Below are 115343 nucleotides of genomic sequence, written 5' to 3'. Positions count from 1 at the left end.
CTCCGAAGTAGGCACTTGGGATTACCAGCCCGATGATGTAGTTGAGAAAGGCCGGCTTGGCCCAGGCGAAATGCTCGCAGTAGATACATACAATGGCCGAATTTGGCGGTCTGATGAAATTGACGCGGATCTTAAATCACGCCATCCCTATCGCGCTTGGCTTGACGAGCACATTAAACGCCTTACACCATTTGAAGAACTTACTGCAGACCACCTTGGAAAGCCGTTGTTTGATGAAGGCAAAATGGCCGCTTTCCACAAGCAGTTTTTCTACAGCACCGAGGAGATTGAGCAGGTCTTGCGGGTCTTGGCTCAAGATGGGCAAGAGGCTACCGGCTCCATGGGCGACGACACCCCCATTGCAGTGCTTTCAACGCAGCCTCGGCAAATCTATGACTATTTTCGTCAGCAATTCGCGCAGGTGACCAACCCCCCGATTGATCCGATCCGCGAACGGCATGTGATGTCACTTGCGACCTGCATTGGTCGTGAGCAAAACATGTTTAACGAAACCTCTGGATACGCCAACCGGGTCCTATTTCAATCTCCGGTATTGATGTACACCGACCTCAAGCAGCTAAAAGACTTGGATGACACTCACTACGCCTGGCGTAGCTTTGATTTGAATTACGATCCAAAAGAAAAGAATTTGCGGCAGGCCATCGAGACGCTCTGCGACGAGGTCATTCAGGCGGTTCGTGATGACCACATTGTTATCGTGATCTTGAGTGACCGAACGATCAGCAAACAACAGCTCCCAATACCCGCGGCAATGGCCACCGGTGCCGTCCAATCGCGTCTGGTGAGAGAACAATTACGCTGTGACGCCAACATCATTGTTGAAACCGCTTCTGCCCGCGATCCCCACCACTTTGCCGTATTGCTGGGGCTCGGTGCGACCGCCATTTATCCATTCTTGGCCTACGAAACCATTGAACAACTAGTCGCGCGGGAGCGCGTTGAATTGCCCATTCGCGATGCTGTCCTGAATTATCGTAAAGGCATCAACAAAGGCTTATTGAAAATTCTTTCGAAAATGGGCATCTCGCAAATATCGAGTTACCGCGGGGCGGGCTTATTCGAATTGGTGGGTATTTCCGATGCCATGCACGCCTTGTGCTTCCCCGTATGCCATCGTCGGATCCGAGGCGCATGTTTTGAGGATATCGAACGGGATATGCAGCAGTTGCACAAAGTGGCCTGGCTGCCGCGCAAACCCTTGCAACATGGGGGGCTGCTCAAATATGTCCATGGCGGTGAGTACCACGCGTACAACCCGGACGTGGTGAAAAGTCTGCAAACCGCCGTCCTGCATGGCGATGCACAAGCCTATACCCACTACACCAAAGCGGTAAATGATCGCTCACCCGCCATGTTGCGCGATTTGTTGGTATTGAAGCCACCTACCTCGCCGGCAACTGTCGAGCCGGAACCTGCCACTGACCTTTATCCACGCTTTGACAGCGCGGCTATGTCTATTGGCGCGCTCAGCCCCGAAGCGCACGAGGCACTCGCTATCGCAATGAATCGACTCGGCGGACACAGTAACTCCGGTGAAGGGGGTGAAGATCCCAAGCGCTTCGGTACCGTAAAAAATTCTCGCATTAAACAAATCGCATCGGGCCGCTTTGGTGTTACACCGCACTACTTAGTGAATGCTGACGTGCTGCAAATTAAGATCGCACAGGGCGCAAAACCCGGTGAAGGGGGGCAATTACCCGGCGAAAAAGTTACAGCGGAGATTGCTCAGCTTCGTCACTCCGTTCCGGGTGTCACCCTCATTTCCCCGCCACCCCATCATGATATTTATTCGATTGAAGACCTCGCTCAGCTCATCTTCGATTTAAAACAAGTCAATCCTGATGCCTTGGTGTCCGTCAAGCTGGTGTCCGAACCAGGCATCGGCACCATCGCAACCGGTGTCGTGAAAGCCTACGCCGATCTGATTACCGTATCGGGATATGACGGAGGAACCGGTGCGAGCCCTCTCACATCAGTTAAATATGCTGGTGCTCCATGGGAGCTCGGTTTGGCTGAGGTGCACGAGGCGCTGGTGCAGAACAACCTGCGTCATAAGGTCCGTGTTCAGGTCGATGGCGGTTTAAAAACTGGGCTCGACGTCGTCAAAGCGGCTATTTTAGGTGCGGAAAGTTTCGGCTTTGGGACCGCGCCTATGGTCGCCCTCGGCTGCAAGTATTTGCGGATCTGTCACCTCAACAACTGCGCAACCGGCGTTGCGACTCAAGACAAAACACTGCGCAGCCAATATTTCTCAGGTCTGCCCGAGCGGGTTGAAAACTACTTCAAACTGCTCGCCGAAGAAGTCCGCGCGTATCTGCGCCAATTAGGTGTTGAAAAGCTTACTGATTTAATTGGCCGAACAGACCTGCTCGCAGTGCTCGAGGACAATCGGACGCAAAAACAAGCCAAGATCGACCTGACCCCACTGCTTGCTTCGGCTGGAGTGGCATCTGAGTTTACCAAGTATTGCTCTGAGAAAAACCACCCCGTCGACCCCGGCGCATTGAATCAACGTATTCTGAATGCCTGTCGCGCATCGGTCCTGACGCGGAAGTCGGCGGAGTTTAAGTTTGCCATTCGCAATGATGATCGCTCCGTGGGTGCAACATTAAGTGGCTTTATTGCCAAAACTCACGGGCGCCAGGGCCTCAGTGGTACACCTCTCAAACTTCACTTTGCTGGAACCGCCGGGCAGAGTTTTGGCGTGTGGAACGCCCCTGGAGTGCATCTCGATTTGCGTGGTGATGCCAACGATTATGTCGGTAAAGGCATGGCCGGCGGTCGCCTCATTCTTGCGCCCGATCCGAGCAGTGAACTGCTATCCCACGAGGCCGTCATTATGGGCAATACCTGTTTGTATGGAGCCACCGGCGGGCGGCTGTATGCCGCCGGCCTGGCTGGCGAACGCTTTGCCGTGCGGAATAGTGGCGCCATCGCGGTCGTTGAAGGCGTTGGCGACAACGGCTGTGAATACATGACAGGAGGCGTCGTGGTGGTGCTTGGGCGGACCGGCATCAACTTTGGCGCGGGAATGACCGGCGGCATGGCGTATGTATTGGACACCGAACAGGACGTTGCCGATCGCATCAACCCCGAATTGGTCGAAGCCTTGCCGGTTGAATCAGAGATTCTGCGCGAACATTTACGCAGTCATATTCACGACCACTTCGAGGCCACCGGCAGTGAGCGCGCTCAAGCCATCTTGCAAGACTTTGAGCAGTGGCTGCCGCAGTTTTATTTGGTGAAACCCAGAGCCCGGGCTATTGAAGATTTGTTGGGCCACCGCCCGCGCTCCAGCGGGTCCATTCGTGTGGAGGTGATGTAATGAGTCGCAATGTCTATCAGTTTGTTGACGTCCGACGCGTCGATCCACCCAAACGCGCGCTGCGGGAACGGACCATTGAGTTTGTCGAGATTCATACGGAAATGAGCACCCCACAAGTGGCTGCACAAGCGGACCGTTGTATTGATTGTGGGAATCCTTATTGCGAGTGGCAATGCCCGGTGCATAACTATATTCCTCAGTGGCTTGAACTCGCCGCTGCCGGAAAATACATTGAAGCAGCCGAACTTTCCCACCAAACGAACAGCTTACCCGAGGTATGCGGCCGTGTTTGTCCTCAAGATCGTTTGTGCGAAGGGGCATGTACCCTCAACGATGACTTCGGTGCCGTCACCATAGGCGCGATTGAAAAAGAAATTAATGAAAAAGCGTTCGCAGCTGGATGGCGACCCGATGTGAGCCATGTGGAATCCATCGGCAAACGCGTTGCCGTGGTTGGTGCTGGCCCCGCTGGACTGGCATGTGCGGATGTCCTCGCTCGAAATGGTGCTCAGGTCGTCGTATTTGATCGCTATCCCGAAATCGGCGGTTTGCTGACGTTCGGAATTCCAGCATTCAAACTGGAAAAAAGTGTCATGCAACGTCGCCGCGAGATTTTCGAGGCGATGGGTATCGAATTCCGTCTCTCGTGCGAGATTGGTCGTGACGTGGAATTTACCAAGCTCGTGCAAGACTTCGACGCCGTCTTTGTCGGTCTTGGAACCTACAAGGCCTTGGACGGCCAATTACCAGGGCGTGACGCTCAGGGTGTCTACCCTGCTCTGAAATATCTCATCGGCAATACAGGCCACATCGAAACGCTTCACGTTCCGGATCATGCTTATATCAATCTTGAAGGACAGCGCGTGGTCGTGCTCGGTGGCGGCGACACAGCGATGGATTGCGTCCGCACCGCCGTGCGACAGCAAGCATCCACGGTGGTCTGTGCGTATCGACGCGATGCCGAGAACATGCCGGGATCACGCAAAGAAGTGCAACATGCTAAAGAGGAAGGAGTGACGTTTGAGTTCAATGTGCAGCCACTGGAAATTGTCTCCAAAGGTGGCACGGTTACAGGTGTACGACTTGTGCGCACGGCGCTCGGTGAGCCTGATGCAAACGGTCGACGCCAGCCGGAACCCGTCGCCGATTCTGAGTTTGTGCTTGAAGCCGATGCCGTGATCCTGGCTTTTGGCTATCAACCGAACCCACCACAGTGGCTCATCGATGAAAACGTTGCTGTCACCGAAAAAGGATTAGTACAAGTTGATGCAGGGAGCTTGCCGCTCCAAACACAAAACCCAAAAGTGTTTGCCGGCGGCGACATGGTGCTCGGTGCAGATCTTGTGGTCACCGCCATCGCCCAAGGCCGCACCGCCGCCGAAAGCATCCTTACCCTATTCGAAGCGTAGCCAACGCACGTAACGGCGCGTTTTGGGCGTAGCCAACGCATGTTCCGTAACGGGGCGTTGGGTGGGAGGTCTGACGCATTTATCAATCTGAGACCCAACGCTGTGCGTTGGCTACCGGCATATTTAATGTAGCCAACGCATGTTCCGTAACGGAGCGTTGGGTGTGAGGTCTGACGCATTTATCAATCTGGGACCCAACGCTGTGCGTTGGCTACAACAAATCGGCGTACTTCGTGCGGGTTTCTGGGCACCAGACGCCGTGTTGGACGTAGCCGATGTGGGGTTTTTGCATCATCCACATGCACAAGCGTGATTGCCCAATCCCACCGCCAATTGTTTGAGGCAGCTGACCGGAAATGAGTTTTTGATGCCACGGAAGCCCTTCCGCCGACGCCCGCCCACTACTGTGCAATTGCTTCAATAATGCTGCCCGATCGACGCGAATGCCCATCGAGCTCAACTCCAGCGACTGGCCCAAGACCGGGTTCCATACAATGATATCGCCGTTTAAAGTCCAATCGTCGTAATCTGGAGCGCGCACATCATGGATGGTTCCATCAGAGAGCGCACCACCAATCCCTTGCAGGAAAATGGCACCATGCTCTTCTGCCGCAGCATGCTCCCGTTCCTTCGGCGAAAGTTCTGGGTAGGCTTGCAATAGGTCTTCCGATCGAACGAACGTAATCGACTCAGGAAGAGAAAGGCTTGAGCCAAAACCCTCTTTATATTGCTCAAGCGTTTGTTTCAGCGCTGTGTAAATGCTTCGCACCGTCGTGTACAGCTGCGCTTCCGTCCGGTGGCGATCCGCAATAATCTGCTCCCAATCCCATTGGTCCACATACACCGAATGCACAGGACTCAAAGTTTCCTCATCGGCGCGCAGCGCTTTCATATGCGTGACAATCCCCTATGATCGACAATTTGGATAAAAACATACTGAACGCACTGACCGAGAATGCCCGCCTTTCGTATGCCGAAATTGCCAAAGCAAACCGAGTATCACCCGCAACGGTGCATGTCCGCGTCGAGAAAATGCGCAAGGCCGGCATTATCACTGGGGCAAAACTCAGCATTGATCCGCGTAAGCTCGGTTTCGACATCTGCTGCTTTATTGGCATCATCTTGCGACAAGCAGGTGACTACCCTTCCGCGCTTGAGAAGCTCAAAGCCCTGCCTGAAGTCACTGAGGCTTACTACACCACCGGGCAATACAGTGTCTTGATTAAAGTCTTAGTGCGGAACATCGATGATTTGCAAAAGCTATTGATTGAGCGTTTACAGGTCATTGATGAAATCCAATCCACCGAAACCCTCATTTCATTACAAACCCCCATTCAACGAACCATTCAAGCAACGTAACCAACGCATGTGCCGTAACGGGGCGTTGGGTGGGAGGGTTGGAAGCGATGCCGTCGCCGAGTCTTTAATGTAGCCAACGCAATGCGTTGGGTGGGAGGTCTGACGCATTTATCAATCTGGGACCCAACGCGGTGCGTTGGCTACGGGTACATTTGATGTAACCAACGCATGTGCCGTAACGGGGCGTTGGGAAGCATTTATCGGTCACGCAAATATTATTGATAACCATTCTCATTTGTGTTTATAATGAACGCAGTCAAGCGAGGTGGTTTTATGTACGTATGCCTATGTGAAGGTGTAACCGACAAAGAAATTGAGAAAGCCGTTGATCAGGGCGCACGCACCATGCGTGATTTACGCCGAAATCTTTGTGTGGGTTCTCAATGCGGTAAGTGTACATGCCATGCGCGCGACGTCCTCCACGAAGCGCTCCAAGCGCGCCCCGACGTGATTGAAGTCCCTATTCGCGACGCCTCCATTCCGATGGATGCGGAGGTCATCTACTCGTAATACCCCCCTAACCTCTTGAAATCACGAGCCGTCGGGCCTAGTATTAAAGGATACCCAATGCACCGTCACGGAAAATGCGTTGGCTACGGTTTAGGCGTCAATGCCTAGCGCGATGCGTTGATTACGGTCTTGAGCCCAACGCATTTGCGTTGGCTACGAACTGGGGGTTTTATGCGTGGAAATACAGTGGTCATTGCCGCACTCAATAAAGTGCTGACCCGCAAGCTGACGGCGATTAACCAGTACTTTTTGCATGCGCGCATGTTTAAGAACTGGGGTTTTGCGACGCTCAACAGCAAAATCTACAAAGCCTCCATTGAGGAGATGAAACACGCAGACGATGTGATTGAACGCATTCTGCTGCTTGATGGCCTTCCTAACCTGCAAGAACTCGGCAAACTCTACATTGGGGAAGAGCCTGCCGAAATGCTCAAGCTCGATGACAAGCTACAAACCGAGGATATCCGGCATATTCGTGATGCGATTTCAGTGTGCGAAACCGAGCATGATTTTGTCAGCCGACAAATGCTCGCAAAAATTCTTGAGCAACAAGAAGAGCACCAAGACTGGCTGGATACCCAGCGCAGTCTGATTGAAACTATTGGTGTCGAAAATTACCTGCAACAGCAGTTATAAGGAGCAGTGAGATGTCGAAGATTACCGATGCACTGAACGGACTACTGGCGTGGGAGCTTACCTCCATTGATCAGTACACCGACCACTCGGAAAAGTATGCGGATTGGGGTTTCAATAAACTCTATGAACGGATTTCCCATGAAGCGGACGACGAACGTACTCACGCCAAAATGCTGATTGAGCGCATTCTGTACTTGGGTGGCGAGCCAGACATGGAAACGCGCCATGATTTGCCAGATGCGGATACCGTGCCGGAAATGATTGCGGCCGATTTAGAGCTCGAACGACAAAATGCCACCGCCCTTAAAGCCGCCATTCAGCTGTGTGAAAGTGAGCGTGATTTTGTGACTCGAGATACCCTTGTTCAGATTCTTCGCGACACCGAGGAAGATCACGCTTATTGGTTACGACAACAATTAGGCTTGATCCATCGCCTTGGTTTGGAACGTTATTTACAAGCAATGCTCTAACAACCCATGAGCTAGGACTTGAACACAGAGCCGGGGGTGCTCTGTTACGCGAGGAACGCTTGTCATGAATTCTGCTGCTCGAAGGTTGTTTGTTGCCGCGTGCTTGATGGCCATCCTCTGGTGGCTACTGACTTATGACACTGCCGCAGCCAATCAAGATTTACTCGGCCCTTGGGTGGTCGGTGTGCCTGTGGTGCTTCTGTGCGCTTGGTTGAGCGTCAAGATTTCCCCTGCACAGCCCAAAAATGCGATTCGCTATTCGGCGATTCCGCGTTTCGTCGGTCATTTTATCTTTCGTTCGCTGGTCGCTGGGCTCGACGTTGGCTACCGGACCTTGCACCCTCGCCTGCAACTGAACCCAGGTATTGTTGACTTTCCTTTGGCTCTCCCACAGGGTAAGCCCCGAATTTTCTTTGCCACCGTGGTGAGTTTGATGCCTGGAACGCTCGCCACTGAGCTCACTGATGACGGCGTTCGTTTGCATGTCCTCGATACCGACGCGGACATCGTCAGCGACTGTGAGCGCACCGTGCGTGTGTTGCAGAAATTATTTGTGGAGGCCCATCCATGAGTACCTTTCTCTACATCACTGCGGCACTTTTGCTCGCCTCACTGATTATCGGACTAGTCCGGGTTTGGCTTGGACCGCAGGAAGCCGATCGCATGCTCAGTGCGCAACTATTTGGCACGACCGGTGTGGCGATCCTGCTGATTCTCGCAATCGCGACCGGTCAACGTGCCCTCATTGATATTGCCTTCGTACTTGCGCTCCTCGCTGCTGTAGCGACAATCGCTTTTGTGCGCCGTGTGGGCCGAGCCAAGCCGGAGGTCGATTCATGATGATCCTCCAGTATATTTTCATTGGCCTTGGGACACTCTTTTTTGCTATTGGAACCATTGGCCTATTGCGCTTCCCTGACGTTTTCACCCGTATCCATGCGCTCACCAAAGCGGACAATCTAGGTTTGGGGCTCATTGTGGTTGGCCTACTCCCCTCAGTCGAGTCCGTGGCCCAAGGCATGAAACTTATTCTTTGCTGGCTGCTTGTGTTAGGCGCCAGCTCAGTGGCCGCCTACTTAGTTGCGCGTTCGCAGGTACAGCATGATCATGAGGAGGCCTCAAAATGATGATTTTTGACGTCATTCTCGGGGTGGGGCTCGTGCTCGCCTGCGCTTCCGTATATTTATCCAATAACCTATTTCGCTCGGTCGTGCTTTTTATTGTGTTTGGCTTGCTCCTCGCCCTGACTTGGACGCGGCTACAAGCCCCTGATCTCGCTCTGGCAGAAGCTGCTATTGGTGCTGGACTGACTGGGGTGTTGTTACTCGATACGCTCGGGACTCTGCGGAAAATCCGCCACCAACGCGCTGCTGACGACACAAAAAAACATGAGGAGGCATCCTCATGATTCGAGTACTTGGCGCAGCGCTAGCAGCCATCATAACTCTCCTTGGACTGACGCTCGCTTTGTGGTTTGCTCCGGCAACCCAAGTGAACCTTCCGCAACAAGTTGAATTAAACATTGACGCCAGCGGGATTGCGCACCCGATCACTGCCGTGCTTTTGAATTTTCGGAGCTACGATACCTTGCTTGAAGTCGCAGTGGTCTTAGTCGCCGTGGTTGCAGGTTTGGCATTGCGTGAGCGAGGTCCGCGCGTTACACCCCATGAACGTTCTGCCGATCCCATGCTCCAAGCCCTGACCCGCCGCTTACTGCCACTGTTAGTTCTCACCGGTGTGTATGTCCTATGGGCCGGTAGTTATGCCCCAGGCGGCGCATTTCAAGCCGGTGCTCTCGTGGCTGCCGCTGGTGTGCTTGCTCGGCTCGCCGGATACGACATTGCCAGTCGCGTGGACCGCCTCCTTCGCCTCGGTTTGGCCCTTGGATTTATTTTATTTTTAACCGTCGCAGTCAGCGCGATGTTTGGTGGGCGTCCTTTCTTGAACTATCCCGATGAGTGGGCAGGTTCGCTTATTTTCTTGATTGAAGCCGTACTGACATTCTCGATCGGCCTCACGCTTCTCAGCTTATTTGTGCATGCGCCGGGTGACGCAAGCCCGCAGGGAGGTGGCGATTATGGGCGTTGATTTATGGTATGCACTGGTCGGCGCCGTCATTATTGCGCTCTCAGTTTTCGCATTTATCAGTGCACGACATCTGATGAAAAAGCTCCTTGCCTTCAACATGATGGGCTCTGGGGTGTTCTTAATCATGGTTGGTTTGCCACAGCACCAACATGGGGTAGATGCAGTTCCGCAAGCATTGGTACTCACGGGAATTGTGGTGGCCGTCAGTGCAACCGCACTCGCCTTGGTGATTCTCCGCCGGTATGTTCGAAGCGGAGGTGACCCCGCGCCATGATCCCTATTCTTCTTATTATTCCACTGGCTTTTGCTATTTTAAGCCTGCTTTTGCCGCGCAAATGGACACGCACCATTGTCATTCCTGGGCTGATTCTACAGCTCGGAGCGGCGCTTATTTTGTGCCTGACTATTTACACCGAAGGTCCTCAAGACTATGCCTTAGGGGACTGGCAGGCCCCTCTCGGTATCAGCCTTCTCGCCGACGGATTTACCGTGACGCTCTTGGCATTGACCGCATTAATTGCAGCCCTCTGTGCAATCTACGCGCTGTTTTTCTTGGAGCGCTACAACCGTGAGCAATTCTATTTTTGGCCGCTTTTCTGGTTTTTACTAGCCTCGTTGAATGGCATTTGGCTCGCGGCGGACCTGTTCAACCTGTATGTTGGGCTTGAATTGCTTGGCTTAAGTGCCGTCGGAATGGTCGCCCTTACCTCTGAACGCCCTGCACTCAAAGCCGCACTTGATTATCTATATGCCGCCCTTTTTGGCTCCCTCGCTTACCTGGCAGGTGTCGCACTGATCTATGGCGCCTACGGAACCTTGGCGATTCCACAACTCAGTGAAATGGTCGCTGGAAATATCACCACGCAGGTAGCCGTCGCGTTGATGAGTGTCGGACTCTTGCTGAAAACTGCTATCTTCCCATTGCACTTCTGGTTGCCCCCAGCGCACGGGGGTGCACTCGCGCCAGTCAGCGCCCTCCTTTCCGCTCTGGTGGTCAAAGCATCTTTCTACATTTTGGCATTGATATGGCTCGACGTCGGCGCACTGGCTGTCACCGTTAGTGCCGCCCAGTTAATGGGCGCGCTGGGTGCCGGAGCGATCCTTTGGGGCAGCTGGAATGCGTTTAAGACACCTCAAGTCAAAATGCTCGTGGCCTATTCAACCGTGGCCCAACTTGGTTACTTGATGATGCTGTTTCCATTGGCCATCGGTGTGTCCGAGGCCGCCGCAACCATGGCATGGCAGGGCACGATTTTACACCTCCTTGCCCATGCGTTCGCCAAAGCTGCCATGTTCCTTTCTGTGGGAACTCTCGTGCTAGCGATTGGCCATGGCCGGATTGCCGATCTCGGCGGTGTTTCACAGCACATGCCGATGGCGCTGTTTGCTTTCGGTCTCTCGGCTGTCAGTCTCATGGGCTTGCCTCCAAGTGGCGGATTCAATGCCAAATGGTTGCTTTTGCAGTCCGCGATTCAAAGTGGTCAATGGCATTGGTTCGTTGTGATTGCGGGGGGCGGCCTTTTGACTGCCGCCTACGTGTTCCGTATTTTCCGGGTGTCTTTTACTGAGACGGTTCGCCATGAGATCCAAGCGACCCATCCCATGTTGCAGTTGTCGGCGCTTCTTTTAGCGTTTATTGCGATTGGTCTCGGCTTTGCGAGTGAATGGCCATTGCGCCTCATGGACTTAACCGGAGGGGGGACGCCATGACGAACGCATTGATGCCTATTTATGTACTCGCTACGTCATTGATTGCGGCCTTGGTGATTTTCACATTACCGGAGCGTTTCCATAAAGTCCGGACCACCTTTAACTTGTCTGCCGCCGTCCTAAAAATTGTGCTTGTGGGCGTGATGGCCGTTGGTATTGCAAACCAACTCGATTATGAGTTCCGCTACGAGCTGCTTCCCGGGATCGATTTTATTTTGCGGGCAGATGCCCTATCGATGCTTTTTGCCGCTCTCTCGAGTGTGCTTTGGTTATGCACCACCTTGTACGCTATTGGGTATCTTGAAGATGCGCCGAACCGGAGTCGGTTCTTTGGGTTCTTCAGTCTTTGTGTCGCGAGCACAATGGGCATTTCCCTCGCTGGAAACCTCTTTACCTTCCTTATTTTCTTCGAATTGCTGACGCTCTCGACCTATCCCCTCGTCGTGCATCGGGGCACAGAGAAGTCACTTACAGCGGGCCGAACCTACCTGCGTTACACACTGGGCGGCGGTGCCATTCTGCTCATTGGCGTGGCGCTCATGTATGGACTTGTCGACCAAACAGGCACCATTACTGACTTTGCCCAAACTGGCAGCATGGCAGAACTACCCGCAGAACAGCACGTACTGCTATTTGTACTCTTCTTTGTGCTGATTATTGGGCTCGGTGTGAAGGCGGCTCTGGTGCCCTTGCACGGTTGGTTGCCGATTGCCATGGTGGCACCTGCCCCCGTGAGCGCACTGCTGCATGCGGTCGCGGTAGTCAAAGCCGGCGCTTTTGGCATTGTCCGCGTGATTTATGACATTTATGAAATTGAGTTTGCATGGCAACTTGGGGTGCTCTTACCGCTCGCAATTTGGGCTTCCATTACGATTATCTGGGGCTCATTGATGGCCTTGCGCCAGCATGAAGTCAAAAAGCGTCTCGCCTACTCAACGGTGAGCCAAGTCTCTTACATCGCGCTTGGCGCTTGCCTATTCGGCCCGATCGGGACGATTGGTGGTATTGTGCATCTGTTACATCAGGGCATCATGAAGGTCACCTTGTTCTTCTGTGCGGGGAATTACGCCGAGACACTCGGAATTCACAAAATCAGTGAACTCGATGGCGCAGGCCGACGCATGCCATTGACCAGTATTGCCTTTACTCTTGGGGCCTTCGGCATGATCGGTGTGCCTCCCCTCGCAGGCTTTATTAGTAAATGGTATCTCGGAATCGGCGCATTGGATGCAGGCATGGGCTGGGTGATTGGCGTGTTGATTGCCTCAAGCATGCTCAACGCCGCTTACTTCCTACCGATTTTATATCGACTCTGGTTTAAACCCGTACAAGGCCCTTGGCCCGATGAGCATATCCTAGCAGGCCGCTTTGAGACGATTGGCTTGTTGCTCTGGCCGACGGTCGCCACTGCCGTATTTTCCGTCGCCGCCGGACTCTTTGCCGCCCATATGTTTAGTCCACTCAGCTGGGCAAGTCTGATTACGTATCGGGAGTATTTGCCATGAGCCTTTTGATGTATTTGGTGCATACGACTCCGATTCCACTGCTGGTATTATTTCCGCTCCTACTCGCTTTGTGTGTGCGAGCAGACACAGCACGACGCCGAGGTTGGATGCTCATCATCGCGCCACTTCCGATGCTGCTTGGTGTTCTGTTCTGGTACTGCTATGGCCAACCTGAAACGTTCACCGAAGTTCCCTGGCTAATGTTGGGCCTGCATTGGCGGTTTGATACGGTGCTCACTCCCATCCTACTGATGAGCACTGTTTTATGGTTCGCTGCCGGTTTGTATGTCTGGTATTCATTACGTAGCGGTACAGGGGCTGATGAACCCCATATTGGGCGCTACTTGCGCTGCTGGTTACTGACCTTGACCGGGAACTTGGGGCTGCTCGTCGCGGCGGATATTGCCTCGTTCTACACCTTGTTCGCATTGATGACGTTCGCAGCGTATGGGTTAGTGATACATGACCAAACCAAGCGCGCCCTCTTTGCCGGAAAGATCTACATTATCATGGCTGTATTGGGCGAAGGATTACTCTTCAGTGGCTTGATATGGGGCGCTGCGCAGGCTGCTGGTGGCGCCTTAACACCAGTTGCTCCGCTCATTCACGAATTACCCTTAGCCATTGCCAACAGTGATTATGGCATGTACATCGCACTCCTTTTATTCTTGGGGTTTGGTGTCAAAGCTGGTTTAGCCGGGTTGCATTGGTGGCTCCCTTTAGCTCACCCCGTTGCACCAACACCGGCGAGCGCAGTGCTCAGTGGAGCTATGATTAAGGCGGGGCTGGTCGGCTGGCTTTTGACCTTACCACTTGGTGGCGATCTCGAGTCGGCCGCTAATATGGAACTCGTACCTACAATAGCGGTATTGCTTGGTCTGATTGGGGCTTACGGTGCTGCTGTACTGGGTGTATTTAGTAAAAAAGCCAAGACCGTGCTTGCCTACTCAAGCGTCAGTCAAATGGGCATGATTACCATGATGGTTGGGACCGGGTGGCTCTACCCCCACGCTTGGCCGGCGATTCTCGCTGCGGTTATCGCTTTTGCTGTTCATCATGGCCTAAACAAAGGACTTTTGTTCTTTGGGGTTGGCTGGCTCAAAGCGCTACACGGTCGCGCACGATGGGTGGTTCTTGTCTTACTTCTGATCCCCGCACTCAATTTGATTGGGGTTCCATTTACCAGTGGCGAATATGCCAAAGATCTATTTAAGGATGTGATTTCTGGCTTACCCGTTGGATTGTTCTATGCCCTCTTCACCTACGGTGCTTTGGCAACAACGGCCCTCATGATCCGCTATTTCTATCTGCAGCGCCGTCCGTAGTTTGGGCTACGGCCTTCTCGATGTAACCAACGCGATGCGTTGGGAAATCAGATGGATGCGACCGCCGGTATAGGTTTCATCAGTAATTGAGATTGTAGCGTTGTCCGGCGTGCTTGCGATCGAAATCAGTTGATCCGGGCTGCCGACAATCGATGCGCACCCTGTAAGCCATAAGACAGATACAACAGCAATTGCTTTTGCTAATTTCATTTTTTTGATTCCTGTTATGATTATTGTATTGAAGGAATCAAGGAGGGGAATCTTCTCCAACCTTTTATTGCGGGGAGCGCGTCTCGTCCTTGATGCTTCGAATCCGTCATTCCTGACAGATTACGCGTGACTTTAGCAGCGAGAAACCATACAAGCAATAGCGATACTCGGTCTTTTTAACCTATTTTTTACAAGTGCAACCATAGCTCAGAAATGAAAAACCCGCCGAAGTCTGAGACTCAAGCGGGTTTTCTAATATTGGCGGAGAGAGAGGGATTCTCAGGATAAAGTGCGGCCAGGTTATGGTGTTATCGCTCCATACTCGGCGCGGATCTCAAGATGGTCGTATTGCGTGAAAAATTGAAGCTCGTTATGTGCCAGCGACGGCTCTGTTTTTGCCAATAACATGCGTGGGTTAAACCACAAGCATGTGCAATCATCGATGGGGCGTTGAGATGGCAAACTTATTAGGCTCTGGGCATTGCCCCAGTGCGAATCGCACCAAAATCCATCAGTAGCACATACAAGCTGGCCATCATCACGCAGATCGAATTGAAAATACACAGGATCAAAAGTACGGTGTAGCTTTAAACACCGTGTCAAGATATGTCGGCTTGGTGAAGATTTTAGCTCGTCAGTAAAAGGTCCAAAAACATTCGCCGCGGTATGAACGGGCGAAAGCCAATTCAAAGTGCCTGCGCGCACGTAGCCCATTCTCACATCACCGGCACAATACCCCCACACCCGGTGCGTATCGATAAATGCCACCGTGATACTGACACATCCTCCACTTAGCTGCTCATTGAGCATTCCAGCAAAGTCTTGCAATGTGTTCAATAACGAACCTGGCGTTGTAGTCAGTTCAGATCTGGCTACCGCATCATCGATAGAAGTTTTAAAGGTCATTAGTAACAGATCTTTTGGTAAGGGACGTGACGTTGAGATATCAAACATCGCCAACAACAAGATATCTTTGAAGCGAAACATCACCGTCGCATCGCCATAATGCGGTTGAGTAGCTCCCGGCAACGCGATAAAGCCCTCAGGTTGAGCGATATTTGCTGCGCTCATAAACAGGCCTCGAGACGTTCAAAAATTAGTGATTCCCGCGCTCTATTGTTCCCCGTCGCACTTTGAACGGCATACTCAAAATTAGCATCGTCAAGTAGTTCTTGAAGCTGTTCTCGAATAAAATCTCTAAGCTCCCCGTCAACCGCGTTAACCTCAGCAACGATTTCTTCGCGCCCATCGAAGATATTAATCAAATCCTCAATATCGTGACTGGATAACGCATCACCGTTTCCACGCCCTAAATACGCCTCAAGCTTTGTGGCCACAAAATACACCGGCTCAACGAGCTTAATGGAGAGTGTGTCAGTCAGCATAAAATTCCGCGCCGTTGCCATCGCATCACGGTACCAACGGTTACTGAACCCCAGAATGCTGGCATCATCAGGCATAAAATCGACTTTAAGCTGCCCGAGTATCATGGTGCAAATAACGTCCTGCTCCATTGACTCTCGAAAGCCTAATTGGCGCAAACGCTCAGCAAGTTGAGCCCACGCACCAAAACTTCCAACATGGATAATTAAGTCAACATCGTCGGTATACCTAACCTGTTCTTTAGTGAACTCATCGGTTAAAAATAGGCCAGTTGTACACCCACCGATAAACACGACCTGAGGCAGCAATTCATTTAGAGCCGTAGCCACCTGGATTAACATATCTTTTTGGAAATTGATCTTGCTCATGAGCTGACCCGCAAAAGTTTACGCATCATTTCGATAGCTATCCCCCGCTCCCGGGAGTGGCCTATCCGCACAGCGTCTGTCAGCGCCAATAGAGCGTACGTTAAGTCATCTGTTCGAATCGCGGCGAAGATATTCTCATGTAAAGGCTGGACAGCCACACCTTTGGTTTTCCCTTTGTAATAAGGCCAGATGGGTGCAAGTTCACCAGATGTCATTAACTTACCTTGCAGAACTGGCGCAGCAATTGATGTGGCAATCCCGCGCGTCACCTCGCCCTCTTTTGCAGGAAAAACGTATTGGATACCGTATGCGATAAATTCAAGTAGCGCGCGAGTGTTTGCTTTAGGTAAGCCTGTTTTACGATCGGGTTTTGCTAACCCCACGTCATACATCCGTTTCAGACTGAGGCTAACCTGAGATTTGCTGATCCCCGTATCCTGCTCTAAAGCTCTTACCGAAAAAAGACTCTCAGTGAAAGTAGCAGGTGGCACATCGTTGTGCCGAAGATCTTCCCCTAGCCAATCGATAGACGAGGCACGTGGTACAAGCAACTCTTTGTCATATTGACTAGGATTAACCCAGTGCTGTGTGAGCGACTCTATTTTGAAGAGTACGACGATATCTTGACTTTTCATTTTCACCACCAATCCATAGTCCCGTGTCCTAGGACATGGGACAACCATCAGGTATATGCAGTAAAAAGTCAAGCGTTAATTCTTAGGGCTACTCTGTAGCGTCAAAACAGCCAGCTCAATAGAGTAGTTTTCGAAAGACTTCAGGGGTGACGCAATGAAAAACCCGCCGAAGTCTGAGACTCAAGCGGGTTTTCTAATATTGGCGGAGAGAGAGGGATTCGAACCCTCGATACGGGGTTACCGTATACACACTTTCCAGGCGTGCTCCTTCAGCCACTCGGACACCTCTCCGTGCGCCGCGTATGTTAGGGAATTTACCGGCCGCAATCAAGTAAAACCGACGCTTTCTTTTGTGATGGGTATTTTTTGCATTCAACGGCCGATTTGATGGCGAAAAGTCACCCCTAAACCGAGGGCGCGCGGACCGCTGTCATATTGAAGACTAATCCCCGCACGGTCGCCGAAATACCCAAAACCTGCGTTGGCATTAAAGCCACTGCGAGTGACGCGTTCTCCTGAGAAGGTGCGGACGCTCTGATGAGAATACCCTGGGCCACCAAACAACATAAATCGGTCCGTTACTTGATGCGTCAGTCCCGCATTAATCGCGAAAACCCTTTGACGATTGGTTCCTGAACCACTGATATAGATATCAGGAACGCCAAGGCTCATGTACGCGCCTGTCGTGGGCGATAAAGCATTGCGACGGGCCGCCCAAAAAGACGCGTATTCGCCTCGGCCTGCGTTTGTACCACTGAGCTGCGCTGCTGATGCATACCCAACGTTAAAGACCCACTGATCTTCAGCCGCGTGGGCTTGCGTGTTGAGGCACGCACATACGAACAACGCGCCCATCCAAACTTTCCAATTCTGCATGGTGATATGACTACCTCTGTGACTCCACACATCATTCATTGTAGACAACCTGCTCGATTGACTACATCTTCTTTGCAATACGTTCGCTTAACGATCGAATCTGGGGTCCACCGACAAAAAACGAACTTGGGCAACCAACGCGGTGCGTTGGCTACGGTTAAACAAACACCATCACCACCAAGGTGGTCACGCCGGCGAGCAAGAAGTTCAATACAACGCCTTCTCGCGCCATTTCTTTGATGGTGATTTTCTCTGAAGCAAAAACAATCGAGTTCGGTGGCGTCGCTACCGGCATACAGAATGCGCAGCTACATGCGATTACCGCTGGAATCATTAAAATCTCAATCGGTAATCCTGCCGCTCCAGCAGTTGCCGCGAGAATGGGCATGAGCAAGGTGGCGGTCGCAGTGTTTGATGTGACTTCCGTTAGGAAGGAAACACTCAGCGCAATCAGGAAAATTAGCAGCCAGATGGGAATACCAATCATGCCACTTAGGCCTGCACCGATAATATCGCTCAGGCCGGAGGCCATTACGCCACCCGCCAAACAAATGCCACCTGCAAACAAGAGTAGAATCCCCCACGGGATGCTGACCGCCTGCTCCCAAGTAAGTAAGCGCCCACCTTGTCCATTACTTGCCGCGAACATCGCCACAACTCCGGCGAGAGCGACGGTGCTATCGCCTACTCCAGTCACTCCAAGTAGACCGGTCCAGCCGCCGAATGGTTCGGTGCGAAAAACCCAAAGAAAAATCACCGCACCAAACACCATCAAAACCCGCTTTTCATAAACCGACATGTGGCCTTGTTCTGGAAGCTCCAACGGCATTGAAAGCTTCAATCCGCGCGTGAGCCAAAGCCCAATCACGGGCAAACCGATGACAACCAAAGGAATCCCAATTTGCATCCAGCGGCCGAAGCCGAATGTGTCACCCGAATAGGTTTCATAGATGGAGGCAAAAATCAGATTCGGAGGCGTTCCAATCAGCGTGGCCACCCCACCAAGTGAGGCTGAATAGGCGAGGCCCAATAATAGCGCGCGTTGAAAACGGTGATCATTGCTCGCATCTGCCATCGCCAAAGCCACCGGTAAGAGTGCAAGGACCGCCGCAGTATTTGAAATCCACATCGAAAGGATTGCGACCGCGAGCATAAATGACAAGACAATACGGCGCCCTTCTGCAACACCAATCCACCGCACCAACGTCAGTGCAATCCGCTTGTGAACGCCACTGGCTTCGACAGCTTTGGCGAGCATGAATGCTCCCATAAAGAGCACGATGACATGATCACCAAGTGCACCGCTCGCTTCGCGGAAATCCAGAATGCCGCCGAGCGGTAGGAGAATAAATGGGAGTAACGAGGTGACTGGCAAGGGAAGCGCTTCGGTAATCCACCACCAGGCGACCCAAACCACGACAGATAGTGTCCACGCAGCAGGTGCCGGCATTCCGGATAGATTGGCAACGACCCAAACAATCAGCGCGACAAGAGGCCCAAGCGTGAGATGATTTGCTTTGGCTGGAATCCGCAGTGAGCTCAGCATAGCGCGTCCTTATTATTGCTTTGCATGCAGTGTTGTTGTTCTTGTCACCATCATACTGCGTGCCGGGCCAGCAATAAACTTGAAATCATCGAATGTTGATCCAAGTCATAACACGAAATACAGGAATGATTAGACTGATTGCATACACTCACAAGGGAGGATCGACCGTGAATCTATGGCGTGAATTTTTTACGGATCCAGTGATTTTCTTTTCATTTACTGGTTTGGCTGTGGTTCTGGCTATTTGTATCTTTTACGCGATTTACTTCGTGGTGAAAGTCAAAGAGGCGTAACCAACGCCGTGTGTTGATTGGCGTGAGGCCCAACGCAGTGCGTTGGCTACCAATCGAGAGCGGTGGTTAGAGGCTGGGGCCCAACGCAGTGCGTTGGCTACCAATCGAGAGCGGTGGTTAGCGGCTGAGGCCCAACGCAGTGCGTTGGCTACCAATCGAGAGCGGTGGTTACCGCGCGGAGGGATGCAAGAACTCGAAGCCGGTGTCGAGCAAGCGTTGGTTCGAAAGGCGTTTGCTGCCGCGTGGTCCAATCCGATCACTGCGTGGTAACTGGCTCGCATCGACGCCGAGCTTTGCTGCAACCCGCTGAACATACTCTTCTGCCTGGAGCGGCTCGCTGTCGGTTGCGAGATAGACTGAATCCATCTCAATATCCGCTAATCGCATGAGTACCAAGTGTTCGATAGCGCGCGCGAGATCATCTGCGTGAATACGGTTTGTCCACGCGGGTGTCACTGTGTAGGTTCCATCCAGAATACTCTGCTGCATCCGCTCGCGGCCTGGTCCGTATATCCCTGATGCACGGATCACAATTCCGGGAAAGCCCGAATGCAAGACGAGATTCTCTGCCTCAAGTAAAATGCGTCCGGAGAATCCGGAAGGCTGTGCGGGCGTCTCTTCGTTCACCCATTCACCATTTCGTTCGCCATACACTGCAGTGCTCGAGACATAGCAAATCACTGGTAACGCTTCGGCATCGAAATCTCCGGCCGCAGCAAGCATTGCACGCAAAGGAGCAATATAACCTTGCTGATAGCCGAACTCGTCATAGGACGTGGGGGTCAGGGTGAAGATAATGACGTCGTAAGGACCTTCAGCCCAGATGCGGTGCCAATCTTCGACTCGCGCTGCATCGCCCTGAACCAATGTGAATTGTGGCGAGTGTTCATGAAGCTCCGGGAGTTGGGCACGTTCGGGGTGACGCCGCATACCGGTGACAGCGAAGCCGCGATCGAGCAATAAGGGAGTCAAGCGACACGCAATATCACCATATCCAACCAATAACACGCGCGGGGTATCCGACATTCTGCATTCATCCATTTATCGCGCAACGCCCCATTACGGAACCTGCGTTAGGTCTGTAGCCAACGCACCGCGTTGGGCCTCACATATCAACATCTTAAATAGTAGCCAACGCACCGCGTTGGGTCTCGCATATCGACATTTTACCTAACTGATACACCTTGATTACGCAGGGCGCAGCGTTTTGGCAAAATCCAACATGCGATTGAGCGGTTGCATGGCGCGTTCTCCGAGTGCCGGATCAACGTGAATCTCATGCATCGAGCCACCCGTTGTCAGGGCTTGTTCAATCGCTGCTAATCCGTTCATCGCCATCCAAGGACAATGGGCACAGCTCCGACAGGTTGCACCATTCCCTCCGGTGGGCGCTTCGATAAAATGCTTCTCTGGGGAGAGCTGCTGCATTTTGTAGAAGATACCTTTATCTGTAGCGACAATGTATCGCTCATTTGGCATCGTCTGGCTGGCTTTGATCAGCTGTGACGTCGAGCCTACGGCGTCCGCAATTTCAACAACGGCCGCCGGTGATTCGGGGTGAACGAGCACCGCTGCATCTGGATATTGTGCTTTGAGTTGGCGTAAGGCATTCGCTTTAAATTCGTCATGAACGATACAGGCGCCCTGCCACAATAGCATGTCTGCACCGGTTTTCTTCGCGAGGTATCCACCTAAATGACGATCTGGAGCCCAAAGGATTTTCTCGCCTTGGGCGTCAAGGTGCTCGATGAGTTCGACGGCAATAGACGAAGTCACCACCCAATCCGCTCGGGCCTTCACTGCTGCCGAGGTATTCGCATACACCACAACCGTGTGATCTGGGTGGGCATCACAGAACGCCGAAAACTCCTCGATGGGGCAGCCAAGATCCAACGAACAGGTTGCTTCGAGTGTCGGCATTAAAACCGTCTTTTCGGGCGTCAGAATCTTTGCGGTTTCACCCATAAAACGAACGCCTGCAACGATCAGTGTTTTTGCCGGATGCGTCGCACCGAAGCGCGCCATCTCAAGCGAATCCGCAACACAACCACCAGTTTCTTCAGCCAATGCCTGAATTTCGGGATCGGTATAGTAGTGCGCTACAAGCACTGCATCTTTCTCTTTCAGCAATGCTTTGATGCGCGTACGGTGGGCTTGCTTTTCCGCATCCGTAAGCGGCTTAGGCTTCGCTGGGAAATCGAACTCCAGCGGTGGCAACACGTGGGCCTGAGTCATCGTGTGAGTACGCTCTTCAGTCAATCATTCAAAATATCACGCCAATGCGCGGCGAACTGTTAAACGCAACGCTGCTGCGTCTTACGCTTAAAAGGGGCCGTATTATAGCCGTTCTACAAATGTTCTGCATCTACCATGGATATAAGACTGATTACGGGAAATTGCAACATAAGCGATCAGTAGACTGCACGCGACTGCGGATTAGGTTGTGGAATTAAAATGGAGGAGGAAATGCTTTTTTATTTCAAATTCCCAACGCGGTGCGTTGGCTACGGAGGAAGTGATGGTGGGTCGTGCAGGATTCGAACCTGCGACCAATTGATTAAAAGTCAACTGCTCTACCAACTGAGCTAACGACCCATCGAGATGCTTAAACCATTGATTTTCGGAGAAGTGGTGGGTCGTGCAGGATTCGAACCTGCGACCAATTGATTAAAAGTCAACTGCTCTACCAACTGAGCTAACGACCCACTTTCCGATGTTTAACCCCTAAGAATTGGGGCGAAACGCGTTATCAGAATGCCCTGACAACGGCGGCATAGTTTACTGAAATATCGCGTTGATGCAAGGACCAATCGTACCTAATTTTCCAATTTTTTGGAATTTAGCGGCTTTTCGCGCAAATTCTGTACGAAGCCGCTATTTATTCAACTTTTCTTTAACTTAATCATGCAGATGACGCATGAACACTCGCTGGCTTACAGTGATTCGAGTTGGCGCGCCGCCATGTTTGCTTCCGTCGAGCCCGAATATTCGCTGCGGACTTGTTCAAAACGTTGGCGTGCTTGGGACCGATCACCACGAGCCACAGCAATCATGCCAAGCTTTAAGATCGCGTCCGCACGTTTGCTTGATTCACGGAAGTTATCAACCACCGTTCGGAAATGGGTCCGGGCGTTGTCGTAATCTTGGCGCACATAGTAGAGCTGGCCGAGCCAGTAGTGCGCGTTGCTCACATAGGTTGAGTTTGGATAGTTCTGCAAGAATGCCTGAAACTCTGGGATCGCTTGGTCGTAACGGCGATCTTCAAGAACAAGGCGGACCGCGCGGTCATAGGCCTCGTTCTCGCTCAAATCATCTGAGTAGGCGATATCAATCGTCGGGACGCTGGTGGTCGCGTTCGAGGAACCCGTTGACGAGGTGCCACCACTGCGCATTTGCTGCGATAGACGATCGATCTCCTGGTAGATGTCTCGTTGACGCTGCAACATCTGATCCAATTGAAAGGCATGCTCATCGGTGATTCCGCGCAATTCGCTCACTTCCCGTTGAAGCTGATTTAACTGTTCGAGGACTGAAAGCTGACCTTGGGTTCGCGACTCAATCAGCCGTTCGAGCCGATCAAGGCGTTGGCTTGTACTCTCGTTGCCCTGTGCCTGTGCGACACTGACAACAGGGGCCTGTCCAGCGAACGCAACACCTGCAAAGGCAAGTGCAACGACGATTCCAGAAATTCTCATGAGCATAGGATCCTGCATATTTTGTCTGGCCTCAGAAAAAGCGCTGCACAGTCGCCAGAAATGCCAACTGTGCAGGGCTTTTCCTAGGAAGGGAGCGAACTCCCTTCCGTGGAAAACACGTTCTTAGTAGACGAGAACAGCGCGACGGTTCTGTGACCACGCACGCTCGTTACTTCCGCGTGCTACAGGCTTCTCTTCACCATAAGAAACGGTGGTGATTTGTGAAGACTGAACACCCAGATTGCGCATGTAGCTGGCAACTGCGTTTGCACGACGCTCGCCCAACGCGATGTTGTACTCTGGCGTACCGCGCTCATCTGTGTGACCTTCGATTACAACAGAAACCGATGGGTTACGCACGAGATAGTCCGCGTGAGCAGACAGCAATTCAGCGAACTCACTGCGGATGCCTGAGTCGTCGAAGTCGAAGTAGATGGTCATTTCCTGACGCAACTCAGCGAAGCGCTGTTGACGCTGCTCTTCAGGGCTCAATACACGGTCAGCGCCGCCAACTTCAACACCACGACGGTCTTGAGAAGTTTGGCTGCCAGACGTGCCTGTCGTGTCGCTGTCAGCGTCAGGGGTGCTTGAACAAGCGGCCAACGCTAACACTGGAATTGCCAAAGCCAATGCTTTCACAACTTTATTTAACTGCATGATTGCTGTCCTTTCACGTTCGAGTTTAAGAGATACAACTTGTTTAAATTAACATGCTTTCATCTTTAGAGGAACGGTGACCAAGCCGGCGCTTTTACTTCGCCTTCGCGCGATGGTAAGCGCGCTCGGAACCGCCCATCCATGGATACGAGTGCCAAAACCTGCCGGTCACGATACGTCGTACTATAGATGATCATACTGCCATTCGGTGCGATGCTCGGAGACTCATCCAAGCTCGTCTGCGTCAACACCTGTACATTCCCGCGGGGGAAGTCCTGCCGAGCAATATGGAACTGACCATTTGCCCGGTGAACAACCACAATTCCTTTCCCATCTGGGGTTACGGCTCCCCCGAGGTTTGATTCACCCTCAAAGGTAACCCGTGAAACTCGTTTGCTATCCAAATCTACTTTATAGACCTGCGCTCTGCCACCTCTTTCCGAGGTAAACACTAAAGATTTTCCGTCCGGTGTCCAGCTCGGTTCCGTATCGATGCGCCAATGGTCTGTCACCTTGGTCAAGCGACGGCTTTGAATATCCATCACATAGATATCCGGTGCGCCATCTTTCGACAGAACCATTGCCATTCGGCGCCCATCGGGAGACCATGACGGCGAACTGTTGATTCCAGGGAACGACGTGAGCTTCTCACGCTGAGTCGTGTAGATATCCTGCATAAATATCTCCGGACGACCATTCTCGAAGCTCACATACGCGAGGCGATTTCCATCCGGTGACCAGGTTGGCGACATCAGAGGCTCTGGAGAGCGCAACAACACCCGCTCGTTATAGCCATCGTAATCAGAAACCATTAAGTGATACGGCGTCTCTGAGTCCCAGTCGATATAAATATATGCAATTCGGGTCAAGAACGCGCCACGCTCTCCCGTTAACGACTCATAGACGACATCGGAAATTCGGTGCGCATATTGACGAAACTGGTTTGGGCTGACCACTGAGCTACGACCTTCAATAATGTGATCGTTGCTGTTGACCAATGCTCCGTCAACCAACGCTTGCGCGGTTCCACCGGTGATTTGCCCACGCAGTGGATCAATCAGTTCATAGGTGACCTGAAAGCGATTCCCTGACAACGGACTCACCTCGCCAACTAACAGGGCCTCAACCCCGAGGCGCGCCCATTTGGCATAGTCATCGACTTCACTATCTTTACCCGGTGTCGCCGGTAGTTGATTGCGAGCAAGCGGGCTGAAACGACCGCTGCGTGTCAGGTCAGCTGCAACAACCTCGGCAAAGTCGTACGGCTTTTCACCTTCCCCCAACCATTGGAACGGCACAATCGCCAACGGACGGGCACGGTCTTGCCCCTCGGTAATGACGATCTCCAACGTCGGACTTTGTCCAAACGCTGCAAATGCGGCCATCCACAACAATACACCTGAGAGTACTCGTTTCATCATGACTCCGTATTAATCAAAACGCGGTTCGAACCGCATCGTAAAGTTTCTAAACTGTGATGCGACATCAGGGTCATCCGACATCGGTAAATTTCCTGCACGAAGCACCGCTGCGCGGGCTGATTCACAGACTGCGCGCGCTCCATCACCGACTTGCACATTGGTTACAAACCCATCGCGTGCGAGCGAAATAGTTAGCACACAGGATTGGCCACGCATGCTCGAATCCGTAATCCAATGGCGCTGTACAGTCGAGCGAATCAATGCTTGATAACGCTCGACTTCGGTCATCACACGCTGTTGACGCGCACGGGCACGCTCTGCCTGCTCACGCTCTAGACGCTCTTGCACCTGCCGCTCACGTTCAGCACGCTCCCGCGCTTCAGCTTCCTGGCGCTGACGCTCTTCTTCACGACGCTGACGCTCCTCTTCCGCTCGCCGCTCGGCTTCTTGCTGCTCACGTAAACGCTGAGCCGCTTGCTCACGCTCACGCTCCGCCCGCTGGGCTTCTTCGCGTGCCTGACGCGCTTGTTGCTCTGCTTGCTGACGGTCCCGTTCTTGCTGCTCTCGTTGCGCTTGAACCTCTCGCGCACGTTGCTGCTCACGAGCTCGCTGTTGTTCAGCTTCCCGCGCACGACGCTCGAGTTCGGCGATACGCTGCTCTTCAGCGCGACGCTCTGCATCTCGTTGCTGTTGTATTCGTTGCACTTGCTCTTGCAGGCGACTTTCGTCGACCGCGACCGCTTCAACAATATCAACTTCCGGTGCGGCAAATTGCGGCTGCGCTAACGTATCGGTTGCCGGGGTAAATTCCATGCTCACCAAAAGCAAAGCGCCAATAGCAACATGCAGCCCGACGGAATACCCGACTGGCTGCCACGCAATGTTGCTCGCTTTGAACAAATTTTTCATGTCTTACACTACTCCGGCGGCTGGGTCATCAGCCCCACTTTGGGGGCGCCAGCGCGCTGCAATAACACCATCAGCTGAACCACTTGTGCATAGGCCACTTGACCATCGCCTCGCACCACCACGGGCGTTTCGGGATCAAGTTGTAAATGCGCCGCAACCAAGGTTGCGAGGTCCACCGCCGACATGGGCGAATCTTGATTATCACCCATATTCAAAAAATAATTTCCTTCCCGATCCACGGTTGCGACTAATGGCTGCCGTTGATCGTCTGGTAACGGTTCCGCATCCGCCCGCGGAAGATCGACATCAACACCTTGGGAGATTAACGGTGCCGCCACCATAAAAATGATCAGCAGCACGAGCATCACGTCGATATACGGAACCACGTTCATTTCCGACATCGCTTTGCGCTTTCTGCGCTGAATAAACGCTTCCATGATTAGGCCTCCTGACCTTGTGCCATGGATGCTGAACTCCCAAGTGTCTGACGTTGCAGAATCGAAGTGAATTCCTCTGCAAAGTTGATGTAGCCACTATCAATAGAGCCCACTTGCGACGAGAACTTGTTGTAGGCGATAACCGCTGGGATCGCAGCAAACAAGCCCATGGCCGTTGCAACTAACGCTTCTGCAATACCCGGGGCAACCATTTGGAGCGTGGCTTGCTGAACCGAGCCCAAAGCGATAAATGCATTCATAATCCCCCACACCGTACCAAATAAACCAACATAGGGGCTGATTGAGCCAATCGTTGCCAACACCGTCAAATGGGTTTCAAGCCGGTCCATCTCCCGCGAATGCGCAACCCGCATTGCTCGCTGTGTCCCTGCCATCACGGCCATTCCGTCTGCATTTTTGACCTGTCTTAGCCGGGCAAATTCCCGAAAGCCGGAATGAAACAAATGCTCAGTGCCCTGAATTTTCTTTCCCTTCGCACTGACCTCTTTGTAGAGTTTTGCAAGGTCAACGCCGGACCAGAATCGATCTTCAAATTTTTGCGCTTCCACTTCTGCTTGTTGCAAAATCTTGCGGCGTTGGAAGATTAGCGCCCATGACACCACAGACATCAAAACTAAGAGCAACATCACCAGCTGAACAACGAGACTGGCTTCTAAAAATAAATCAAAAAAGGACAACTCAGCTTCCACGTCCGATAACCTCTATAATTGGACCGGGGATTGCCACCGGCTTCATTGTATTTAAATGCACACACGCGGCTTTCACATCCGCTACGCAGAGCAATGTCCCTGCCGCGTTATATATTTCTTGTCGGCACTCTATCGAGGCCTTTCGAATTCGGCTCGGCACCACGGTCACTCGCAGTGTATCGTTAAATAGTGCGGGCGCACGTAGATCAAGTGCGACATGCCGAACCACAAACCCAATCCCTTCACGCAGCCAAATATCCTGTTCCACGCCTAAAGCACGCAACCACTCGGTGCGTGCGCGCTCACAAAATTTGAGATAGTTCGCGTAATAGACGATGCCCCCCGCATCAGTATCTTCATAATAGACACGAACGGGCCATGAGAATTCCGCCAATCTCTCTCCCCCTATGAGCCAATTGGACGCGATGAAACGCTACTATAACGCAGATTTTTACGCAAATGTAGCAGGACGCTTACTGCGACCAAATCTTTCCTTTGGCAGCATGAAAAATAAAAAGTTTCACAAGACTTTTATTAATATTTAATGATTATGCAAGAATAAGGAATTCTTCGGATATATAACGGATCTTTGCGACTTGTTAACAAATAGTTGCTTACAAATTAAACAATACAATTCTTTAACACATTAGATTTTCTAATGCGAAGCCGCAGTTTTTCTCGCTTGAGACTGGTCGGAGAAGCTATATAATGCGCCTCGTGTTCAGGGATATCCCACGCGGACGACCTGACAAACGAATTTAAGGATCGATTGTCGCTTCCTTAATGAGGTGAAATAGGTTTCATAGTTTCCCTGTTTCATCGGTAGTTCCTGGATTTAACTTCCTCCTTGTTGTTGTTACAACTTCGCCCACTCATCCCCTGAGTGGGCTTTTTTTTGCCTATCTGAAACCCATGTGAGTCGTTCATCGCCTCGAGCCCCAGCGCCCCGTTCGAATTGGGCGCCCAACGCATTGCGTTGGCTACGGTTCGGGGTGGGTCGTATGCCTCCGCAGGGTGTGTGCCGCATGGATGCGGCAGACAAGCCTACAGGGACGTATTTACGGCGTCTCTGGGGAGGGATTGACCCGCCCCGAGCCCCAGCGCCCGGTTCGAGTTGGGCGCCCAACGCATTGCGTTGGCTACGATCTCTGTGCCCAACGCGTTGCGTTGGTTACGTACAGTTCGGGGTGGGTCGCATGCCTCCGCAGGCTAGTTAGAGTTGGGTTCCCAACGCATTGCGTTGGTTACGATGGGCGCGTGAGGCCGAAGTGTTGATAGGCGTGCTGTGTGGCAATGCGCCCGCGGGGGGTGCGTTGGATAAAACCTTGTTGAATCAGGTAAGGTTCCAACACATCCTCGATCGTATCTTTTTCCTCACCAATCGCTGCCGCTAAGTTTTCTAAGCCAACCGGACCACCCATAAATTTCTCGATAATTGCTTTGAGCAACTTACGATCCATGTAATCGAACCCGGCCTTGTCCACATCCACCATATCCAAAGCGGCTGCAGCCACCTCCGCCGTGATAGGTCCTTGAGATTTGACTTGGGCATAGTCACGCACCCGGCGCAACAACCGGTTCGCAATCCGAGGTGTCCCCCGCGAACGTGCCGCCACCTCGCGTGCCCCATCATCGGCAAGCTCCATCGTCAGGTACGAAGCCGAGCGACGCACAATGGTCGTCAGCTCTTCGACCGAATAAAACTCCAGCCGCTGCACAATCCCAAACCGATCCCGCAATGGTGAGGTCAACGCCCCCGCGCGAGTTGTCGCGCCCACCAACGTAAAAGGAGGTAAATCAAGTTTGATGGAGCGCGCAGCCGGGCCCTCACCAATCATAATATCGAGCTGATAATCTTCCATCGCAGGATAGAGCACTTCTTCCACCACTGGACTCAGACGATGGATTTCATCAATAAAAAGGACGTCATGAGGCTCAAGATTCGTCAACAAGGCCGCTAGGTCTCCTGCTTTCTCCAGTACCGGCCCTGAAGTCGTCTTAATTCCAACGCCCATTTCATTCGCAATGATGTTTGCGAGCGTCGTCTTACCCAACCCCGGCGGACCAAAAATCAGAACATGATCCAATGCATCTGAGCGACCACGCGCCGCCTCAATGTAGATATCCAACTGCTCAACAACATGCTTCTGACCGGTATAGTCCGCCAAGCGTTTGGGACGGATCGCGCGATCAATCACCTCGTCCTCGCCGGTCGCGCTGGCTTGGACTGGCCGTTCTGGCATCATACGATCCGCTTCAATCATGCTGTTATCCTAGTTCTTATTGTTCAAGTTCGGCGCCCAACGCAATGCGTTGGCTACGGTTCGGGGCGCCCAACGCAATGCGTTGGCTACGGTTCGGGGCGCCCAACGCACCGTTACGGAACGTGCGTTGGTTACATCATCGCCTTTAGGGCCGCTCGAATTATATCTTCGGCACTCATGTCGTCTAATGCAACCTGCTTGATGACTTTTGTTGCCTGATTGTCTTTATAACCCAGAGCCAACAACGCACTCAGCGCTTCCTCCCGGGCACTATCCGCCGGAGACAAAGCCATACCCATATTCGATGGCGCAGCTCCTGGCAGACCCGTATCAAAATCAGCGCCCGTGAAGTCTTTCAGGCGATCTTTCATTTCAACCAACAAGCGCTCCGCCGTCTTCTTCCCGACACCCGGAATCTTCACCAAGGTACTCACATCGCCTTGACGAACAGAGTGAATAAATTGATTTGCACTCATGCCCGACATAATGCCCAATGCCATTTTCGGCCCCACACCTTGTGCTTTGATTAATAGACGAAATAACGCGCGCTCATCGGCATTATTAAAACCAAACAAAAGTTGCGCATCTTCGCGCACCACAAAATGGGTCCATAAAGTGACTGGCTTGCCAATTTCAGGGAGATCATAAAAACAGGTCATCGGCAGATGGACTTCATAACCCACGCCATTTACATCGAGGAGAACTTCCGGTGCATGTTTTGCGGCAATGATGCCTTGCAGTCTTCCAATCACACTGAGGTCCTTTTAATTCTTATTGTCGGTATTCAAGCCATATCACCAGCGACGCTGGTTATGCGCATGACAGATGGCCACCGCGAGCGCGTCTGCAGCATCCGCTTGCGGCATGCGCGGCAACTTCAAGATTTGTTTGACCATATGCTGCACTTGCTCTTTATCCGCCCCACCTGTGCCAACAACCGCCTGCTTCACCGCACGCGCAGCGTATTCCTCCACCGGCAGACCGTGCACTGCCGCGGCAACAATTGCCGCGCCACGCGCTTGTCCCAACTTAAGAGCCGAGTCTGGATTACGCGCCATAAAAACTTGCTCAATAGCAAAGTCCGTTGGCTGGAACTGCTGGATAAGTTCGCTGACTCCATCATGGATCATTTTAAGACGGGTTGCGAGGGGAATTGTCGTCGTACCGCCCGTTCGAGCAAGCTTAATACAACCGCTCCCTAGGTAGGTTAGACGCGCACCATGCTGCTCAATCACCCCATAACCGGTGACTCGACTTCCTGGGTCAATTCCCAGAATAATCCGCTGCATGCTGTCTCCTTATGATCCAGATTTGGCACCCAACGCACCGTTACGGAACATGCGTTGGCTACGGTTCGGGGTTGACCCGCGCCGAGCCCCAGCGTCCGGTTCGAGTTGGCCGCCCAACGCGGTGCGTTGGCTACGATCTGACCCGCCTCGAGCCCCAGCGCCCGGTTCGAGTTGGGCACCCAACGCAGTGCGTTGGCTACGGTTCGGGGTGGGTCGTATGCCTCCGCAGGGTGTGTGCCGCATGGATGCGGCAGACAAGCCTACAGGGACGTATTTACGGCGTCCCTGGGGAGGTATTGACCCGCCTCGAGCCCCAGCGCCCGGTTCGAGTTGGGCGCCCAACGCAGTGCGTTGGCTACGGTTCGGGGTTGACCCGCGCCGAGCCCCAGCGCCCGGTTCGAGTTGGGCGCCCAACGCAATGCGTTGGCTACGGTTCGGGGTTGACCCGCGCCGAGCCTCAGAGCCCAGTTCGAGTTGGGCGCCCAACGCGCCGTTACGGAACGTGCGTTGGCTACAGAACGCGCGTTGGCTAGGGTTTGATTTGAATGCCGAGTTCGTCGAGGGCTGCGGGGTTGGCAACGCCTGGGGCATCCGTTAATGGGCATTGTGCCGTGGTCGTTTTCGGGAATGCAATGACATCCCGAATTGAGCTCGCACCCACCATCAACATCACCAAACGATCCAAGCCAAACGCCAAACCAGCGTGCGGTGGCGCACCATATTTCAACGCCTCAAGCAAGAAACCAAATTTTTCTTGCGCTTCCGCTTCATCAATTCCCAAAATTCCGAACACCACCTGCTGCATTGCGTTGTCGTGAATACGTACCGAGCCGCCACCGACCTCGACACCGTTTAGCACCATATCATAAGCATTGGAGAGCGCCGCTCCTGGATTCGCGCGAAGTTCATCCGCTGACACCCCAATCGGCGCCGTGAAGGGATGATGCAGCGCGAAGAAACCTTCGTCCGTTTCTTCGAACATCGGGAAATCGACCACCCACAAAGGCTTCCACTCGCTTGAAACTAAATCAAAGTCTTGACCCAGCTTCAACCGCAACGCACCTAAAGCCTCGGATACGACCGTCGCTTTATCTGCACCGAACAGAAGAATATCGCCATCGTGCGCATCAACCCGTTCAAGGAGTTCAGTCACCACAGCGTCCGGGAAGAACTTCAACACCGGTGATTGCAAGCCATCGACGCCCGCTGCACGGTCGTTGACCTTCATCCATGCCAAGCCTTTCGCACCATAAATCCCAACAAATGCCGTGTACTCATCAATTTGCTTCCGGCTCAGACTCGCACCGCCCGGTACCTTAATGACCGCAACGCGACCCTTGGGATCATTGGCTGGGCCTGAGAATACTTTGAAATCGATGTCTTTTACCAAATCTGCAACATCTACCAACTCTAATGGATTGCGCAGATCGGGTTTGTCACTACCGAAACGACGCATCGCTTCGCTGTAGGCCATCACCGGAAAATCACCCAGATCGACTTCGAGCATTTCTAAGAATAATGAACGCACCATGGACTCGGTCAATTCACGCACTTGCGCTGCCGACATAAACGTCGTTTCGATATCAATCTGGGTAAACTCTGGCTGACGATCCGCGCGCAAATCTTCGTCGCGAAAACACTTCACAATCTGGTAGTAGCGGTCAAAGCCAGACATCATTAACAGCTGCTTAAATAGCTGCGGGCTTTGTGGTAGCGCAAAAAACTTGCCTTTGTGCGTCCGGCTTGGGACCAAGTAATCCCGTGCACCCTCTGGCGTGGCCCGCGTCAGCATTGGCGTTTCAATATCAAGGAAGCCTTGACTGTCCATAAAACGGCGGACCGCACTCGCAACACGCGCGCGAAACTGAATTTTTTCGTTCATATCCGGACGGCGCAAATCAAGGTATCGATAGCGCAGGCGTTGCTCTTCACTCACCTGCTGGTTGTAGTCGATCGGAAGGGGCGCTGCACGATTCAAAATCGTAATTTCTTTGGCCAATAACTCAACTTTACCGGTTGTCATCCGTGCATTGACTTGCCCGTCTGGACGAGCGCGCACTTCGCCCGTAATTTGAACGCAAAACTCTTGGCGCAGTTTATTCGCTTCGGCAAACATATCCGCGAAGTCGGGATCAAATACCACCTGCAACAACCCTGTACGATCGCGCATATCGACGAAAATCAAACCGCCGAGATCGCGTCGTTTATGGACCCAGCCTGCAACCGTAACTGAGTTTCCGAGTTCTTGTTCTGTGACTTGTCCGCAATAGTGACTACGCATGTTGACCCTGTTTCCGTATTCCTGAATGAAAGGCGCACAGTATATAGGAGAGCGGGCCCGAAAGTCACCCGCTGTGATGCCCTACTCTGCGGTTCTTGGTTGCTCTGGGCGGGCCAGAAAAACGCCGTGTTTGCCCGCTTCTTTGACCTCATACATGGCATCGTCGGCTGCTCGCAAGAGATCGTCTTGGGTCACTCCATGATCAGGGAATAGCGCCACCCCGATACTGGCCCCTATTTTTGCTGTGAAGGATCCCTCAGAGGTCGAAATCGTGTATGGCTGAGCCACGCGCGTTAAGAATTTCTCACCAATGCGTTGTGCTTGCTCGGGTGACTCCACGTCGCGAACCAAAATGACAAACTCATCACCGCCAAAACGTGCAACGAGATCGGTTTTTCGTGTCGCTCGTTTCAACCGTTGTGCAACCGCGAATAACAATTCATCCCCCGCGTCATGACCCTCTTTGTCATTCACCGCTTTGAAGCCATCCAGATCCACAAACATGAGAGCAAATTTAGTTCCTGCCGTGCTGTGTGAGAGTAAAGCCAATTCAATTTGCTCTTGAATGTTGGCGCGATTAGGCAACTCGGTCAGCTCATCGTGCAGTGCGCGAAACCGCGCCTCTTTTTCTCGCAAGCGACGACGCGCTATTTCGCGGCGTAAATGCTGCAACCAAAGCACCACGATCGCCGTTAGAATGAGGACCGCAAATACCGTCATCGCAGCCCATTTGCGTACCGTTTCGCGGGCAAGACCTTGCTCGTAACGAGGGTCAAACCAACGCTGAGAAATAGTGCGCCGGTCTTCGGCTGTGATCGATAAAATCGCTCGATCCAGCAAGGGAATCAGTGCGTCTAAATCGCGACGGAGTCCAACCGATACCTGATCACCCCGCTCGTCATACAGCACAGAAAGGCGCAGATGTGATAAATGTTGCTCACGGACTCGCCCGAGCAACAGCGGGAGTGAGTCCATATAGACATCAGCATCCCCCTCGAGAATGGCGCGGAAGGCATGTTCAGGGCGTTCCACCAAAATAAGTTCTATGCGTGGGTTCTCTTGCAGCTCCTCAACCACACTGTAGCTTTCGACAACCGCAACACGCAGGCCCTCTAAATCGGCAAATTGGCGGACGCGCGGGAGCTGTTCCCCACCGGCCAGCGCCCAGGGCACGTCCCAGTATGGAATCGTAAACACACTAAACTCCATCCGCTGAGGTGTCGGTGTGAAAAATGTGAGTCCGTCGATGTCGCCGGCCTGCAGCGCATCGACACAAGCCGACCAACTGCCACAATCCTCCCAAACAAACTCTGCGCCAAGACGCTTCGCCAGAATACTGACAATATCTGCATCTAGCCCGTACGGCTGCCCATCTTGCTCACGAAATATGACAGGCTCAGAATCCATGGGTAATCCGATGCGGAGCGCTCCGAGCCCTGAAATGAGTTCAAGCTCCTCGGGACGCAAGGTCAAGGTCCCATTTCCGGAAACGTACCCAACAGCAACTTCGGGTATGAGGGAAGAATCGAGGGTCAGCGAATAGATACGTCCAGGATACTCTTGTGCTTCTGCTGCAGAACACGTCCACACCAAGACGTGGTGTTCCTCAATCGCGCCTTGCAGCGCAACCGTACTGCCGTAAAGACGCGTGGTAAGTCCTTCTGAGGTACGCAAAAGCGATGCGATGTGCTCATCTGTGGTACCAATCACAAATGCGTTCAGGCGTGCGCTCTCAGTGAGGCTTTCGTCTGCACATAAGAACACATCGACAGCTTCCTCAGGCGTGGCGCGTAGGCCACTTACGAGAAATAGTGCCACGAGCAGACACAGCACGATCGCCCAAAACTGTTTCAACACGGATGTCCTCAGCGTTTTAATGGTCGTTGTGATTGGCATACGGTACAATCTGTTGGTGATTAATGACCTATTCAACTGAATACTTGGATTGCTTGCTCCGCTATGAACAAACAACGTGATTCAATTTATGCCGCGCCCCTTTCGCAAGTGAGCGACTTTGCGTTTGATGCCCAGGTTGCCAATGTGTTTCCGGACATGATCAATCGATCCGTGCCGGGCTATGGGACCATTGTCGATGTGATTGGTCGATTAGCAGATCGTTTTGCTCAACCGAACACGCGCATTTACGATTTAGGCTGTTCATTGGGTGCTGCCAGTTTATCAATTCGACAACACTGTTCTGTACCCGGGGTCCAGATTGTTGCGGTAGATAACTCGCCTGCGATGGTCGAACGCTGTGAAAGCCACATCAGTGCGTATCGCGGAACCATCCCGGTGCACGTTCAATGTGCCGATATATTAACCTATCCGCTCGAGAAGTGCTCGATCATTGTACTGAATTTCACACTGCAGTTTATTGCGCCAGAGCAAAGAGACGCGTTGATGCAGCGGTTTTACGATGCACTGCTCCCGAACGGCCTGTTGATTCTTTCCGAGAAAGTAACGCACACGGATCCGCTCGTTGAATCGACCTTGGTGGACCTTCACCATGAGTTCAAACGCAGCAATGGATACAGTGATCTGGAGATCAGCCAAAAGCGCGCTGCACTTGAGAATGTCATGCGTCTCGACTCCGCCGAGCGGCACATCGAACGTTTCCGCGCGGTCGGCTTCAGCACCATTCAAGAATGGTACCGCTGCTTCAATTTTACGTCGTGGATTGCAGTTAAAGGAGCTCAGGATGGCGAATAAGCAACCCGAGGGCATGGCGGCCTACTATCCGTTTTTTGCACGGCTTACCGAGACCTCGCTAGCTCACTGGCTGGAGCATCTGCCAGCAGATTTGCGCGCCTGGGAACAACAACGCCAACATGGGGATGCACGTAAATGGCATCGCCTGTTAGCGCAATTACCAGATCATAAAGCGGCTCACATCAACCTGAAGGATCACGTGCAGATTGGTGACGCGCGTGAACTTGAAGCGGGACAAATTGCACGGATCGAAGGCTTGTTACAGCAATTGATGCCATGGCGGAAAGGTCCATTTGACCTCTTTGGCGTTCATATTGATACCGAATGGCGTTCCGATTGGAAATGGGATCGACTCGCTTCACATATTACGCCTTTGCAAGGGCGAACCGTGCTCGACATTGGCTGCGGCAGCGGATATCACCTCTGGCGTATGCTCGGAGCCGGAGCAGACCTAGCGGTCGGGATTGACCCAAGCCATCTGTTCGTGGCTCAATTCCGCGCTATTCGCTCCTTCGTACCTGAAGCACTCGCGCGAAACATTGAGCTTCTTCCACTCGGAATCGAGCACATGCCAAAGCTCACTGCCTTTGATACGGTATTTAGTATGGGGGTGTTATATCACCGCCGCTCACCCATCGATTTCTTACAACAATGCATCGATCAGCTACGACCTGGTGGTGAACTGGTCCTCGAGACCTTGGTCATTGACGGTGATGTAAATCAGGTATTGGTTCCGGGCAGCCGCTACGCACAAATGCCGAACGTATGGTTTATCCCCTCGTCTTCCGCACTTGTGCATTGGCTCGAGCGCCTTGGCATGCACCATGTGCGCGTCGTCGATGAGACCGTCACCTCATGCGATGAGCAACGCCGCACAGCGTGGATGGAAAGCCAGTCGCTGGCTGATTTTTTGGATCCAAACGATCACTCGCGAACAATTGAGGGGTATCCAGCACCGAAACGGGCTGTTCTTCTCGCGACGAAACCCCTATAAGTCGGGAGCCAGCGCGATAAGGTCTAACGCGGTCGCAGACGAATATGCGAGTTCAAGCATGCGAGGTAGAACCCTTCCTCGCGCAACTCACTTTGGTGAACTCGATACGTCGCATTGTTCCAAATCCCTAAAGCGAGGTCCGCTTTTCCCTCATGACTCAGCAAAATCTTCTCCCCCGCGAGGCTCCAAAATGCAGTATTGGCCGCCGCATCAATCCACACGACAACCATATCAAATGCGGTCCGAATTCGGGAATGACACAACTCCGCATTGAGGCGCGACAATAAATGATGCGGATGCATCAAAACATTATGCTCACCCGCCATTGCGGAGCGTAGAAACGGATTGAACAGGGTCTTTAGCACGAGCAGTGACACCACATTTTGACCGGCCAGCGCCTGTGCGTGAGCCATCACCATGACGGCTTTTTCATTCGGTAAGCGGTAGTAATCTATCCAGAGTTTTTCTCCATCGTCGCGATGTAACTGGTGATTAATATGAAACCGGCCCACATCAATAAAGTCATGCGGTACCAAATCTTCGGTTAATCGCTCAACAACTGCATGATCTTGGAACAAGACATCGAGGTGGTCATCAAGCTCCCAGCGCTCATGTTCAAAGCTTTCTTCCAGCGAAGAGCGCGTCAGGCAATTCTCGATGGCATACTCAAGGACATCCAGTTGCCGCACGGGCTTAACGAGATAATCAACCGCACCGAGACGAACTGCCTCGCGAATGTCCTTCATATCATCCGAGGCAGAAATAACAATCACGGGAGCTGGATCCGATGACGCAAGCAGTCGTTCCAAGACAAGTAAGCCCGAAATGTCCGGGAGATTAAGATCGCAAAGGACAATATCCGGCCGCACCTTGGGCAATGACTCCATTGCCTGATGACCGGTTTGTGCCAGACTGGTTTCAAATCCTCGGTCAAGAAGATAGCGGTTGAGCATATCGCCATAAACGGGATCGTCTTCAATGATGAGAACTTTGCGACTCATAGGCGTGACTCCATAAACACACGTATGAATAGCATTGTTCAAGAACTACAAAGCGTCAAACCGACCATGCGTAATCAAAAGGTAAAACCTACCGGTTTGCGAGCCAGGTTTTGAAGTCGTTGCCGAGCTCAGGATGGCGTTCTGCGTAGGCGACGATCGTTTGCAAATAGCCAAGTTTGTTGCCGCAGTCGTGGCTGCGACCTTCCATGTAATAGGCATGGACCGGCTCTTGTTTGAGCAATTCAGCCATTGCATCCGTTAACTGAATTTCGTTTCCTGCACCCGGTTTGGTTTTTTCCAGCAATGGCCATAAGTTAGCTGAAAAGACGTAACGACCGACCACCGCAAGGTTAGAAGGCGCTTCACTCACTTTCGGTTTCTCAACCAGCGCTTTGATGGGCGCCTGCTGACGCGGCGCAAGCTCCACGCCACCCAAGTCCGCCACACCGTACTGGTCCACCCGATCCCGTGGAACTTGTTCCAACATGACTTGGCTGGCACCGGTCTCTTCGAAATTCCGAATCATCTCTGCCAAGTTTTCTGTTGTGGCGTCATGGGTATACTCATCAATCAACACATCCGGCAATACCACTGCGAACGGGGCGTCTCCCACAACCGGGCGTCCGCACAACACCGCGTGTCCCAAGCCTTTTGCAACACCTTGACGCACCGCGGTGATGGTGACACCCGGAGGACAAATACGACGAACTTCGTCGAGCAACTTCTGCTTATTGCGTTCCGCCAAGATTGCTTCAAGTTCGTAGTTCACGTCAAAGTGATTCTCAATAGCACCTTTGCTCGCATGAGTAACCAGCACAATCTCGGTAATTCCCGCTGCCACACATTCGTGAATAATGTATTGAATCAGGGGCTTGTCGACCAAGGGCAACATTTCTTTGGCAATCGCCTTCGTGGCCGGAAGCATCCGCGTTCCTAGGCCTGCAACGGGGATAATGGCGGTGCGCACAGGGGCGTTTGTCTGCGTCATGCGAGTTCCTTTTCAGCAATTTGATGCGTATAGCACGGAATTATTCGGGCCTATAATACCCGTTTGCAGGTCTGAGGGTAAACCGCCACGCCTGCTTTTTCCCGAGAGCATGTTAAACTTATGAAAGTTTGCAAAAAGCATCGATAGAACAGTGAGGGCTCATGATCTATTTTTCATCAAAGACAATTGAAGCTTTACAGGGTTATTCGCCAACGGAACGGGTTGCTATCATCCATCGAGCCAATCAAATGATGCCGTTTGAACGCAAAGCGTTTGGCAACACCCTGAAAGTGATTATTCTCGTCGCCCTGTTCTGGTCGGTTTTATATATTCCGGGAACCGGTTGGAAATTATTAGCAATTCTATTGCTGGGGTTACTCTACCGGCTTGCGGTCCTCCCGGTGAATCTGACACTCGCTGTGCCTTACATTCCAGAAGCGATTCGCAAGCACGAACAGGCAAAAGCGTCCGGCCGCGACGAACCTGGCCAGCAAGACGGTGGCGATAGCAATCATTCGTGACGTAGCCAACGCACCGCGTTGGGTTATGCTCCAATACGACGTAGCCAACGCACCGCGTTGGGTTATGCTCCAATACGACGTAGCCAACGCACCGCGTTGGGTTTTGCTCCAATACGACGTAGCCAACGCACCGCGTTGGGTTTTGCCCCAATACGACGTAGCCAACGCACCGCGTTGGGTTATGCTCCAATACGACGTAGCCAACGCACCGCGTTGGGTTATGCTCCAATACGACGTAGCCAACGCACCGCGTTGGGTTTTGCCCCAATACGACGTAGCCAACGCACCGCGTTAGGTCTTGCCCCAATACGACGTAGCCAACGCACCGCGTTGGGTTTTGCTCTGATGGGAACAGGCGTGGCCCGGAGTGGGTTGATACCTCTGCAGGGTGTCTGCCGCATGGATGCGGCAGTCAAGCCCCCATGGATGGGTTTACGGCGTCCCTGAGGGGGCATCAGCCCATACCGGGCCCAGAGCCTTTATCGGGCGCGGACCCAACGCAGTGCGTTGGCTACGACCTGCCCGGAGCCTTTATCGGGCGCGGACCCAACGCAGTGCGTTGGCTACGACCTGCCCGGAGCCTTTATCGGGCGCGGACCCAACGCAGTGCGTTGGCTACTCTTCGTCGTCCCACTCGTCCTCATCCCAGTCGCCCCAATCATCCCAAGCGTCCCAGTCGTCTCGCTCAGGCGGGTTGCCATCGTAGACTTTGTCGAGCCAGGTTGAGAAATAGGCTTCACGAACAAATGCGTATTCGTCAATCGCGTTTTCGAGCATGGGCTCTAGGTTTTTGAGCTCAATGCGTTGTTCAAGACCGCGAATTGCATAGCGGGTTATGGTCAGTGGCCACGACATAAAGGACATTGGCCAGATGTAGTCGTCAACGAAATCGCCGCCCCGATCAATCACCACCGTGGGACCAAGTCCAGGGAGCATGATATAGGGACCGTCTGGTACGCCGTAAACCGCGAGCGTTTCGCCGAAGGCCTCTTTCTCCTGTCCGACACCCATTTTACTTGCAACGTCGAAAAACCCGAACACACCAAACGTCGTGTTAATAAGAAAGCGGCCGAAGCTTTGAGCCGCAGGCTTGCCCTTTCCCTGCAAGGAGTTATTCACCACCGATGCAGGTTCCAGCAAGTTTTCGGTCATGTTATAGAGCCCGCGCCGCGCTGGACGCGGTATATTCTCATAGGCATTTGCGAGAGGGAGTGCTACGTAAGGATCCAACACATCTCGGTTAAAGTCCCACATGACACGGTTAAAATCTTCGAATGGATCGCGCTCGTCGGAAAAATCAAACTCATTTTCCGTTTCGTCGGGCGTTGAAGCACACCCCGTTAAGGCAAAAACTGCAACAAGGGCGCAAAGCAGCGCCCGAGGTAAATATTTGCCGGTGAGTGCACCGTCTATCCACTGACTCAAGGAATCAACTCCGTTAGTACCAACTGAACCTGTTGGCCGGCCTGGCGCTCCACCAAACGAGGACGCGCTTCAAAGTCACCACTACGGCGCTCCATGCTATCGCCCACAGTCAAACGCGCTCCAACCAACCAACTTGCTGCATTCGACAAACTTGCGCCCTCTAGCATCATGTCTTCGTCGGTTAGTGTCACGGTTACCGGAAAATCCATCACCCGTTGGCGTGTTACCGCAATCGGTGCACTGCCACCGTCAGGATCGCGGACGAATACATACAGCGTAGCAGTCCATGGCATTTCGTTCCGTAAAGTTTCTGAAATATCGACGTTTACGGTGAGGGTCATGACATTCCCCTCGAGACGGTCTTGCGCTTGCTGCAATGAATTTTGGATGGATGCATAGCGCGGATCGTTCTCACCCATAAGCCGCAGTGCCATATCCCAAGCGGTGACCGCTCGTTCGTAATCAGCCCGCTCGAAGTGAACGACACCCATCAAGCCGAAGGCTTCAATGTTGCGACTATCAAGCTGCAAGACACGCCCAAGGAAACGATTGGCCCGAGCAAGGTCATTGTCACTTCCCGACAGGATCAAGGCCTGACTGTACACCGTCAGGTTTGAGATGTTGTCTGCCTCTAACCGATAGGACCGCTCAAAGGACTCAAGCGCCTGCTCAATTTGTTGCAGTTGCATCATCATCCGACCATACAGTGTCCACGCATTCGGCTCTGGATCATCCATAAGGCGCTGTCGCAATCCGAGCGCGTATTCCCAAAACTCCTCATCGGATTGAGGTGCAGCACTTTCATCGCCGAGTAACCACTCACTTAGTTTCGGCAATGTATCCCATGCGCGGTCCGCCTGCTGCTGCTGTTGCCAAGAACCCGCCCACAGATACAAACCACCGGCCAGCACAACAAGAATAAGCGTGATCACGCCGACATTCGCAGGTTTGTGCTCAACCACGTCATCGGGGTTGTCAATTTCGGTTACAAACGTCTTTTGCAGCTCTTGCTTCGCAAGCACCATATCTTTGGGCGAAATAGCGCCCTGCTCGAGGTCGTCTTCGAGCTCTTTTAAGCGCGACTCATAAATTTCTTTGTTCGCCTGGAGAATCGTCCAGGTTTCCCACTGCTGGCGGCGGGCAATGTACATGTAGGCCACTGCGGCCACCAACAACAGAGCAATTAGTACGTACCACATCAGTGCTTATGCTCCTCAGATTTATCTTCGTCATCACGCGTTTTTGCCTCGAAAGCAGCTAAACGCGCTCGCTCGTCCTCAGTCAATTCGGCGCTGACTTTTTGCTTACCGCGTACATGGAGAATGACGGCCCCCATGCCAATCAGGAGGACCAAGAAAGGGCCAAACCAAAGCACTAACGTGTTGCGATTGAGCGGTGGACGATAATGAACAAAGTCACCATACCGCACCTTCATAAACTCAATGATCTCCGCGTCCGTTTGACCTTCCATAATCATCATGTACACACGTTGGCGCATATCTTGTGCCAGCGGTGCATCGGAATCTGCAATACTCTGATTTTGACATTTTGGACACCGCAGCTCCCCCGCCAAGCGATTAAACCGACGTTCTTGCTCGGCAGTATCAAAGGCGTAGAACTCACCCGAAGCTTGTGCGGGTGACGCGACAATTGCCGCCAGCGATGCGCTGAAGAGCGCAACAACGAGCGCAACTAAAAACAGCTCTATTTGACGCGTCATGGCAGTAACTCCCGCCGGTGCTCTGGAATTTCAAGTCCCGCATCCAGCATGGCCTGATAGTAGATTGGTCCGACCGTGCGGCTCCAAACCCGCTCATTCAAGTCGCCCACATGGCGATAGCGAATGACGCCGTCCTTGTCCACCACAAAGGTTTCTGGCGCACCGTACACACCAAGATCTAGCGCAAGTAGCCCGGTTTCATCAAACAGGTTGATTTGATAAGGGTCGCCTAAATCCTGCAACCAGCGGACCGCGGCCCCCCGCGAATCATCCTTATAGTTCAAACCAATGATGTACACACCTTCATCAGCCAACAATTGATTCAAGAATGTGTGTTCTGCGTAGCATGTTGGACACCACGTTGCCCATACATTAATCAACATCGGGCGACCGCCGACAATGGATTCATTGTGGCTGACGTCCGGCTGATAGAGATCCGGCAGTTCAAATTCAGGCACTGACCGCCCCACCAATGCAGACTCTAAATGGGTGGGATCTGACCACAAGCCTTTGAATAAGAAGACTGATAGTCCCAAAAACGCGAGCAATGGCGTAAGCAGGATCAAGGTTCTGATTTTCGTATTCATGCGCTCGCCTCCTCTGCTTCGCGTTTGCGTTCTAACTGGAGTCGGCGTCGAATTCGATAACGCTTATCTGTCATCGAAAGCAAACCACCCACCGACATAATAATGGCGCCAGCCCAGATCCATCGTACAAACGGCTTGTAATGAATCCGAACCGCCCAGCTTCCATCGGAAAGCTCTTCACCCATGGCAATGTATAGGTCACGCCACGGGTTCACACGCAGACCGGTTTGCGTCTGGACTTGACGTTGAATGGTATAGAAGCGCTTCTCCGACGTAATACGCCCCAACGATCGACCGCTTTGCTCGCGGGTAATCTGGAATAGTGCGGTATCACTGATAAAGTTCGGACCCTGTCGTTCGCTCATTTCGACGAATTCAAAGGTATAGCCACTCATGGAGAAGGTATCCCCGGGCCCCATGCGAGCGGTGCGCTCGACCTCGTAATTTTGGACTAAGGCAATCCCGATAATCATCACGGCGAAGCCCACGTGGCCAAGCACCATACCCCAATGACTGCGCCCAAGCTTAATGAGCGCTGGGATTTTTTGCTCCCGTGATGCCACACGCATTTTGAGCTCGGCCACCGTGGCACTCAAAATCCAGAATGCGAGAATGAGGCCTAAGACCGCTAAACCATGCACTTCACTGGCAAAAATCCACGGCAGTAGGAAAGCCAAGACGACGGAAATGAGCATCCCGAACAGCACGGTTTTTTGCAGTTCACCCCAGGGTTGACGGCGCCAGCGTGTCAATGGACCGAGACCCAAAATCAGCGCAAACGGAATGGTCAGCCACATAAAAATTAGGTCAAAGAAGGGTTCGCCAATGGAAATGTTGCCCAGCCCAAGTTGCTGATATATCAAGGGCAACAGGGTGCCGACCAGAACCACAATGGTCGCGGTCACAAGCAACAGATTATTCCCTAACAACAAGACTTCTCGTGAATAAAGCTCATAGCGACTATGGCTTTGCACTTTCGAAGCGCGGATCGCATACAGCAACAGTGAGCCGGTAATTACCACGCCGAGGAACCCAAGTAAGAAAGCCCCGCGCGTGGGATCCGAAGCAAATGCATGAACCGACACCAACACGCCCGAGCGGACGAGGAACGTACCTAACAAACTCAAGCTAAAGGCCGAGATTGCCAAAAGAACAGTCCACGATTTAAAGGTTCCGCGCTTCTCTGTGACCGCGAGGGAATGGATGAGCGCAGTGCCGACTAACCACGGCATAAAGCTGGCGTTTTCAACCGGATCCCAGAACCACCAGCCGCCCCAGCCCAACTCGTAATATGCCCACCACGAGCCAACCATGATACCCAGCGTCAGGAAAATCCATGCGGCGAGCGTCCACGGGCGCGACCACCGCGCCCACGCGGAATCAAGACGTCCGCCAAGTAAAGCGGCTACCGCGAAGGCAAACGCCACTGACATGCCCACATAACCCATATAGAGCAACGGCGGGTGAATAATCATGCCAGGATCTTGCAATAACGGGTTCAAATCACGGCCATCGACCGGAATCATTGGCAAGGTGCGATCGAATGGATTCGACGTGAGGAGCATGAAGAGGTAAAAACCGACCCCGATCATCCCCATCACAGCCAGTACTCGCGCAGCGAACACCAAAGGAAGGCGGCTTGAAAAACGCGCAAGCGCCGCCGCCCAACCCGCTTGGACTAACATCCACAGCAAGAAAGAGCCTTCATGTGAGCCCCATACCGCCGTAATACGATAGATCAGAGGCGTCACGGACGACGAGTTGTTCGCGACATAAGAAATACTGAAATCGTTAACAATAAAGCCCCATGTTAAGGCAATGTACGAAATCAGCGTGAAAATAAACATCCCATAAGTCAGGGGACGACCCATTGCCATCTGACCGCCGTGCCCACGCCATACGCCAATCAGAGGAACAACGGCGAGGAGCGCCGAGAAAGCAAATGCCAGCGCAAGCGCAAAATGTCCAAACTCAGCGATCATACGAACCACCTGAAGACCCTTGGTCCTCATCATCCCGAGCAAATGGGTTGACTGGGAGATCTTCCCCTTCCTCGAGCTGCCACTGGGATGGCGGTACGTGTTGAATGCCTTTCAACGCCTCAGCGAGGGCCGGTGGCATATACTCTTCATCATGGCGTGCCAACACTTGGCTCGCTTGAATTCGATTGGCACCAACAAGGGTACCTTGCGCTACGATGCCCTGCCCCTCACGGAACAGATCAGGCAATATGCCTTCATACTCGACGGTAACCACCGCCGGACCGACATCGATCAGGCTGAATGACACAGAAAGGCCTGAGCCTTCGCGTCGAACAGATCCTGGGACGACTAAACCGCCGACACGCAGTCGTTGGCCCACCTCAGGTAATTGCTTATCGCTTCCCTTCCCTTCCACAATTTCTGTCGGCGTATAAAACAAGTCGATATTCTGAGACAGTGCATACAACACCAGCCCGGTCGCAAGTGCAAAACCGGTCAGAATTCCACTGGTCATAATTAACCGTTTTTTACGTCTTGGGTTCATGTTGAGGACTCTCGTTTAGCTTTTTGAATTCGTTCACTGCGGGCCTGCTGCCGTTGCGCTTCTTCGCGAATTTTATTGCGGCGCCAGACCGCCTCCAACGCGAGAATACCGAAGCACAAAAAGGTCACAAAAAATGCAGACCATACGTAGACGCCATAACCACCCATGGCGATGAAGGCACTCCAGCTATCAAACTGCATTCTGGTTCTCCTTCTTTTCTTGGTTCAAGATTGCTTGCGCCCATGGCCGATGCACTTCCCGGCGCAACAGCTCATTATTCAGACGCATAATGACGAGAGCTCCGGCAAGAGCCATCATCGCAAAGATATTCACGAGGAGCGGCCAGAGCATTTCCGGCGCAATACTCGGAGATTCGAAGCGGGTAATCACCTTGGTGATCGTTGACTGTTGATGCAGGGTGTTCCACCAATAAACCGAGTAGTGAATAATTGGAATGTTTATTACACCGACCAGCGCAAGAATACTTGCGGCTTTCCCACCCGCGCGCTCATCTTCAAATGCGACATACAATGCCATCACGCCAAGATAGAGGAACAACAGAATCAGCTGGGAGGTTAAGCGAGCATCCCATACCCACCAAGTTCCCCACATGGGTTGTCCCCAAACAGCACCCGTAAACAAGGAAATAAACGTGAGTACCGCGCCCACCGGAGCGATTGCAAGCAATGCCAGTTCAGCCGTGCGAATTTGCCAGACCAGTGCAATCAGCCCAGCAATCGCCATGCTCACATAAAAGCCCATGGACCAAATAGCCGAAGGCACATGCACGAAAATAATGCGGTAGCTTTCCCCTTGCTGATAGTCTGGCGGCGCGTAGGCGAGCCCCCAAATCACACCAACAATGGTCAGGACGAGTCCTGGAATCAGAAACCAAGGCAGCAGCTTTTGATTTAGTGCAAAAGTTGCTTCCGATTTTGCATAGGGATGTAACCATCGCCACATATTAGTTCACACTCACTCGTAAGCCGGCTTTCACTGCAAACGGTGCCAACGTTAAACTAAGCACCATAAACGCCCCAATCAAAGCCAAGGGTCCGGCGGCAGATAATCCGGAGACTGCCGCTTCCACTGCGGCCGTTGCGAAAATCAAAAGTGGGATTAGCAGCGGCAGCAATAACAAACTTAATAATGCACCACCTTTATTGAGGCTGACGGTCAGTGCCACACCAATGGCTCCTGCAGCACTCAATACGGGCGTACCGAACAAAAGGGTCAACCATAAAACGCCCCACGCATGGGTGGGAAGATTCAGCAACAGTGCTAACAACGGCGCAATCAACAAGACCGGCAGTGCCGTTAACAGCCAATGCACGGCAATCTTCGCCAATACACTGATCTCCATAGAGACCGGCAACAACATCATTTGTTCCAGAGCCCCGTCCCGAAAGTCGTCTCGGAACAACCGGTCTAACCCCAGCATCGCGGACAACAAAGCAGAGACCCAAATCACTCCTGGCGCAATGCGAGCTAAAATATCCGGTCCTGGCCCGACACCCAATGGGAATAAACTCACCACAATCAGCAAGAAAATGAGCGGATTCAGCAACTCGCTTCTTTGCCGCAAAGCAACGCGCACATCACGCTTCACTAGTTGTAAAAATACAGTCCGAGTAGCAACCATCAGTATTGATACCTCAACTGCACGCGCTGAAGCGGGAAATGGGCAGAGTTCACCGCTTGATGCGACGTCAAAATAATCGCACCGCCTGCCGCCACGTGCTCCGCAAAACGGGCTTCCAGCAACGCAATACCGCTTACATCCAACGCGGTAAATGGCTCATCCAATATCCACAATGGCGCATCCGTTAACCACAAACGAGCGAGCGCGATTCGACGCTGCTGTCCTGCCGAGAGGCGTTGCGCCGGAATATCTTCGAGCCCCACAAGCCCCACTTTTTCAAGCAGTTCATAGGGAGGAGCGCTGATCGGCTGCCCTTGCACGGCAGCGTAAAATTCCAAGTTTTCGATTGCGGTCAGCTCCGCTTTTACGCCTGCTTTGTGCCCGATAAAAAGCAATTCCGCGTGAAAGGCCTCGCGACAGTTTTGGATCGGTTCACCGCGAAACTGAATCTGTCCTGCTTGTGGCGCCAAAAGCCCAGTAAGAATACGCAGTAAACTGGATTTTCCCGCGCCATTCGGCCCTTCGATTTGCCACACTTCACCGGCTCGCACATGCATATTCAAGTCTGCAAACAGTGTTCGCTCTCCACGCACCGATGCGAGATCGGTTGCCGCAAGGAGCGTTTTGTGGTCCGCAGATTGCGGCGATGCTGTCGGTTGCGTGGTCATATTTTCCGGAACATTGCCTTCTATTTTTCCGACCGGATCAACCCGACGGAGCGCAGATAAATTGCGCATATCCTAGCAAAAAATAGCGATCGGAGCGACTATTATCGGTCTTGCCAGCCGCTTTCTGCTGGCAACCATTCGGGGAACGCAGGATGCGCCATGACGAACCAGCGGATCCCTTCTACTTCGTGGGTAATACGCCATTCGCGGCCACTGGAAAATTGGCCGGTCAACGGCGTCTGTTGGCTCAGATGCACCAGCCATTCTGCAAGCTCGGCTTCGCCTTGGTAGAGGGGGCTTAGTTGCTGCCATGCATGGAGTGTATGTGTGAGTAAGTGAGCGCTTCCTACGGCGGTCACGGAGAGCACACTTAGCGCCAGCATAACTTCTGGTAGGGTAAATCCTTGAGGCTTTTTTAGTACCATCCACTTTCCTTCGTGTCGATATCCGCATCGTAACGGCGCCAACGTCCTGAAAAACTGCGTTGAAAACGCTGACGCGGCATCCGCACCTGAATGTCAACGTGTGTGCAGTGCATCCGCTCCGGCTCGATATCGGTCATAGGTGGACAATCGATGGATTGGAAACGTCTTTCCACCTGAATTCCAGCAGAAGGTTGGATCGCCGCGCCTCGCTCTAAATCACGCAAGACAAGCTCCGAGCGAAGCACCTCGGTGCGCACAAGTCGCTCCATCCTGGCTATCTGGAGGTCAATAGCAACACGTGTACGTTGTTCGAGTGCATGTTGCAAAGAACCCAGTAACACGAAAGTGACACCGGTACTCAACAACAGAACCGCCACCAAGGCGGCGCCCTGCTGATTTGTTATGGTCCGCTGATTGGATAAGGCCATGGACTGCACCATTCGAATAAGGGTTCTTGTCGACTCGAGGCGCGCCCTGTGAAACAGAGCATCGGGGATCGCCAGTCCATCGTTTCAACGTACAGTACACCCGGATCATGCAGGGTAAGCCATCCGCTCCCCTGACAATCGCGTCCCGAAGGGCGCCATTGCAAGGCCCCAGCCCGCAAGCGAACGCCACTTTCACCGACCAAAAAACAGCCCGGTGTTTCGAACTCCGGATAAAGTTGATGTGCGCCTAGCCCGCCATCTGCCAGTGCACGGAGCATCCAATGACCGGTTTGCATCAGCGTCATCTCGGCCGAGGCTATGCGCTCAGTGCGTTGAATGGAGCCATACACCGCGGCAAAGAAAACGCTCGCGCCCAGCACGAGCACTCCCGTTAGGGTAATGCCCATCAGGAGCTCCACTAGCGTGAAGCCGATCACGCTATCAGCACGCTTCATAAAAACTCTCGGGGCCGTGCACAGCGCACACCCGAATTCGCCCAAGCGTACTCACTATCACCCGATATTGGTCCAAGCGCTGGGCGTCTCGGTGTCGGACTCGAATATGACCAGCACTGAATCCCGCCATCCCCGTGAGACCACGAAACAGCATCGGGTTCGCAGCAAAGTTCCACTCAAGGTGAGCGTTTCTTATTAGCTCGGAGCACTCTGGCGCATGTACCCTGTCTTCCCAACACAGGCGAGTTCCTGCGATCTCACGCTCAAGGGTAAAGTACATATCAGTCCCACGCCCAATCGCCTGCATTCGAATCATCCGCACGAGCCCTTCTACACTTGAAACGTCTTGTTTCAGTTGGTAGCGGACAATCAGTTGCTGAAAGGACGGCACTGCAAATAGACTGAGCACGCTGAGCAAAACCAGAATACTGAGTAATTCAATCAAGGAAAAACCACGCACAGACACCCCCGCTTTCGTCGGTATCTGAACAGTGTGGCGGAGAGGCGAGCGATCGCCATAAAAATAAGCGATCGCCGTATCAAGGGAGGACTTAACTCACCGGAGTAATGCGAAGCTCGGGTGGGATACTAAAGGTCACGTTCTCTTCACGGCCAGAACGCTCATCAACCGCGGCTTGAGCACCTGCGCTTTCGGCATGAGCCCGCAACCAACTGACGACGTTCTGCACCAAGATTTCCGGTGCGGATGCGCCCGCGGTAACCCCCACCGTTTTCACATCGGCGAGCCATTGGGGATTAATGCAGGTTGCATCGTCAATCAGGTAAGCACGCGTACCCATCTTCTCGGCCAGCTCTCGCAATCGATTCGAGTTCGAGCTATTGCGCGCACCGACCACAAGCAACACATCAACTTCCTGTGCCAAATCACGCACCGCATCTTGGCGATTCTGCGTTGCATAACAAATGTCATCTTTGCGCGGGCCCTGAATATTGGGAAAACGCGCTCGTAACGCATCAATAATCTCGGCGGTGTCATCGACAGATAGGGTTGTTTGACTCATATAGTGCAGTGCATTTGGATCTTTTACCGTCAAACGCGCCACATCGTCGACCGACTCCACCAAATAAATCCCACCGGTCTCTGAACTGTATTGCCCCATGGTCCCTTCAACTTCAGGGTGACCTGAGTGACCAATCAAAACACACTCTTGATCACGACGGCTTGCCCGGGTGACTTCCATGTGGACTTTTGTCACCAGCGGACAGGTGGCATCAAAAACTTTTAAACCGCGGTCTGCAGCGGCATCACGTACCGCACGAGACACGCCATGGGCACTAAAAATTACAATACTGTCGTCGGGGACTTGATCCAGCTCTTCCACAAAAACGGCGCCGCGGTCCCGAAGACCGTCAACCACATGTTTGTTATGGACCACTTCATGACGTACGTAGATCGGTGGTGAAAACAGAGCCAAGGCCTGTTCTACAATGGTAATCGCACGGTCAACCCCAGCGCAAAAGCCACGCGGGTTGGCGAGAATGATCTTCATGACGCCTCCACACTCAGTATTTCAACTGCGAAGGTAACCCGTTGACCGGCCAAAGGATGATTAAAATCCACAGTGACCATGTCGCCCGTTACCTCGCGAACAATTCCCGGGATCTCGCGACCATTCGGCTGGCTAAACGAAATGATTGCACCCACTTCTGCTGGTGTATCTCCAGAGAATCGAGCCCGCTCCAGATGATAGATATTCTCCGGCAACGGACGTCCAAATGCATCTTCCGGCTCGAGGGTGAACTCACGATTATCACCCGCCTTTAAGCCGTGTAAGCAGTCTTCGAAGTTCTTGGTCAAACTTCCATCACCAATCGTCAACCGTGCCGGCTTCCCGTGCACTTTGGTGCTATCCGCAGCAGATCCATCTTCCAGTTTAATTGAAAAATGAAAGACCACACGGCTGCCCGGACCAATCACTGACTCTTCGCTCATACTGCTTACTTCCTTACCACTAGGACTTAGGTTTGCTTTTTTGGTTCACATCGGACTTTGCGCCGGAGCCAAAGAAGCTATCGTAAATCATCAAGCCCGCGCCAATCACAATCGCGCTATCCGCTACATTAAAGGCGGGCCAGTGATAGCTCCCGACATAAAAATCAAGAAAATCGACGACATAACCCAAGCGCACGCGATCGACAACATTCCCCAAGGCACCGCCCACCAGCAGTGCGAAGGACCAATTCAGTACCTTGAGTTGACGCCCTTGACGTCGCAAGAAAATCAGCAGAACCGCAACGATGACCAGGGCAATCAAGGTGAAAAACCAACGCTGCCAACCGCCTTGATCGCTCAAAAAACTAAATGCAGCCCCATAATTGCGCACATGGACGAGATCAAAGAATGGCAGGACATCGACCCGGCCAAATAACGGCAGCGCTTGCACCACCCACACTTTGGTCAATTGGTCTAAGACCAACACCACAAGCATGACCCACCACAAGGTGAGTCCACTTTCCTGCCAACGCGTTGGCTTTACTGTCGCCATCGAATGCTCCCGGCTCTATTAAGCAAACGCGCGGGTTTCGCCGCGACCATCAACGTTGGTCACACAGCGACCACACAACTCCGGGTGATCCGCATGGGTTCCAACATCGTCACGATGGTGCCAGCAACGGGCACATTTCTGGTGCTCGGTTCGCGCCACGTGAACTTTGAGGCCAGCCAATTCCGTTGCATGTGCATCCACCGCTTCAACCAATGGTTTGACTGTCGCCGCTGACGTGAGCAACACGAAACGCAACTCATCGCCGAGCAATGACAAAGTTGTCGCTATCGCATCGTTGCAATACAAAGTTACTTCCGCTTGCAACGCACCGCCAATCACATCATCGCGACGGGCTTGCTCAAGGGCACCATTGACTGCATCGCGCACTTCCAGAATTTGCTGCCACTGCGCATTGGAAATTTTACCCGTGGTCAAATCGGCAGGCCAATCGGTGTACCACTCCGCCGTAAAGACATACTGAGCGCGTTCGCCGGTGCGTGGCGCAGGTAATGCTTGCCATACTTCTTGCGCCGTGAAGCTACAAATCGGCGCAATCCAACGAACTAAGGCTTCCGTAATATGCCACAGCGCAGTCTGACATGAGCGCTGGGCAATACTGTCTTTCTTCGCGGTGTACTGACGGTCTTTAATGATATCTAGGTAAAAACTACCGAGCTCAATTGAACAGAAGTGCATTAGTTTTTGCACGACCGTCAGGAATTGATAATTATCAAACGCCGTCTGAATTTCGTTCTGTAACGCTTGTGCGCGACCCACGATCCAACGATCCAGTTCAACCATATCGGCGGTGCTTACTTCGTGCTGTGCCGGATCAAACCCGTTCAAGTTCGCCAACAAGAAACGTGCTGTGTTACGAATGCGTCGATATGCGTCGGCTGAACGCTTTAGAATCTCATCAGAGACGGTCATTTCGGCCGTGTAATCGTTACTCGCAACCCACAAACGAAGAATATCGCCACCCAATTTATTCATCACGTCTTGGGGAGATACAACATTACCCAACGACTTGGACATTTTGCGACCGTGTTGATCCACCGTGAAACCATGAGTTAACACTTGCTTGTATGGGGCCGTACCCTGGGTTGCAACACCCGTTAAGAGCGACGACTGGAACCACCCTCGGTGCTGATCTGACCCTTCAAGATACAAATCCGCTGGCCATTGCAAGGCACTTTCTTGTTTTAAGACACAGTAGTGCGTTACCCCCGAATCGAACCAAACATCAAGTGTATCGGTCAGCTTGCGATACTGTTTCGCGTCGTCACCGAGCAGATCCGCGGCATCCAAATCAAACCAGGCTTGAATTCCCTCCGCTTCGACCCGTTGAGCAACTGCTTCGAGAAGTTCCAACGAGCGCGGATGCGGCTCAGCCGTTTCGGTATTCACAAATAAAGTGAGTGGAACACCCCAAGTGCGCTGACGGGAGATACACCAATCTGGACGACCATCGACCATACCCGCAATTCGGTTTTCACCCCATTCAGGAACCCAACGGACTCCTTTAATTTCACTCAGTGCTTTTTGGCGTAGGCCTTGCTTGTCCATGCTGACGAACCACTGAGGAGTTGCACGGAAAATGATCGGTGTCTTGTGGCGCCAGCAGTGAGGATAGCTGTGCTCATAGCTTTCATGATGGATGAGCATGCCTGCTTCATTCAGCGCATCAACAATGTTCGGATTTGCTTTAAAGACGTGTTGTCCAGCGAACTGTGGGGTGTCTTCTTTGTAGACCCCATGGTCATTCACTGGGTTATAAACCTCCAGGCCGTAGCGTTGACCGACTAAAAAGTCATCGACCCCGTGCCCAGGGGCCGTGTGAACACAGCCTGTTCCTGATTCAGTTGTGACGTGTTCACCCAAAATAACCGGGACATTGCGGGCTTGCAGCGGATGACGCAGCTGCACCAGCTCAAGATCCGCTCCTTTACAGAAACCAAGCTTGTGATATTTGCTGATGCCATACCGTTCCATCGCGCTGACCACGAGATCACTGGCCAAAATGAGACGCTCCGGCTGCTCGCCTTCAACTTGAACTAACGCATATTCAAGGCTCGGCTCTACCGTCACCGCCATATTCGCAGGAATGGTCCACGGGGTTGTAGTCCAGATCAGCAGACTAATCGGCCCCTCACCCGGATGTCCTTCTGGGTGTGCAAATTTAGCAATGGTTGCGTTCGCATCGACAATCGGGAAGCGCACATCAATGGCAGGTGATGCCTTGTCTTTATACTCTACTTCCGCTTCTGCCAATGCAGAGCCACAGTCGGTACACCAATGCACCGGTTTGAAGCCCTGTTGCAAGTGACCATTTTCAATGATTTTTCCGAGCGCACGAATGATATTCGCTTCTTGGGCGAAATTCATGGTCAGATATGGGTTGTCCCAATCACCTAGCACGCCCAAGCGTTTGAAGTCGACCATCTGGGCTTCAACTTGGCTTTGCGCATACTCACGACACTTTTGCCGAAACTCGGCATCGGTCAGCTTCTTGCCCGGCTTGCCGTATTTCTTTTCAACCATTAGTTCGATCGGCAGGCCATGACAGTCCCAGCCCGGAACATAAGGTGCGTCAAACCCACTAAGGGTTTTTGACTTCACCACCATATCCTTGATGATTTTGTTCACTGCATGGCCAATGTGAATATTGCCATTCGCGTAGGGAGGGCCATCGTGCAAAATGAACTTCTCTCGTCCCGCCCGCGCCTTGCGAATCTGGCCATACAAATCGTCTTGATACCATTGTGCCAGCATTTCAGGCTCGCGCTGGGCTAAGTTGCCGCGCATCGGAAACGCCGTATCCGGGAGGTTCAACGTAGGTTTGTAATCGCTCATGCAGTTCGGTCCGTTCTTGTTTGGAGGCTACTTACGTAACTCAGTTCATTAAAGTGTGATGCAACATACGCGTTTTGTTCAGTCTACTTCGAGGTCGATACCGTTTGATAGGGCGCCCCGCTAGCGGATTCTGTCTTCGATGACTCATCCGAATCATCCGGTATTAGCAACGCCCTCGCAAGCGCTGCGTCCTCTATAATTTGCGCATGAAGCGCATCGAAGCTGGCAAACTTCTTTTCGGCTCGCAACCATGCCAGAGGGGTTACTAAAACTTGCTCACCATAGAGTTCTGCTGAGTCTCGGGGACCGGGGAAATCAAATAAGTGAACTTCCAGCAATTCTTCGGTGCCTGCAACCGTCGGCTTCCGGCCAATGTTCGCAACGCCGGCATAGACGTGGTGCGCTGTCTCAAGCCCGACGGCGTAGACGCCCCGTAACGGGTTATGCAACCGATGAAGCGCAACATTAGCGGTCGGAAACCCGATCGTACGCCCTTTTTTCGCTCCATGACGCACGCGACCACTGATTGCATACGGACGCCCTAACATACGCGCAGCGGTTTCAAAATCAGCCGTCGTCAATGCACTGCGAATTGCGGTGCTCGAGACCCGAATGGATTCAGTGCGATAACTTTGGGTGTCAATGACCTCAAAACCAAAGTGCTTCGCGGCTTGTTTTAGCAAGTTGAAATCGCCCGTTCGAGCCTTGCCAAAACGAAAGTCATCGCCAACAACCAACAACGAGACCCCAAGCTTACCCACGAGGACATCTTCAATAAAGGCTTCGGCGGTTAAATTCGCAAAGCGCGCATTAAACTGTGTGAGGAGCAATCGATCGACGCCACACTCAGCAATGTGCTTGTACTTATCCTGCCAACGATACAAGCGCGCAGGGGCCCGGTCCGGTGCAAATAGCTCCAGAGGTTGCGGCTCAAAGATCATCGCGACCGAAGGGACCTTGCGCGCAAGCGCCTGCGCGTGCACTTGCTCGAGCACCGCTTGGTGCCCAAGATGCACGCCATCAAAGTTGCCAATCGTCAGGACGCAGCCCCGATGCTCAGGCCGAATGTTATGTAAACCACGAATCAATTCCATAGGCGCGCGATTATATCTTAATCCACTTCCCCATGCACCCGTGGACCACCGATGAATTGGCCACGTTATTTTGATGTTCGTCGGTTGCTTTACGACCCGTGCGAGGTTTAATTAAACAGTCCGTAATTCACGCGGCCGGCCACCGAAAACGAGCCAACTTATAACAAAGGTCGCAGCACCCGCAGCGATCAAACCGGTTAGCCAGATCACCCGCTGCCAGAAGTCAGCATCAACCCATGCCAATCGATCCGGTGAAAGTTCCACTAATAAACCGATCATAACCGCCGTTGCTAAAGTAACTTTCAGCAGAAAACGGCGCGTAGCCGGTGCCAATATAAGGACTTTCTCGCGATACAATACGGTTCCGAGGAGTAAGGCATTGAGGGTGCCCGATAACGCAGTTGCAAGGGCAAGACCCACGTAACCAAAGGGAATGGCGAGAACGATATTGAGAACCATATTGGAGGCCATGGCAATAATGCCATATTTCACAGGGCGCTTCGTGTCTTGACGCGAAAAAAAGCCGGTGGCCAATACTTTCACCAACATAAAACTGAGCAAGCCGGTGGCGTATGCCATCAGGGCAAATGAAGAAAGATACGCATCTTCTGGGCTAAATACCCCTCGCTCGAACAAGACCAACAGCATCGGCTCTGCCAGAACAAAAAGCCCCGCCATAGCAGGCAAACCGAGCATGACTACCATGCGCACGCCCCAATCGAGGGTACTGCGGAATTTATCCAATGATTGATCGACATGGCGCGCAGAAAGTGCCGGCAACACAACCGTCGCAATCGCAATACCAAAGAGCCCGAGTGGGAACTCAAGCAAACGATCGGCGTAATACAACCAACTGATCGAACCGGTCACCAGAAAACTCGCAATCACCGTGTCGAGGAGTAGGTTGATTTGACTAACCGAAACCCCAAATAAGGCCGGAATCATCAGGGTGCGGATCTTCACCACACCCGGATCGCGCCAACCCCACTTCGGCATGACCAAGAGCCCTGCTTGCTTCAGGAAGGGTAACTGAAATAGGAACTGCACAACCCCACCCACAAACACACCGATCGCGAGACCGATTTCCGGGCGCTCTAACATGGGTGCAAGCCACAACGCGGCAACAATCACCGAGACATTCAGCAAAACTGGCGTAAACGCAGCAACACCAAATCTGCCAAGAACATTCAGCGCAGCACCCGAGAGGGCTGTTAAGGTAATAAAAAAGAGGTATGGAAAGGTAATTCGTAATAGCAAACTAGCCATTTCAAACTTGTCTGCTTGGTCCCCACCACGCAGCCAGTCCATAAACCAGCCCATACCGAATAGCGCCGCCACAACCGGCGAGAGCACCATGGCGACCAAGGTGACAATACCGACCAAGGTTCCAAGGGTTCCGGCGACGCGTGCCATCAAAAGACGCGTCTCATCCAACGATTTTCCACGATGGTATTCGGTTAGAACTGGAACAAAGGCTTGCGCAAAAGCCCCTTCAGCAAAGAGACGGCGAAGAAAGTTAGGAATCTTATTGGCGAAAAGAAAGACGTCTGCGGCCGCGCCGGCACCCATCAGGGCCGCAATCGCAACGTCGCGCACCAACCCGAGGATTCGGGATAAGAACGTCATCACGCTGACGATCAAGCCAGAGCGCAATAAGCGCGGAGCAGGCTTTTGCGAGGAGGGATTAGACGATGGCGTCGTCGCAGTGGACTTACTGTCCACGCCGGGATTTGCGTCGGTCACGTGGGTTAAAATCCTTTCTGAACCAATGGCTCAGAGATTATCACATGAACCCATGAAAAACCCAGAACCGACGCATTCTTAGTTATCTGCTGTTATCCCCAGCGCGAGCACGATCGTTAACGGCAGGACAATGTGACGGTACAGCTGCTCGTTGTATCACAACGCATTGTCTGGCTACAGACGAAAAACGGATTTAACTGCTCATAAAACCAGTTTTGTAGAAACTCGTAGATTTCAATATTCGTATCCATGCCAAATTCATGATGAAGGTATGCAGAGGCAAAATCCTCACCGAGCGTCAAACTCCCGGCGATCTGATTACAACTCACCCCATCGTCGAGGCAAAGAAAATGTCCACCGCCTTGCGTAGAAACTAATAAAACCTTTGGAGTTGCCGAAGTTTCTTGCGTTAATTTATCGCGAAAGTCACTGGTATCGCCTGAACCTCGGACAACCCGGTCAAACAGGCTAACACCAGCATCGGCCGTGGTGATCACATCACGCACACGACCCAACCAATTCGCTTGTCCGACATCACCACCCTGGTGCGCATCTTGCGGGTCAAATGTCTGAAGAGACTCCTCCCCTTGGATTTCAGAGCACGTGTAATCATCACAACAAATTTCTCGTGTCGGATCACAGTCGCGATAAATAAAGAATCCTTCATTTAAGTAAGCTAACCGAAACGCTTCGTAGACTTCATTGATTGCAGCTTCGTTCGGGGAGTTCATCGAGCCGCCCATCTCGGCAACAAAGTCCAAACTGACACCCACCACCGTTCCAGACGGGGAACGGGAGGTTCTGACGAATAATTGATGCTCAGAACCAAACGTACTATTGAACCAGACCAATTGGGATTGATATGTGTAATCAGCGCACACCGAACTGTATTTCTTATAGTAGTTCGCGCAGTTTTCCGTGGCGTGCGTGATGGGGCTTGCGAGAACGGCGAAAAAGGCCACAACCAGAATAGTTAAATATTTCATCTACTTTCATTCCTTGAACGTTTATCCAATATTGCTAACTTGCAATTGTCAAAATTATGTTACCCCCCGGCAGTAATTGCAAATTTTAATACCCCGATGACGTTATTGCAGTGGACTTACTGTCCGCGCTGGGATTTGCGTCGGTCACGTGGGTTAAAATCCGTTCTGAACCAATGGCTCAGAGATTATCAAAGGGGCCTATGAAAAACCCAGAACCGCGTTTTGAGACTTTTTTGGGCACAAAAAAACCGCCCGGAGGCGGTTTTCTTCGCAAACTGAGTTTGCTTACGCAGACAGCAATTTGATCTGAGCTGACAAACGGCTCTTATGACGAGCAGCTTTGTTCTTATGGATCAGACCTTTGGTCGCGTAACGGTCGATAACCGGAGTCAAAACAGCATATGCCTGCTGCGCTTGAGCTTGGTCACCGGCAGCAATAGCTGCTTGAACTTTTTTGATGTAAGTGCGCATCATTGAGCGGCGGCTTGCATTGTGGCGACGGTTTTTTTCAGCCGTGACCGCGCGCTTTTTCGCAGACTTGATGTTAGCCAAGGTGTAACTCCTGATAATTCGTAAACTTGTACCGGACTTTTTAAGGCCGAGGATCATGCCTCGTTTGCGCTCAAAAGTCAAACGGAATCGGTGAAAGATGCGCGCGGATATTACGGATCCGCGCGGTGAATTGCAAGCAGTTTACTGATTATTTTGTGGGAGCCTGCACGCGACGGCGAATCGCCAAAGTGAGCGCCGTGATCATGATCACCACACCCCAACTCCCCCCTGAATAACCCGGACGGCGTTCAACTCGTGCTATCTGTTCGTTTTGCACCCGATATTCAAAGCGCTCTAGCTCAGATTTCAAAATTCATTCATTTCCACAACAGCCAATTCAAAATCTTCATGGGCTTGTTGACGCATCGAAGTCGACGCAGCCATCGCAGTACTGCGTGTGGAGCTGCTAGAGGTGCCTGGTGCTCGGAATAGCATACTGCGCGTCTTCACATCAAACACCGCTGTGTCGACAAACGTCTGTGTTTCGTTTTCGGTACCTTTCACGGTGTACAAACCATAAATGGTCCAGTAAAGAATCGAACTCGAGCGGTCCGAGGTCGTTCGCACTTGGTCATACGACACCAAGGCAATGACATCAAAACCATATAAACGAGCCAGCTGATCTACCGTGTTCCATCCTTCTCGACCTTCAAGATAAGTGCTCGGAATTAATTCGATATGGTCGATGTAGTCTTGCTGAATAAACTCCTGTCGGACCATATTGAGCAACTCAAGCTGACGGCGCTGTGGGATCGCTTCGTACCAATGATTACGGCTCGGTACAAATGCAATCCCAACGCGCAATGGTAAGTTCAGAGTCGGTATTTCAGGACTATGAGCCACCCGGTCCTGCTCTTTTGGGTAGAGAAAATCGACCAAGCTACTGCTATGGGCTGATTGATGCGAGGTGTCTGCAAATATCGCGCTGCAGGCAGAAATCAGCGCGGTAACCAACAACAATATGACGAGTTTAATACCTGCTTTCATGGGCTTTCCTTAGTAACAGGTGGTTATGGAAACTTTCTTCTTTCAGCCCAACGCAGTGCGTTGGCTACGGTTCGGGGTGGGTCGTATGCCTCCGCAGGGTGTGTGCCGCATGGATGCGGCAGACAAGCCTACAGGGACGTATTTACGGCGTCCCTGGGGAGGGATTGACCCGCCTCGAGCCCCAGCGCCCCGTTCGAATTGGGCGCCCAACGCAATGCGTTGGCTACGATCTCTGTGCCCAGTGCCCCGTTCGAATTGGGCGCCCAACGCAATGCGTTGGCTACGATCTCTGTGCCCAGCGCCCCGTTCGAATTGGGCGCCCAACGCGTTGCGTTGGCTACAATTGGCGTCGGTAGAGCGCAACGAGTTCGCTGAAGGTTCTTGGGAATTGAGCATCGGAGGTGCGCGCGAAGGGATCGAAACCGAGGCGCGTTTCGAGGCGAGCCATAACGATAGCAAGACCAAGAGAATCCAAGCCGCTCTCAGCGAGCAAGGTTTGGCTATCGATCTGGTTTAAGGTTTCGCGGCCTGTCTCCGCTGCAACTTCATCCATGACGTCTCGAATCATTTGTTCGAGTTGATGTTCACGAATCGTCAAAACGACCTCACAATATCTGCACACCTATGACATGAAGGTTGCCGCCCTCATTGCGCGCCATAGCAGGATTGTTAACAACTTGTTGCGCAGTATACTGAAATTTGCCTAAATAAAAAGCAATTTCGCTTCAGCGCCCATCCTTCAGAATCCGTCGAGCAGGAATCGATTGCCCGTTGCTGCTTCGATAGGCTTGGGCAAGGAAAAGTTCAGCGCAGGCGATCGCATCGTGCAACGCATGATGCCCAGTAAAGTCCGCAAGCCCATACCGCGCGCGACTTGCAGCAAGTGTCAGACTGCCGTGAGGAAGGACATTGTGTGCACGCTCTAGACGCTTTTTTTCCGCAAGGAGCGTGCAGTACCATCCATCCGCGCGCCAACGCATTCCGGCGCGGGCCAAAGCAGCCTGCAACGCGCTTCGATCAAACTGCACATTATGAGCCACGATAAAATGGTCCTGCGCATCGTGCGTGAACGCCTCAAGTACTTCTTTCAAAGGCCGGCCGGAGGCAAGATCAGACGAGGATAACTGATGAATCGTCGCGCTTTGATTCAACGTGGTATCCGAATGAAGTAACGAATAACCGGTGCGATCAAGCGCAATCACAGGAGGTTGAATTGGAACCCAAGCCAAGCTGAGCATCGCATCTTCCTTTGGACTCAGCCCGTTGGTTTCAATATCAAGCGCCATCCATCGCGCTTGCTGCCAATTCCCTCGGCCATGGCGCCAGGCTCGAAGACGACGCATCACATATTCCTACCGAACTTAAAGGAGACCCCTTGCTGTGCATTTTTAATCACACGAAAGGCCGCCTTCAGTTGCCGTCTTTGCAACGTGCTTAATTGCTCTGGATCCACAGCATTCGCAGGGACGCCATCGTAGCGCCGATCCATTTGCACATTTAAGCGAAGTTGCGTCAGAAACTGCCACGCTTCGAGCAGGTTCGTGTTGTCCTTGTCGTTCAGCGGGCTCTTCCCGCGCAGCTGGGCTAAACGCGCTGGTGTTGCAGGTACCGTAAGACCCGCGGAAAGACTGTATAAGCGGACAATATCATTCAAAATGGCAATCGCCTGCTTCTTAATATCAATATATTCAAACTCGCCCTCAGATTTCGTGCGAAACCGATTAAATAATCCGAGAGGGACACTTAGCTCGCCGATATGACGTGCAATATTTCCCAAGAACATATCATGCTGCGCTAGCTTCGCGACCTCCTCCCGATGCCTACGATACAAGGTCGTATTGCCCGCCACCGCACGGCTATCAAAGAAAATCATACTATGCATAATATTTTTGGGTGTTGGGGAACGAACCCACTTTTGAAATTGCTCCCGCCATTGCAACCGCGTCATTTGCCACACTGGATTTTTCGCCATGATGTCCCCAGGACACAAACGAATTCCGCAATCCGCGAGCCCATCACAGACATACGTCGCCATATCTGCAAACCACTGGCGCTGACCATCGGTGATTTCATCGGCGAATAGGAGCCCATTGTCTTGATCCGATCCCAGGGTTTGGTCCCCACGGGCTTGCGAACCAAATGCCAACCACACATAGGCGCATGGGGCACTGCCATGTTTCTGCTCATAAAGTTGAATGAGTTTTTTAGTCATCCCATCGGTTAACGACGACAGCAGTCGACCGATCGTCCCGATGTCTCGCACCCGTCCAGCAAAGCTGCGCAAGTAATCTGGGATTTTCTGCGCCTCCTGCACCAAGGCTTCTTTATCCCGTGCTTTGAATAATGCATTGATCAGAAGCACCGGTTCGCTGCGCTGTTGATGCATCAAATCGGTTGCTGTGATGACGCCAACTGGACGCTCTTGATCATCGAGCACCGGTAGATGATGAATATTGGTTTGACTCATCGCAGTCAGTGCATCAAATAAACTTTCTCGGGCATAGACGACAGCTGGCATCGGTGTCATCACGGCGGCCACGGCTGTATCTGTCGTCAATCCAGCGGCAACCACACGGTTACGCAAATCTCTATCCGTCAAAATTCCCCGTAACTGCTCGTCATCAACCACTAGCAAACAGGACACCCGATGCTCGGACATTTTGATTGCTGCCTCTCGGATTGATGCAGCGCTGGGAATAGAAACAGGCGTCCGTTCCAACACCGAGTCCAAGGTTTTCTCGGTCCAATCAAGACCTGTTTGCCCCCCTTTCTCTGCGAGCAGCCGTTGCCCATGGGCATTCATAAAATAACGTTCAAATGCTTGAGAACGTCGGCGCATTTCATCAAACAGCGCCGCGGACCACGTCCACACAATGCCGTCAGCAATCACTTGCAAGCGATTCGTAATCGCTCGACCAGTCAACAAAGATGGGTAGCCAAAGAGGTCTCCCGGTTCGAGACGCTCAATGTGCTGCCCATCTTTGTCGACTAAATCTGATGCGCCGGAGCGCACCAAAAACAACATAGGACGATCCGGGCGAATGATTTCGTCCCGGTTCGCCTGACACAGATACATCGCCTGCATTTTATCGGCAGCAAGTTTCAACGTGTCCGCATCGAGCGCATCGAACGGTGGAGTCTGTTGTAAAAAGCTACGAATATCTTGGCTATCACTGGTCATAAAAAAATCCATAGTAAAAGCCCCGCCATAGCGGGGCTTGCGTTACGCTTAATGGCCCGTTGCTGCGCCAGCGCCTTTCGGATATCGAATGGATTCCACCAAATCCTGAATTTCTTTCGGAGCTTCCTTGGTGAACTTCAACACCGTCAAGGCGACAATAAAGTTCAGAAGCATCCCCACCGTTCCAATTCCCTCCGGCGAAATTCCGAACCACCAGTTCTCTGGGGTATCTGCCGCCGGATTGATGAAGCGGAAGTAAATAATATAGGACAAGGTGAAGATAATACCTACGACCATTCCCGCAATGGCTCCGGTGCTGTTCATCCGCTTATGGAATATCCCGAGGATAATCGCTGGGAAGAACGAGGCCGCAGCCAGACCGAACGCGAAGGCGACCACCTGCGCCACGAAGCCGGGCGGATTAATCCCGAAATACGCACCGATGACCACGGCAACCCCAGCCGCTACCCGTGCATAGAATAGCTCTTGCCGGTCCGATATGTTCGGCATCAAGGTTCGCTTCAACAAATCATGAGACACGGAACTCGAGATAACCAAGAGCAACCCTGCTGAGGTAGACAGTGCCGCGGCAACACCACCCGCTGCGACCAAGGCGACTACCCAATTCGGTAGGCTCGCGATCTCTGGGCTTGCCAAGACAATGATGTCCGCGTCGACGTGCATTTCATTCCGCTCGTCATTCGAATAGAACATCCGACCATCTTCATTATGATCATCCCAGGTGATAAGACCCGTTCGCTCCCAGTTCGTGACCCAGCTCGGTGCATCTTCATACAAGACGCCTTGCTGATCCGGACCGTTGAGCGTGTTCAAGATATTCACCTTGGTAATAGAAGCAATAGCCGGTGCTGTGGTGTATACCACCGCGATAAAGACCAGTGCCCAACCACCTGAGCGGCGTGCATCACGAACTTTCGGAACCGTGAAAAAGCGGATAATAACGTGTGGCAAACCCGCGGTACCCACCATCAGCGCCATAGTGATTGCAAATACATCTAAGCCCGATTTAGTACCTTCCGTGTAGGGTGCAAAACCAAGCTCCGTCGACAAGCCATCGAGGCGCTCGAGTAAGTACTGACCCGAACCGTCGGCTAAGGTCGCGCCAAACCCAGTTTGTGGTAAGAAATGCCCCGTCATTTGCATGGTGATAAAGACTGCAGGAACTGTGTAGGCGAACGCCAAAACACAATACTGAGCAACCTGAGTGTAGGTAATGCCCTTCATTCCCCCCAACAGGGTATAGAAGTAAACCATCGCCATGCCAATCAAGACACCGGCTGTAATGTCGACTTCCAAGAAGCGGCTGAAAACCACGCCCACACCGCGCATCTGACCCGCGATATACGTGAAGGACACCAAGATGGCACAAATAACCGCAACGGTCCGCGCGGTTTGCGAGTAATAGCGATCGCCAATAAAGTCGGGCACGGTAAACTTACCAAACTTACGCAAGTAAGGTGCCAGACAGAGTGCCAGAAGCACATATCCGCCGGTCCATCCCATCAGATAGACGCTGCCGTCATATCCGAGCATGGAGATCAGACCCGCCATTGAAATGAAGGATGCAGCAGACATCCAATCTGCAGCTGTCGCCATCCCATTTGCAACCGGAGGCACACCCCCGCCTGCTACATAGAAATCATTCGTCGAACCGGCACGCGCCCAAATTGCAATTCCAATATAAAGCGCAAAAGTCAGACCGACGACGATAAACGTGAGTGTTTGAATATCCATAGTTTACTCCTCGTCGACCTTGTATTTTTTATCGAGCTTGTTCATCTGATGGATGTAGATAAAGATCAGCACGATAAAGGTGTAGATAGCGCCTTGCTGGGCAAACCAGAACCCGAGCTTGAAGCCGAAAAAGGTGATCTGGTTCAGCCAGTCCACCAGGATAATGCCGAAGCCGAAAGAGACCGTGAACCAAACAATCAAGAGCTTGATCATTAAAGCAAGATTCTCTTTCCAATAGGCTTTGGCATGATCTTCCGATTCAAATGCCATGTGTGTTTCCTCCAAAGGTTGTCGAAAACCTCGGCTTTTTGTGGTTGTTCCCGAGGTATGGAGCAAGCATGTTGGAGAAGCCCGAAGGGCGAAATTGGACCTTAGTCGAATAGGCCAGTTATTCGCGCCAAATCACTGGCGGTTTCCGACTAAAGTGTTAGATTAGAAAACTTTCCATCGCAGCAAATTGATGCCCTATGACATTAATCTTGGTCAGTTCTGGTTTGATCTATATCGCCCTCCTGTTCGCGATCGCGCTGTGGGGCGAGAAGAAATCGACGCTCGGTTATAAGCTCAGTTTGCACCCATGGGTGTATGGATTGTCCTTAGCCATTTATTGCACCACCTGGACCTACTATGGGGCTGTGGGCAATGCCATTGACAGCGGGTGGAGCTTTCTTCCTATTCTGCTTGGGCCGATTTTACTGTATCTGTTCGCCCTGCCCGTTATCACCAAAATGGTCATGGTCAGTAAGCAACAAAACTCGACATCTATCGCAGACTTTATCGCCTCTCGGTATGGAAAAAGCCATCGTATGGCGTTAGTTGTCACTCTCATTGCCGCCGCGGCCATCATTCCTTACATTGCATTGCAGCTAAAAGCCGTGGGTTTGAGTTTTAATACACTCAGTGATTTACCGCCTGAGACCACCGGAGGTTCACTAAAAGAATTAGCCGTCGCCATTTTAATGGCGCTATTCGCCATCATGTTTGGTACCCGTCGCATGGAGGTGACCGAGTATCGGTCCGGCATGATGTTGGCGATTGCCTTTGAATCGATCGTTAAACTGGTCGCGTTGTGTGGTGCGGCGCTGTTTGGTTGGATACTGTTTCGCAGCAGCAATGATTTAACCCTTGGCGCCCAATTGGCATCCATGGACCTCAGCCCGGGATGGTCACCGCGCCAGGCATTGACCCCTGAATTTTTCATTCAACTGGCCATGGCGGCTGGTGCTATTCTCTGTCTACCTCGCCAATTCCATGTCACTGTGGTGGATAACGTCCGTTTAAGTCACCTCAAGACCGCTCGTTGGTTGTTTCCTCTGTACCTTGCATTGACCTCACTGGCCATTGCGGCCCTTGCCGTGAGTGGACAGGCGTTACTTCCGAGCAATGGGGATGGATCCGTTTTACCATTGCTAATCCCGTTCAATTTTGGACAAGAGTGGTTGGCCATTCTTGTTTACATCGGCGGAATTTCAGCGGCCACCGCAATGGTTATTATTGCCACGCTTACTTTGAGCACCATGATCAGTAACGATGTGATCATGCCAATCTGGTTGACGCGCGATCGACGCAGCATTCCGCAACCCCATCGCTTCTACCGCCGGTTACTCCGCGTCCGTCGATACTCCATTACGTTAGTTCTGTTGCTAGGCTGGGCCTGTTACCACTTATGGGTTTCTCGCCTCAACCTCGTCAGCATCGGTCTGCTCGCATTTTCTGTGGTCTTGCAGTTGCTACCCGCCATGATCGGGGGCTTGTACTGGCGCAAAGGGCATGCACAAGGGGTGTATATGGGGTTAGTGGCAGGTTTGGTGGCATGGATTCTGGCCATTCTCCTGCCACTCACCCAATCGGATCCGTCCCTTGCTGAGCGCATTATCACCCATGGAACCGTGATCAGTTTAGGGCTCAATACGGCCGCCTACATTCTGTTTAGCTATCTTTCTGTCCCCGCACTCGTCGATAAAATTCAAGCGACCGCCTTCGTCCAACCGCGACTGGCGCAAAGTAATCAAACGAAAGGGTCGGAGCCTGAGGCAACGCGCGTCGGTGATTTAATTTTGCTGATGGAAACCTTCCTCGGGAGCGAGCGGAGTGCGGAGCTCCTGATTGCCTACGAACGCCATGCGGTGTTGAATCGTGAGGGAAATGCAGACTCTCAATTCACCGATTATGCAGAACGCTCGATCGCTGGCGTATTAGGTGCCGCCACAGCGCGCTCACTCATTCATGCGGCGATGGAGAACCGCAAGCTAAATCTTGAGGAAGTGGTGCATTTCTTTGACGACACCACCCAAGCGCTGCAAACCCAACAATCAATTATGTATTCATCCCTTGAGAACTTGGCTCAAGGCATTTCTGTGGTGGACAAGGAGTTACGCTTGGTGGTTTGGAACCGACGTTACCTTGAGCTATTTGATTATCCCGATGGCATGGTCCAGCCCGGCCGCCCGATTGCAGATCTTATTCGTTACAACGCGGAGCGCGGTGAGTGTGGTGTTGGTGATATTGATGAGCTTGTTGCGAAGCGTTTGCGCTATATGCAACAGGGTTCACCGCATCGGTTTATCCGTCGTCGCTCAGATGGTCGAGTGATTGAAATGGTAGGGAATCCGCTCCCACACGGGGGTTTTGTTACCAGTTTTACCGATGTCACCGAACACATCGAGACGCAAAACGCGCTTGAGGATGCCAATATCGACCTTGAGGCACGGATTCGCAGCCGGACCGATGAAGTACGTGAAATTAATCGAGAACTGACCGAGGAAATTGTCCGTCGTCGCGAGGTTGAGAAAGCGCTACAGGCCGCTAAGGCGGAGGCGGAAGCCGCCAACGCAAGTAAAACACGCTTCCTTGCTTTGGCTAGTCACGATATTTTGCAACCGCTCAATGCCGCACGCTTATATCTCTCGGCGGTCGATACCGAGCGGCTCGATGCGCATCACTCAGGGCTCATCCACAAAGTGGATACGGCATTGGACTCCACGGAACACTTACTCTCTGCACTCTTGTCGATCGCGAAGATGGATCAAGGGGCGATGCAGCCCCAGCTTCGGCACATTGATTTAGACACCATCCTCGGACCCCTTGTCCCCGAGTATCAGGTGCTTGCTGAGCAACGGAAACTTAAATTTAAAGCTCGGTTAAGAAACTTAACGGTGTTCACCGATCCCACCTATTTGCGACGCATTATTCAAAACTTCGTGTCCAACGCCATCAAATATACCGATCAAGGGAAGGTGCTGCTCGCGGTCAGAAAGCGAGGAAACTTTGCGGAACTTAGTGTCTGGGACACTGGCCCCGGTATCCCACAGCAAAAACATGAAGAGATATTTGAAGCGTTCATTCGGTTACACAAGGGCAGTACCAGTGGGGTTGGCTTAGGTTTGAGTGTCGCGAAGCGTATGGCCGAACAACTGAACTGTCCATTGACGATTCGCTCTGAGCTTGGTCAGGGAAGTTGTTTCACGGTTCTCGTTCCACTCGGCGACACACAAAAAATCATTCCACGTGAGAAACCCGAGCGTTCAACGCAAGCTCATGACGGACTGCAGATCTTGTGTGTGGATGATGACGGCGCAAACCTTGAGGCTTTAAACGCCCTGTTAACCAAGTGGAATTGCAGCAGTGTGCAATTTACAACGCCGAAGGAGGCCCTCCAATGGGCTCAACAAAACCCCGCTCCGGACGGTGTACTTCTGGATTACCAACTCGGGGAGCACGGCGATGGTTTAAGCCTGTGGCATCAGCTTCAAGATGCTTGGAAGAAAAAAGTTCCTGGTGCGCTGGTCACTGCGGTTCGCGATCCGGAGCTAAAAGTCCGCACTCGACGCGCCGGCTTGCAGTTCTTGGCCAAGCCCGTGCGGCCCGCGCAATTAAAGGCGTTACTACAACATATGCAACGCCACAAAGAAATGTCGTGAGCTTGAAAAACCTTGTGCCCCGGGGTGGGTGCAAGGTTTTTAGCCACGATTATGGTGGGGAGAGCTGCAAACGCTCCGCAATCAACACGGCTTGCGTGCGGTTATATACATCCAGTTTTCGAAAGATAGCCGTCATGTGCGCTTTCACCGTCGCTTCGGTTATGCCCAATTGGTAGGCGATCTGCTTGTTCAAAAGCCCCTCGTGCACATAATACAAAACCTTGTATTGCTGTGGTGTCAGATCCGCAATCTTCTCCGCCAGTTCTTTATCTTCTTGAGATACTTCCGCAAGCTGCTCCCGAACAGATTCTGGAACCCATTCGTCACCGTCAAGAATACTAGCAATTGCTTGGGCTATTTGATTGGACGGCATTGATTTCGGAATGAACCCAAGCGCACCAAACCCCATGCATCGACCAATCACTTGGACATCTTCAGCGCCACTGATGACCGCAATAGGCAATAATGGATAGTCATTTCGGATACGAATTAACCCGTACAAGTCTCCCGCTCCCGGCATGTGTAGGTCGAGGAGGAGAAGGTCAATATCATCATCGGTGGCGAGCGCGTCGAGCGTGGATTCGAGGCTATCCGCCTCACGAATTTGGAGATCAGAAAAATGATTCGCGAGAGCCCCTTGCAGGGCCTCGCGAAACAGCGGATGGTCATCGGCAATTAATAATCGAGTCATAGCACTTGCCGGGCGGCTATGGCGCCCGGATCCCTTACCGGTTTAATCGATTCTCAATCAACGAATCTACCACACTCGGATCCGCTAACGTAGAGGTATCGCCTAAATTGCTGTGCTCATTGCAGGCTATTTTACGCAAAATCCGTCGCATAATCTTACCCGAACGGGTTTTCGGTAAACCAGGAGCCCACTGAATAAAGTCGGGCGTTGCAATGGGACTCAATTCAGAACGAACCCACTTCACCAATTCCACCCGGAGCTCATCGGTTGCATTCACACCATCCACCACGGTCACGTAGACATAAATGCCTTGGCCTTTGAGATCATGGGGATAACCTACGACAGCCGCTTCGGCCACCACTTCATGCGCGACCAGGGCGCTCTCAATCTCCGCAGTACCCAAACGGTGACCCGATACATTGAGTACATCATCCACCCGACCCGTGATCCAGAAATGGCCGTCTTCATCACGACGCGCACCATCGCCAGTGAAATACACATTCTTATAGGTACTAAAATATGTCTGTTCGAAACGCTCATGGTCACCCCATAAGGTGCGGGCTTGTCCGGGCCATGAGTCTTCGATGATTAGGTTGCCTTCGGTCGCACCCTCGAGCGGATGCCCCTCGTTATCCACGAGTTTCGGCTTGATTCCGAAAAATGGCAGCATGGCTGAACCCGGCTTCATATCCGTCGCTGCTGGGAACGGAGCAATTAGAATGCCACCTGTCTCGGTCTGCCAGAACGTATCGATGACCGGGCATTGGCTATTGCCAATATGGTTGTAATACCACTCCCACGCTTCAGGGTTGATCGGCTCGCCAACTGAACCAAGAATACGCAGTGACTCCCGCGTACTGCCTTTTGCTGCAGCCGTGCCTTTTGCCATCAAGGCACGAATAGCCGTTGGTGCCGTGTAGAGAATATTGACTTGGTGTTTATCGACCACTTTGCCGATCCGCGACACGTCCGGATAGGTTGGTACGCCCTCGAACATTAGGGTCGTCGTGCCATTCGCAAGTGGACCATAGACAATGTAGCTGTGGCCGGTAATCCAGCCCACATCCGCTGCACACCAATAAACGTCGTCTTCACGAATATCAAATGCATACTCGTGGGTCATGGAAGCATACACCATGTAACCACCGGTGGTATGGACTACCCCTTTGGGTTTTCCGGTTGAGCCTGAGGTATATAAGATGAAAAGCGGATCCTCAGCGTTCATGACCTCAGGCGAACAATCCGTGTCGCAATCTCCAATCAGCTCATGCCACCAAACATCCCGCGGCGCCTCGAGTTCATAGTCGGTGTCCGTATGTTTTAGGATGACCACATGGTCAACCGTCGGACATGCTCCTTTCGAAAGGGCCTTGTCGACATTGGGCTTTAACGGGACGGCTTTTCCACCGCGACGCCCTTCGTTCGCGGTAATCACTACTTTTGCCTCGCAATCGTTCACCCGATCAGCGATCGCATTGGGCGAAAACCCACCAAAAATAACCGAATGCACCGCACCAATACGGGCGCAGGCCAGCATGGCATAGGCCGCCTCAGGGACCATCGGCATGTAGATCGCGACACGATCTCCTTTGCCTACACCAAGCTTCTTTAAACCATTTGCAAAGCGCGCAACGTGCTCGTGGAGTTCACGGAAGGTTACGTGCTTTTGCACATCAACCTCGTCTCCTTCCCAAATAATCGCTGTCTTGTCCGCACGCTTTGGTAAGTGACGGTCGACACAGTTGTAGCAAGCATTCAATGTTCCATCACTAAACCACCGGATATTCACATTCCCCGGCGCGTAACTTGTCTCTTTGACCTTGCTGTAAGGACTGAACCAATTGATGCGTTTGCCTTCCTCACGCCAAAATGCTTCCGGATCGGCAATCGACGCCGCGTACTTCTCTTGGTAGCTCGCTGGCGAGAGACGAGCATGTTCCGCAACGGCGGTTGGCATCGCATAAGTTTTTGCTGCCATCGGTCAATTCCTCCTTATTTTTGTATGCTCACAGTTGTACTGATTCTGCCGTGGGAAACCTATTAGACCATAGTCTAGATTGATCCAGCCTGCATCTTCCGTGACCCTATAAAACGCCAAAACGCCTTGTTAAAAGCTATGAGGAAACGAACATGTTACGAATGAATAAAACCGTACTCGCCAGCGCAGTAACCAGCGCTTTGTTGCTCGGTGCCGTTGCGACCAGTGCGAATGCGCAGGCCAACGAGACCAGCATCACGTACGGTGGCTACATCAAACTCGATACCATGGTGACACGCACGGATAGCGGTTTTCTGCCCACGGATAGTATTGGCCGTAATTTCTACATCCCTGCCCTCACGCCGGTCGGTGGAGAGCGCAATACCTACACAGATTTTCATGCACGGGAATCTCGTTTTTGGTTCCGCGCAAGCCAAGAGCTTGCCAACGGCGAGACCATTACCGGTCACTTTGAGTTCGATTTTTTAGGCACACCGGGCGGCGATAAGCGGGTCACCAACAGCTATTCCCCACGCATCCGCAATGCCTTTATCTTGTATCGGGAATGGCTGGTCGGTCAGTTCTGGAGTAACTTCATGGATCTTAACATGATCCCTGAAAGCCCCGACTTCGTCGGTAATCCAGACGGTATCGTGTTTAACCGCCAGCCTCAGATCCGCTACACCATGGATAATGGTTGGTCGTTCTCCGTCGAAGCACCCGAGTCAACCATTACACCATTCCAAGGTGGCACCGATCGCATCACCACTGGTGACACTGCAATGCCTGATTTAACGATCCGCTACCAGACGCAAATCGATCATGTACACCTGTTCGCAGCAGGCCTGTACCGGGAGATCGAATACCGTCAGGGCGGCGTCAGTGACACCACCTCAGGATACGGTATTGCCCTGAATACCAAAATCGATTTGGGTCCCCATGACCTTCGGCTCGGTGTCGTGCATGGTGAGGGAATTGGCCGGTATGTCGGGCTCAATTCTGTCAACGACGCGGTCATCACCGAAGAGCTCAATCTGGACGCACTGGGATACACAGGTTTCACAGCCGCGTATCGGCATGTTTGGAGTGATCAGTATCGCACCAACCTCATTTTTTCTCGCGGGCAATTCAAAGACCAGCGTGAATTGACCGGTTTAAATGCCAACGACTACACCCAGCGCATTGCCGCGAACGTGATGTATCAAGTGAACGAAAGTATGGTCGTCGGTGCTGAAATCAGCCGTGCCAAGCGTGAACTGCTCTCGGGCGACAACGGCAACCTCGATCGCTTCCAACTGAGCGTCATGTATTCCTTCTAACCCCCCAGAACGACCCAACGCATTGTGGCCAACGTAACGTAGCCAACGCACTGCGTTGGGTCGTGCGATGTAGTAACGTAGCCAACGCAATGCGTTGGGTCGCGCGATGTAGTAACGTAGCCAACGCACTGCGTTGGGTCTGATTGATTAAAACGAGCTTGAACGGAGCGATACGGAGCCGGGGCTGCGCGTTGTGTGCGAGGGTGGGGCTATGCCTCCGCCGGGTGTCTGCCGCATGGATGCGGCAGTCAAGCCCCCATGGATGGGTTCACGGCGTCCCGGAGACGGCATAGCTCCCACCCGAGCTCAACCCAACGCAGTGCGTTGGCTACATCGCGAAACCCAACGCGCTGCGTTGGCTACCTTGGTCTTGTTTGGTACACTGAGGCATCGATTGGGGTGTGTGAGGTATCCATGTCGCAGAGCAAAGGTCAGAAAAGTCCCTCGGATGAATTCGATCTGTTTCGAGAGATGATGCACGATGTTGCGCGCATCAAGGCGGATGATATCGTGCGCCAAGAACATCAAGGCCTCACGCCCGAACAGCAAGCGGAACGCCAACGGGCAGCGCAAGCACAGGAAGACGAGGATAGTATTGCGCTAAGCGAAGAGGTTCGTGACTGGATTGAGCCACACGACCCCATTTTTTGGCGCAAAGATGGTGTGCAAGATGGCGTGTTCCGGCAGCTCAAGAAAGGCCATTACGAACCGCAAGCCACCCTCAATCTCCACCATCTTCGAGTTCGAGAAGCCCGGAGAGAAGTCGCCGGTTTTATTGCCGATTGTTATCGCCGTGGAATTCGCACCGGACTGATCATCCACGGACTTGGTCTCAAAAGCCAGCCTCGGCCCGCTCTGTTGAAAAGCTTATGTAATCAGTGGCTCCCCGAGCTTGAGCCAGTATTGGCTTTTCATACCGCACAAAAGCATCATGGAGGTGCAGGGGCGACTTATGTCATGATTCGGAAAAATTCCGAGCGTAAACTGGCCACCAAAGAACAGAACCGTAAACGCTAGCAAACTAAAGATTAGGATATACTCATGATGAAACGCTTTATTGCATCCCTCGCTCTTGTCGCTGTGGCGGTGGGGTTCAACAGCAGCCCAGTCGCTGCTGAAGAGCAAGCACAGGGTCCCCAACGCATTATCTTAGTGATCGCTGATGGAATGGGTTTCCCCTACGTAACTGCCTACCGTCATTTTAAAGATGGCCGCGACTACACCCTTGACTCCGATGTGCAGTCCACCCTGTTTGATCGTTACTTGGTTGGGATGGCGAGCACCTATCCAGCGGACGATACCCAAGTCACCGATTCAGCCGCCAGCGCAACCGCCCTTGCGACAGGCTATAAAACCTTTAATGGCGCGATATCGGTAGATGCCGAACACAATCCGATTCGCACCGTCATGCAATATGCAAAAGACAACGATTGGCGCACCGGAACAGTGGTGACAACCCGCGTCACTCACGCGACACCCGCCGCATTTTTCGCGCACGTTCCGTCACGCCGTATGGAAGCTGAAATTGCCGATCAGATGGCCGCCCTGCGCGATGACGGCAGCCCAAATTTCGATATCGTCTTGGGAAGTGGCACTCGCTTTTTCGTGCGTGAAGAGGAAGATGGAACCGAAGTGAACCATGTAGAAACGCTACAAGCCGCCGGTGTGAGTTTTGTGGACGAATATGAACAGCTGCAAACACTTGATACGCTCCCCGTGTTCGGCCTGTTTCACGATGATTCATTCCCCTATGTCATCGACGACAAAAAGCGCTTGCGCATGATGAGTCAAGAAGCCCTTCGGTTACTGGATCAAGACGATCGTCCCTATATCATTATGATCGAAGCGTCTATGGTGGATTGGTGTGGTCACGCTAACGATATCGCCTGTGCCATGCATGAAATGGCTGAACTCGAAGAGCTGATGGAGTTTCTCTACAGTTACGCAAACGAGCGTGATGATACCGCGGTGATTTTAACCGCCGACCATTCCACAGGAGGTCTCACCCTCGGAGCGGACGGCGACTATAAGTTCCGCGCCGGTGAAATCCACAAAATCGGTCGTGGCCTTCGGACCATGGCCGTTGACCTCGTCGATATGCCGGCAGTCGATTGGAATGACTACGTCGAGAAATACATTCCATTCCCACTGAGCTCCAACCATCAAGCCGCACTGCGCGAACACGCGAGCCGCAGTGAGCGTAATCGTCAGGCCATTCAAAATGTGTTGGTCGATATCGTGCGTGCGCACACTGGCGCGGGCTGGACCACCGGCGGTCACACCGGTGAAGATGTTCCAGTGATCAGCTTTGGTCCTTGGTCAGATTATTTCCGTGGCTTCCAGGATCAAACGGACATTGGTCGTCAACTTATTGAGTGGGTCCAATAACCCGCATTGGATTAAAACACAAAAGGCCACCGAATGAAGGTGGCCTTTTTTATGACATCAAGGATTTCGCTTGGTCGGGTTTAGCCGAGCGCTTTGCGCGCATTACGGAACAAACGCATCCAAGCGCCATCTTCCTGCCAATCTTCCGGATACCAACTATTCGCAATCGCACGGAAGACTCTTTCAGGGTGTGGCATCATCGCCGTCACTCGTCCATCGTCGTTAGTAATTCCAGTAATCCCCTGCACGGAACCATTCGGGTTCGCTGGATAGTGCTCCGTCACTTGTCCATAATTATCCACATAACGCAGGGTAATTTGCCCGGCCTCGTTCAACCCAGTCACCGCTTCGGAGTGCGCGAATTCAACTCGCCCTTCCCCGTGCGAAACAGCGATAGGCATCCGTGAACCGGCCATCCCCTCGAACCATGGACTCTGGCTCTTCTGCACGTCGACCATGGCCACACGCGCCTCAAAACGCTCCGAGCGGTTCGTAACAAAGCGCGGCCAATGCGCCGTTCCTGGGATCAGTTCATGCAAAGTCGACAACATCTGGCAGCCATTACAGACCCCCAACGCAAGCGTATCTTTACGCTGGAAAAACTGCGCAAACTGCTCGCGGGCTTGGGTGTTGAACAAAATTGATTTCGCCCACCCTTCACCGGCGCCCAAAACATCACCGTAGGAGAATCCGCCACACGCGGCCAACGCTTGGAAGTCAGCTAACTGCACACGGCCCGCGAGAATATCACTCATATGCACGTCGATCGCTTGGAAACCGGCTCGGTCAAACGCCGCCGCCATTTCATAATGGGAATTCACGCCTTGTTCTCGCAGTATCGCGATTCGCGGCGCAACGCCTTTTAAGATAAAGGGCGCTGCGATGTCTTCTGCTGGATCGAAAGTTAGCTTTGCATGGAGACCCGGATTCGCTGCATCTTGCTTGAGTGCAAACTCTTGGTCTGCACAACCTGGGTTATCACGCAATCGCTGCATCTGATGGGTCGTTTCGGCCCAAATAGAACGCAAGACAGAGCGCGGCTCCGCATAGACCGTTTGCTCTCCATGCATGATCCGAATCTCATCGTTCGGGGTAACTGTTCCGAGATCAACCACCATGTCCGCAAAACCCACTTCCGCGAATTGTGCTTGAACACGTTTTGCAACCTCAGGCGTTACTTGAATGACGCCACCGAGCTCCTCACTAAAGAGCGCCGGTATCAAGTCAACCGACGCTGGGATGGTCATCACTGCACCACAGTTTCCGGCAAACGCCATCTCCGCCACAGTAACAAATACGCCGCCATCTGAGCGATCGTGGTATGCAATCAGGTCGCCCGCTTCAACCAGCGCCTGCAGCACCTCAAAGTAAACGCGGAGGTATTCCGGTGCATCCAAATCTACGGGGGTGTCACCCAATTCACGATGCACTTGGGCCAACGCCGAGCCACCCAAGCGATTCTGGCCGCGGCCCAGATCGAGCAGCAACAGGCGCGAATCGCTCTGCTCTGGCTTCAATTCAGGGGTAACCGTTTTTCGCACATCAGTTACACGCCCAAATGCCGTGATAACCAGTGACATCGGAGAAATAACAGCTTTCTCTTTTTCATCTTCTTGCCAGCGAGTTTGCATCGACATCGAATCTTTGCCGACCGGAATCGTTAAGCCCAGCGCTGGACACAATTCTTCGCCGACCGCTTTCACCGCAGCGTACAAGCCTGCGTCCTCGCCTGGGTGCCCTGCCGGTGCCATCCAGTTTGCCGACAACTTGATTCGCTTGAGGTCTCCGATCGCAGTCCCGGCAATATTGGTAATGGCTTCTGCCACCGCGACTCGAGCGGACGCGGCATGGTTCAACAAGGCAAGCGGCGTCCGCTCCCCCATGGCCATCGCTTCACCCGCATAACTATCGTACGACGCTGCAGTTACTCCGCAGTCTGCTACCGGAATTTGCCACGGACCCACCATCTGATCACGGGCAACAAGACCCGTCACACTGCGATCCCCAATGGTGATCAAAAACGTTTTTTCAGCAATGGCTGGTAAGCGCAACAGACGCTCAATGGCATCACGCACTTGCAAGGTCGCCGTTGCTAAAGGTGCCGAATTAAGTTGAGTCGAACTCACTTCGCGATGCATTTTAGGTGGTTTACCCAAGAGGACGTTGAGCGGCATATCGACCGGGTAGTTATCAAACACTTCATCATACAAACGCAATGTCTGACGTTCGGTTGCTTCGCCAACCACCGCAAACGGTGCCCGTTCCCGCTGACAAATTGCCTCAAAGGTTGCGAGACGTTCAGGAGCAATGGCAATAACATAACGCTCTTGCGATTCGTTCGACCAAATCGCCATCGGCGACATACCCGGCTCGTCATTTGGGATCGCACGTAGCTTAAACTCACCACCGCGCCCGCCATCATTGACAAGTTCTGGAAGCGCATTGGAAAGTCCACCTGCACCGACATCATGGATAAAAACGATTGGGTTTTCTGAACCCAACTGCCAACAGCGATCAATCACTTCTTGGCAGCGCCGCTCCATTTCTGGATTCTCCCGCTGAACCGAGGCGAAATCGAGCGCTTCCGATGAGTCGCCGGAGGCCATCGAGGAGGCGGCACCGCCTCCTAACCCGATATTCATAGCTGGACCACCGAGAACCACAAGCGGCGCACCCACGGGAATATCATCTTTTTGTACATGGTCCGCTCGGATGTTACCCAAGCCACCTGCAATCATGATCGGCTTATGATAACCACGCACCTCAAGACCATTAAAACTGACCACTTGCTCTTCGTACGTACGGAAATAGCCGGTGATATTTGGCCGACCAAATTCGTTATTGAATGCGGCGCCGCCCAACGGCCCTTCCAACATAATGTCGAGCGCGGAAACAATACGACCTGGCTTGCCAAAATCTGCTTCCCACGGCTGTTCAAACCCAGGAATTCGCAGGTTAGACACTGAAAAACCGACTAATCCGGCTTTCGGCTTGGCGCCAACGCCTGTGGCACCTTCATCGCGTATTTCACCTCCACTACCGGTGGCTGCGCCTGGGTATGGAGAAATCGCGGTCGGGTGATTATGGGTCTCGACCTTCATGAGGATATGAATTGGCTCCCCGTGATAGCGGTATTCATGCGTTCCCGCCTCAGGGAAGAAGCGACCCGCCTCCGAACCTTCCATCACCGCCGCGTTGTCTTTGTAAGCAGAGAGCACGTAATCTGGAGTCACCTCAAAGGTGCGCTTGATCATCTTAAACAAGGACTTCTCTTGCGGCTCGCCATCAATGGTCCAATCCGCATTGAAGATTTTATGACGGCAATGCTCGGAGTTGGCTTGTGCGAACATGTAGAGTTCAGCATCCACCGGATTGCGTCCTAATTTTTGGAAATTCTCGACGAGATAATCAATCTCATCATCCGCGAGTGCGAGGCCGAGTTCGCGATTAGCCGCTTCAAGTGCACTGCGCCCTTGCCCCATGATATCAACGGTGCTGAACGGTGCAGGCGATTGTTCGGCGAAGAGGATATCCGCATCTGCGAGCAATTCGAAAGTACTTTCGGTCATCCGATCATGGAGTAGCATCGCCGCTTGCTTGCGTTGTTCTGGGCTGAGCTCCCCTTCAAGATAGTACGCAACGCCACGTTCGATCCGTTCAATCGCCTCGAGTCCGCAGTTGTGTGCAATATCGGTTGCTTTCGAAGCCCAGGGTGAAATGGTTCCCACACGCGGCGTCACAACGATGAGTTGTCCCTCGGGAACGTGCGCTTCTCGCTTCGGGCCGTAGGTTAACAGCGCAGCCAAGACCTCTTGATGTGCAACCGAAAGTGGCGCACTCACTTGCACAAAGTGAACAAACTCGGCGTAGAGGGCGGTGACTGGCAAAGCAGCCGTCTGTAGTCGTTGTAATAATTTCTCTGCACGAAAATCAGACAAAGCAGGTGAACCACGAAGGATTTCCACTGGTAAGGCTCCGGATTGCAATGAGGGATTGGGATGGCCCTGCATTATAAAGAAAATTGAATGGTTTTGCGACACAAACGACAATGCACCGACCACTCAGTTCTGGTATAACTGTCACCAAGATTAGTGTTCTGGTCTAAAACGCTGCTCGCAAAAGCCGCGTCGGCAGACCCGAGAATGAAGGGTGTCTACAACGTGATACGACTTGGAAGGTACACAAGCATACTTGCCGTCGCCCTGGCACTCTTGCTGAGTCTCAGCGGATGTGGTGGCGAGCGCGTTGAACAACACCAGCTGCAGAAAATTCAAGAGCGCGGTACCTTGCGCATCGGCACCATGATGTCGCCGGTCAACTACTATTTGGGCCCAGACCAAACGGGCACAGGTTTTGAGTACGAGTTGTTACAAGGCTTTGCCGCATCACTTGGTGTAACCCTCGAGCTTGAAGTGCGCTACGAACTTCGTGAACTCTGGCAGCTCCTCGACAGTGGTGCGGTTGATTTTCTTGCGGCAGGACTGGATATCACAGACGAGCGCCGCCGTGTCTTTCGCTTCACTCCGCCCTACCACCAAGTAGAGCAGAAGCTCGTTTATCGACAAGACTCACGTGAGCGACCGCGTGATTGGACCCAGGTGGAAGGTCAGATTCGGGTTGTTGAAGGCAGCAGTCATGAAGCCATGCTGGTCGCCCTATCCGACCATTATCCTCATTTAAATTGGTCGAGCACTCCGCTCTACGATGCCGATGAATTACTCGATCATGTAATGCAAGGCCGCTTGGATTTTACCATTGCAGATTCGCATCATTTGGACATTAAGCGCCGCACGCATCCGGATCTCAGCATTGCATTTACCGTTCGTGATAATACCCATTTGGCTTGGGCATTTACTGGCAGTTCGGATGATTCCTTGTACGCAGCCGCCATTGAATATGTTGGCCACAGTCATGAAAACGGCCTGTTGGTGCAGCTGGTGGATCGTTATTTTGGTCATGTCGCGCAATTTAATGTGGTCGATACCCGTGCATTTATTGCCGCCATTCAATCCACCCTCCCGAACTACAAAGCACTCTTCGAAGAGTATGCGGGCGATCTCGATTGGCGCTTGTTGGCTGCTGTTGCGTATCAAGAATCGCACTGGGATCCGTGGGCCCGTTCCCCAACAGGCGTGCGCGGGATGATGATGCTGACGCTTCCCACGGCGCAACAGCTCGGGGTGCGCAGCCGACTTGACCCAGAACAAAGTATTCGCGGTGGTGCAGAATATTTGCATCGTCTGCATCGACGACTACCCGATCGGATTTCTGAACCAGACCGCACCTGGATGGCGCTTGCAGCATATAACGTAGGGTTAGGTCATTTAGAGGACGCCCGCATTATCACCCAACGTCAGGGCGGCAACCCGGATTATTGGATTGATGTTCGCGAGCGCTTGCCTTTGCTCCGGCAGAATCGCTACTACCGCACGACGCGCTTCGGGTTTGCGCGGGGTGACGAGCCGGTGCGCTATGTCGAAAATATTCGTCGGTATTATGACACCTTGGTGTGGCTGGATGAGCAAGAGCGTTTATCGACGCTATTGAATGCCGAGTCCGACGCTATCACGCGTTAATCAGTTCGTTCTGTCTCTTACGTTGCCACTCGTGTGCTTTGACGAAGGGAAGGTAAACCTGCTACAAAAGGAATACGTTGGTGCTAAAGAAGGCTGGAGCCATGAAAGGTCGCCCGAAGCGGTTCAATAAAGAGCGTCGTCGCCAGTTGCTACGCAGACACAAATTAAATCTCGCAGACCGACGTTCGAAATGGTTTTACGCCACAGAGACCTGCAATAAAGTCAGCACCCCCATCGACTTACGCGACCCCGAAGAGGTTTAATCTTGGGTCGGTTCGCCTGTTGCCGCACGTTTTAGGGCCTTTTTACGAGCGCGTCGCGTTCGAAAAAAGTCGGAAAGTAGTTCACTACATTCCGCTGCCAATACCCCTGACACAACCTCAATCTGGTGGTTGAGTTGTGGATGCCGTGTAAGGTCCAAGAGGCTCCCTGCTGCTCCGGTTTTTGGGTCACTTGCACCGTAAACTAAACGTCCGATTCGGCTATGCACTAAAAGCCCTGCACACATCGGGCATGGTTCCAAAGTGACATACAAGGTGGTATCGAGCAGGCGATAATTCCCGATCGTTTGGGCCCCTTCACGGATGGCGATCATCTCCGCATGCAGTGATGGATCGCAGCCACCAATCACATGATTGCGGCCAATTCCAATGATTTTGTCCTGATGCACCAAAACCGCACCCACGGGAACTTCCCCGTCGTGTTCGGCTTCTTTAGCCAGTTCTAGCGCCTTGCGCATGTAGAGTTCATCGTTTTCTTGCATGATGTTACTTCGAGGCCATGTAACCAACGCATGTTCCGTAACGGCGCGTTGGGTTGTGTGTCGAACACATTTCTCAAATTCATTCCCAACGCAATGCGTTGGCTACTCCACTACCCGGTAACCAACGCATGTTCCGTAACGGCGCGTTGGGTTGTGTGTCGAACACATTTCTCAAATTCATTCCCAACGCAATGCGTTGGCTACATCATCATTCCAGCTGCGGCGAATAGGACGGTGGTTATAACCGCAGCCAAGACCGCGTAGGGCAACTGGGTCTGCACGTGTTCTATATGATCAACTCCAGCCGCCAAGGATGCAATGATTGTGGTATCACTGATCGGCGATGCGTGATCGCCAAAGATCCCGCCGGACAGAGCTGCAGCAATTAACAATGGAACGGGCAAATCGAGACTCATCGCGAGCGGGATTGCGAGGGGCAGCATAATGGCAAAGGTCCCCCAACTCGAACCAATCGCAAATGCAGTTAATGCCGCCAGCAAGAAAATCAATGCCGGGAGCATCCAAGTCGGCAATGCCTCATTAAGGATATCGGCAAGGTAAGCACCGCTGCCAAGGGCTCGTGTCGCGTCACCCAGAGTAATCGCCAACCAGAGAATAACTGCGAGCGGTAGTATCTTCCATGCGCCGCGCAGCACTGCCTCTGCAATCACTTTTACCGGAGTCCGCAAACTCAACCATGTGCCGATAATCGCAATAATTAACGCCGTGACGATCGCGACAAAGACGCTGACCATCCCCCGCCCTCGAACAATTGAACCATCCCCAGTGATATACAGCATAATTGGAACGAGCAGCACCATGGTGACTAAACTAATCAATACCGTAGCAAGCGCCCCACGATTGATTGCTTGTTTCGGGATATGGTTTTGCCCCGGCTTTTTTTCTTGCTCAAGTCGCTCAGCAACCTTTACTCGTGCCTCTCGCTCGTACTTCTGCATGGGTCCGAATGACCAGCCGGTCCACGCCACGCCAAACGCCAGCATTAACGCCACGATAGCATAAAAGTTCAGAACCACTGCATAGACTAGGGTGGTTAGCGGATCGGCAACCCCTTGATTACCAATCAGCCCTAAATTGAATGCGCCCCACGCATTGAGCGGAATAAGAATGCAGACCGGGGCACAGGTTGAGTCGACGAGGTAAGCTAACTTTTGCCGAGAGATGCCGAGCTTGTCGTAGACGGGTCGTGATGTCGTCCCTGAGGTCATAATCGACACATTTGACTCAATAAAGACCACAACACCTAACACCCATGTGAATAAACGTGCCCGCCGTTTATTCGGGACGAGCTGCTTTTGCTCAAGCGCGCGCACAAAGTGAACAAAAGTTCCACCCCGCTCCAAAACACCAAACAAAGCGCCGATCGCAAGGGTGAAGCCCCAAATCAATTGGTTGCTCGGATTCACGAGGGTTTCGAATAAACTGGTGGTCCCAGACCATAACCCAACACCGACCTGCGGCATAAACAGGAGTACGTGCGCCAGCAACACCCCACCGAGCAGTGCCCAAATGACCTTGCGCGTCACAATAGCGAACAGAATTGCCAACAAGGAGGGTAACAGACTGATCCAGCCTAATTCGGTATTCATGTGCTCACTCCCTTGCCGTTCTTTGAATTATTTTCTGATATCCACCGATAATAAAGGCTGACCGTGGGTTACGCAATTCAGGTTGTGTCGATGCGGATTAAAAGAACAGAAAGAATTTGATTTGTTTTTGTCGGGGGGGTACATTCAAAAAAAAACATGGAGTTACACATATGGAAATCTTGGTCTTTCTTTTCGCTTTCTCACTCACTTTCGGACTTTCCGGAATCATCGTCGGTTTGATCGCTCACTTTCGCGGCTTTAACGGCTGGCGGTGGTTTTTCATTGGCTTGCTATTACCTTACATTTCGCTGATTCTCGTGCTGCTGTGGCCTCGCCTCTTTGAACATCCACAAGGGTAAAAAAAGGTCGCCAGCATATTGCATGGCGACCTTGATAAGCCTGGTTATTCCCACTCAATCGTGGCCGGGGGTTTCCCAGACACGTCGTACACCACTCGACTGATCCCATCAATCTCGTTGATGATTCGGTTCGAGACCCGTCCGAGCAGGTCGTAGGGCAAGTGCGCCCAGTGAGCCGTCATAAAGTCGATGGTTTCTACCGCGCGCAGTGAAACAACCCAATCGTATTTGCGAGCGTCGCCCATGACCCCAACCGAACGAACCGGCAGGAAAACAGCGAATGCTTGACTGACTTTGTGGTAGAGGTCAGCCTTATGCAGTTCTTCAATGAAAATTGCATCTGCACGGCGCAACAAATCACAGTACTCTTTCTTCACTTCCCCAAGGACTCGAACACCGAGTCCCGGTCCTGGGAATGGATGACGATAGAGCATGTCATAGGGTAAGCCGAGCTCAAGTCCAATCTTGCGCACTTCGTCTTTAAACAATTCCCGCAGTGGCTCGACCAAGCCCATTTTCATGTCTTCCGGCAGGCCACCCACGTTATGGTGCGATTTGATGACATGTGCTTTCCCAGTCTTTGATCCTGCTGATTCAATAACATCAGGATAAATGGTGCCCTGGGCCAACCAGTTCACTTCCGTAAGCTTATGCGCCTCTTCATCAAACACTTCAATGAATGAGCGGCCAATGGCTTTGCGCTTGGCTTCTGGCTCGTCAATACCAGCCAAGGCATCCAAGAAACGATCTTCTGCGTCGACGCGGATGATGTTCAAACCAAAGTGGTCACCGAACATCTCCATCACCTGATCCGCTTCATTCAGTCTCAGAAGCCCGTTGTCTACAAATACGCAGGTCAGCTGGTCGCCTATCGCACGGTGCAATAGCATTGCAGTGACCGATGAATCCACGCCGCCCGAGAGACCCAAAAGTACCTTGCCAGTACCGACTTGCTCACGGATCCGCTCAATTGCATCCTCAATAATGGCGCCCGGTGTCCAGAGCTTCTCACATTGGCAGATATCGAGCACGAAATGCTCCAACATCCGCAGACCCTGTCGCGTATGGGTCACTTCAGGGTGGAACTGAACCCCGTAAAAACGCTTCTCTTCATTGGCCATGGCCGCATGGGGACAGGTTTCCGTGCGCGCCGTGGTAATAAATCCGCGCGGGATATCACTGACTTTATCGCCGTGGCTCATCCATACATCAAGCAATGGCAGGTTGTTCTCACTAATGCCATCCTCTATGTTTTTAAAAAGAGGGCAATCGGCGACCTGTTCGACTCGCGCATATCCAAATTCGCGTAGATTGGAGCCTTGAACTGCACCCCCGAGCTGGGCAGCCATAGTCTGCATGCCGTAGCACACGCCCAGTACCGGAACACCGGCAGAGAATACATATTCTGGGGCACGAGGAGAGCCTGCCTCAACCACGCTTTCCGGACCACCCGAGAGCACAATTCCGTCTGGATTAAAGGCTTTGATATCGTCCGCATCCACGTCCCAAGCCCAAAGTTCACAGTACACGCCGATCTCACGAATACGGCGAGCAATCAGCTGCGTGTATTGCGAACCAAAGTCGAGAATTAGAATACGATGCTGATGAATATCTTGTGTCATATCTGTCTATTAACCCATCCGGTAGTTAGGAGCTTCTTTCGTGATCTGGACGTCATGGACGTGCGACTCACCCATCCCTGCTGAGGTGACCTTCACAAACTGTGGTTTGGTTCGCAGCGTTTCGATATCTGCCGAGCCCGTCAGCCCCATGGCAGAGCGCAAGCCACCCATCTGCTGGTGAATAATATTGGCGATTGGGCCTTTGTATGCCACTCGACCTTCAATGCCTTCAGGAACTAACTTCTCGGCCTGGTTACTTGCTTGGAAGTAACGATCCGATGAGCCATGGCTTTGGTTCATGGCGCCAAGCGAGCCCATGCCACGGTATGACTTATAGTAACGGCCTTGGTATAGCTCGACTTCACCCGGAGACTCTTCCGTTCCCGCAAGCATACTGCCAACCATGACACAGCTCGCACCGGCAACGATCGCTTTTGTGATATCACCAGAGAATCGAATACCGCCATCAGCAATCACCGGGATATCGCGCCCTTCGAGGCCCGCAACCGCGTTTGAAATCGCCGTAATTTGTGGGACACCGCAACCGGTCACGATCCGCGTGGTACAGATAGACCCCGGACCAATTCCGACTTTCACTGCGTCCACTCCTGCATCGGCCAGCGCAACCGCACCTTCAGCCGTGGCTACGTTGCCACCGATAATTTGAATGTCTGGAAAGTTCTTGCGAGTCCAGCGAACACGCTCAAGGACACCTTCTGAGTGTCCATGTGAGGTATCAATCAGAATGACGTCGGCACCTGCTTCCACCAAGGCTGCGATGCGTTCTTCCGTACCGGCGCCAACACCAACTGCAGCACCCACCCGCAATCGACCTTGCTCATCTTTACAGGCGTTCGGTTTATTGGCGGCCTTTTCATAATCCTTCAGGGTAATCATGCCGCGCAGTTCATGCTTATCGTTCACCACAAGGATCTTTTCGATGCGATGCTTATGCATCAGGGCTAAGATTTCTGCACTTGAAGTATTCTCGCGAACCGTGACCAAACGCTCTTCTGGCGTCATCACGTCTGCAACAACGGTATTTCCGGACTCTTCGAAACGAGTATCCCGACCCGTCACAATGCCGACCAGGCGATTTTTTTCAACCACGGGGAAGCCATGAAATCCATGTTCAAGTGCAAGGGCTTTCACTTGCTTGAGCGTTGTCTTTGGGGTCACGGTGACTGGATCAGAGACAATACCGCTTTCGTATTTCTTCACCTTACGAACATGGGCTGCTTGGTCACTGATGCTCATATTCTTGTGAATAAAGCCCATTCCACCTTCCTGGGCGAGAGCAATCGCCAGATCGGCTTCCGTTACGGTATCCATCGCAGCCGAAACAAGTGGAATATTCAGTGTAATGCTTTTCGTTAAGCGGGTATTTAGTTTCGCTGTATGCGGCAACACGGTGGAGTGCGCAGGCAAGAGCAAAACGTCGTCAAAAGTGAGGGCTTCTTGGGCAATTCGTAGCATGGCAACATCTCTCGCTGGAGGTGGATGACTGGATCAATGTTGCGGCGGTATTTTACTCAGATCACCCCTTCCAGTAAACTAAAATATTCCCTTTTGGATCGCAGTATCGGTCCGAGTGCGCCGCAGCCGCACCGCAATAACACAGGAAAGCGTGCATGTTTTCAGATGATTGGGACGATTTAACCCCAGCCCCGCGCGAAGATCGTAAAGTACTCACCGTCTCCGGATTAAACCGGCAAGTACGCCAACTTCTTGAGCGTCAGTGGGGTTCCCTGTGGCTGGTCGGTGAAATCAGCAACTTCTCAGCCCCTGGTTCAGGACACTGGTATTTCACCCTCAAAGATGAACAAGCACAGATTCGGGCGGCCATGTTCCGCGGTAATAATATGCGTGTGCGACTCCCGAATGGACAACGACCTGGCAATGGTATGCAAGTCATGGTCCGAGCCAAAATTAGCTTGTATGAACCACGTGGAGACTACCAACTCATTGTCGAACACCTAGAGCCCGCAGGTGAGGGCCTGTTGCAACAGCAGTTTGAAGCACTCAAACGGCAACTCACCCACGAAGGCCTGTTCGCACCGGAACGTAAAAAGCGACTCCCAGAGAGAATTCGCACACTCGGCGTCATTACATCGCCCACCGGCGCCGCTATTCGCGACGTCCTGACCGTCCTACGGCGTCGTGATCCCAGCTTGCATGTGATCATCTACCCCAGCCAAGTGCAAGGTGCCGATGCCGCCCAGCAATTACGTCAAGCACTGGCTACCGCGATTCGACGCAACGAAGTCGACACGATCCTGCTCACCCGAGGCGGTGGCTCACTCGAAGATATGTGGTGTTTTAACGATGAAAATCTCGCTCGGGATATCGCCAACTGCCCCATCCCGACCGTCAGTGCTGTTGGCCACGAGATCGATTTCACGATCGCAGATTTCGTCGCAGACGTGCGTGCCCCCACCCCATCAGCTGCCGCTGAGCTGGTCAGCCAGGATCAGAGTGAAAGCCGCCGTCACCTGATGCTTATAACGGCTCGACTTGCACGCAGTGCACAGCAATACCTGCGTCAAACGCAGTTGCGCTGGCAGCACGCACAACAACGCTTGCAGCCCCTCAGCCCCCAGCAAAGGCTACAGACCCAAGCACAGTTACTCGATGAGCTAGTCCGCCGGGCAGAGCGCGCCATTCAACGATCGGTTGCAGCACAGCGCCAGCGGGTCGAGCAACAACAACGTTCCCTTGATAAAGGACACTTAGCCAAGCGCGTTCAAGAATTAAAATTGCAGCAGGAGCGCTTACTCCAACAAGGAAAGCGCGCGATTGTGAATCAACTCAATCAGTCCAATAGTCGATTTCGGGCGTCCCAACAGGCACTCAGTTTGGTGAGTCCTCTAAACACCCTCAGCCGCGGATACACCATCACGTTCAACCAAGATGGTCAGATCGTCCGTCAAGCAACGGCCTTACAACCAGGCGACACCCTTCGGACCCGTTTCGCCGAGGGTGAGGTCATTTCCACCGTAAAAAAAATTAACGGGTAGCCAACGCAACGCGTTGGGTGGAGGGCATGGTTCCCTCCCGAGCAAAGCCCAACGCCCGTTACGGAACATGCGTCGGTTACGACTCTTCTTTCTGTTGGACGACGCGTAGAACGCCGGCCTCGCCCTCTGGATGGTGTAAATGAACATCCATTTGTGGGAACGGAATGCCGATGCCATTTTCATCGAGTGCATTTTTAATGCGCTCCATGGAATCCCAGTACATCGGCCAGTAGTCAGCGCTTTTCACCCATGGACGAACAATGAAGTCCACAGAAGAATCGTTCAATGCAGTGACCGCAACGCGCGGCGCCGGGTCTTGCAGCGTGCGCTCATCGGAGGTAATTACATTCATCAGGACGTCTTTCGTTTTCTTCAAATCCGCTTTGTATGAAACACCAATCACCATATCAACCCGACGAATCGGCTCTTCTGAGAAATTCGTAATCTCACTTCCGGTAATCTTTGAGTTCGGTACAATCACAAGCTTGTTATCTGGCGTTTTCAGAACTGTGGTAAACAGCTCAATACGCTGAACCGTTCCTGCCGTCCCACCAGCGTCCACGTAGTCGCCCGACTTAAACGGACGATAAATCATGATCAAAACACCCGACGCAAAGTTGGACAAAGAGCCTTGGAGTGCCAAGCCCACAGCCAAACCAGCCGCACCCAAGATAGCGATAAAGGACGTCGTTTGAATCCCCACATGGGATAACGCCATAAGGATCGCCGCAACCATGATGATGGTGCGGATAATCCCCGCCATAAATGAAACAACTGCATTATCGATGTTTGACTTATCGAGCCGTTTTACCAAGATATTGGCAATTGCTCGGGCCAACATAAAGCCACCGACAATAATAAAGAGAGCGACGACCACGTTGCCGGAAAACAGCAAAATGGACTCTTGGTTCTCTGCGAACCAATCGAGAAGATCAGTCATGGTGTCATCCTTTTGGTTTTTCTATAAGACTTTTCGCTATTATAAGCGGAAGTTAAAGTATCTGCGACCTTGGTCATCTCCGGGCCCGAGCCACTGCAGTAAATCTTGAATCCCACGCGGCGCACCTGGCTCCGGAGCAATACCAATTCGGAGGTTCGTGCTTTGCGGAGAAACATTCCCTTGCACGCTTAAACCGAGCAGATTTTCTGGTTCCATCGTCACGCCAATTGCACCCTCAACGCAAGCTAGCGCAATGTCATAGTCCCCAAGCGCCTCCCATCCTTGCGCAAGGCGCGCTTCAACCTGCATTCCAAACAGATCGCCACGCAATGATTCACATACCGGTTGGCCGAGGACAAATTCAGGAATGTTTAATGTAATGGCGCCACGCAAAGCGATAGGCGAATCAAAATCCATCAGACCCATGAGCCGCTCAAGCTCACCTCCAAGCCGAACGTCGTTCAACTGAACACGATTTGCCGAGGCAGCAACACGAGCCGTTCCAGACACCACGTTTCCTTCGGTTGCCGGAATACGAAGGTCTGCACCCACACGTAAGCGCAGGAGTTCCAAAGGATGCAGGCGCCACTCGAGCCCTTCAAGGGCGACATCGTCTGCGCGAATACGGGTTATGGTTCCGTTCCAAATGGTTCCATGAACTCCGCCCACTTGGATATTTTCTGGGATCGGGGCAAACGCAAAAATAACGCGGGCCGGCATCAAGGTAATGAGAGCAACAAGATATACCACGCCTAGCAAAGGGAGCAGTACACGCTTTTTCTTGAGGTATTGAACCATGAAATGAAGACTTCCTTAATAACTGAAGAGGCAAAACTTACCTTGCCCCGTGCAATGCGGTCATACGCTAGTCTAGCTGCTACGGCGCACGAATTTGTAGCCGACGAACACGGACGATACCCGCTTCACTCGTCTCGGCCGCATCCATCGCTTCGATGATAACACCCCGCTCGATCAGCCGCGCTGTGAGCGTAATGAGGGCATCGAACTCAACTTCGTTAAAGGTTAAAACCCACGAGTCTTGTTGCGGTTGAATACGCGCCACTTCCATATCCAGTTCAGATGTCAGGGTATTCACAAATCCAGACAACTGATTCGCTGAAATGGCACTGCGTTGATTCTGTTGATTTGCCCGGGCAGATTCAACCCGTGCAGCACCATCCGCCACGCGTTGATAAGCGGATTGCTGTGAATTGAATCGCATCTCAGCGCGCTCTAACCGTGCATCAAGCGGTAACCATAACAAGTACCAAAATAAGAAGATACCAAGGAAGACCGCCAAAATTTGTAGCATCCGTTGCTCGCGCGTTTGCATGGCATTCCAACGCTGATCAAATTGCGCTCGATACTTGCCATAGACAGGTGCGATTTTTGCTTTTATCGGCTGGAACGCTTTTCCAACCGTTTGACCCAATGCACTCATGAGCCCCTCCGCACAAGAATTGTTCCATTAATCTGACCACCTCGGCTGGTCAGTTGGCCTTGGCTCACTTCCAGTTCTTGCGCTCGAGCAGCCTGTGTGAAGCGCTCAAACGTTTGGAAATTTGCGCCATTCGCTTGCAGACGCAACTCACCTCGGCTGGCGTCAAATTGCAACATGGTCAGTTGCAGCTGGGCTTCACTAAACGCGGGTTCAAGCCGCTGAAGAATCTCAAGAACATGGCCTTGTTGCCCCCCGCCCAAGGCACGAACGTGACGCTCCATCTGACCCACAGGATCTTGCACGCGTGTCTCATTGGGGAAAGTCTGCAAATAAAGACTTTCCGTCTGTTGTGCCAACTGCCGCGTGTCGCGTTCCAGTTGGATCGCGGTCGTCCACTTATTCAGCAGAAGCACCGCCACAAAAATAGCCGCCGCCATCGCTGGGAATTTCAGTTTACTCAAGTCCACATCAGATGCACTTTGCACCCGATAATCGCCCTGCATCAAATTGATGCAGCCTTGGGGTTGGAAGTCTACGGCTAACTGCAATGGCAATGCTGGGTCATGGGGTACAACCGGCGCAGGAGCCCCGTGCCATTCAAGCGCGCCGTAGGCACGAATTGTGGTTGGCTCCGACATCGTCGAATCCGGCACAAAATAGTCCAATAACTCGACATCCAACGCGGTTCCCTGCCATGCTCCGGTCCGCAAAATCCATTCGGGCCCAAAACGCGTCATGGACCATTCATCTTCAAAGGTGGGCAACAAATAGAGATCGGGATAGAGATGGGACACGGGCACGCCTGCTTCCCCGAGTAAGGCAAGCCAGATATCCATTTGCGCACGCGCAACGACGGCGACCGGCACGCCCTCACTGCGAGGCAACGGCTCAGGCCAGGCAAAGTGAACGTCCTCAATGTCTTCGGCCAGTTCATCTTCTAAGGCGTACGGGATGACCTGACGCAAATGACGTCTCGATTTGGCAGGAAGATTAATTTCATGTAATCCAACGGCGAGCGTACTTACAAAAACCAGTACCTGACGACCCGCAGCCTTCTCACCCAATCCAGCTAAATCCGCTCCAGCGGTCATCTCGCCACTCGCAACGAGTTCCCGTTGGTCTTTGTTCCACACGAGCCACGAGACCGGAGTCTCTGGATCGCCGGGTAAGCGAATGATTAGTTGCTCACTCATCTTTAACGTATCCTCCGCGTGAACGATGCAGAATGTGCGCATCGCCGCCCGCTACCATGAGCTGACTAAATCCATAATACTCCAGATCACCATATTGCACATGGGCCTGCAACTCAAAATAGCGACTTTCTAATGTCAGTAATTCTAATTCTGATAAGCTCTGCTGTTCGTCCGAGAGCAGGTTTTGAATCTCGGGTTGTGAGCGGATCTCGTCAATTGTTTCAAATCCCGTTTCCGGGCGGGCACGAATGAGGTTTTCTGCCGCATTTCGGTCCATTTGCCCCCGAAAGAACGCTTCGACTAGTTCAGGTTGGTCGACACTGACGGTGTTCAAGTTCAGGGCGAAGCGACTATTCGCTGGGATCGCACACACGTAAGGCCTTAGCGTCTCGTAAACTTCTTGAGTGTAGCCGATAATTTGCCGCAATTCCGAGCGGTGTGACAACAATGTATTGGCCGCCTGATATGGCTGCGGTAAAGACTCGTAATCTGGGTCTTCAGCGCCAAACGAATCATGTAATTCCGAGTCTTTGTCCAACCAGTCAATTAGGGTGGAGGTCAAGCGCTGGCTGGTAAACTCATCAAACTCGAGGGCTGCAAGGAGTGTGCGATATTGCTCCACCGCAACCGTGAAGCCCGACTGATCTTCAGTATCTCGGTACAAACTGTTGAGATTGAAGCAGCTATGCAAGTCTCGGATACGCCCGCCGATTTGCCCGCCTCGCACAGGAAAAGGCCCTTGTTGGTTGGCCCAGTTTTGACCGAGATGCGCTCGCCAGTCATCATTTTCCAACTCTGCGAGCAAAACTTGCCGCGTCAAGGCTTCGGCACTCAACCAATGCCAATAGGCTTGCTCGGCAAAGTCCGTCGATGCAACCCGAGCAATCTGCATGCGTAATCGCTCACTCATTTGCACCGCGATGATGGTTACGAAAGCGATAATCAACAAAACTGTGATGATGGCTGAGCCTTTGTTGCGACCTGTCGGCGGTCTAGCCAGTCGAAGTGTGCTCATGGGATCGGCTCCGGTTTCACGCCCGAGGTCAGCAACCAGCGCTCAACAAGACCAAAGTCCTCCAACACAATCCGTACGATCACAACATCAGGTAGGTCGTCTTGGCGTTGCCAACGCTCGTGTTGATCGGCTTGGTGCATAAAGAGCACTTCAAAATCCTCAACACCCGTCAGCAAATTCTGAACCCCCTGCTCACCACTGGAGTCATCAACAAAAGGTCGATGTAGGCGCTGTAAAACATTATCGCGGACCCGGTATACAACCGGCTGCAATTCACTGCGAGGAAGCATCATCCCTGGGTTGCTCCATCCGGCGCGCACAAACGCTAATCCGCCCATATCTGAATCGATTAAATCGCTGCTGTTACTTACATAGTATCGACGGCTTTCTTCGGGTACAGCGCGCACGGGCCGCGCGACCATCTGCCGGACATCACGGTCCATGACCAAAAACGCAAATTGCAGTTCGCTCAAACGCTGATGGCGGGCCTCCGAAATTCTCGAAGAGTCATTCATTTGTGCGAAGATAAGCGCACTCGACAGCGCGAGCACCGCGAAGATCGCAACCGCCACCAGTACTTCAATAAATGTAAAGCCACGTGCTCGTCTCATCGGCGCCCCACAAACCCGCTAACTTCAGCCACTACAGGCCCCTCTGGGATTGCGCGAACGCGCACCGTCACTTCTTGCAGGTCCTCAGTCACCGTTGCGAGCACTTGCTGATCCCAGTACCAGGTGCGGCCAACCAGCTCAGACTCACCACTTTGCTCATTGCGAGGCGGCCAGGTTTGCCAACGAGCCTCAGCATGAACTTCAGCTAATCGATTGCTTGCGACAAGTTGGGCAAAGTAACGCTCTTCAAGCAGTGCGGAGCTGCGCGTGGTTTCAGCCGCGAGCTGCAATGCAGCAATGGCGCCGACTGCAAAAATCGTCAACGCGACCATCACTTCAATCAGCGTGAATCCACGGGATATCAAGCGCCCCTGTTTCACCATACGTCGCGCTCCTCACGCACAAAATCAATCCCACTTCGGCCATCGAGCAGGATCGTGATATCGCCCGGCTCCATACCGGAGAATCGCACACGAAAAGGAATGAACTCGGAACTTTCGAACACTAAAATTTGTGGACGTGGCGGGTCATCATCATCACTTGATTCACGGCGAGCATCTCGGCCGAAGATCGCGTCTCGCCCTTCTGTCATATTGTCGAGAATACGAAAATCGCCCAACTCAAATTCAAACTCAACGGTGTCTGGAACGCGCGTCGCGACTAATGGCGGAGCGACAATTTCATGCCATGCCTCATCACGCCAACGATAGAAGGTATAGTAATCATCATCAAACTCAATGCCATATACGTAGTTGCGTAAAATGGCTTGCTCACGGACGTGATGCATTTGAAGTAGAAACTTGCGGGCCGCATCTTCTGCGGTGTTCCCGGGCGCCCGAGTTGGACTTGTAATGACCACATACATGGCGGCCAGTCCTAAAATAGCAATCACCAGCATCAACTCGATCAGAGTAAAGCCGCGTGATTGCCATTCAAAGGACCGAGGGTGTTTCATTTCTATTTCTATTGCTGCTGTGGGCGATCATGCATATTCCAAGTGCCGATATCGTCATCTGTTCCAGGCTGACCATCAGGCCCAGCCGTGAAAATGTCATACCGACCATATTGCCCCGGACTGATGAGGCGATACTCGTTGCCCCAAGGATCTTGGGGTAATCGGCGAATGTATCCTCCCTCTCGGAAATTCCGTGGACGCGGATCCATTTGCGGCGGATTCACTAAGGCTTCGAGACCTTGCTCGGTCGTTGGATAAATTCCATTATCCAAGCGATACATTTCCATCGCATTCTCTAACGCTGTGAGGTCAGAAATTGCTTTCTGTCGATCGGCTTGATCACGTTGTGAGAATACTTGCGGTACGACAAAGGTCGCCAAAATTCCGAGAATAACTAATACCACCATGAGTTCGATCATGGTGAAGCCTTTTTGTCGTTGCTGCGTGATTGTCTTCATTACATACCTGCTAACTGATTAAGTGCCAATATCGGCAAGATAATGGCCAAAACGATAAATAGAACCACGACTGCCATCACAACAATCAATAACGGTTCGAACACTTTGAGTGTGATGTTCACGGTTGCTGAAAACTCACTATCTTGGTTATCAGCACACCGACGAAGCATTTGCTCAAGTTCACCACTTTTTTCACCGGATGCAATCATATGAAGCATCATCGGAGGAAATAATTTACTTGGGGCCAACGCAGCCCGTAAACTTGAGCCCTCACGAACTCGGTCGGCCGCCTCTGAAACGACTTCCCGCATTCTCAAATTACCAAGCACTGAGCCAGTAATTCGGAGTCCCTCCAATAATGGGACCGCAGAAGCGGTCAAAATACTCAATGTGCGCGCAAATCTTGATGTGTTGACCACGCGCACTACATTCCCGATGAATGGCATGTAGAGCACTCGTTTATGGACGCGGTAGCGAAATTTATCGCTCAGCATCAATCGCTTCCAGATCACCATGAACACCATCAAACCTACGATCATAAACAAACCATAATCCCGCAGGAAGTCGCTGATAACGATTAGAATTTGCGTGATTAGGGGTAATTCTTGGCCCAGGTCCTCAAACTGTTCAATAACTTGAGGTACGACGAAGGCAAGTAAGAAGCCAACCACCCCCATCGCGACGAGCGTCAATACGAGCGGGTACACCGCAGCTTGGGTGATTTGACTTTTGGTTGCTTGTTGCTGTTCGGTGTAGTCCGCTAAGCGATTCAAGACTTCATCGAGATGCCCTGATTTCTCCCCCGCCGCGACCATAGCGCAAAACAGCTCATCAAAAATTGCTGGGAAGTCGCGCATGCCTTCAGCCAGACTATATCCTTCAACAACTTTGCTGCGCACGGACATTAACATTCGCTTTAAACGAGTCCCATCCGTTTGTTCCGCAACGGCGAGTAACGCTTGTTCAATCGGCAGCGCTGCCGAGACTAAAGTGGCCAACTGACGCGTAATGAGCGCAAGATCGTGGGTACTAATTCGGCGTTGGAAAAATGGTTTTCGGCGTTTTGATGTGCCTTTTTCCTGGGTATCTGCAAACTCAACGGTTACCGGGAACATCCCCTTTTCCCGCAGCATCTGTCTGATCTGACGCTCGGTATCTGCTTCGAGCACACCCTCTTGCTTGCGTCCTTGCGCATCGAGCGCCTCATATGAAAACGCTGGCATGCTTATTCCTCCCGGGTTACTCGGAGAACTTCTTCAAGCGTCGTGATACCGGCAATAATTTTGTCGCGGCCATCTTGGCGAATACTTGGATAGAACTTCCGCGCATAGCGCTCAATCGCTTGTTCACCTTGACCATTGTGAATCAATTCTCGAATCGTCTCATCAACCACGAGCATTTCGTGAATACCCGTACGACCTCGATATCCCGTCTGGTTACATTTCTCACAACCACGTGGCCGGTAGATCGTTGGCGGGTTCTTTGCATCAATGCCAAGCAGCGCACATTCCTCGGCCGTTGCAACATGCTCCTGGCGACAGTCTTTGCACAGCGTTCGGACAAGACGTTGCGAGAGTACAGCGAGAAGACTCGAAGATAACAAAAAGGGTTCAATCCGCATGTCTTCCAATCGGGTGATTGCACCTGCGGCTGTGTTCGTGTGCAACGTGGACAATACCAAGTGCCCCGTCAGGGAGGCCTGCACGGCAATTTGTGCCGTCTCGCCATCCCGGATTTCCCCGACCATGACGACATCGGGATCTTGACGTAGAATCGCCCGTAAACCGCGCGCAAAAGTCATATCGACCCGTGGATTGACCTGCATTTGGCCAACCCCTTCCAGTGCATATTCGATAGGGTCTTCGACAGTCAGAATGTTACGGTCTTTGGTGTTGATCTCAGAGAGTCCAGCATACAGCGTGGTACTTTTCCCTGACCCCGTTGGACCCGTCACCAGAATAATGCCATGCGGTTTATGAATCAGACTGGAGAAAATCTTTCGGTTTGCCACGGTCATGCCCAACTCAGTCAAATCCAAGCGCGCATTGTTTTTGTCGAGCAAACGCAATACCGCCCGTTCGCCGTGGTTGGACGGCATCGTAGATACCCGAACATCGACCGCACGACCGGCAATCAAAAGCGAAATACGCCCGTCTTGTGGCAGGCGCTTTTCGGCGATATCAAGCTGTGCCATGACTTTGATCCGAGACACCAAGAGCGACGCCAACTTCCGGTTCGGCCGCAAAATCTCGCGCAGAACGCCATCAATTCGAAACCGGATAACCAAGTCTTTTTCAAACGTCTCGATATGGATATCTGACGCACCCTCTTTGATCGCTTCGCTCAACATTGCGTTAATGAGTTTGATGATGGGTGCGTCATCTTCACTATCGAGCAAATCTTCGGTTTGGGGTAATTCTTCGGCCAGTGAGAACAAGTTCACCTCGTTCCCAATATCTTCCATTAATTGTTTCGCTTCCGAGGAATCCCGTTGGTAAGCCTGACCTAGAATCACGTCAAACTCGTTTTCTGAGTGCACTTTCACGGCAAACTTCTGTCCGACCAAACGACGCACTTCATGAAGCGCTTTTGGCGTGACTTTCCCTCGTGTATGCAAGGTGGGGGTTTCCCCCTCCCAGCTCAATACCACGCCGAAACGCCGTGAGAACGGGTACGGTAATCGTGCCCGTGGCTCATCCGGCGCTGCAACTTGTGCAGCCACGGCTTCCGCGTTCGACAGCTCAACGCCTGACTCAGTGGCTTCACTCATTACTGACCCCCTTCTGCCTCACGACGGATTTCATCCATATCGCGACGCCACTCATCCAGGAAGCGTTGGTACTCTGGTGGCAAATCTTTGTCCTCGTCCCAGTCTGGAAGGACCGGAACGACGTCTCGTGAACGCAAGGAGATTCCACGATCCCGTTGTGCTATCTGTTGCGCGCGCAGGTAGCTGTATTTACGTTGACTTAAGTGACCCATGCGCTCATCGTCACGAATAATGGTCGGACGGATAAAAATCATCAGGTTGCGCTTGCGCGTGCTGACGCTGGTTGATTTGAACAGGTGTCCCAGAATCGGAATGTCACCCAACAGAGGAACTTTTGACAAACTTTCTTGCACGTCCTCATCAATCAAGCCGCCTAACACAATGGTCTCTCCATCGCGGGCCAAAACGGTCGTTCTGAGTTCACGTTTATTGAACGTAACGTCAACCGACGTTGCACCCGCAATACTTGAAACTTCTTGCTCAATCAGGAGCTGAACTGCATCACCCTCGTTGATTTGTGGCGTCACACGTAAGCGAATACCCACTTCACGGCGCTCGACGGTTTGGAACGGGTTCTCGTTATTTGAACCGGCGGTAGCGCCCGTAATGGTAGGAACTTCCTGACCAACAAGAATCGAGGCCTCTTGGTTGTCGAGTGTGGTGATACTCGGCGCCGAGAGAATATTCGAGTTCGTTGTGGTTGCAACCGCTTGAACCACCGCAGCCCAACCATCTTGTACGGTCCCAAAGAGCAAGCCATTGGCGTTGCCAAGCAGATTCGCCAACAAGGAGAAATCGCCCCGTTGATCCGGTTCACGTGTAGTGAACTGATTTCCCGCGTTATCGACCCGCGTCACTTCAGCCCCCGGACGGGTACGCGCTGCTTCAGCTGCGACACCAAGCGGTCCAATCGGAACAATATTGCCGTTGTTATGTTGCATCAAGCCAATATCTTCACTGGCCCATTGAATACCAAAGTTGATCCCATCCCCCTCAAATACCTCGACGATGATGGCCTCGACCAACACTTGCGCACGACGAATGTCGAGCTGGCCAATCACGTTCTCGATGGCTCGCAAAATATCAGGTTGAGCGGTCACCACAATGGAGTTTGTCGGTTGATGAGATTCAATACTTACTTCGTTTCCGCGACGCGCTGTACGCGAGGCCGCACCGGAACCTGAGCCCGAACCGGAGCTCGCGGCCGCACGTTCTTCAGCAATGATCGTATCTGTCATGCCGCGCAGCAGCTGCACCATGTCATCGGCTTGGGCATAGCGTAAATAGAACACGCGGGTGTTTCCACTCGTCTGCATTTCCGTATCGAGCTGACGCAACAGACGCGCGACACGTTCTCGCGCGCGCGGGTCTCCGCTAATCAATACGCGGTTGGTACGCTCATCTGGGACAATCCGTGGAATCATCATCTCAGGGATACCGGACCCTTGCTGTTGAAAGACGCTCTGGGCAATCCGCACCATTTCTGCCGCAGATGCGTGTTGTAATTGAACCACTTCAACATCTTGGTCGCCGGCACGGTCAACGTGCTGAATAATTTGAACCAAGCGGTTGATGAGCGCTGCGCGCCCACTCATCATGATGACGTTCGACGGATCGTAGCTCATGACCGCTCCGCCACTGGCTTGGTCGTTTAATTGACGTAGCAAGGGGGCAAGTTCACGGACCGACACGTTTCGTAGTGGAACTACCCGGGTTACCCACTCATCACCGTTGTAGGAATCGTCATCGACCACGGGAACTGGCGCTGATTTTGCGTCGCGGTCACGAATGACTTTCAGGACATTGTTATCCATACGGACCACCGCATACCCATAAACTTCCAACACGTTCAGGAAGAACTGGTAATACTGTTCACGATTCATCACATCGTAACTGCGGACATTGATCCGTCCCCGTACTTCGGGATCTATAATGATGGTCTGCTCGAGGTTTCGGCTCACCGCCTGAATGAATTCGTTGATATCGGTATTTTTGAAGCTTGCAGAGAATTCTTCCTGTGCTTGCACCGATGATAACGGAACGAGTGCGAGGCTTGCCGCAAATGTCATTCCAAGGACTTTCGTTAAGAAGCGCATTCTATCTACCTATTCGTTCGGAATACTGAGTTCCAGCGTCACCTGCTCGCCATTACGTAAAACCACGACTGTGGCCGTGGTGAGCGAGGAAAGGTCACGCATAATGGAGGCCGCTTCAGCAACATTGGTTAGATCGTAGCCATTGAGGCTGATTGCAATGTCACCGGCTTGAAAGCCTGCTGCCGTGAAAATTTCTGGATTCGCTCGCGGAGCGAGCCGATAACCCACCAATTCGCCATCTTGCTGATACGGCGTAATCGTCACTAATTCTTGAATGCTCTCGATAGACACCTCTTGCCCAGAGAGCGGAACTTCCGTTGGTTGCACAGGTGTTGATGCATCCGAGCGCGGGGCCGGTGCCTCTCGAAGCGTCAACCCAGGTTCGAAGCCGTCCCGACCATCCAAGTACAGCGTTTCCATGCGACCGGCGTTTTCGAGAATGACACGATCCGAGAGAATTTCGCGCAGTACCGCGCGACTTGAGCTAATTGTTTCGCCGGGAATATAGACAACTTGGTTGTTCCCTTGCTGAATAATCGCGGCTGACCGTTCTGGTACCGTACTTGCTGTCACCCCAACAAGACGAATATTCAGCGTCGTTTCTGGCGCTTCCGTTGTTCGAGCAGTTTGCGCGGGTTGAGCCCCACGCTCACCAAATAAGTGCATGCGTTGAATTCGCTCCGGACTCAGCTGACCGCCACTTCCTGTCGCCGCAGAGACCGTTGCGGACGGTGTTGGCGGATTCGCAGGTGCGAGAAGGTTCCATGTCATCTGTGCCGCGAGCCAAGCAGCCCACGCGAATAGGAACACTGCAACCACGGTTGCAGCGGGCTGAAGAAAGCGGCCGAGGGAATCACCGAGCGCGCTAAAAGACATCGAGCCAAAAGACATAGAGTGAGCCATCAATAAGAAATCAACGTGTATTAAATTTTTGTTATCAATGATCGCATTCTAGCTCGCCTAATCCCGAACAACAATGCGCGTGGAAGGAAAAAATGTAAGGATTCATGTTAAACTAACACTCCATTTTTAATCAGGGTTCATTGCTATGAATCAGGTATCCGTCCGTTTGGATAAATGGCTGTGGGCTGCTCGCTTTTTTAAAACCCGCGGATTGGCACGAAACGCCATTCAGGCCGGTAAAGTCCACTACAACGGACAAAGAACCAAACCGGCAAAAATCGTCGAACTCGGCGCAATACTCAGCGTACCGCGCGGCTACGATAAAGTTGAGGTTGTTGTCCTGACGCTCAACGATCAACGACGGGGAGCGCAAGAAGCCCAACAGATGTACGAAGAAACCGCGGCGAGTGTGCAAAAGCGAGAAGAAAACGCGCAGGCACGAAAACTGAATCAGTTGTATAATCCGCACCCTGAGCAACGCCCCGATAAAAAACAACGTCGGGAACTTATCAAATTCAAAAACCAGTAGGGGTGTCCCTGCTGCCAGATTGGAAAGACCCCATGGCAACCAAACTTGATGAAATCCTTCGTTTTACCTTCGAGAATCACGATGTCCGTGGCGAAATCGTGCAGCTGCAGGAAAGTTTTCAATCGCTTTTACAGGGACACGGCTATTCAAAGCCGGTGAAAATCTTATTGGGTGAGCTCATGGCCGTCACCAGCTTGTTGACCGCAACCCTCAAGTTTGAGGGGCATATTAATGTGCAAATTCAAGGCAACGGACCGCTCAACTATGCCACCGTGAATGGAAGTCATGACCAAGCCTTGCGCGGTGCGGCGCGACTAACGCAAGATATTCAGGAGGCAACCTTTCGCGAACTCGTCGGCGACAATGCAATTTTGATCATTACCTTGTCTCCCGAGCAAGGCGAGCGATATCAAGGAGTGGTTGCGATCGAAGGGGAATCTCTTGGCTCCGCTGTTGAACAGTATTTCCAACAATCCGAGCAACTCGCAACCCGCGTTTGGCTGTTCGCAGATCTCGAGGCCGCTCGCAGTGGAGGGCTTTTCCTTCAGGCCATGCCAGGTGCAAAAGGATTGGATGGCTTCGAACACCTAACCACCTTAGCTGACACCATTCGGGCTGAGGAAGTGTTAATGCTTCCTGCAACCGAGGTGCTGCACCGCCTGTACCATGAAGAACAAGTTCACATCTACCCAACCCAAAGCGTCCGCTTTTTCTGTGGTTGCTCGCGAAGTGCAACAGCCACTGCCCTGCGCGGTGTGCCGATGGAGGAATTACGAGCCATTTTGCGTGAAGAGGGCGAGATCAAAATGACCTGCGACTACTGCTTAACGAACTACATCTACAATGAGTTCGATATCGAAGCACTCCACGCCCACGAAGCACCAGAACAGCCTCAATAACAACCACGATACCCAACGCGCTGCGTTGGGCGCGAGGGCACGGTTCCCACCCGAGCAAAACCCAACGCAATGCGTTGGCTACGTCGCGTTGGGTGTGACGACGCGTTATTTTTTGACGAACTTCATGAGGCGCTTGCGCTTGCGCTGTTGAGACAGCGTGAGGGAATTCTTTCTCCCAGCAAACGGATTTTTACCTTCACGAAACTCTACTTTCACTGGGGTTCCCATCAGCTTCAATGATTTTCGGAAGTAGTTCATCAGATAGCGTTTATAGCTTTCTGGTAGGTCATTGACTTGATTTCCATGGACCACAATCAACGGTGGATTGTAGCCACCCGCATGAGCAAATTTCAGTTTCACCCGACGCCCACGAACCAACGGCGGTTGGTGCTCTTCTTGCGCTGATTCCATAATTCGCGTCAGTTGCGAAGTCCCGACCCGTTTGGTTGCACTGGCATAAGCCTCTTGAACCGAGGTAAACAAGTGACCCACATTGGTGCCATGGAGTGCAGAAATAAAATGCACACGCGCGAAGTCTGCAAAGCCCAGACGTCGATCAAGCTCGTCTTTAATCCATTGCTTCGCATCCGCTTCAATGCCATCCCACTTATTGACCGCGATGACCACCGAGCGCCCCGCATTGAGAACGAAGCCCAACAAATTTAAGTCTTGGTCACTGATCGTTTCCCGCGCATCAATCACCAAAATAACCACGTTGGCGCTCTCAATGGCCTGCAACGTTTTGACCACTGAATATTTCTCTACGGCCATATCAATCCGACCGCGGCGCCGCACACCTGCCGTATCAATCAATACATACTCGCGACCATCACGTTCCATGGGGATATAGACGCTATCACGAGTGGTGCCTGGCATATCAAAGACAACCACGCGATCTTCACCCAGAATTCGATTCGTGAGGGTGGATTTCCCCACATTCGGACGACCGATAATGGCGAGTTTGATCGGTTGTGCTTGGAGACGTTCAATTTCGGCTTGCGCGTCGGCCTCGGTGAGCTCCTGAGGCTCTGCCGATTTCGGCTCCCGATGCATGTCCGGATATTGCTTTTCTAATGGCAACAATACCGTACGCAACAACTGACTCACCCCACGACCGTGGGCGGCTGCAATTTGATAAACATCACCGAGACCAAGACTAAAGAAGTCCGCAGCCGCTGCATCGCCGTCGAGTCCGTCGATTTTATTGGCGGTCAGGTAAACTGGCTTGTCTTGTTTGCGCAGATAGTCAGCGATGAACTCATCTGCAGCACTGATCCCATCGCGGGCATCGACCAAGAATAACACCACATCCGCTTCATCAATGGCCTGCAATGATTGCTTGGCCATCAGCAAATCCAACCCTTCTTCCTTACCGTGAATACCGCCGGTATCCACAACAATAAACTGGTAGTTATCATAGCGCCCCTGACCGTACTGACGGTCACGGGTTAACCCCGGAAAATCCGCAACAAGCGCATCCCGAGACTGAGTTAAACGATTAAATAATGTGGATTTGCCAACATTTGGACGGCCCACAAGGGCGACCACGGGTAACATGTAATTTCCTCTCTCCTGAAACACGTTCAGGGCCTACACGGCCCTGAACGATTGGCGGTCTCGCCGCCTGCACACTCTATTGTACTACAGAAGTGTGTTTAGGTATGCATGATTATCGCGTCTGCTGACGTAGGGCGACAACGCGTCCCCGACCATCTTGCACAATGATTTTGTCATTCACGACCAAGGGCGCACCGCGGATCGGCTCATCCCCAAGATTATAGCGACCGACCAGCTCACCATTACTGCGATTGAACCAATGCAAGTAGCCGAAACGATCGCCCGACACTAAGTAGCCGCCTTGGGTGGCTGGCTCCGTTAACGAACGCAAGAATAGGTCTGAATTCCGCCACTGTTCGAGACCGTTCGAACGGTCGACGCTGATCACGTGGCTTTGTTGATTGACCAAAATAATTCGGTTTGCCGACATGACCGGGCCGCGCCAGCTACCATACTCGCGGCGCCACAGAACCTCGCCACTACGCAGGTCTAATGCAACCAAATCGCCATTATATGCCGACATGTAGACCGTCGTACCAGCGACCAGAGGCGCGCCATCGATATCCACAACACGCTCAAGATCAGTCGAGCCTGACGGAACCGTTACGCGCTCTTCCCATGCAAGCATGCCACTTTCAAGGATAAGAACCACTGCCTTTCCTGTCGCGCTGCCAAAGATCACACCGCCACTCTGAATCGCAAGCGGCGACGTGCCGCGAAGGCTTAAGAGAGAAACTTCTTCTTCGTGAATCCACAGTTGTTCACCCGTGCTCGCCCGCAAAGCAACGACATTTCCCGAGCCCAAATGGACCACTACGCGGCCTTCACCCACGGCCGGTGGTGCGAGTACTTCACCAGGAACTTTTTGTTCCCACAGCAACTCACCATCTTCTCGGTTAAAGGCATAAACCAGACCATTCTCCGAACCGACAAATAACATCGAGCCCGCGACAGTCAGACCACTCAAACGAGCCGGCTCACCGGCAAAATAGCGTCCGAATAGCGGTTGCCGCCCTCCCACGTGTTTCGACCACACTTCACGGCCGTTCTCAACGTTGAGAGCTACAATGGTTCCTTGCCGATCCGCGGCGTACACGATGCCATCTGCATGGACCGGTCGAAGACGCGAAAAATGCCCACGGAACCCAGTCCCGACCCGGGTTGACCAAATCTGAGAGGCGCTGACTTCAGTGGTAATCTGTTGCAGTTCTGCGTGCTGCGGGCCTTGATCGCGTGAAGAACATGCGGAGACCAGAAGTACAGCTGCAACGACAGCTAACCATTGTTTTGTTTTAATCATTCGTGTCCTGCCAGGTTGTCAATTTTCATCTGGAGCGCAGTACTTGCACCACTTACTGATGCTTCAGCAGCTGCCAGATAGGATTCACGCGCCGCCGCATGGTTACCGCGCGCATAATGAATGTCACCGCGAACTTCGGCGACATTCGCAGCAAACGCTGAACTGCGAATACCATTGAGCCAAGCTTCCGCGGAATTGTAGTCTTCGCGCGCGATGTCCAACCGTGCTAGACGCAAAGCGACAATCGATTTAAGTTCACCACTGCGGAGCGTTGCGTGGGCTGATTCGAGATACGACCGAGCGGCATCAAAATCGCCCTGATTGACCGCTTGTTGCGCCAAGTGCAATTGGGCAAGCGCACCCTGCTCCGAACCCTCGAGTTCAGCAGCCAGAGCTTGCGCGCGTGCAGAAGCCTCATCGCCTTCCGAGAATTGCAAGGTTTCAAGCATCTGTTGATAGATTGCTGTACGCGATTCAGCTGCTTGTGTTTGGCTATCTTGATAATGACGCCAGCCGAACAGAGAGCCGAGCCCAATCACGACGCCGGCAACGATCCAAGGACCGTACTCTTTGATGAATTGCTTAATCTGTTCGACTTGTTGATCTTCGTGTTCCACTGCCTCTTCCTCTTCAGGTCATACCAAAGTACGCAGTACTGAGGTTAATTCATCCATAGGGACCGTTTGTTGCTCCACGTTTTGACGCAGATATTTCACGGTTACTTTATTTTCTTTTACTTCGTCAGCGCCCAGAATCAGTGCAACTTCCGCACCGCTCTGATCTGCCTTTTTAAGTTGTTTCGCAAACTTTCCACCACCGCAGTGGAGCATGGTCCGAAGGCCGGGCAGCGTATCCCGAACCTGTTCGGCAACGCGCATCGCAGGAAGTTCCGCCTCGGGCCCTGCCGCAACCACATAAACATCCACCGCACGCGGAATTGTAAGGGAGTCCGCTTGTTCGAGCATGAGCACAAGACGCTCAAGCCCCATCGCAAAACCAACGGCTGGCGTCGCTTTCCCGCCCAGTTGCTCGACGAGTCCATCGTAACGGCCGCCAGCGCAAACGGTTCCTTGCGCGCCAAGACTTTCGGTCACCCATTCAAAAACGGTTCGATTGTAATAATCCAAACCGCGCACCAGACGCTCATTGTGCACATAAGGCACGCCTGCCGCATCAAGATAGGCACAGAGTTTTTCAAAGTGCGAACGTGATTCCTCGTCCCAATATTCGCTTAACTTAGGCGCATTGGCGAGTACCTCAGCCATTGCTGGGTTTTTCGAATCCAAAATCCGTAACGGATTCGACTCGAGCCGGCGCACACTGTCTTCATCGAGCATATCCAGATGACTACGCAGGTACGCCGTGAGTGCATCGCGATACGCCCCACGGGCTTCATTCGAAGCTAATGAATTGAGCTCAAGGGTCAAATAAGGGAGTAAACCAAGCGCCTTCCACAAGCGCACGGTGAGAAGAATAAGTTCGGCATCAATGTCTGGCCCATCGAGCCCGAAGGCTTCAACACCGACTTGATGAAACTGACGATACCGCCCTTTCTGCGGACGCTCATGACGGAACATCGGCCCCATGTACCATAGACGACGGGTTTGGTTGTAAAGCAGGCCATGCTCATTTCCGGCACGCACACAACTTGCAGTTCCTTCAGGACGCAAGGTCAAACTGTCACCGTTGCGGTCCTCGAAGGTGTACATTTCTTTCTCGACGATATCCGTCACTTCGCCAATCGAGCGCTTAAAAAGGTCGGTTTGTTCGACCACCGGCATGCGAATTTCGCTGTAACCGTATCCCGCGAGCAATTGACGAATGACGTGCTCGAGCTGTTGCCAGCGTCCCGTTTGCTCCGGCAGAATGTCGTTCATGCCGCGGATGGCTTGGATTTGTTTTGCCACTGTTTCGGTATTCCTGTACTCAATCGACCGTAATTTGCAAAGCCGGCATTATAGGGTGTTTAGGGAATCAGGTAAAATCAGAGGTTCTTGATATCGATCGGTTGTTCGCGCTCACGGCGCTGCACATACGCACGGATCTGGGCCTCAAGCTCATCCACAATATTTCCATTGTCGATACGCAACTTCTGACGCTCACCATCCATATAAAAGCCGCTTTTATTTTTCGCACCTGCCAAGCCAATCTGAGCAACCATGGCTTCACCGGGTCCGTTCACCACACAGCCAATGACCGACACATCGAGCGGGGTCACGATGTCTTCCAACCGTTGTTCCAAAGCATTGACCGTCGAAATCACATCAAACTCCTGACGGGAACAACTCGGACAGGCGATAAAGTTGATACCACGGCTGCGAATGCGCAGTGACTTCAAAATATCAAAGCCCACTTTGATCTCTTCGACAGGATCTGCTGCGAGCGAGATGCGAATCGTGTCGCCAATCCCCTCTGCTAACAACATCCCCAAGCCAATTGCCGATTTGACAGCACCGGCCCGCGCGCCTCCCGCTTCGGTAATGCCCAAATGCAATGGTTGTTCGATTTGCTTCGCCAAAATGCGATAAGCATCCACAGCAAGAAAGACATCAGATGCTTTCACGCTCACCTTAAAATCCTGAAAATTTAGGCGATCGAGAATATCCACGTGGCGCATCGCTGACTCGACTAGCGCTGCGCCCGTCGGCTCACCATACTTTTCTTGAATGTCACGCTCGAGTGAGCCCGCATTGACACCAATACGAATAGGAATATTGCGGTCACGTGCAGCATCGACAACCGCGCGAATCCGCTCTTCATTGCCGATATTCCCTGGATTGATGCGCAAACAGTCCACTCCGTACTCAGCAACTTTTAACGCAATCCGATAATCAAAATGGATGTCTGCAACGAGTGGAACCTCCACGCGCTCTCGAATTTGCTTGAACGCTTCCGCCGCGTCCATGGTTGGAACGGAAACGCGGACAATATCTCCCCCTGCTGCGACAATGCGCTCAATTTGTGCAACCGTCGCGTCGACATCCGTTGTTAAGGTGTTGGTCATCGACTGGACAGCGATGGGTGCCCCATCACCAATAGGCACAGAGCCGACGTAAATACGACGGCTCTTGCGGCGAATAATAGGAGATTCGTGATTCATGTTCGGTAACTACTCTCTTTTCGGAACACGCTTCAGTGGTTCACCGTTGGCTTAACCTTCGGCAGGCAAGCGGAAGCGCGCTGTGCGCCCACGGTAGGAACTCAAGTCAATCGATTCACCACGAAAATAAACAGAAACGGCTTGGGGAGCTCCCAAGGTTAACTCAAAAGGCGCTTCGCCTTCTAACGGCATCACATGCCCCGCTTGTTTGACGCCGAATGCAATTACAGCACCGGTCGCATCTTCGATTCGAACCCAACAATCATCTGCAAACGTCAATACCAATTCAGCGTCTGGGATCTCTGAACCCGCCGGCGATGCAGCTGGCTCAGAGCGTGTCGATTGAACGTCCGAAGTCTGCCGAGGTGGCTGTGTACTGACGGGCGTTTGGCTCGTTGACGCGCTGGTGGATTCAGAGACAGTGCTTTCTGATTCTGTCGTTTCAGTTGATACTTCTGGCACCACGACTGGCTCAACCGGGGCTTCCACCAAAGTTTCGGTTTCCTCTGGTGCGATCACATCATCGCGATCACGTGGGTCAATCGGATCCCGTTGACGCTCCAATTCGCGCTGAGGAGTCGTCGTTGAAGTGGCTCGTTCACGCGCTTGAGTCGACGTTGTCGTTGCGGACGATGAGAGGCCGTTGCCGTTTTGCTCTTCGATAAATTGTTGCCAAACAAAAACCGCGACCGAACCAATCAACAAGAGGATAATGATCCACGTGATCAGCATCAGCTTGTTGTCTTGTGATTCAAGCTTGGTTTTGCGCGAGAAACTTTGCATTTGGCCGGGAGGGACTTCTTCGCCGATAAAGCTTTGGTACGCGGCGATAACACTCGCTTCGTTCAGGTTTACAAGTTTGGCGTATGAACGCAAGTAACCGCGGATATATGTTCCACCGACGTACTTACTAAATTCATTGGCTTCAAGCTCTTCGATCTGTGAACGCCGAAGACGCAGTCGGTCAGCAATTTGGCTCACAGACAAACCCGCTTGCTCACGCGCAGCGCGCAACAACTCCCCAGGGGTTACCTGCGTATCCACTTGGCCTTCGCTCTCCTCGTCAAGAGGGAGCTCTTCATTTTGTTTGGTATCGGTCATGTTTAGCTGAATTCACTACTTTGAGGCAATCCATCGCCGGAATCGATATCGTAATAGGCTAACCGACCACATTTACCTTAATCGGTTCCCCATTCTTTTGTTTTTGTTGTTTTTTCAATAAGCGTTTTGTGCGATCCACTACATCCCCGACGAGCTGTCCACACGCCGCGTCAATATCGTCCCCACGCGTCTTTCTAACGATAACGGTATAACCGTGCTGCATCAATACCTTTGAGAAACGATCAATACGAGAATTACTCGAACGACCATACTCAGAGCCGGGGAAGGGATTAAAAGGAATTAAGTTTATTTTACTGGGTGTTCCTTTCAATACGCTCGCCAACTGATGTGCTTGATCCGTTGAGTCATTAATATGATCCAACATGACATACTCCACGGTCACCTTCGATTGTGCTTTCGAGTTTTCGATATACCGACGTGACGCGGCCAAAAACTCTTCAATCGGATACTTTTTGTTAATGGGCACAATCTCATCACGCAAATCATTCGTTGGTGCGTGAAGTGAAATTGCCAAGGCCACATCAATTTGCTCGCGCAACAGGTCAAGTGCAGGCACGACACCTGAGGTACTTAAGGTCACCCGTCGCTTGGACAGACCAAAGCCGTAATCATCGAGCATCAGCTCCATCGCTGGGACAACATTCTTGAGGTTCAACAACGGCTCACCCATCCCCATCATGACGACATTGGTCACCGCTTTCACATTCGTTTCACCGAACGGACCAAGCAGCTTACTCACCCGCCACACTTGGCCAATGATTTCTGACACTTTCAAGTTCCGGTTGAACCCTTGATGCCCCGTAGAGCAGAAGGTACATTCCAGAGCACAGCCCACTTGAGAGGATACGCACAGCGTTGCGCGGTCGTCTTCAGGAATCCAAACAGACTCAACCTCCTGACCGTCCCCTAAATCCATCGCGAACTTAATGGTTCCATCGGCCGATTGCTGCTGAACTTTAATCTCCGGCGCACGCACCTCAGCAACTTCTTTAAGCTTGGCTCGCAAGGCTTTGTTTAAGTTTGTCATCTTATCGAAGTCATCTTCGCAGTAATGATAGACCCACTTCATCACCTGTTCGGCGCGAAACGGCTTCTCCCCTAGCTGGGCAAAGAAATCCCGCATGCCCTGCTTGTTTAAATCCAGCAGGTTAACTTTTTTTGCGGTTCCGGCGCTTTGCTCGGTGCTCGGGTTGCAAGTGCTTACTGTCATGACGACCTCAATATTTCTTCAGCAAATTTCTTTTCGTGCGGTCAAAAAAGGGGCTCAAAGCCCCTTTTCTCTGTGCGCTTCCCTACTATTTTAGCGGGTACGAGCACAAACTTCTTCATCAGAGAAGAAATAGGCGATTTCGCGTGCTGCAGATTCAACCGCATCGGAACCGTGAACTGCGTTCTCATCGATGGTTTCTGCGTAGTCTGCGCGCAAGGTTCCTGCCGCAGCTTCTTGTGGGTTGGTTGCACCCATGATTTCACGGTTTTTACGAACCGCATCTTCACCTTCCAACGCCATAACGACGATTGGACCTGAAGTCATGAACTCGACCAATGCGCCAAAGAACGGACGCTCTTTATGTTCAGCGTAAAAGCCTTCTGCTTGCTCTTTGCTCAGGTGCATCATTTTCTGACCCACGATACGCAGACCTGCAGATTCAAAACGATTTACGATTGCGCCGATTACGTTTTTCGCAACCGCGTCAGGCTTAATGATGGACAAAGTACGTTCCAAAGCCATGTGTTACTCCCGGTTCAAGTTATAAAAAAAGTCGCGCGGATTATACGCGATTCAAGGAATTTTTCCCAATAAATCTTGACGTGCCCCTACAAGCACTTGCAAATTTTTTGCGCTCATGTATTTTGGCCGTCTAGATGTTTATTTGAAAGGTGGAACGAGATGAGTAGTGCGTTAGAACAAGCCACCCTGGCGGGAGGGTGCTTCTGGTGTTTAGAATCCGCTTTTAATCAACTGCAAGGTGTCGCTCGGGTCAAATCAGGCTATGCGGGTGGGCATACCGAAAACCCAACTTACAAAGAAGTGTGCACCGGTTCCACCGGCCACGCAGAGGTGGTGCAAATCACCTTTGATCCAACCGTGATCAGTTACCGTGAACTACTCGAGATATTCTTTGCGCTGCATGATCCAACGCAAGTGAACCGGCAGGGGAATGATATTGGTACGCAATACCGGACCGCCATTTTCTTCCATTCTCCGGCTCAAGAAGCAGCCGCCCATGAAATTATCGCGGAGATTGAAGCAGACAAGATGTGGCCAGATCCAGTTGCCACGCAGGTTGCAGCACTTGAAACCTTCTATCCAGCGGAGGACTACCACGACAACTACTTTGAGCGGAATCCGCAAAACCAGTACTGTCAGGCCGTCGTATCACCCAAGTTAGCGAAATTCAAAAAGACCTTTGCCGCACGTTTGAAATAATATCGATTTAGCTGCTGCGCAGTCCAGTGACCGTATCGTTCACGAGCTGCGCAGCGAAATCGATTTCTTCCTCGGTTGTAAAACGACCCACACTCAAGCGAATGCTTGCGTGCGCCACCGCATCCGATCGCCCCATTGCGCGCAGGACATAAGAGGGCTCGACACTCGCACTGTTGCACGCGGATCCTGAAGATACCGCGAGCTGGCCGAGCGCCATCAGTAAAGTTTCGCCTTCAATCCCCTCAAATCCAATATTGAGAATACCCGGCACACTGCGCTTCAAATCCGTATTCAAGACAATGCCGGGGATGTTTTGCAGACCCGTCCACAATTGTGCGCGGAGCAGCCCAATCCGATAACCGTCCTGTTCAAGCGCTTCTGACGCGATGGCGGCTGCTTGGCCAAATCCGGCAATTTGATGGGGCGCAAGTGTCCCTGAACGCATCCCTCGTTCGTGCCCACCGCCGTGGATCTGAGATTGCAAAAGAACCCGCGGATTCCGACGCACGAATAGCGCACCGATACCTTTCGGCCCGTACATTTTATGCGCTGAGATCGACATCAGGTCCACATCGAGGTCGCGCACATCAACCGCGATCTTGCCAACACTTTGAGCCGCATCCACGTGAATGAGCGTGCCATTCTCATGGGCAAGTTGAGCAAGCTCACGAATTGGATGCATCACACCCGTTTCGTTATTGACCTGCATGACCGACAACAACACCGTATCAGGTCGCAGTGCTTGCTGCACATCAGCAAGATCAAGCGCTCCTTGCGCATCAACCGGCAAGTAAGTCACTTCAAATCCGGCGGCCTCAAGTGCGGCACAGGTGTCTAGAGTCGCTTTATGCTCCGTCACCACTGTGACCACATGTTTGCCGCGGTTTTGATGAAACTCCATCACCCCTTTGATTGCAAGATTGCTAGCTTCCGTCGCCCCAGAAGTAAAGACAATCTCGCGCGGATCCGCATGAATCAACTGAGCAATTTGTTCGCGCGCGATATCCACCGCTTCCTCAGCCTGCCAACCAAACCGATGCGACCGAGATGCAGGATTTCCAAATACGCCATCCATAGTGAGAAAACCCATCATGCACTCGGCAACCCGCGGATCGACCGGGGTCGTAGCTGCATAATCAAGGTAGACAGGCTTTCTCATGGCTTATTCCTTCGAAACGAGATGACGGGGCAATCAGTCAGGTGACCGCTTTTCATTCGATGGCGCAAGGCGTTCCACTGACGACAACACCCCACGTAAAATATTCAGTTCATTCTTCTCCGGACGCGCACGATTAAATAAGCGGCGCAACTTCGTCATCACCATGCCCGGATGCTTGCGAATAATAAAGCCCGTGTGGCCGAGCACACGTTCTAAATGCGCATAGAACCCTTCGATATCGTCATGTAGCGGATACTCGACGTCACTTGAACGAACCGATTCCGGCGCTTCCGCTGCCGCCAGAGCCGCCATGCGGACCTCATAACAAACCGTCTGCACCGCCATCGCTAAGTTGAGTGAACTGTATTCTGGATTCGCGGGAATATGCAGATGGAAGTCCGCCATCTGGAGCTCTTCATTGGTCAATCCACTCGCCTCACGACCAAATACAATCGCCACTTTCGCTCCAGCCAACCCCTCTTGCACAGCTTTTTCACCCGCTTCGCGCGGAGTTAGCTGCGGCCAATCTAACGTTCGGTTCCGCGCGCTTGTCGCCAACACCAATTGGCAATCTGCCAACGCATCAGCCAAAGAGTCCATAATTTGCGCTTTCGCTAGGACATCCGTTGCGCCCGCAGCCAAGGCTTGTGCTTTACCCTCTGGCAACTCTTCCGGCTGAACGAGGACCAATTCATGGATGCCCATCGTCTTCATCGCCCGAGCGGCAGAGCCAATATTCCGCTGATCCGTTGTACCAACCAAAATGACGCGAACTTTATCTAACATGGAGACTTTTACCCTTTTTTGCGGTACCGACCGCCCAGCCCAAACGCGTGTTCAGAAAACCGCGCGAGCATACCACAGCCCCCACATTTTTTCATCCACCAACACATCCGGTGCGCGCATAGGTGATGACGGTAGCCAACGCACCGCGTTGGGAGCAAGGGGTTGGAAGCGACGCCTTCGCCGAGTGATGATCGTAGCCAACGCACAGCGTTGGGAACGATGGTTGAAAGCGACGCCTTCGCCGGGTGATGATCGTAGCCAACGCACCGCGTTGGGAACGATGGTTGAAAGCGACGCCTTCGCCGAGTAATGATCGTAGCCAACGCACCGCGTTGGGAGCGAGGGTTGGAAGCGACGCCTTCGCCGAGTAATGATCGTAGCCAACGCACCGCGTTGGGAGCGAGGGTTGAAAGCGACGCCTTCGCCGAGTGATGATCGTAGCCAACGCACCGCGTTGGGAGCGAGGGTTGGAAGCGACGCCTTCGCCGGGTGATGATCGTAGCCAACGCACAGCGTTGGGAGCGAGGGTTGGAAGCGACGCCTTCGCCGAGTGATGATCGTAGCCAACGCACAGCGTTGGGAGCGAGGGTTGAAAGCCCAACGCGGTGCGTTGGCTACGATGCGCTTGCTGGGAGTATAGAAGCTTGGCATGATAGCGGGCATTCATTGATTGGGAGGCAAAATGGAATCCTGGGCGCCTTTATTTGATGTTCAGCGGCAGCAAGCGTATTTTCGTGAGCTTCGAGCGCGAGTGCTGGCAGATCGCGCGGGTGATAAGCCCGTGTACCCAGCCAAAGAGGATGTCTTCCGAGCGTTTCAACTCACCCCAGCGAACCGCGTCAAAGTGGTTATTTTGGGGCAGGATCCATACCATCAGCCCGGCCAAGCACACGGTTTAGCATTCTCTGTACCGCGCGGAGTTACGCCACCACCTTCCCTTAAGAATATTTATAAAGCCATACAGCATGATGACCCGAACTTTCAGATCCCGACCCATGGGGACCTGAGTCACTGGGCCGAACAAGGCGTGTTGTTGTTAAATACTGCGCTGACCGTTCGGGAAGGAGAGCCCGCCTCACATGCACGTTGGGGGTGGCAAACCTTTACGCAAGCCACCGTCGAACATCTTAACCAAATGCATCCGATGGTCTTTATGCTCTGGGGCAAACATGCCCAAACTGTGGCCGCTCCCGTCGATCGCGAACGCCATTATGTGCTCGAATCGGTTCATCCCTCTCCCCTCTCCGCCCACCGTGGCTTCCTCACCTGCGGACACTTCCGCCTCGCAAATGAGTGGCTAGTGCGCCAAGGGCATCAACCCATTCGTTGGTAAGGCAAACGTAATAGGTTGATCACATTTATGTAACAAAATCGCTTTACATTTATCCCGGTTGTGGCACTATGTTGATGCGCTAAAAAACAATCAAAAAGCGATACTAGCGATACTCTAAAGGGGGAGCTCATGAACCATACAGAAGAACTCAGCAACGCATCTGAGAAGTCAAGTAAGGGCCGGGCGAAGCGGAAGTGGCGTGAAATTGAAGCACTGAAAGAGCGCAAACGTCTCGAGCGCGAGTTGATGGATATCGACTACTGTTACGACCTCGAAGTAGACGATTTAGAATTCTAATCGAGTAGGAGGAGGCCTCCTGGCCTCCGTCCTCTCACACCACCGGGCATACGGTTCCGTACCACGGCGGTTCATAGGTTACATTTGAGCTGATGGTAACTGTCCATCAGCGATACCAGACCCAGT

At 52.5% G+C, this 115343-nt stretch carries 114 protein-coding genes and 3 tRNA genes (1 of these 117 running past the window's edge); 32 read left to right on the top strand and 85 right to left on the bottom strand.

The annotated features are described in order from the left end of the window. Together gltB and CWE11_RS07450 are read left to right on the top strand one after the other, a co-directional pair. On the top strand, positions 1-3346 hold the 3' portion of the coding sequence (gene gltB / locus CWE11_RS07455; protein ID WP_126776988.1) for a glutamate synthase large subunit. It extends 1133 nt beyond the left edge of the window; only the last 3346 of its 4479 coding nucleotides appear in the window; its start codon lies beyond the left edge, outside the window; the stop codon is at positions 3344-3346. Continuing rightward, the gene (locus CWE11_RS07450; protein ID WP_126776987.1) at positions 3346-4755 is read left to right on the top strand and encodes an FAD-dependent oxidoreductase; all 1410 of its coding nucleotides are present in this window, start codon (positions 3346-3348) and stop codon (positions 4753-4755) included. The genes gltB and CWE11_RS07450 overlap by 1 nt, the downstream gene beginning before the upstream one ends. Positions 4756-4966: 211 nt before the next feature. Here the strand turns inward: CWE11_RS07450 and asnA are convergent, their stop codons facing one another. Beyond that, positions 4967-5647, bottom strand: coding sequence for an aspartate--ammonia ligase (asnA, locus tag CWE11_RS07445; protein WP_126776986.1), 681 nt, complete (start codon positions 5645-5647; stop codon positions 4967-4969). A gap of 17 nt (positions 5648-5664) precedes the next feature. Between asnA and asnC the strand changes: the two genes are divergently transcribed. The 13 genes from asnC to CWE11_RS07380 all read left to right on the top strand — a co-directional run bounded on the left by asnC (position 5665) and on the right by CWE11_RS07380 (position 14358). Continuing rightward, positions 5665-6114 (top strand): transcriptional regulator AsnC, encoded by a 450-nt coding sequence (gene asnC / locus CWE11_RS07440; protein WP_126776985.1) that lies wholly within the window; start codon positions 5665-5667, stop codon positions 6112-6114. 273 nt (positions 6115-6387) lie between these two features. After that, positions 6388-6624: a bacterioferritin-associated ferredoxin gene (locus CWE11_RS07435; RefSeq protein WP_126776984.1), complete on the top strand. Its 237-nt coding sequence runs from the start codon at positions 6388-6390 to the stop codon at positions 6622-6624. Between the two features lie 171 nt (positions 6625-6795). Further along, positions 6796-7260: a bacterioferritin gene (bfr, locus tag CWE11_RS07430; RefSeq protein WP_126776983.1), complete on the top strand. Its 465-nt coding sequence runs from the start codon at positions 6796-6798 to the stop codon at positions 7258-7260. An 11-nt stretch (positions 7261-7271) separates the two neighbouring features. Beyond that, positions 7272-7730, top strand: a complete 459-nt coding sequence (bfr, locus tag CWE11_RS07425) for a bacterioferritin (protein WP_126776982.1) — start codon at positions 7272-7274, stop codon at positions 7728-7730. Between the two features lie 64 nt (positions 7731-7794). Further along, on the top strand, positions 7795-8301 hold the full coding sequence (locus tag CWE11_RS07420; protein ID WP_126776981.1) for a Na+/H+ antiporter subunit E: 507 nt from the start codon (positions 7795-7797) through the stop codon (positions 8299-8301). Beyond that, positions 8298-8570 carry an MrpF/PhaF family protein gene (locus CWE11_RS07415; protein ID WP_126776980.1) on the top strand — a complete coding sequence of 91 codons (273 nt, stop codon included), beginning with the start codon at positions 8298-8300 and terminating at the stop codon, positions 8568-8570. Before CWE11_RS07420 ends, CWE11_RS07415 begins: the two co-directional genes overlap by 4 nt. Beyond that, complete coding sequence (locus CWE11_RS07410) at positions 8567-8857, top strand: cation:proton antiporter (protein ID WP_126776979.1); 291 nt, start codon at positions 8567-8569, stop codon at positions 8855-8857. The genes CWE11_RS07415 and CWE11_RS07410 overlap by 4 nt, the downstream gene beginning before the upstream one ends. Beyond that, positions 8854-9138, top strand: a complete 285-nt coding sequence (locus CWE11_RS07405) for a Na(+)/H(+) antiporter subunit B (protein WP_126776978.1) — start codon at positions 8854-8856, stop codon at positions 9136-9138. The genes CWE11_RS07410 and CWE11_RS07405 overlap by 4 nt, the downstream gene beginning before the upstream one ends. After that, positions 9135-9818 (top strand): MnhB domain-containing protein, encoded by a 684-nt coding sequence (locus tag CWE11_RS07400; RefSeq protein WP_126776977.1) that lies wholly within the window; start codon positions 9135-9137, stop codon positions 9816-9818. The genes CWE11_RS07405 and CWE11_RS07400 overlap by 4 nt, the downstream gene beginning before the upstream one ends. Further along, on the top strand, positions 9808-10092 hold the full coding sequence (locus tag CWE11_RS07395) for an NADH-quinone oxidoreductase subunit K (protein ID WP_126776976.1): 285 nt from the start codon (positions 9808-9810) through the stop codon (positions 10090-10092). Before CWE11_RS07400 ends, CWE11_RS07395 begins: the two co-directional genes overlap by 11 nt. Beyond that, the gene (locus tag CWE11_RS07390) at positions 10089-11528 is read left to right on the top strand and encodes a complex I subunit 5 family protein (protein ID WP_126776975.1); all 1440 of its coding nucleotides are present in this window, start codon (positions 10089-10091) and stop codon (positions 11526-11528) included. The genes CWE11_RS07395 and CWE11_RS07390 overlap by 4 nt, the downstream gene beginning before the upstream one ends. Then, positions 11525-13033, top strand: a complete 1509-nt coding sequence (locus CWE11_RS07385; protein ID WP_126776974.1) for a proton-conducting transporter transmembrane domain-containing protein — start codon at positions 11525-11527, stop codon at positions 13031-13033. Before CWE11_RS07390 ends, CWE11_RS07385 begins: the two co-directional genes overlap by 4 nt. Continuing rightward, entirely contained in the window at positions 13030-14358 is a 1329-nt protein-coding gene (locus CWE11_RS07380; protein WP_126776973.1) for a complex I subunit 5 family protein, read from the top strand. Before CWE11_RS07385 ends, CWE11_RS07380 begins: the two co-directional genes overlap by 4 nt. Before the next feature lie 6 nt (positions 14359-14364). On the opposite strand, the gene CWE11_RS07375 is transcribed toward CWE11_RS07380, so the two are convergent. From CWE11_RS07375 to CWE11_RS07345, 7 genes are all read right to left on the bottom strand, one after another. Further along, positions 14365-14568 (bottom strand): hypothetical protein, encoded by a 204-nt coding sequence (locus CWE11_RS07375; protein ID WP_126776972.1) that lies wholly within the window; start codon positions 14566-14568, stop codon positions 14365-14367. A gap of 300 nt (positions 14569-14868) precedes the next feature. Continuing rightward, positions 14869-15639, bottom strand: coding sequence for a hypothetical protein (locus CWE11_RS07370; protein WP_126776971.1), 771 nt, complete (start codon positions 15637-15639; stop codon positions 14869-14871). Then, on the bottom strand, positions 15636-16319 hold the full coding sequence (locus CWE11_RS07365; protein WP_126776970.1) for a hypothetical protein: 684 nt from the start codon (positions 16317-16319) through the stop codon (positions 15636-15638). The genes CWE11_RS07370 and CWE11_RS07365 overlap by 4 nt, the downstream gene beginning before the upstream one ends. Further along, positions 16316-16954, bottom strand: coding sequence for a hypothetical protein (locus CWE11_RS07360; RefSeq protein ID WP_126776969.1), 639 nt, complete (start codon positions 16952-16954; stop codon positions 16316-16318). The genes CWE11_RS07365 and CWE11_RS07360 overlap by 4 nt, the downstream gene beginning before the upstream one ends. Positions 16955-17154: 200 nt before the next feature. Next, positions 17155-17245 (bottom strand) — tRNA-Ser (locus CWE11_RS07355). An 81-nt stretch (positions 17246-17326) separates the two neighbouring features. Next, positions 17327-17830 (bottom strand): hypothetical protein, encoded by a 504-nt coding sequence (locus CWE11_RS07350; protein WP_126776968.1) that lies wholly within the window; start codon positions 17828-17830, stop codon positions 17327-17329. Positions 17831-17987: 157 nt separating this feature from the next. Next, positions 17988-19376 carry an SLC13 family permease gene (locus CWE11_RS07345; RefSeq protein ID WP_126776967.1) on the bottom strand — a complete coding sequence of 463 codons (1389 nt, stop codon included), beginning with the start codon at positions 19374-19376 and terminating at the stop codon, positions 17988-17990. 167 nt (positions 19377-19543) lie between these two features. On the opposite strand from CWE11_RS07345, the gene CWE11_RS07340 reads away from it, so the two are divergent. Then, the gene (locus CWE11_RS07340; protein ID WP_126777031.1) at positions 19544-19669 is read left to right on the top strand and encodes a DUF3149 domain-containing protein; all 126 of its coding nucleotides are present in this window, start codon (positions 19544-19546) and stop codon (positions 19667-19669) included. Positions 19670-19837: 168 nt separating this feature from the next. Here the strand turns inward: CWE11_RS07340 and CWE11_RS07335 are convergent, their stop codons facing one another. From CWE11_RS07335 to CWE11_RS07260, 16 genes are all read right to left on the bottom strand, one after another. Then, the gene (locus tag CWE11_RS07335) at positions 19838-20695 is read right to left on the bottom strand and encodes an NAD(P)H-binding protein (RefSeq protein WP_157981318.1); all 858 of its coding nucleotides are present in this window, start codon (positions 20693-20695) and stop codon (positions 19838-19840) included. A 162-nt stretch (positions 20696-20857) separates the two neighbouring features. Next, positions 20858-21904, bottom strand: a complete 1047-nt coding sequence (nadA, locus tag CWE11_RS07330; RefSeq protein WP_126776965.1) for a quinolinate synthase NadA — start codon at positions 21902-21904, stop codon at positions 20858-20860. 284 nt (positions 21905-22188) lie between these two features. Then, positions 22189-22264: transfer RNA gene (locus tag CWE11_RS07325), tRNA-Lys, on the bottom strand. Between the two features lie 34 nt (positions 22265-22298). Beyond that, a tRNA-Lys gene (locus CWE11_RS07320) sits at positions 22299-22374 on the bottom strand. A 228-nt stretch (positions 22375-22602) separates the two neighbouring features. Then, a complete protein-coding gene (gene ybgF, locus CWE11_RS07315) occupies positions 22603-23364 on the bottom strand; it encodes a tol-pal system protein YbgF (protein ID WP_126776964.1) in 762 nt (253 codons plus the stop codon). A 123-nt stretch (positions 23365-23487) separates the two neighbouring features. Beyond that, complete coding sequence (gene pal / locus CWE11_RS07310; RefSeq protein ID WP_126776963.1) at positions 23488-24021, bottom strand: peptidoglycan-associated lipoprotein Pal; 534 nt, start codon at positions 24019-24021, stop codon at positions 23488-23490. Positions 24022-24086: 65 nt separating this feature from the next. Then, positions 24087-25439 carry a Tol-Pal system beta propeller repeat protein TolB gene (gene tolB, locus CWE11_RS07305; RefSeq protein ID WP_126777030.1) on the bottom strand — a complete coding sequence of 451 codons (1353 nt, stop codon included), beginning with the start codon at positions 25437-25439 and terminating at the stop codon, positions 24087-24089. A 12-nt stretch (positions 25440-25451) separates the two neighbouring features. After that, the gene (tolA, locus tag CWE11_RS07300) at positions 25452-26351 is read right to left on the bottom strand and encodes a cell envelope integrity protein TolA (protein WP_126776962.1); all 900 of its coding nucleotides are present in this window, start codon (positions 26349-26351) and stop codon (positions 25452-25454) included. Positions 26352-26359: 8 nt separating this feature from the next. Beyond that, positions 26360-26788 carry a protein TolR gene (tolR, locus tag CWE11_RS07295; RefSeq protein WP_126776961.1) on the bottom strand — a complete coding sequence of 143 codons (429 nt, stop codon included), beginning with the start codon at positions 26786-26788 and terminating at the stop codon, positions 26360-26362. Between the two features lie 2 nt (positions 26789-26790). After that, positions 26791-27498, bottom strand: coding sequence for a protein TolQ (gene tolQ / locus CWE11_RS07290; protein WP_126776960.1), 708 nt, complete (start codon positions 27496-27498; stop codon positions 26791-26793). After that, positions 27488-27892 carry a tol-pal system-associated acyl-CoA thioesterase gene (gene ybgC / locus CWE11_RS07285; protein WP_126776959.1) on the bottom strand — a complete coding sequence of 135 codons (405 nt, stop codon included), beginning with the start codon at positions 27890-27892 and terminating at the stop codon, positions 27488-27490. Before ybgC ends, tolQ begins: the two co-directional genes overlap by 11 nt. An 850-nt stretch (positions 27893-28742) precedes the next feature. Continuing rightward, positions 28743-29762, bottom strand: coding sequence for a Holliday junction branch migration DNA helicase RuvB (gene ruvB, locus CWE11_RS07280; RefSeq protein WP_126776958.1), 1020 nt, complete (start codon positions 29760-29762; stop codon positions 28743-28745). A gap of 131 nt (positions 29763-29893) precedes the next feature. Further along, entirely contained in the window at positions 29894-30514 is a 621-nt protein-coding gene (ruvA, locus tag CWE11_RS07275; RefSeq protein ID WP_126776957.1) for a Holliday junction branch migration protein RuvA, read from the bottom strand. A gap of 42 nt (positions 30515-30556) precedes the next feature. Continuing rightward, positions 30557-31051: a crossover junction endodeoxyribonuclease RuvC gene (gene ruvC, locus CWE11_RS07270; protein WP_126776956.1), complete on the bottom strand. Its 495-nt coding sequence runs from the start codon at positions 31049-31051 to the stop codon at positions 30557-30559. Positions 31052-31580: 529 nt separating this feature from the next. Further along, on the bottom strand, positions 31581-33332 hold the full coding sequence (aspS, locus tag CWE11_RS07265) for an aspartate--tRNA ligase (protein WP_126776955.1): 1752 nt from the start codon (positions 33330-33332) through the stop codon (positions 31581-31583). An 81-nt stretch (positions 33333-33413) separates the two neighbouring features. Next, positions 33414-35186 carry a diguanylate cyclase domain-containing protein gene (locus tag CWE11_RS07260; protein ID WP_206750182.1) on the bottom strand — a complete coding sequence of 591 codons (1773 nt, stop codon included), beginning with the start codon at positions 35184-35186 and terminating at the stop codon, positions 33414-33416. A gap of 105 nt (positions 35187-35291) precedes the next feature. Between CWE11_RS07260 and cmoA the strand changes: the two genes are divergently transcribed. After that, entirely contained in the window at positions 35292-36041 is a 750-nt protein-coding gene (cmoA, locus tag CWE11_RS07255; RefSeq protein WP_126776953.1) for a carboxy-S-adenosyl-L-methionine synthase CmoA, read from the top strand. After that, positions 36031-37035: a tRNA 5-methoxyuridine(34)/uridine 5-oxyacetic acid(34) synthase CmoB gene (gene cmoB / locus CWE11_RS07250; RefSeq protein WP_420808387.1), complete on the top strand. Its 1005-nt coding sequence runs from the start codon at positions 36031-36033 to the stop codon at positions 37033-37035. The genes cmoA and cmoB overlap by 11 nt, the downstream gene beginning before the upstream one ends. Positions 37036-37058: 23 nt before the next feature. Here cmoB and CWE11_RS07245 read toward each other — a convergent pair whose 3' ends face one another. Both CWE11_RS07245 and galU read right to left on the bottom strand, forming a co-directional pair. Then, positions 37059-38036 carry a response regulator gene (locus CWE11_RS07245; protein WP_126776952.1) on the bottom strand — a complete coding sequence of 326 codons (978 nt, stop codon included), beginning with the start codon at positions 38034-38036 and terminating at the stop codon, positions 37059-37061. A gap of 88 nt (positions 38037-38124) precedes the next feature. Then, positions 38125-39024, bottom strand: coding sequence for a UTP--glucose-1-phosphate uridylyltransferase GalU (gene galU / locus CWE11_RS07240; protein ID WP_126776951.1), 900 nt, complete (start codon positions 39022-39024; stop codon positions 38125-38127). Between the two features lie 161 nt (positions 39025-39185). On the opposite strand from galU, the gene CWE11_RS07235 reads away from it, so the two are divergent. Next, on the top strand, positions 39186-39545 hold the full coding sequence (locus CWE11_RS07235) for a DUF6170 family protein (protein ID WP_126776950.1): 360 nt from the start codon (positions 39186-39188) through the stop codon (positions 39543-39545). 615 nt (positions 39546-40160) lie between these two features. Here CWE11_RS07235 and CWE11_RS07230 read toward each other — a convergent pair. The 29 genes from CWE11_RS07230 to CWE11_RS07095 all read right to left on the bottom strand — a co-directional run bounded on the left by CWE11_RS07230 (position 40161) and on the right by CWE11_RS07095 (position 65349). Beyond that, on the bottom strand, positions 40161-40970 hold the full coding sequence (locus CWE11_RS07230; protein WP_241971751.1) for an MlaA family lipoprotein: 810 nt from the start codon (positions 40968-40970) through the stop codon (positions 40161-40163). Continuing rightward, positions 40967-42169, bottom strand: a complete 1203-nt coding sequence (gene ccmI / locus CWE11_RS07225; RefSeq protein WP_126776949.1) for a c-type cytochrome biogenesis protein CcmI — start codon at positions 42167-42169, stop codon at positions 40967-40969. The genes CWE11_RS07230 and ccmI overlap by 4 nt, the downstream gene beginning before the upstream one ends. Further along, complete coding sequence (locus CWE11_RS07220) at positions 42169-42690, bottom strand: cytochrome c-type biogenesis protein (protein ID WP_126776948.1); 522 nt, start codon at positions 42688-42690, stop codon at positions 42169-42171. Before CWE11_RS07220 ends, ccmI begins: the two co-directional genes overlap by 1 nt. Further along, positions 42687-43277: a DsbE family thiol:disulfide interchange protein gene (locus tag CWE11_RS07215; protein ID WP_126776947.1), complete on the bottom strand. Its 591-nt coding sequence runs from the start codon at positions 43275-43277 to the stop codon at positions 42687-42689. Before CWE11_RS07215 ends, CWE11_RS07220 begins: the two co-directional genes overlap by 4 nt. Further along, positions 43274-45259 (bottom strand): heme lyase CcmF/NrfE family subunit, encoded by a 1986-nt coding sequence (locus CWE11_RS07210; RefSeq protein WP_126776946.1) that lies wholly within the window; start codon positions 45257-45259, stop codon positions 43274-43276. Before CWE11_RS07210 ends, CWE11_RS07215 begins: the two co-directional genes overlap by 4 nt. Further along, positions 45249-45803 (bottom strand): cytochrome c maturation protein CcmE, encoded by a 555-nt coding sequence (ccmE, locus tag CWE11_RS07205; protein WP_126776945.1) that lies wholly within the window; start codon positions 45801-45803, stop codon positions 45249-45251. The genes CWE11_RS07210 and ccmE overlap by 11 nt, the downstream gene beginning before the upstream one ends. Further along, complete coding sequence (ccmD, locus tag CWE11_RS07200; RefSeq protein WP_126776944.1) at positions 45800-46003, bottom strand: heme exporter protein CcmD; 204 nt, start codon at positions 46001-46003, stop codon at positions 45800-45802. The genes ccmE and ccmD overlap by 4 nt, the downstream gene beginning before the upstream one ends. Further along, a complete protein-coding gene (locus tag CWE11_RS07195) occupies positions 45993-46766 on the bottom strand; it encodes a heme ABC transporter permease (RefSeq protein ID WP_126776943.1) in 774 nt (257 codons plus the stop codon). The genes ccmD and CWE11_RS07195 overlap by 11 nt, the downstream gene beginning before the upstream one ends. 1 nt (position 46767) lies before the next feature. Next, complete coding sequence (gene ccmB / locus CWE11_RS07190) at positions 46768-47445, bottom strand: heme exporter protein CcmB (RefSeq protein WP_126776942.1); 678 nt, start codon at positions 47443-47445, stop codon at positions 46768-46770. Further along, entirely contained in the window at positions 47445-48113 is a 669-nt protein-coding gene (gene ccmA, locus CWE11_RS07185) for a cytochrome c biogenesis heme-transporting ATPase CcmA (RefSeq protein WP_126777027.1), read from the bottom strand. Before ccmA ends, ccmB begins: the two co-directional genes overlap by 1 nt. 101 nt (positions 48114-48214) lie before the next feature. Then, positions 48215-48538 carry a PulJ/GspJ family protein gene (locus CWE11_RS07180; protein WP_126776941.1) on the bottom strand — a complete coding sequence of 108 codons (324 nt, stop codon included), beginning with the start codon at positions 48536-48538 and terminating at the stop codon, positions 48215-48217. Beyond that, positions 48529-48966: a hypothetical protein gene (locus tag CWE11_RS07175; RefSeq protein WP_126776940.1), complete on the bottom strand. Its 438-nt coding sequence runs from the start codon at positions 48964-48966 to the stop codon at positions 48529-48531. Before CWE11_RS07175 ends, CWE11_RS07180 begins: the two co-directional genes overlap by 10 nt. Beyond that, positions 48939-49421, bottom strand: a complete 483-nt coding sequence (locus tag CWE11_RS07170; protein WP_126776939.1) for a hypothetical protein — start codon at positions 49419-49421, stop codon at positions 48939-48941. Before CWE11_RS07170 ends, CWE11_RS07175 begins: the two co-directional genes overlap by 28 nt. Beyond that, positions 49408-49881 (bottom strand): hypothetical protein, encoded by a 474-nt coding sequence (locus CWE11_RS07165; protein ID WP_126776938.1) that lies wholly within the window; start codon positions 49879-49881, stop codon positions 49408-49410. Before CWE11_RS07165 ends, CWE11_RS07170 begins: the two co-directional genes overlap by 14 nt. Before the next feature lie 91 nt (positions 49882-49972). Beyond that, a complete protein-coding gene (ispH, locus tag CWE11_RS07160; protein ID WP_126776937.1) occupies positions 49973-50932 on the bottom strand; it encodes a 4-hydroxy-3-methylbut-2-enyl diphosphate reductase in 960 nt (319 codons plus the stop codon). Then, on the bottom strand, positions 50929-51375 hold the full coding sequence (gene fkpB, locus CWE11_RS07155) for an FKBP-type peptidyl-prolyl cis-trans isomerase (protein ID WP_126776936.1): 447 nt from the start codon (positions 51373-51375) through the stop codon (positions 50929-50931). Before fkpB ends, ispH begins: the two co-directional genes overlap by 4 nt. Before the next feature lie 19 nt (positions 51376-51394). Then, a complete protein-coding gene (gene lspA, locus CWE11_RS07150; RefSeq protein ID WP_126776935.1) occupies positions 51395-51928 on the bottom strand; it encodes a signal peptidase II in 534 nt (177 codons plus the stop codon). Positions 51929-51946: 18 nt separating this feature from the next. Beyond that, positions 51947-54781 carry an isoleucine--tRNA ligase gene (gene ileS, locus CWE11_RS07145; protein WP_126776934.1) on the bottom strand — a complete coding sequence of 945 codons (2835 nt, stop codon included), beginning with the start codon at positions 54779-54781 and terminating at the stop codon, positions 51947-51949. An 83-nt stretch (positions 54782-54864) separates the two neighbouring features. After that, entirely contained in the window at positions 54865-55875 is a 1011-nt protein-coding gene (gene ribF, locus CWE11_RS07140; protein ID WP_126776933.1) for a bifunctional riboflavin kinase/FAD synthetase, read from the bottom strand. Between the two features lie 111 nt (positions 55876-55986). Continuing rightward, a complete protein-coding gene (gene murJ / locus CWE11_RS07135) occupies positions 55987-57501 on the bottom strand; it encodes a murein biosynthesis integral membrane protein MurJ (protein ID WP_126777026.1) in 1515 nt (504 codons plus the stop codon). A 233-nt stretch (positions 57502-57734) separates the two neighbouring features. Further along, positions 57735-58604, bottom strand: a complete 870-nt coding sequence (locus CWE11_RS07130) for a hypothetical protein (protein WP_126776932.1) — start codon at positions 58602-58604, stop codon at positions 57735-57737. Between the two features lie 285 nt (positions 58605-58889). Beyond that, a complete protein-coding gene (gene rpsT, locus CWE11_RS07125) occupies positions 58890-59156 on the bottom strand; it encodes a 30S ribosomal protein S20 (protein WP_126776931.1) in 267 nt (88 codons plus the stop codon). A gap of 148 nt (positions 59157-59304) precedes the next feature. Next, a complete protein-coding gene (locus CWE11_RS12045; RefSeq protein WP_157981317.1) occupies positions 59305-59466 on the bottom strand; it encodes a hypothetical protein in 162 nt (53 codons plus the stop codon). Then, positions 59463-60143: a rhombotarget lipoprotein gene (gene rhlP / locus CWE11_RS07120; RefSeq protein ID WP_126776930.1), complete on the bottom strand. Its 681-nt coding sequence runs from the start codon at positions 60141-60143 to the stop codon at positions 59463-59465. Before rhlP ends, CWE11_RS12045 begins: the two co-directional genes overlap by 4 nt. 337 nt (positions 60144-60480) lie before the next feature. Then, positions 60481-60741, bottom strand: a complete 261-nt coding sequence (locus tag CWE11_RS07115) for a phosphopantetheine-binding protein (RefSeq protein ID WP_126776929.1) — start codon at positions 60739-60741, stop codon at positions 60481-60483. Positions 60742-60868: 127 nt separating this feature from the next. Further along, positions 60869-61486 carry a 3'-5' exonuclease gene (locus CWE11_RS07110; RefSeq protein ID WP_126776928.1) on the bottom strand — a complete coding sequence of 206 codons (618 nt, stop codon included), beginning with the start codon at positions 61484-61486 and terminating at the stop codon, positions 60869-60871. Further along, entirely contained in the window at positions 61486-63324 is a 1839-nt protein-coding gene (locus CWE11_RS07105) for a DUF294 nucleotidyltransferase-like domain-containing protein (RefSeq protein WP_126776927.1), read from the bottom strand. Before CWE11_RS07105 ends, CWE11_RS07110 begins: the two co-directional genes overlap by 1 nt. Before the next feature lie 48 nt (positions 63325-63372). After that, positions 63373-65079, bottom strand: coding sequence for a sodium:solute symporter family protein (locus tag CWE11_RS07100; protein ID WP_126776926.1), 1707 nt, complete (start codon positions 65077-65079; stop codon positions 63373-63375). A gap of 3 nt (positions 65080-65082) precedes the next feature. After that, complete coding sequence (locus tag CWE11_RS07095) at positions 65083-65349, bottom strand: DUF4212 domain-containing protein (protein ID WP_126776925.1); 267 nt, start codon at positions 65347-65349, stop codon at positions 65083-65085. Between the two features lie 197 nt (positions 65350-65546). On the opposite strand from CWE11_RS07095, the gene CWE11_RS07090 reads away from it, so the two are divergent. Beyond that, positions 65547-68999: a PAS domain-containing hybrid sensor histidine kinase/response regulator gene (locus CWE11_RS07090; protein WP_126776924.1), complete on the top strand. Its 3453-nt coding sequence runs from the start codon at positions 65547-65549 to the stop codon at positions 68997-68999. A gap of 49 nt (positions 69000-69048) precedes the next feature. Here the strand turns inward: CWE11_RS07090 and CWE11_RS07085 are convergent, their stop codons facing one another. Further along, a complete protein-coding gene (locus tag CWE11_RS07085; protein WP_126776923.1) occupies positions 69049-69690 on the bottom strand; it encodes a response regulator transcription factor in 642 nt (213 codons plus the stop codon). Positions 69691-69724: 34 nt separating this feature from the next. After that, positions 69725-71647: an acetate--CoA ligase gene (gene acs, locus CWE11_RS07080; protein WP_420808389.1), complete on the bottom strand. Its 1923-nt coding sequence runs from the start codon at positions 71645-71647 to the stop codon at positions 69725-69727. A gap of 173 nt (positions 71648-71820) precedes the next feature. Here acs and CWE11_RS07075 point away from each other — a divergent pair, with 173 nt between their 5' ends. The 3 genes from CWE11_RS07075 (at position 71821) to CWE11_RS07065 (ending at position 75375) form a co-directional block, all read left to right on the top strand. After that, positions 71821-72987 (top strand): DcaP family trimeric outer membrane transporter, encoded by a 1167-nt coding sequence (locus tag CWE11_RS07075; RefSeq protein WP_126776921.1) that lies wholly within the window; start codon positions 71821-71823, stop codon positions 72985-72987. 414 nt (positions 72988-73401) lie between these two features. Further along, positions 73402-74004, top strand: coding sequence for a DNA endonuclease SmrA (gene smrA, locus CWE11_RS07070; protein WP_157981316.1), 603 nt, complete (start codon positions 73402-73404; stop codon positions 74002-74004). A 24-nt stretch (positions 74005-74028) separates the two neighbouring features. Continuing rightward, the gene (locus tag CWE11_RS07065) at positions 74029-75375 is read left to right on the top strand and encodes an alkaline phosphatase (RefSeq protein WP_126776919.1); all 1347 of its coding nucleotides are present in this window, start codon (positions 74029-74031) and stop codon (positions 75373-75375) included. A gap of 80 nt (positions 75376-75455) precedes the next feature. On the opposite strand, the gene purL is transcribed toward CWE11_RS07065, so the two are convergent. Beyond that, positions 75456-79340: a phosphoribosylformylglycinamidine synthase gene (purL, locus tag CWE11_RS07060; protein WP_126776918.1), complete on the bottom strand. Its 3885-nt coding sequence runs from the start codon at positions 79338-79340 to the stop codon at positions 75456-75458. Between the two features lie 198 nt (positions 79341-79538). Here purL and mltF point away from each other — a divergent pair, with 198 nt between their 5' ends. Further along, entirely contained in the window at positions 79539-80951 is a 1413-nt protein-coding gene (gene mltF / locus CWE11_RS07055; protein WP_420808388.1) for a membrane-bound lytic murein transglycosylase MltF, read from the top strand. 80 nt (positions 80952-81031) lie between these two features. Then, on the top strand, positions 81032-81214 hold the full coding sequence (locus CWE11_RS07050) for a hypothetical protein (protein WP_126776916.1): 183 nt from the start codon (positions 81032-81034) through the stop codon (positions 81212-81214). Here CWE11_RS07050 and tadA read toward each other — a convergent pair. Then, positions 81211-81714, bottom strand: a complete 504-nt coding sequence (gene tadA, locus CWE11_RS07045; RefSeq protein ID WP_126776915.1) for a tRNA adenosine(34) deaminase TadA — start codon at positions 81712-81714, stop codon at positions 81211-81213. The two genes, CWE11_RS07050 and tadA, sit on opposite strands and share 4 nt — an antisense overlap. A gap of 200 nt (positions 81715-81914) precedes the next feature. Continuing rightward, complete coding sequence (locus CWE11_RS07040; RefSeq protein WP_126776914.1) at positions 81915-83324, bottom strand: Na+/H+ antiporter NhaC family protein; 1410 nt, start codon at positions 83322-83324, stop codon at positions 81915-81917. A gap of 170 nt (positions 83325-83494) precedes the next feature. Between CWE11_RS07040 and CWE11_RS07035 the strand changes: the two genes are divergently transcribed. Then, on the top strand, positions 83495-83683 hold the full coding sequence (locus CWE11_RS07035) for a hypothetical protein (RefSeq protein ID WP_126776913.1): 189 nt from the start codon (positions 83495-83497) through the stop codon (positions 83681-83683). Positions 83684-83727: 44 nt separating this feature from the next. On the opposite strand, the gene guaA is transcribed toward CWE11_RS07035, so the two are convergent. Beyond that, positions 83728-85305, bottom strand: coding sequence for a glutamine-hydrolyzing GMP synthase (gene guaA, locus CWE11_RS07030; RefSeq protein WP_126776912.1), 1578 nt, complete (start codon positions 85303-85305; stop codon positions 83728-83730). 9 nt (positions 85306-85314) lie between these two features. Next, the gene (guaB, locus tag CWE11_RS07025) at positions 85315-86781 is read right to left on the bottom strand and encodes an IMP dehydrogenase (RefSeq protein WP_126776911.1); all 1467 of its coding nucleotides are present in this window, start codon (positions 86779-86781) and stop codon (positions 85315-85317) included. Between the two features lie 155 nt (positions 86782-86936). Between guaB and xseA the strand changes: the two genes are divergently transcribed. Next, positions 86937-88322, top strand: a complete 1386-nt coding sequence (xseA, locus tag CWE11_RS07020) for an exodeoxyribonuclease VII large subunit (protein ID WP_126776910.1) — start codon at positions 86937-86939, stop codon at positions 88320-88322. A 76-nt stretch (positions 88323-88398) separates the two neighbouring features. Here xseA and CWE11_RS07015 read toward each other — a convergent pair whose 3' ends face one another. The 13 genes from CWE11_RS07015 to gspC all read right to left on the bottom strand — a co-directional run bounded on the left by CWE11_RS07015 (position 88399) and on the right by gspC (position 100692). After that, complete coding sequence (locus tag CWE11_RS07015) at positions 88399-89262, bottom strand: mechanosensitive ion channel family protein (protein WP_126776909.1); 864 nt, start codon at positions 89260-89262, stop codon at positions 88399-88401. Positions 89263-89301: 39 nt separating this feature from the next. Next, positions 89302-90060, bottom strand: a complete 759-nt coding sequence (locus CWE11_RS07010) for a type II secretion system protein N (protein WP_126776908.1) — start codon at positions 90058-90060, stop codon at positions 89302-89304. Positions 90061-90139: 79 nt separating this feature from the next. Beyond that, positions 90140-90703, bottom strand: coding sequence for a type II secretion system protein GspM (gene gspM / locus CWE11_RS07005; protein ID WP_126776907.1), 564 nt, complete (start codon positions 90701-90703; stop codon positions 90140-90142). Next, positions 90700-91896, bottom strand: a complete 1197-nt coding sequence (gene gspL, locus CWE11_RS07000; RefSeq protein ID WP_157981315.1) for a type II secretion system protein GspL — start codon at positions 91894-91896, stop codon at positions 90700-90702. The genes gspM and gspL overlap by 4 nt, the downstream gene beginning before the upstream one ends. Further along, entirely contained in the window at positions 91889-92911 is a 1023-nt protein-coding gene (gspK, locus tag CWE11_RS06995; RefSeq protein WP_126776905.1) for a type II secretion system minor pseudopilin GspK, read from the bottom strand. Before gspK ends, gspL begins: the two co-directional genes overlap by 8 nt. After that, on the bottom strand, positions 92908-93522 hold the full coding sequence (gspJ, locus tag CWE11_RS06990; protein ID WP_126776904.1) for a type II secretion system minor pseudopilin GspJ: 615 nt from the start codon (positions 93520-93522) through the stop codon (positions 92908-92910). Before gspJ ends, gspK begins: the two co-directional genes overlap by 4 nt. Further along, entirely contained in the window at positions 93519-93905 is a 387-nt protein-coding gene (gene gspI / locus CWE11_RS06985) for a type II secretion system minor pseudopilin GspI (RefSeq protein WP_126776903.1), read from the bottom strand. The genes gspJ and gspI overlap by 4 nt, the downstream gene beginning before the upstream one ends. Beyond that, on the bottom strand, positions 93899-94477 hold the full coding sequence (locus tag CWE11_RS06980; protein ID WP_126776902.1) for a prepilin-type N-terminal cleavage/methylation domain-containing protein: 579 nt from the start codon (positions 94475-94477) through the stop codon (positions 93899-93901). The genes gspI and CWE11_RS06980 overlap by 7 nt, the downstream gene beginning before the upstream one ends. Before the next feature lie 8 nt (positions 94478-94485). Continuing rightward, positions 94486-94935, bottom strand: a complete 450-nt coding sequence (gspG, locus tag CWE11_RS06975; protein WP_126776901.1) for a type II secretion system major pseudopilin GspG — start codon at positions 94933-94935, stop codon at positions 94486-94488. Then, positions 94935-96158, bottom strand: a complete 1224-nt coding sequence (gene gspF / locus CWE11_RS06970; RefSeq protein ID WP_126776900.1) for a type II secretion system inner membrane protein GspF — start codon at positions 96156-96158, stop codon at positions 94935-94937. Before gspF ends, gspG begins: the two co-directional genes overlap by 1 nt. 2 nt (positions 96159-96160) lie before the next feature. Beyond that, positions 96161-97705 carry a type II secretion system ATPase GspE gene (gene gspE / locus CWE11_RS06965; RefSeq protein WP_126776899.1) on the bottom strand — a complete coding sequence of 515 codons (1545 nt, stop codon included), beginning with the start codon at positions 97703-97705 and terminating at the stop codon, positions 96161-96163. After that, positions 97705-99801 carry a type II secretion system secretin GspD gene (gene gspD / locus CWE11_RS06960; RefSeq protein WP_126776898.1) on the bottom strand — a complete coding sequence of 699 codons (2097 nt, stop codon included), beginning with the start codon at positions 99799-99801 and terminating at the stop codon, positions 97705-97707. The genes gspE and gspD overlap by 1 nt, the downstream gene beginning before the upstream one ends. A 9-nt stretch (positions 99802-99810) precedes the next feature. Continuing rightward, the gene (gene gspC / locus CWE11_RS06955; RefSeq protein WP_157981314.1) at positions 99811-100692 is read right to left on the bottom strand and encodes a type II secretion system protein GspC; all 882 of its coding nucleotides are present in this window, start codon (positions 100690-100692) and stop codon (positions 99811-99813) included. Positions 100693-100849: 157 nt separating this feature from the next. Here gspC and hslR point away from each other — a divergent pair, with 157 nt between their 5' ends. Continuing rightward, entirely contained in the window at positions 100850-101233 is a 384-nt protein-coding gene (gene hslR / locus CWE11_RS06950; RefSeq protein ID WP_126776896.1) for a ribosome-associated heat shock protein Hsp15, read from the top strand. A gap of 32 nt (positions 101234-101265) precedes the next feature. After that, a complete protein-coding gene (hslO, locus tag CWE11_RS06945) occupies positions 101266-102132 on the top strand; it encodes an Hsp33 family molecular chaperone HslO (protein WP_126776895.1) in 867 nt (288 codons plus the stop codon). 105 nt (positions 102133-102237) lie between these two features. Here the strand turns inward: hslO and der are convergent, their stop codons facing one another. From der to ndk, 8 genes are all read right to left on the bottom strand, one after another. Next, the gene (gene der, locus CWE11_RS06940; RefSeq protein ID WP_126776894.1) at positions 102238-103689 is read right to left on the bottom strand and encodes a ribosome biogenesis GTPase Der; all 1452 of its coding nucleotides are present in this window, start codon (positions 103687-103689) and stop codon (positions 102238-102240) included. 112 nt (positions 103690-103801) lie between these two features. Continuing rightward, complete coding sequence (gene bamB, locus CWE11_RS06935) at positions 103802-104989, bottom strand: outer membrane protein assembly factor BamB (protein ID WP_126776893.1); 1188 nt, start codon at positions 104987-104989, stop codon at positions 103802-103804. After that, the gene (locus CWE11_RS06930; protein ID WP_126776892.1) at positions 104986-105606 is read right to left on the bottom strand and encodes a YfgM family protein; all 621 of its coding nucleotides are present in this window, start codon (positions 105604-105606) and stop codon (positions 104986-104988) included. The genes bamB and CWE11_RS06930 overlap by 4 nt, the downstream gene beginning before the upstream one ends. An 18-nt stretch (positions 105607-105624) precedes the next feature. Then, a complete protein-coding gene (gene hisS / locus CWE11_RS06925) occupies positions 105625-106896 on the bottom strand; it encodes a histidine--tRNA ligase (RefSeq protein ID WP_126776891.1) in 1272 nt (423 codons plus the stop codon). Positions 106897-106973: 77 nt separating this feature from the next. Further along, positions 106974-108089 (bottom strand): flavodoxin-dependent (E)-4-hydroxy-3-methylbut-2-enyl-diphosphate synthase, encoded by a 1116-nt coding sequence (ispG, locus tag CWE11_RS06920; RefSeq protein WP_126776890.1) that lies wholly within the window; start codon positions 108087-108089, stop codon positions 106974-106976. Positions 108090-108140: 51 nt separating this feature from the next. After that, entirely contained in the window at positions 108141-109190 is a 1050-nt protein-coding gene (locus CWE11_RS06915) for a RodZ domain-containing protein (protein WP_126776889.1), read from the bottom strand. Between the two features lie 58 nt (positions 109191-109248). Beyond that, positions 109249-110421: a dual-specificity RNA methyltransferase RlmN gene (gene rlmN / locus CWE11_RS06910; protein ID WP_126776888.1), complete on the bottom strand. Its 1173-nt coding sequence runs from the start codon at positions 110419-110421 to the stop codon at positions 109249-109251. Positions 110422-110511: 90 nt separating this feature from the next. Then, positions 110512-110943 carry a nucleoside-diphosphate kinase gene (gene ndk, locus CWE11_RS06905; RefSeq protein WP_126776887.1) on the bottom strand — a complete coding sequence of 144 codons (432 nt, stop codon included), beginning with the start codon at positions 110941-110943 and terminating at the stop codon, positions 110512-110514. A gap of 159 nt (positions 110944-111102) precedes the next feature. Here ndk and msrA point away from each other — a divergent pair, with 159 nt between their 5' ends. Further along, positions 111103-111642 (top strand): peptide-methionine (S)-S-oxide reductase MsrA, encoded by a 540-nt coding sequence (msrA, locus tag CWE11_RS06900; RefSeq protein ID WP_126776886.1) that lies wholly within the window; start codon positions 111103-111105, stop codon positions 111640-111642. A gap of 7 nt (positions 111643-111649) precedes the next feature. Here the strand turns inward: msrA and CWE11_RS06895 are convergent, their stop codons facing one another. Both CWE11_RS06895 and trmJ read right to left on the bottom strand, forming a co-directional pair. After that, complete coding sequence (locus tag CWE11_RS06895; protein WP_126776885.1) at positions 111650-112801, bottom strand: IscS subfamily cysteine desulfurase; 1152 nt, start codon at positions 112799-112801, stop codon at positions 111650-111652. A gap of 33 nt (positions 112802-112834) precedes the next feature. Continuing rightward, positions 112835-113587 carry a tRNA (cytosine(32)/uridine(32)-2'-O)-methyltransferase TrmJ gene (gene trmJ / locus CWE11_RS06890; RefSeq protein ID WP_126776884.1) on the bottom strand — a complete coding sequence of 251 codons (753 nt, stop codon included), beginning with the start codon at positions 113585-113587 and terminating at the stop codon, positions 112835-112837. 682 nt (positions 113588-114269) lie between these two features. Between trmJ and ung the strand changes: the two genes are divergently transcribed. Beyond that, positions 114270-114920, top strand: coding sequence for a uracil-DNA glycosylase (ung, locus tag CWE11_RS06885; RefSeq protein ID WP_126776883.1), 651 nt, complete (start codon positions 114270-114272; stop codon positions 114918-114920). Between the two features lie 129 nt (positions 114921-115049). Further along, positions 115050-115217 (top strand): DUF3545 family protein, encoded by a 168-nt coding sequence (locus CWE11_RS06880; RefSeq protein WP_126776882.1) that lies wholly within the window; start codon positions 115050-115052, stop codon positions 115215-115217. Positions 115218-115343 lie beyond the last annotated feature (126 nt).

The sequence above is a fragment of the Aliidiomarina sanyensis genome (assembly GCF_003987175.1).
In the GTDB taxonomy this organism is placed as follows: Bacteria; Pseudomonadota; Gammaproteobacteria; order Enterobacterales; family Alteromonadaceae; genus Aliidiomarina; species Aliidiomarina sanyensis.
The sequence above is the reverse complement of the archived record's forward strand: the minus strand, read 5'-3'. Positions and strand labels throughout refer to the sequence as shown.

Excerpts from the sequence above, each read along its gene's own strand:
- CWE11_RS07015 (WP_126776909.1), bottom strand. The coding sequence starts at position 89,262 with ATGACTGATCTTCTCGATTGGTTCGCAGAGAACCAAGAGTCCATTTTG.
- ispH (WP_126776937.1), bottom strand. The coding sequence starts at position 50,932 with ATGAAGATCATTCTCGCCAACCCGCGTGGCTTTTGCGCTGGGGTTGAC.
- ccmI (WP_126776949.1), bottom strand. The coding sequence starts at position 42,169 with ATGTGGTACGTACTAATTGCTCTGTTGTTGGTGGCCGCAGTGGCCTAC.
- CWE11_RS07170 (WP_126776939.1), bottom strand. The coding sequence starts at position 49,421 with ATGAAGCGTGCTGATAGCGTGATCGGCTTCACGCTAGTGGAGCTCCTG.
- CWE11_RS07235 (WP_126776950.1), top strand. The coding sequence starts at position 39,186 with ATGATCTATTTTTCATCAAAGACAATTGAAGCTTTACAGGGTTATTCG.
- cmoB (WP_420808387.1), top strand. The coding sequence starts at position 36,031 with ATGGCGAATAAGCAACCCGAGGGCATGGCGGCCTACTATCCGTTTTTT.
- bfr (WP_126776983.1), top strand. The coding sequence starts at position 6,796 with ATGCGTGGAAATACAGTGGTCATTGCCGCACTCAATAAAGTGCTGACC.
- CWE11_RS07410 (WP_126776979.1), top strand. The coding sequence starts at position 8,567 with ATGATGATCCTCCAGTATATTTTCATTGGCCTTGGGACACTCTTTTTT.
- bamB (WP_126776893.1), bottom strand. The coding sequence starts at position 104,989 with ATGATTAAAACAAAACAATGGTTAGCTGTCGTTGCAGCTGTACTTCTG.
- ruvB (WP_126776958.1), bottom strand. The coding sequence starts at position 29,762 with ATGATTGAAGCGGATCGTATGATGCCAGAACGGCCAGTCCAAGCCAGC.
- rlmN (WP_126776888.1), bottom strand. The coding sequence starts at position 110,421 with ATGACAGTAAGCACTTGCAACCCGAGCACCGAGCAAAGCGCCGGAACC.
- CWE11_RS07375 (WP_126776972.1), bottom strand. The coding sequence starts at position 14,568 with ATGAAATTAGCAAAAGCAATTGCTGTTGTATCTGTCTTATGGCTTACA.
- CWE11_RS07110 (WP_126776928.1), bottom strand. The coding sequence starts at position 61,486 with ATGCGTCGTCTTCGAGCCTGGCGCCATGGCCGAGGGAATTGGCAGCAA.
- CWE11_RS07395 (WP_126776976.1), top strand. The coding sequence starts at position 9,808 with ATGGGCGTTGATTTATGGTATGCACTGGTCGGCGCCGTCATTATTGCG.
- ccmB (WP_126776942.1), bottom strand. The coding sequence starts at position 47,445 with ATGGTTGCTACTCGGACTGTATTTTTACAACTAGTGAAGCGTGATGTG.
- CWE11_RS07180 (WP_126776941.1), bottom strand. The coding sequence starts at position 48,538 with ATGGTACTAAAAAAGCCTCAAGGATTTACCCTACCAGAAGTTATGCTG.
- CWE11_RS07390 (WP_126776975.1), top strand. The coding sequence starts at position 10,089 with ATGATCCCTATTCTTCTTATTATTCCACTGGCTTTTGCTATTTTAAGC.
- fkpB (WP_126776936.1), bottom strand. The coding sequence starts at position 51,375 with ATGAGCGAAGAGTCAGTGATTGGTCCGGGCAGCCGTGTGGTCTTTCAT.
- CWE11_RS07435 (WP_126776984.1), top strand. The coding sequence starts at position 6,388 with ATGTACGTATGCCTATGTGAAGGTGTAACCGACAAAGAAATTGAGAAA.
- ung (WP_126776883.1), top strand. The coding sequence starts at position 114,270 with ATGGAATCCTGGGCGCCTTTATTTGATGTTCAGCGGCAGCAAGCGTAT.
- tolB (WP_126777030.1), bottom strand. The coding sequence starts at position 25,439 with ATGAAACGAGTACTCTCAGGTGTATTGTTGTGGATGGCCGCATTTGCA.
- CWE11_RS06980 (WP_126776902.1), bottom strand. The coding sequence starts at position 94,477 with ATGAAACACCCTCGGTCCTTTGAATGGCAATCACGCGGCTTTACTCTG.
- CWE11_RS07035 (WP_126776913.1), top strand. The coding sequence starts at position 83,495 with ATGGAAATCTTGGTCTTTCTTTTCGCTTTCTCACTCACTTTCGGACTT.
- CWE11_RS07450 (WP_126776987.1), top strand. The coding sequence starts at position 3,346 with ATGAGTCGCAATGTCTATCAGTTTGTTGACGTCCGACGCGTCGATCCA.
- gspL (WP_157981315.1), bottom strand. The coding sequence starts at position 91,896 with ATGAGTGAGCAACTAATCATTCGCTTACCCGGCGATCCAGAGACTCCG.
- CWE11_RS07095 (WP_126776925.1), bottom strand. The coding sequence starts at position 65,349 with ATGGCATTTGAATCGGAAGATCATGCCAAAGCCTATTGGAAAGAGAAT.
- gspD (WP_126776898.1), bottom strand. The coding sequence starts at position 99,801 with ATGCGCTTCTTAACGAAAGTCCTTGGAATGACATTTGCGGCAAGCCTC.
- CWE11_RS07415 (WP_126776980.1), top strand. The coding sequence starts at position 8,298 with ATGAGTACCTTTCTCTACATCACTGCGGCACTTTTGCTCGCCTCACTG.
- CWE11_RS07365 (WP_126776970.1), bottom strand. The coding sequence starts at position 16,319 with ATGAGCAAGATCAATTTCCAAAAAGATATGTTAATCCAGGTGGCTACG.
- gspE (WP_126776899.1), bottom strand. The coding sequence starts at position 97,705 with ATGAGTGAAGCCACTGAGTCAGGCGTTGAGCTGTCGAACGCGGAAGCC.
- ispG (WP_126776890.1), bottom strand. The coding sequence starts at position 108,089 with ATGAATCACGAATCTCCTATTATTCGCCGCAAGAGCCGTCGTATTTAC.
- CWE11_RS06895 (WP_126776885.1), bottom strand. The coding sequence starts at position 112,801 with ATGAGAAAGCCTGTCTACCTTGATTATGCAGCTACGACCCCGGTCGAT.
- trmJ (WP_126776884.1), bottom strand. The coding sequence starts at position 113,587 with ATGTTAGATAAAGTTCGCGTCATTTTGGTTGGTACAACGGATCAGCGG.
- CWE11_RS07370 (WP_126776971.1), bottom strand. The coding sequence starts at position 15,639 with ATGAGCGCAGCAAATATCGCTCAACCTGAGGGCTTTATCGCGTTGCCG.
- ndk (WP_126776887.1), bottom strand. The coding sequence starts at position 110,943 with ATGGCTTTGGAACGTACTTTGTCCATCATTAAGCCTGACGCGGTTGCG.
- tolA (WP_126776962.1), bottom strand. The coding sequence starts at position 26,351 with ATGAAAAATTTGTTCAAAGCGAGCAACATTGCGTGGCAGCCAGTCGGG.
- aspS (WP_126776955.1), bottom strand. The coding sequence starts at position 33,332 with ATGCGTAGTCACTATTGCGGACAAGTCACAGAACAAGAACTCGGAAAC.
- CWE11_RS07405 (WP_126776978.1), top strand. The coding sequence starts at position 8,854 with ATGATGATTTTTGACGTCATTCTCGGGGTGGGGCTCGTGCTCGCCTGC.
- CWE11_RS07175 (WP_126776940.1), bottom strand. The coding sequence starts at position 48,966 with ATGGCCTTATCCAATCAGCGGACCATAACAAATCAGCAGGGCGCCGCC.
- CWE11_RS06880 (WP_126776882.1), top strand. The coding sequence starts at position 115,050 with ATGAACCATACAGAAGAACTCAGCAACGCATCTGAGAAGTCAAGTAAG.
- hslO (WP_126776895.1), top strand. The coding sequence starts at position 101,266 with ATGGCAACCAAACTTGATGAAATCCTTCGTTTTACCTTCGAGAATCAC.
- galU (WP_126776951.1), bottom strand. The coding sequence starts at position 39,024 with ATGACGCAGACAAACGCCCCTGTGCGCACCGCCATTATCCCCGTTGCA.
- CWE11_RS07210 (WP_126776946.1), bottom strand. The coding sequence starts at position 45,259 with ATGATCGCTGAGTTTGGACATTTTGCGCTTGCGCTGGCATTTGCTTTC.
- xseA (WP_126776910.1), top strand. The coding sequence starts at position 86,937 with ATGTTTTCAGATGATTGGGACGATTTAACCCCAGCCCCGCGCGAAGAT.
- CWE11_RS07245 (WP_126776952.1), bottom strand. The coding sequence starts at position 38,036 with ATGAGTCGCAAAGTTCTCATCATTGAAGACGATCCCGTTTATGGCGAT.
- bfr (WP_126776982.1), top strand. The coding sequence starts at position 7,272 with ATGTCGAAGATTACCGATGCACTGAACGGACTACTGGCGTGGGAGCTT.
- acs (WP_420808389.1), bottom strand. The coding sequence starts at position 71,647 with ATGCCAACCGCCGTTGCGGAACATGCTCGTCTCTCGCCAGCGAGCTAC.
- ruvC (WP_126776956.1), bottom strand. The coding sequence starts at position 31,051 with ATGCAGCGGATTATTCTGGGAATTGACCCAGGAAGTCGAGTCACCGGT.
- CWE11_RS07335 (WP_157981318.1), bottom strand. The coding sequence starts at position 20,695 with ATGTCGGATACCCCGCGCGTGTTATTGGTTGGATATGGTGATATTGCG.
- lspA (WP_126776935.1), bottom strand. The coding sequence starts at position 51,928 with ATGGCGACAGTAAAGCCAACGCGTTGGCAGGAAAGTGGACTCACCTTG.
- gspG (WP_126776901.1), bottom strand. The coding sequence starts at position 94,935 with ATGAAGACAATCACGCAGCAACGACAAAAAGGCTTCACCATGATCGAA.
- gspF (WP_126776900.1), bottom strand. The coding sequence starts at position 96,158 with ATGCCAGCGTTTTCATATGAGGCGCTCGATGCGCAAGGACGCAAGCAA.
- CWE11_RS07075 (WP_126776921.1), top strand. The coding sequence starts at position 71,821 with ATGTTACGAATGAATAAAACCGTACTCGCCAGCGCAGTAACCAGCGCT.
- CWE11_RS07385 (WP_126776974.1), top strand. The coding sequence starts at position 11,525 with ATGACGAACGCATTGATGCCTATTTATGTACTCGCTACGTCATTGATT.
- der (WP_126776894.1), bottom strand. The coding sequence starts at position 103,689 with ATGTTACCCGTGGTCGCCCTTGTGGGCCGTCCAAATGTTGGCAAATCC.
- CWE11_RS07350 (WP_126776968.1), bottom strand. The coding sequence starts at position 17,830 with ATGCAGAATTGGAAAGTTTGGATGGGCGCGTTGTTCGTATGTGCGTGC.
- hslR (WP_126776896.1), top strand. The coding sequence starts at position 100,850 with ATGAATCAGGTATCCGTCCGTTTGGATAAATGGCTGTGGGCTGCTCGC.
- cmoA (WP_126776953.1), top strand. The coding sequence starts at position 35,292 with ATGAACAAACAACGTGATTCAATTTATGCCGCGCCCCTTTCGCAAGTG.
- gspM (WP_126776907.1), bottom strand. The coding sequence starts at position 90,703 with ATGAGTGCATTGGGTCAAACGGTTGGAAAAGCGTTCCAGCCGATAAAA.
- CWE11_RS07130 (WP_126776932.1), bottom strand. The coding sequence starts at position 58,604 with ATGAAATATTTAACTATTCTGGTTGTGGCCTTTTTCGCCGTTCTCGCA.
- ccmA (WP_126777027.1), bottom strand. The coding sequence starts at position 48,113 with ATGACCACGCAACCGACAGCATCGCCGCAATCTGCGGACCACAAAACG.
- CWE11_RS07065 (WP_126776919.1), top strand. The coding sequence starts at position 74,029 with ATGATGAAACGCTTTATTGCATCCCTCGCTCTTGTCGCTGTGGCGGTG.
- ccmE (WP_126776945.1), bottom strand. The coding sequence starts at position 45,803 with ATGAACCCAAGACGTAAAAAACGGTTAATTATGACCAGTGGAATTCTG.
- CWE11_RS07010 (WP_126776908.1), bottom strand. The coding sequence starts at position 90,060 with ATGGTTCAATACCTCAAGAAAAAGCGTGTACTGCTCCCTTTGCTAGGC.
- smrA (WP_157981316.1), top strand. The coding sequence starts at position 73,402 with ATGTCGCAGAGCAAAGGTCAGAAAAGTCCCTCGGATGAATTCGATCTG.
- CWE11_RS07420 (WP_126776981.1), top strand. The coding sequence starts at position 7,795 with ATGAATTCTGCTGCTCGAAGGTTGTTTGTTGCCGCGTGCTTGATGGCC.
- CWE11_RS07195 (WP_126776943.1), bottom strand. The coding sequence starts at position 46,766 with ATGTGGCGATGGTTACATCCCTATGCAAAATCGGAAGCAACTTTTGCA.
- nadA (WP_126776965.1), bottom strand. The coding sequence starts at position 21,904 with ATGACTCAGGCCCACGTGTTGCCACCGCTGGAGTTCGATTTCCCAGCG.
- CWE11_RS07360 (WP_126776969.1), bottom strand. The coding sequence starts at position 16,954 with ATGAAAAGTCAAGATATCGTCGTACTCTTCAAAATAGAGTCGCTCACA.
- msrA (WP_126776886.1), top strand. The coding sequence starts at position 111,103 with ATGAGTAGTGCGTTAGAACAAGCCACCCTGGCGGGAGGGTGCTTCTGG.
- guaB (WP_126776911.1), bottom strand. The coding sequence starts at position 86,781 with ATGCTACGAATTGCCCAAGAAGCCCTCACTTTTGACGACGTTTTGCTC.
- CWE11_RS07100 (WP_126776926.1), bottom strand. The coding sequence starts at position 65,079 with ATGGATATTCAAACACTCACGTTTATCGTCGTCGGTCTGACTTTTGCG.
- gspK (WP_126776905.1), bottom strand. The coding sequence starts at position 92,911 with ATGAGCACACTTCGACTGGCTAGACCGCCGACAGGTCGCAACAAAGGC.
- ribF (WP_126776933.1), bottom strand. The coding sequence starts at position 55,875 with ATGGAATTGATTCGTGGTTTACATAACATTCGGCCTGAGCATCGGGGC.
- CWE11_RS06915 (WP_126776889.1), bottom strand. The coding sequence starts at position 109,190 with ATGACCGATACCAAACAAAATGAAGAGCTCCCTCTTGACGAGGAGAGC.
- CWE11_RS07380 (WP_126776973.1), top strand. The coding sequence starts at position 13,030 with ATGAGCCTTTTGATGTATTTGGTGCATACGACTCCGATTCCACTGCTG.
- tolR (WP_126776961.1), bottom strand. The coding sequence starts at position 26,788 with ATGGAAGCGTTTATTCAGCGCAGAAAGCGCAAAGCGATGTCGGAAATG.
- ileS (WP_126776934.1), bottom strand. The coding sequence starts at position 54,781 with ATGAGCGATTACAAACCTACGTTGAACCTCCCGGATACGGCGTTTCCG.
- CWE11_RS07040 (WP_126776914.1), bottom strand. The coding sequence starts at position 83,324 with ATGAATACCGAATTAGGCTGGATCAGTCTGTTACCCTCCTTGTTGGCA.
- CWE11_RS07400 (WP_126776977.1), top strand. The coding sequence starts at position 9,135 with ATGATTCGAGTACTTGGCGCAGCGCTAGCAGCCATCATAACTCTCCTT.
- tadA (WP_126776915.1), bottom strand. The coding sequence starts at position 81,714 with ATGCAAGAAAACGATGAACTCTACATGCGCAAGGCGCTAGAACTGGCT.
- pal (WP_126776963.1), bottom strand. The coding sequence starts at position 24,021 with ATGCAGTTAAATAAAGTTGTGAAAGCATTGGCTTTGGCAATTCCAGTG.
- asnA (WP_126776986.1), bottom strand. The coding sequence starts at position 5,647 with ATGAAAGCGCTGCGCGCCGATGAGGAAACTTTGAGTCCTGTGCATTCG.
- CWE11_RS07105 (WP_126776927.1), bottom strand. The coding sequence starts at position 63,324 with ATGACCAGTGATAGCCAAGATATTCGTAGCTTTTTACAACAGACTCCA.
- CWE11_RS07215 (WP_126776947.1), bottom strand. The coding sequence starts at position 43,277 with ATGAATACGAAAATCAGAACCTTGATCCTGCTTACGCCATTGCTCGCG.
- gspC (WP_157981314.1), bottom strand. The coding sequence starts at position 100,692 with ATGTCTTTTGGCTCGATGTCTTTTAGCGCGCTCGGTGATTCCCTCGGC.
- asnC (WP_126776985.1), top strand. The coding sequence starts at position 5,665 with ATGATCGACAATTTGGATAAAAACATACTGAACGCACTGACCGAGAAT.
- CWE11_RS07345 (WP_126776967.1), bottom strand. The coding sequence starts at position 19,376 with ATGCTGAGCTCACTGCGGATTCCAGCCAAAGCAAATCATCTCACGCTT.
- ybgF (WP_126776964.1), bottom strand. The coding sequence starts at position 23,364 with ATGAGAATTTCTGGAATCGTCGTTGCACTTGCCTTTGCAGGTGTTGCG.
- ccmD (WP_126776944.1), bottom strand. The coding sequence starts at position 46,003 with ATGCAGTTTGATAGCTGGAGTGCCTTCATCGCCATGGGTGGTTATGGC.
- murJ (WP_126777026.1), bottom strand. The coding sequence starts at position 57,501 with ATGACGTTCTTATCCCGAATCCTCGGGTTGGTGCGCGACGTTGCGATT.
- CWE11_RS07085 (WP_126776923.1), bottom strand. The coding sequence starts at position 69,690 with ATGACTCGATTATTAATTGCCGATGACCATCCGCTGTTTCGCGAGGCC.
- gspJ (WP_126776904.1), bottom strand. The coding sequence starts at position 93,522 with ATGAGACGAGCACGTGGCTTTACATTTATTGAAGTACTGGTGGCGGTT.
- CWE11_RS07090 (WP_126776924.1), top strand. The coding sequence starts at position 65,547 with ATGACATTAATCTTGGTCAGTTCTGGTTTGATCTATATCGCCCTCCTG.
- gspI (WP_126776903.1), bottom strand. The coding sequence starts at position 93,905 with ATGGTGAAACAGGGGCGCTTGATATCCCGTGGATTCACGCTGATTGAA.
- rhlP (WP_126776930.1), bottom strand. The coding sequence starts at position 60,143 with ATGAAAGCAGGTATTAAACTCGTCATATTGTTGTTGGTTACCGCGCTG.
- guaA (WP_126776912.1), bottom strand. The coding sequence starts at position 85,305 with ATGACACAAGATATTCATCAGCATCGTATTCTAATTCTCGACTTTGGT.
- CWE11_RS07220 (WP_126776948.1), bottom strand. The coding sequence starts at position 42,690 with ATGACGCGTCAAATAGAGCTGTTTTTAGTTGCGCTCGTTGTTGCGCTC.